At 64.5% G+C, this 115,343-nt stretch carries 119 protein-coding genes, 1 pseudogene and 1 riboswitch (1 of these 121 only partly in view); of the genes and pseudogenes, 69 read left to right on the forward strand and 51 right to left on the reverse strand.

Going from position 1 to position 115,343, the window contains the following annotated elements:
- Both dinB and LCM4576_RS05110 read right to left on the reverse strand, forming a co-directional pair.
- A protein-coding gene (gene dinB, locus LCM4576_RS05105) for a DNA polymerase IV (RefSeq protein ID WP_071030843.1) crosses the window boundary here: on the reverse strand, positions 1–841 show its 5' portion. 425 nt of this gene lie to the left of the window's left edge; 841 of the gene's 1,266 nt are visible here — the first part of the coding sequence; the start codon lies at positions 839–841; its stop codon lies off the left edge, out of view.
- A gap of 294 nt (positions 842–1,135) precedes the next feature.
- Positions 1,136–1,516, reverse strand: coding sequence for a cupin domain-containing protein (locus tag LCM4576_RS05110; RefSeq protein ID WP_071030844.1), 381 nt, complete (start codon positions 1,514–1,516; stop codon positions 1,136–1,138).
- A gap of 406 nt (positions 1,517–1,922) precedes the next feature.
- Here LCM4576_RS05110 and LCM4576_RS05120 point away from each other — a divergent pair, with 406 nt between their 5' ends.
- The 3 genes from LCM4576_RS05120 (at position 1,923) to LCM4576_RS05130 (ending at position 3,018) form a co-directional block, all read left to right on the forward strand.
- Complete coding sequence (locus tag LCM4576_RS05120; protein ID WP_071030846.1) at positions 1,923–2,114, forward strand: hypothetical protein; 192 nt, start codon at positions 1,923–1,925, stop codon at positions 2,112–2,114.
- 368 nt (positions 2,115–2,482) lie between these two features.
- Complete coding sequence (locus LCM4576_RS05125) at positions 2,483–2,758, forward strand: hypothetical protein (RefSeq protein ID WP_064745069.1); 276 nt, start codon at positions 2,483–2,485, stop codon at positions 2,756–2,758.
- Positions 2,759–2,787: 29 nt separating this feature from the next.
- Positions 2,788–3,018: a hypothetical protein gene (locus LCM4576_RS05130; RefSeq protein WP_040980982.1), complete on the forward strand. Its 231-nt coding sequence runs from the start codon at positions 2,788–2,790 to the stop codon at positions 3,016–3,018.
- A gap of 31 nt (positions 3,019–3,049) precedes the next feature.
- Here LCM4576_RS05130 and LCM4576_RS05135 read toward each other — a convergent pair whose 3' ends face one another.
- Entirely contained in the window at positions 3,050–4,270 is a 1,221-nt protein-coding gene (locus tag LCM4576_RS05135; protein WP_071030847.1) for a TadE/TadG family type IV pilus assembly protein, read from the reverse strand.
- A gap of 281 nt (positions 4,271–4,551) precedes the next feature.
- Between LCM4576_RS05135 and LCM4576_RS05140 the strand changes: the two genes are divergently transcribed.
- The 4 genes from LCM4576_RS05140 (at position 4,552) to LCM4576_RS05155 (ending at position 7,161) form a co-directional block, all read left to right on the forward strand.
- Positions 4,552–5,817, forward strand: coding sequence for a pilus assembly protein TadG-related protein (locus tag LCM4576_RS05140; protein ID WP_071030848.1), 1,266 nt, complete (start codon positions 4,552–4,554; stop codon positions 5,815–5,817).
- Entirely contained in the window at positions 5,814–6,266 is a 453-nt protein-coding gene (locus LCM4576_RS05145) for a TadE/TadG family type IV pilus assembly protein (protein ID WP_071030849.1), read from the forward strand. Before LCM4576_RS05140 ends, LCM4576_RS05145 begins: the two co-directional genes overlap by 4 nt.
- Positions 6,256–6,672, forward strand: coding sequence for a TadE/TadG family type IV pilus assembly protein (locus tag LCM4576_RS05150; protein WP_071030850.1), 417 nt, complete (start codon positions 6,256–6,258; stop codon positions 6,670–6,672). The genes LCM4576_RS05145 and LCM4576_RS05150 overlap by 11 nt, the downstream gene beginning before the upstream one ends.
- A 192-nt stretch (positions 6,673–6,864) precedes the next feature.
- Positions 6,865–7,161, forward strand: a complete 297-nt coding sequence (locus tag LCM4576_RS05155; RefSeq protein WP_071030851.1) for a hypothetical protein — start codon at positions 6,865–6,867, stop codon at positions 7,159–7,161.
- 126 nt (positions 7,162–7,287) lie between these two features.
- On the opposite strand, the gene LCM4576_RS36240 is transcribed toward LCM4576_RS05155, so the two are convergent.
- Entirely contained in the window at positions 7,288–7,578 is a 291-nt protein-coding gene (locus tag LCM4576_RS36240) for a hypothetical protein (RefSeq protein ID WP_131803216.1), read from the reverse strand.
- A gap of 361 nt (positions 7,579–7,939) precedes the next feature.
- On the opposite strand from LCM4576_RS36240, the gene LCM4576_RS36470 reads away from it, so the two are divergent.
- The gene (locus LCM4576_RS36470; protein ID WP_071030853.1) at positions 7,940–8,731 is read left to right on the forward strand and encodes a hypothetical protein; all 792 of its coding nucleotides are present in this window, start codon (positions 7,940–7,942) and stop codon (positions 8,729–8,731) included.
- A gap of 721 nt (positions 8,732–9,452) precedes the next feature.
- Here LCM4576_RS36470 and LCM4576_RS05170 read toward each other — a convergent pair.
- Positions 9,453–9,995, reverse strand: coding sequence for a DnaJ domain-containing protein (locus LCM4576_RS05170; RefSeq protein ID WP_041009393.1), 543 nt, complete (start codon positions 9,993–9,995; stop codon positions 9,453–9,455).
- Between the two features lie 549 nt (positions 9,996–10,544).
- On the opposite strand from LCM4576_RS05170, the gene LCM4576_RS05180 reads away from it, so the two are divergent.
- The gene (locus LCM4576_RS05180) at positions 10,545–10,952 is read left to right on the forward strand and encodes a hypothetical protein (RefSeq protein ID WP_071030855.1); all 408 of its coding nucleotides are present in this window, start codon (positions 10,545–10,547) and stop codon (positions 10,950–10,952) included.
- Between the two features lie 260 nt (positions 10,953–11,212).
- Here the strand turns inward: LCM4576_RS05180 and LCM4576_RS05185 are convergent, their stop codons facing one another.
- Both LCM4576_RS05185 and LCM4576_RS05190 read right to left on the reverse strand, forming a co-directional pair.
- On the reverse strand, positions 11,213–11,509 hold the full coding sequence (locus LCM4576_RS05185; RefSeq protein ID WP_040980514.1) for an exopolysaccharide production repressor protein: 297 nt from the start codon (positions 11,507–11,509) through the stop codon (positions 11,213–11,215).
- Positions 11,510–11,822: 313 nt separating this feature from the next.
- Positions 11,823–12,764: a DUF1236 domain-containing protein gene (locus tag LCM4576_RS05190; RefSeq protein WP_071030856.1), complete on the reverse strand. Its 942-nt coding sequence runs from the start codon at positions 12,762–12,764 to the stop codon at positions 11,823–11,825.
- A gap of 252 nt (positions 12,765–13,016) precedes the next feature.
- Here LCM4576_RS05190 and LCM4576_RS05195 point away from each other — a divergent pair, with 252 nt between their 5' ends.
- Both LCM4576_RS05195 and LCM4576_RS05200 read left to right on the forward strand, forming a co-directional pair.
- Complete coding sequence (locus LCM4576_RS05195) at positions 13,017–13,316, forward strand: DUF1236 domain-containing protein (RefSeq protein WP_040980518.1); 300 nt, start codon at positions 13,017–13,019, stop codon at positions 13,314–13,316.
- A 217-nt stretch (positions 13,317–13,533) separates the two neighbouring features.
- Positions 13,534–13,755 (forward strand): hypothetical protein, encoded by a 222-nt coding sequence (locus tag LCM4576_RS05200; protein WP_040980520.1) that lies wholly within the window; start codon positions 13,534–13,536, stop codon positions 13,753–13,755.
- Between the two features lie 195 nt (positions 13,756–13,950).
- On the opposite strand, the gene LCM4576_RS05205 is transcribed toward LCM4576_RS05200, so the two are convergent.
- Entirely contained in the window at positions 13,951–14,352 is a 402-nt protein-coding gene (locus tag LCM4576_RS05205) for a DUF982 domain-containing protein (protein ID WP_244510643.1), read from the reverse strand.
- 159 nt (positions 14,353–14,511) lie between these two features.
- On the opposite strand from LCM4576_RS05205, the gene LCM4576_RS05210 reads away from it, so the two are divergent.
- From LCM4576_RS05210 to LCM4576_RS05220, 3 genes are all read left to right on the forward strand, one after another.
- Positions 14,512–14,811: a DUF1236 domain-containing protein gene (locus tag LCM4576_RS05210; RefSeq protein ID WP_040980524.1), complete on the forward strand. Its 300-nt coding sequence runs from the start codon at positions 14,512–14,514 to the stop codon at positions 14,809–14,811.
- A gap of 114 nt (positions 14,812–14,925) precedes the next feature.
- Complete coding sequence (locus LCM4576_RS05215) at positions 14,926–15,135, forward strand: hypothetical protein (RefSeq protein ID WP_071030858.1); 210 nt, start codon at positions 14,926–14,928, stop codon at positions 15,133–15,135.
- A gap of 106 nt (positions 15,136–15,241) precedes the next feature.
- Positions 15,242–15,472: a DUF2934 domain-containing protein gene (locus LCM4576_RS05220; RefSeq protein WP_071030859.1), complete on the forward strand. Its 231-nt coding sequence runs from the start codon at positions 15,242–15,244 to the stop codon at positions 15,470–15,472.
- Positions 15,473–15,700: 228 nt separating this feature from the next.
- Here LCM4576_RS05220 and LCM4576_RS05225 read toward each other — a convergent pair whose 3' ends face one another.
- Positions 15,701–15,910: a hypothetical protein gene (locus LCM4576_RS05225; RefSeq protein WP_040980534.1), complete on the reverse strand. Its 210-nt coding sequence runs from the start codon at positions 15,908–15,910 to the stop codon at positions 15,701–15,703.
- 155 nt (positions 15,911–16,065) lie between these two features.
- Entirely contained in the window at positions 16,066–16,410 is a 345-nt protein-coding gene (locus tag LCM4576_RS05230; protein ID WP_071030860.1) for a hypothetical protein, read from the reverse strand.
- A gap of 207 nt (positions 16,411–16,617) precedes the next feature.
- Positions 16,618–16,730, forward strand: a riboswitch (TPP riboswitch).
- Between LCM4576_RS05230 and LCM4576_RS05235 the strand changes: the two genes are divergently transcribed.
- The 4 genes from LCM4576_RS05235 (at position 16,721) to LCM4576_RS05250 (ending at position 20,063) form a co-directional block, all read left to right on the forward strand.
- The gene (locus LCM4576_RS05235) at positions 16,721–17,329 is read left to right on the forward strand and encodes a YkoF family thiamine/hydroxymethylpyrimidine-binding protein (RefSeq protein WP_071030861.1); all 609 of its coding nucleotides are present in this window, start codon (positions 16,721–16,723) and stop codon (positions 17,327–17,329) included. It overlaps the preceding riboswitch by 10 nt.
- Positions 17,330–17,516: 187 nt before the next feature.
- Positions 17,517–18,287: an ABC transporter permease gene (locus LCM4576_RS05240; RefSeq protein ID WP_071030985.1), complete on the forward strand. Its 771-nt coding sequence runs from the start codon at positions 17,517–17,519 to the stop codon at positions 18,285–18,287.
- Positions 18,284–19,060 carry an ABC transporter ATP-binding protein gene (locus LCM4576_RS05245; RefSeq protein WP_071030862.1) on the forward strand — a complete coding sequence of 259 codons (777 nt, stop codon included), beginning with the start codon at positions 18,284–18,286 and terminating at the stop codon, positions 19,058–19,060. The genes LCM4576_RS05240 and LCM4576_RS05245 overlap by 4 nt, the downstream gene beginning before the upstream one ends.
- Complete coding sequence (locus tag LCM4576_RS05250; protein WP_071030863.1) at positions 19,053–20,063, forward strand: ABC transporter substrate-binding protein; 1,011 nt, start codon at positions 19,053–19,055, stop codon at positions 20,061–20,063. The genes LCM4576_RS05245 and LCM4576_RS05250 overlap by 8 nt, the downstream gene beginning before the upstream one ends.
- Before the next feature lie 63 nt (positions 20,064–20,126).
- On the opposite strand, the gene LCM4576_RS05255 is transcribed toward LCM4576_RS05250, so the two are convergent.
- The 3 genes from LCM4576_RS05255 to LCM4576_RS05265 form a co-directional block, all read right to left on the reverse strand.
- Positions 20,127–20,894, reverse strand: a complete 768-nt coding sequence (locus tag LCM4576_RS05255; protein WP_071030864.1) for a hypothetical protein — start codon at positions 20,892–20,894, stop codon at positions 20,127–20,129.
- Positions 20,895–20,917: 23 nt separating this feature from the next.
- Positions 20,918–24,160: a tetratricopeptide repeat protein gene (locus LCM4576_RS05260; RefSeq protein WP_244510663.1), complete on the reverse strand. Its 3,243-nt coding sequence runs from the start codon at positions 24,158–24,160 to the stop codon at positions 20,918–20,920.
- A gap of 451 nt (positions 24,161–24,611) precedes the next feature.
- Positions 24,612–25,244: a S24 family peptidase gene (locus LCM4576_RS05265; RefSeq protein WP_071030865.1), complete on the reverse strand. Its 633-nt coding sequence runs from the start codon at positions 25,242–25,244 to the stop codon at positions 24,612–24,614.
- A 573-nt stretch (positions 25,245–25,817) separates the two neighbouring features.
- Between LCM4576_RS05265 and LCM4576_RS05275 the strand changes: the two genes are divergently transcribed.
- From LCM4576_RS05275 to LCM4576_RS05285, 4 genes are all read left to right on the forward strand, one after another.
- Positions 25,818–26,618: a GcrA family cell cycle regulator gene (locus LCM4576_RS05275; protein WP_071030866.1), complete on the forward strand. Its 801-nt coding sequence runs from the start codon at positions 25,818–25,820 to the stop codon at positions 26,616–26,618.
- A 200-nt stretch (positions 26,619–26,818) separates the two neighbouring features.
- The gene (locus LCM4576_RS05280; RefSeq protein ID WP_071030867.1) at positions 26,819–27,415 is read left to right on the forward strand and encodes a DUF6456 domain-containing protein; all 597 of its coding nucleotides are present in this window, start codon (positions 26,819–26,821) and stop codon (positions 27,413–27,415) included.
- Between the two features lie 270 nt (positions 27,416–27,685).
- On the forward strand, positions 27,686–28,024 hold the full coding sequence (locus tag LCM4576_RS36245; RefSeq protein ID WP_131803217.1) for a hypothetical protein: 339 nt from the start codon (positions 27,686–27,688) through the stop codon (positions 28,022–28,024).
- On the forward strand, positions 28,021–28,257 hold the full coding sequence (locus LCM4576_RS05285) for a hypothetical protein (protein WP_071030868.1): 237 nt from the start codon (positions 28,021–28,023) through the stop codon (positions 28,255–28,257). Before LCM4576_RS36245 ends, LCM4576_RS05285 begins: the two co-directional genes overlap by 4 nt.
- A gap of 111 nt (positions 28,258–28,368) precedes the next feature.
- Here LCM4576_RS05285 and LCM4576_RS05290 read toward each other — a convergent pair whose 3' ends face one another.
- From LCM4576_RS05290 to LCM4576_RS05305, 4 genes are all read right to left on the reverse strand, one after another.
- On the reverse strand, positions 28,369–29,634 hold the full coding sequence (locus LCM4576_RS05290; protein ID WP_071030869.1) for a DUF763 domain-containing protein: 1,266 nt from the start codon (positions 29,632–29,634) through the stop codon (positions 28,369–28,371).
- A gap of 146 nt (positions 29,635–29,780) precedes the next feature.
- The gene (locus tag LCM4576_RS05295; protein WP_071030991.1) at positions 29,781–30,089 is read right to left on the reverse strand and encodes a hypothetical protein; all 309 of its coding nucleotides are present in this window, start codon (positions 30,087–30,089) and stop codon (positions 29,781–29,783) included.
- 127 nt (positions 30,090–30,216) lie between these two features.
- Positions 30,217–30,636, reverse strand: coding sequence for a hypothetical protein (locus LCM4576_RS05300; RefSeq protein WP_131803218.1), 420 nt, complete (start codon positions 30,634–30,636; stop codon positions 30,217–30,219).
- Positions 30,637–30,732: 96 nt separating this feature from the next.
- Positions 30,733–31,050: a hypothetical protein gene (locus LCM4576_RS05305; RefSeq protein WP_071030993.1), complete on the reverse strand. Its 318-nt coding sequence runs from the start codon at positions 31,048–31,050 to the stop codon at positions 30,733–30,735.
- A gap of 253 nt (positions 31,051–31,303) precedes the next feature.
- On the opposite strand from LCM4576_RS05305, the gene LCM4576_RS05310 reads away from it, so the two are divergent.
- A complete protein-coding gene (locus tag LCM4576_RS05310; protein WP_083361320.1) occupies positions 31,304–33,313 on the forward strand; it encodes an AI-2E family transporter in 2,010 nt (669 codons plus the stop codon).
- A 312-nt stretch (positions 33,314–33,625) separates the two neighbouring features.
- Positions 33,626–33,979: a cupin domain-containing protein gene (locus LCM4576_RS05315; protein ID WP_040981000.1), complete on the forward strand. Its 354-nt coding sequence runs from the start codon at positions 33,626–33,628 to the stop codon at positions 33,977–33,979.
- A 48-nt stretch (positions 33,980–34,027) separates the two neighbouring features.
- Here the strand turns inward: LCM4576_RS05315 and LCM4576_RS05320 are convergent, their stop codons facing one another.
- From LCM4576_RS05320 to LCM4576_RS05335, 4 genes are all read right to left on the reverse strand, one after another.
- Positions 34,028–36,022 carry an acyltransferase family protein gene (locus tag LCM4576_RS05320; protein WP_071030871.1) on the reverse strand — a complete coding sequence of 665 codons (1,995 nt, stop codon included), beginning with the start codon at positions 36,020–36,022 and terminating at the stop codon, positions 34,028–34,030.
- 344 nt (positions 36,023–36,366) lie between these two features.
- Complete coding sequence (locus LCM4576_RS05325) at positions 36,367–36,588, reverse strand: alkylphosphonate utilization protein (RefSeq protein ID WP_071030872.1); 222 nt, start codon at positions 36,586–36,588, stop codon at positions 36,367–36,369.
- Between the two features lie 86 nt (positions 36,589–36,674).
- Positions 36,675–37,232: a RidA family protein gene (locus LCM4576_RS05330; protein WP_407067359.1), complete on the reverse strand. Its 558-nt coding sequence runs from the start codon at positions 37,230–37,232 to the stop codon at positions 36,675–36,677.
- Positions 37,233–37,618: 386 nt separating this feature from the next.
- Complete coding sequence (locus LCM4576_RS05335) at positions 37,619–37,840, reverse strand: hypothetical protein (RefSeq protein WP_040980562.1); 222 nt, start codon at positions 37,838–37,840, stop codon at positions 37,619–37,621.
- Between the two features lie 235 nt (positions 37,841–38,075).
- Here LCM4576_RS05335 and LCM4576_RS05340 point away from each other — a divergent pair, with 235 nt between their 5' ends.
- Entirely contained in the window at positions 38,076–39,008 is a 933-nt protein-coding gene (locus LCM4576_RS05340; protein ID WP_041009426.1) for a hypothetical protein, read from the forward strand.
- A 2,044-nt stretch (positions 39,009–41,052) separates the two neighbouring features.
- Here the strand turns inward: LCM4576_RS05340 and LCM4576_RS05345 are convergent.
- The gene (locus LCM4576_RS05345; RefSeq protein ID WP_071030873.1) at positions 41,053–41,982 is read right to left on the reverse strand and encodes a LysR family transcriptional regulator; all 930 of its coding nucleotides are present in this window, start codon (positions 41,980–41,982) and stop codon (positions 41,053–41,055) included.
- 133 nt (positions 41,983–42,115) lie between these two features.
- Here LCM4576_RS05345 and LCM4576_RS05350 point away from each other — a divergent pair, with 133 nt between their 5' ends.
- Positions 42,116–43,552, forward strand: coding sequence for an MFS transporter (locus tag LCM4576_RS05350; protein WP_071030874.1), 1,437 nt, complete (start codon positions 42,116–42,118; stop codon positions 43,550–43,552).
- Positions 43,553–43,963: 411 nt separating this feature from the next.
- Here LCM4576_RS05350 and LCM4576_RS05355 read toward each other — a convergent pair whose 3' ends face one another.
- Entirely contained in the window at positions 43,964–44,203 is a 240-nt protein-coding gene (locus tag LCM4576_RS05355; protein ID WP_071030875.1) for a hypothetical protein, read from the reverse strand.
- Between the two features lie 160 nt (positions 44,204–44,363).
- Positions 44,364–44,777, reverse strand: a complete 414-nt coding sequence (locus LCM4576_RS05360) for a low affinity iron permease family protein (protein WP_071030876.1) — start codon at positions 44,775–44,777, stop codon at positions 44,364–44,366.
- Between the two features lie 322 nt (positions 44,778–45,099).
- Between LCM4576_RS05360 and LCM4576_RS05365 the strand changes: the two genes are divergently transcribed.
- Both LCM4576_RS05365 and LCM4576_RS34475 read left to right on the forward strand, forming a co-directional pair.
- Positions 45,100–45,294, forward strand: coding sequence for a hypothetical protein (locus LCM4576_RS05365; protein ID WP_040980570.1), 195 nt, complete (start codon positions 45,100–45,102; stop codon positions 45,292–45,294).
- A 129-nt stretch (positions 45,295–45,423) separates the two neighbouring features.
- Positions 45,424–45,732, forward strand: coding sequence for a hypothetical protein (locus tag LCM4576_RS34475; RefSeq protein ID WP_083361321.1), 309 nt, complete (start codon positions 45,424–45,426; stop codon positions 45,730–45,732).
- Positions 45,733–45,827: 95 nt separating this feature from the next.
- Here the strand turns inward: LCM4576_RS34475 and LCM4576_RS05375 are convergent, their stop codons facing one another.
- The 4 genes from LCM4576_RS05375 to LCM4576_RS05390 all read right to left on the reverse strand — a co-directional run bounded on the left by LCM4576_RS05375 (position 45,828) and on the right by LCM4576_RS05390 (position 48,237).
- A complete protein-coding gene (locus LCM4576_RS05375) occupies positions 45,828–46,670 on the reverse strand; it encodes a slipin family protein (protein ID WP_071030878.1) in 843 nt (280 codons plus the stop codon).
- Positions 46,671–46,952: 282 nt separating this feature from the next.
- Positions 46,953–47,456, reverse strand: coding sequence for a hypothetical protein (locus LCM4576_RS05380; protein ID WP_244510645.1), 504 nt, complete (start codon positions 47,454–47,456; stop codon positions 46,953–46,955).
- Between the two features lie 152 nt (positions 47,457–47,608).
- Complete coding sequence (locus tag LCM4576_RS05385; RefSeq protein WP_071030879.1) at positions 47,609–47,986, reverse strand: VOC family protein; 378 nt, start codon at positions 47,984–47,986, stop codon at positions 47,609–47,611.
- Between the two features lie 41 nt (positions 47,987–48,027).
- Positions 48,028–48,237: a hypothetical protein gene (locus tag LCM4576_RS05390; protein ID WP_040980578.1), complete on the reverse strand. Its 210-nt coding sequence runs from the start codon at positions 48,235–48,237 to the stop codon at positions 48,028–48,030.
- A gap of 139 nt (positions 48,238–48,376) precedes the next feature.
- Here LCM4576_RS05390 and LCM4576_RS05395 point away from each other — a divergent pair, with 139 nt between their 5' ends.
- Positions 48,377–48,754, forward strand: a complete 378-nt coding sequence (locus LCM4576_RS05395; protein WP_071030880.1) for an SgcJ/EcaC family oxidoreductase — start codon at positions 48,377–48,379, stop codon at positions 48,752–48,754.
- A gap of 19 nt (positions 48,755–48,773) precedes the next feature.
- On the opposite strand, the gene LCM4576_RS05400 is transcribed toward LCM4576_RS05395, so the two are convergent.
- The gene (locus tag LCM4576_RS05400) at positions 48,774–49,703 is read right to left on the reverse strand and encodes a LysR family transcriptional regulator (RefSeq protein ID WP_071030881.1); all 930 of its coding nucleotides are present in this window, start codon (positions 49,701–49,703) and stop codon (positions 48,774–48,776) included.
- A gap of 99 nt (positions 49,704–49,802) precedes the next feature.
- On the opposite strand from LCM4576_RS05400, the gene LCM4576_RS05405 reads away from it, so the two are divergent.
- On the forward strand, positions 49,803–50,813 hold the full coding sequence (locus tag LCM4576_RS05405) for an NAD(P)-dependent alcohol dehydrogenase (protein WP_071030882.1): 1,011 nt from the start codon (positions 49,803–49,805) through the stop codon (positions 50,811–50,813).
- Between the two features lie 253 nt (positions 50,814–51,066).
- On the opposite strand, the gene LCM4576_RS05410 is transcribed toward LCM4576_RS05405, so the two are convergent.
- Genes LCM4576_RS05410 through LCM4576_RS05420 form a run of 3 tightly spaced genes read right to left on the reverse strand, consistent with a single transcriptional unit; the run spans position 51,067 to position 54,787 of the window.
- Positions 51,067–53,361: a xanthine dehydrogenase family protein molybdopterin-binding subunit gene (locus tag LCM4576_RS05410; protein WP_071030883.1), complete on the reverse strand. Its 2,295-nt coding sequence runs from the start codon at positions 53,359–53,361 to the stop codon at positions 51,067–51,069.
- Complete coding sequence (locus LCM4576_RS05415) at positions 53,358–54,341, reverse strand: xanthine dehydrogenase family protein subunit M (RefSeq protein WP_071030884.1); 984 nt, start codon at positions 54,339–54,341, stop codon at positions 53,358–53,360. Before LCM4576_RS05415 ends, LCM4576_RS05410 begins: the two co-directional genes overlap by 4 nt.
- Entirely contained in the window at positions 54,338–54,787 is a 450-nt protein-coding gene (locus LCM4576_RS05420; RefSeq protein ID WP_071031001.1) for a (2Fe-2S)-binding protein, read from the reverse strand. Before LCM4576_RS05420 ends, LCM4576_RS05415 begins: the two co-directional genes overlap by 4 nt.
- A 382-nt stretch (positions 54,788–55,169) precedes the next feature.
- Between LCM4576_RS05420 and LCM4576_RS05425 the strand changes: the two genes are divergently transcribed.
- Complete coding sequence (locus LCM4576_RS05425; protein ID WP_040980590.1) at positions 55,170–55,766, forward strand: TetR/AcrR family transcriptional regulator; 597 nt, start codon at positions 55,170–55,172, stop codon at positions 55,764–55,766.
- 144 nt (positions 55,767–55,910) lie between these two features.
- A complete protein-coding gene (locus LCM4576_RS05430) occupies positions 55,911–56,741 on the forward strand; it encodes an aldo/keto reductase (protein WP_071030885.1) in 831 nt (276 codons plus the stop codon).
- 104 nt (positions 56,742–56,845) lie between these two features.
- Here the strand turns inward: LCM4576_RS05430 and LCM4576_RS05435 are convergent, their stop codons facing one another.
- The gene (locus LCM4576_RS05435) at positions 56,846–57,148 is read right to left on the reverse strand and encodes an endonuclease domain-containing protein (RefSeq protein ID WP_071030886.1); all 303 of its coding nucleotides are present in this window, start codon (positions 57,146–57,148) and stop codon (positions 56,846–56,848) included.
- A 204-nt stretch (positions 57,149–57,352) separates the two neighbouring features.
- Positions 57,353–57,652, reverse strand: a complete 300-nt coding sequence (locus LCM4576_RS05440; RefSeq protein ID WP_071030887.1) for a hypothetical protein — start codon at positions 57,650–57,652, stop codon at positions 57,353–57,355.
- Between the two features lie 146 nt (positions 57,653–57,798).
- On the opposite strand from LCM4576_RS05440, the gene LCM4576_RS05445 reads away from it, so the two are divergent.
- From LCM4576_RS05445 to LCM4576_RS05465, 5 genes are all read left to right on the forward strand, one after another.
- On the forward strand, positions 57,799–58,698 hold the full coding sequence (locus LCM4576_RS05445; RefSeq protein ID WP_071030888.1) for a VOC family protein: 900 nt from the start codon (positions 57,799–57,801) through the stop codon (positions 58,696–58,698).
- A 40-nt stretch (positions 58,699–58,738) separates the two neighbouring features.
- Positions 58,739–59,359, forward strand: a complete 621-nt coding sequence (locus tag LCM4576_RS05450) for a sulfotransferase family protein (RefSeq protein WP_071030889.1) — start codon at positions 58,739–58,741, stop codon at positions 59,357–59,359.
- Positions 59,360–59,433: 74 nt separating this feature from the next.
- A complete protein-coding gene (locus tag LCM4576_RS05455) occupies positions 59,434–60,399 on the forward strand; it encodes an RNA polymerase sigma factor (RefSeq protein ID WP_116397881.1) in 966 nt (321 codons plus the stop codon).
- Positions 60,400–60,565: 166 nt separating this feature from the next.
- Positions 60,566–60,958: a carboxymuconolactone decarboxylase family protein gene (locus tag LCM4576_RS05460; protein WP_407067360.1), complete on the forward strand. Its 393-nt coding sequence runs from the start codon at positions 60,566–60,568 to the stop codon at positions 60,956–60,958.
- Between the two features lie 97 nt (positions 60,959–61,055).
- On the forward strand, positions 61,056–62,441 hold the full coding sequence (locus tag LCM4576_RS05465) for an amidase (protein WP_071030892.1): 1,386 nt from the start codon (positions 61,056–61,058) through the stop codon (positions 62,439–62,441).
- A gap of 24 nt (positions 62,442–62,465) precedes the next feature.
- Here LCM4576_RS05465 and LCM4576_RS05470 read toward each other — a convergent pair whose 3' ends face one another.
- Positions 62,466–63,251 (reverse strand): DUF2270 domain-containing protein, encoded by a 786-nt coding sequence (locus tag LCM4576_RS05470; RefSeq protein ID WP_083361332.1) that lies wholly within the window; start codon positions 63,249–63,251, stop codon positions 62,466–62,468.
- A 120-nt stretch (positions 63,252–63,371) separates the two neighbouring features.
- Complete coding sequence (locus tag LCM4576_RS05475) at positions 63,372–63,578, reverse strand: hypothetical protein (protein WP_041009445.1); 207 nt, start codon at positions 63,576–63,578, stop codon at positions 63,372–63,374.
- A 413-nt stretch (positions 63,579–63,991) separates the two neighbouring features.
- Between LCM4576_RS05475 and LCM4576_RS05480 the strand changes: the two genes are divergently transcribed.
- Positions 63,992–66,223 (forward strand): cation:proton antiporter, encoded by a 2,232-nt coding sequence (locus LCM4576_RS05480; protein ID WP_244510665.1) that lies wholly within the window; start codon positions 63,992–63,994, stop codon positions 66,221–66,223.
- Between the two features lie 70 nt (positions 66,224–66,293).
- Here the strand turns inward: LCM4576_RS05480 and LCM4576_RS05485 are convergent, their stop codons facing one another.
- Positions 66,294–67,502, reverse strand: coding sequence for an MFS transporter (locus LCM4576_RS05485; RefSeq protein WP_071030894.1), 1,209 nt, complete (start codon positions 67,500–67,502; stop codon positions 66,294–66,296).
- A 285-nt stretch (positions 67,503–67,787) separates the two neighbouring features.
- Here LCM4576_RS05485 and LCM4576_RS05490 point away from each other — a divergent pair, with 285 nt between their 5' ends.
- Positions 67,788–68,207: a VOC family protein gene (locus LCM4576_RS05490; protein ID WP_071030895.1), complete on the forward strand. Its 420-nt coding sequence runs from the start codon at positions 67,788–67,790 to the stop codon at positions 68,205–68,207.
- Here the strand turns inward: LCM4576_RS05490 and LCM4576_RS05495 are convergent.
- A complete protein-coding gene (locus LCM4576_RS05495; RefSeq protein WP_071030896.1) occupies positions 68,204–69,733 on the reverse strand; it encodes a winged helix-turn-helix domain-containing tetratricopeptide repeat protein in 1,530 nt (509 codons plus the stop codon). The two genes, LCM4576_RS05490 and LCM4576_RS05495, sit on opposite strands and share 4 nt — an antisense overlap.
- A gap of 63 nt (positions 69,734–69,796) precedes the next feature.
- Complete coding sequence (locus LCM4576_RS05500; protein WP_071030897.1) at positions 69,797–70,021, reverse strand: hypothetical protein; 225 nt, start codon at positions 70,019–70,021, stop codon at positions 69,797–69,799.
- 114 nt (positions 70,022–70,135) lie between these two features.
- Between LCM4576_RS05500 and LCM4576_RS05510 the strand changes: the two genes are divergently transcribed.
- Complete coding sequence (locus LCM4576_RS05510) at positions 70,136–72,010, forward strand: LuxR C-terminal-related transcriptional regulator (RefSeq protein WP_244510647.1); 1,875 nt, start codon at positions 70,136–70,138, stop codon at positions 72,008–72,010.
- 9 nt (positions 72,011–72,019) lie between these two features.
- Here LCM4576_RS05510 and LCM4576_RS05515 read toward each other — a convergent pair whose 3' ends face one another.
- Positions 72,020–72,613 carry a DUF922 domain-containing Zn-dependent protease gene (locus LCM4576_RS05515; RefSeq protein ID WP_071030899.1) on the reverse strand — a complete coding sequence of 198 codons (594 nt, stop codon included), beginning with the start codon at positions 72,611–72,613 and terminating at the stop codon, positions 72,020–72,022.
- A gap of 116 nt (positions 72,614–72,729) precedes the next feature.
- Between LCM4576_RS05515 and LCM4576_RS05520 the strand changes: the two genes are divergently transcribed.
- The 4 genes from LCM4576_RS05520 (at position 72,730) to LCM4576_RS05535 (ending at position 75,317) form a co-directional block, all read left to right on the forward strand.
- Entirely contained in the window at positions 72,730–72,963 is a 234-nt protein-coding gene (locus tag LCM4576_RS05520; RefSeq protein ID WP_071030900.1) for a hypothetical protein, read from the forward strand.
- An 89-nt stretch (positions 72,964–73,052) separates the two neighbouring features.
- Entirely contained in the window at positions 73,053–74,150 is a 1,098-nt protein-coding gene (locus LCM4576_RS05525; RefSeq protein WP_071030901.1) for an NAD(P)/FAD-dependent oxidoreductase, read from the forward strand.
- Positions 74,151–74,343: 193 nt separating this feature from the next.
- The gene (locus LCM4576_RS05530) at positions 74,344–74,973 is read left to right on the forward strand and encodes a glutathione S-transferase family protein (protein ID WP_071030902.1); all 630 of its coding nucleotides are present in this window, start codon (positions 74,344–74,346) and stop codon (positions 74,971–74,973) included.
- 116 nt (positions 74,974–75,089) lie between these two features.
- Positions 75,090–75,317: a hypothetical protein gene (locus LCM4576_RS05535; protein WP_071030903.1), complete on the forward strand. Its 228-nt coding sequence runs from the start codon at positions 75,090–75,092 to the stop codon at positions 75,315–75,317.
- 14 nt (positions 75,318–75,331) lie between these two features.
- Here the strand turns inward: LCM4576_RS05535 and LCM4576_RS05540 are convergent, their stop codons facing one another.
- Positions 75,332–76,333 carry an aldo/keto reductase gene (locus tag LCM4576_RS05540; RefSeq protein WP_071030904.1) on the reverse strand — a complete coding sequence of 334 codons (1,002 nt, stop codon included), beginning with the start codon at positions 76,331–76,333 and terminating at the stop codon, positions 75,332–75,334.
- 128 nt (positions 76,334–76,461) lie between these two features.
- On the opposite strand from LCM4576_RS05540, the gene LCM4576_RS05545 reads away from it, so the two are divergent.
- Together LCM4576_RS05545 and LCM4576_RS05550 are read left to right on the forward strand one after the other, a co-directional pair.
- The gene (locus tag LCM4576_RS05545; RefSeq protein WP_071030905.1) at positions 76,462–77,613 is read left to right on the forward strand and encodes a hypothetical protein; all 1,152 of its coding nucleotides are present in this window, start codon (positions 76,462–76,464) and stop codon (positions 77,611–77,613) included.
- Positions 77,606–78,343, forward strand: a complete 738-nt coding sequence (locus LCM4576_RS05550) for an ABC transporter ATP-binding protein (protein WP_071030906.1) — start codon at positions 77,606–77,608, stop codon at positions 78,341–78,343. Before LCM4576_RS05545 ends, LCM4576_RS05550 begins: the two co-directional genes overlap by 8 nt.
- 7 nt (positions 78,344–78,350) lie before the next feature.
- Here LCM4576_RS05550 and LCM4576_RS05555 read toward each other — a convergent pair whose 3' ends face one another.
- From LCM4576_RS05555 to LCM4576_RS05565, 3 genes are all read right to left on the reverse strand, one after another.
- Positions 78,351–78,848: an N-acetyltransferase gene (locus tag LCM4576_RS05555; RefSeq protein ID WP_071030907.1), complete on the reverse strand. Its 498-nt coding sequence runs from the start codon at positions 78,846–78,848 to the stop codon at positions 78,351–78,353.
- A gap of 341 nt (positions 78,849–79,189) precedes the next feature.
- On the reverse strand, positions 79,190–80,467 hold the full coding sequence (locus tag LCM4576_RS05560; RefSeq protein ID WP_071030908.1) for an NAD(P)/FAD-dependent oxidoreductase: 1,278 nt from the start codon (positions 80,465–80,467) through the stop codon (positions 79,190–79,192).
- Between the two features lie 92 nt (positions 80,468–80,559).
- Entirely contained in the window at positions 80,560–82,080 is a 1,521-nt protein-coding gene (locus LCM4576_RS05565; protein WP_071030909.1) for a formyl transferase, read from the reverse strand.
- Between the two features lie 248 nt (positions 82,081–82,328).
- On the opposite strand from LCM4576_RS05565, the gene LCM4576_RS05570 reads away from it, so the two are divergent.
- Positions 82,329–84,422, forward strand: coding sequence for a GumC family protein (locus LCM4576_RS05570; protein ID WP_071030910.1), 2,094 nt, complete (start codon positions 82,329–82,331; stop codon positions 84,420–84,422).
- A gap of 1 nt (position 84,423) precedes the next feature.
- Entirely contained in the window at positions 84,424–85,734 is a 1,311-nt protein-coding gene (locus LCM4576_RS05575) for a VpsF family polysaccharide biosynthesis protein (protein ID WP_206744872.1), read from the forward strand.
- Between the two features lie 22 nt (positions 85,735–85,756).
- On the opposite strand, the gene LCM4576_RS05580 is transcribed toward LCM4576_RS05575, so the two are convergent.
- Positions 85,757–87,031 (reverse strand): glycoside hydrolase family 5 protein, encoded by a 1,275-nt coding sequence (locus tag LCM4576_RS05580; RefSeq protein ID WP_071031006.1) that lies wholly within the window; start codon positions 87,029–87,031, stop codon positions 85,757–85,759.
- A gap of 10 nt (positions 87,032–87,041) precedes the next feature.
- Complete coding sequence (locus LCM4576_RS05585; RefSeq protein WP_244510649.1) at positions 87,042–88,229, reverse strand: DUF1972 domain-containing protein; 1,188 nt, start codon at positions 88,227–88,229, stop codon at positions 87,042–87,044.
- A 354-nt stretch (positions 88,230–88,583) separates the two neighbouring features.
- On the opposite strand from LCM4576_RS05585, the gene LCM4576_RS05590 reads away from it, so the two are divergent.
- The 10 genes and pseudogenes from LCM4576_RS05590 (at position 88,584) to xth (ending at position 100,062) form a co-directional block, all read left to right on the forward strand.
- Entirely contained in the window at positions 88,584–89,768 is a 1,185-nt protein-coding gene (locus LCM4576_RS05590; RefSeq protein WP_083361325.1) for a glycosyltransferase family 4 protein, read from the forward strand.
- Entirely contained in the window at positions 89,765–91,072 is a 1,308-nt protein-coding gene (locus LCM4576_RS05595) for a hypothetical protein (RefSeq protein ID WP_116397883.1), read from the forward strand. The genes LCM4576_RS05590 and LCM4576_RS05595 overlap by 4 nt, the downstream gene beginning before the upstream one ends.
- 9 nt (positions 91,073–91,081) lie before the next feature.
- Positions 91,082–92,311, forward strand: coding sequence for a GNAT family N-acetyltransferase (locus tag LCM4576_RS05600; RefSeq protein WP_116397884.1), 1,230 nt, complete (start codon positions 91,082–91,084; stop codon positions 92,309–92,311).
- Between the two features lie 94 nt (positions 92,312–92,405).
- Complete coding sequence (locus LCM4576_RS05605) at positions 92,406–92,630, forward strand: hypothetical protein (protein ID WP_040980638.1); 225 nt, start codon at positions 92,406–92,408, stop codon at positions 92,628–92,630.
- A 238-nt stretch (positions 92,631–92,868) separates the two neighbouring features.
- Complete coding sequence (ligD, locus tag LCM4576_RS05610; protein ID WP_071030912.1) at positions 92,869–95,361, forward strand: DNA ligase D; 2,493 nt, start codon at positions 92,869–92,871, stop codon at positions 95,359–95,361.
- 191 nt (positions 95,362–95,552) lie between these two features.
- A pseudogene (locus LCM4576_RS34485) lies at positions 95,553–95,841 on the forward strand (GIY-YIG nuclease family protein).
- Between the two features lie 361 nt (positions 95,842–96,202).
- Complete coding sequence (locus LCM4576_RS05615) at positions 96,203–97,111, forward strand: Ku protein (protein ID WP_071030913.1); 909 nt, start codon at positions 96,203–96,205, stop codon at positions 97,109–97,111.
- Positions 97,108–98,220, forward strand: coding sequence for a tetratricopeptide repeat protein (locus tag LCM4576_RS05620; protein ID WP_071030914.1), 1,113 nt, complete (start codon positions 97,108–97,110; stop codon positions 98,218–98,220). Before LCM4576_RS05615 ends, LCM4576_RS05620 begins: the two co-directional genes overlap by 4 nt.
- Before the next feature lie 238 nt (positions 98,221–98,458).
- A complete protein-coding gene (locus LCM4576_RS05625) occupies positions 98,459–99,115 on the forward strand; it encodes an alpha/beta fold hydrolase (protein WP_071030915.1) in 657 nt (218 codons plus the stop codon).
- Between the two features lie 173 nt (positions 99,116–99,288).
- Positions 99,289–100,062, forward strand: coding sequence for an exodeoxyribonuclease III (gene xth, locus LCM4576_RS05630; protein WP_071030916.1), 774 nt, complete (start codon positions 99,289–99,291; stop codon positions 100,060–100,062).
- A 196-nt stretch (positions 100,063–100,258) separates the two neighbouring features.
- Here the strand turns inward: xth and LCM4576_RS35595 are convergent, their stop codons facing one another.
- Positions 100,259–100,348, reverse strand: a complete 90-nt coding sequence (locus LCM4576_RS35595; RefSeq protein ID WP_116390006.1) for a putative RiPP precursor — start codon at positions 100,346–100,348, stop codon at positions 100,259–100,261.
- Between the two features lie 288 nt (positions 100,349–100,636).
- On the opposite strand from LCM4576_RS35595, the gene LCM4576_RS05635 reads away from it, so the two are divergent.
- From LCM4576_RS05635 to LCM4576_RS05650, 4 genes are all read left to right on the forward strand, one after another.
- Complete coding sequence (locus tag LCM4576_RS05635) at positions 100,637–102,217, forward strand: WD40 repeat domain-containing protein (protein ID WP_071030917.1); 1,581 nt, start codon at positions 100,637–100,639, stop codon at positions 102,215–102,217.
- A gap of 77 nt (positions 102,218–102,294) precedes the next feature.
- A complete protein-coding gene (locus LCM4576_RS05640; protein ID WP_131803219.1) occupies positions 102,295–102,582 on the forward strand; it encodes a hypothetical protein in 288 nt (95 codons plus the stop codon).
- Entirely contained in the window at positions 102,558–103,460 is a 903-nt protein-coding gene (locus LCM4576_RS05645) for an SEL1-like repeat protein (protein ID WP_274534957.1), read from the forward strand. Before LCM4576_RS05640 ends, LCM4576_RS05645 begins: the two co-directional genes overlap by 25 nt.
- 109 nt (positions 103,461–103,569) lie before the next feature.
- Positions 103,570–105,591 carry an amidase gene (locus tag LCM4576_RS05650; RefSeq protein ID WP_071030920.1) on the forward strand — a complete coding sequence of 674 codons (2,022 nt, stop codon included), beginning with the start codon at positions 103,570–103,572 and terminating at the stop codon, positions 105,589–105,591.
- Positions 105,592–105,670: 79 nt separating this feature from the next.
- Here LCM4576_RS05650 and LCM4576_RS05655 read toward each other — a convergent pair whose 3' ends face one another.
- Positions 105,671–106,909 (reverse strand): MFS transporter, encoded by a 1,239-nt coding sequence (locus LCM4576_RS05655; protein WP_116397885.1) that lies wholly within the window; start codon positions 106,907–106,909, stop codon positions 105,671–105,673.
- A 97-nt stretch (positions 106,910–107,006) separates the two neighbouring features.
- On the opposite strand from LCM4576_RS05655, the gene LCM4576_RS05660 reads away from it, so the two are divergent.
- Positions 107,007–107,915, forward strand: a complete 909-nt coding sequence (locus LCM4576_RS05660) for a LysR family transcriptional regulator (protein ID WP_071030921.1) — start codon at positions 107,007–107,009, stop codon at positions 107,913–107,915.
- A 9-nt stretch (positions 107,916–107,924) separates the two neighbouring features.
- Here the strand turns inward: LCM4576_RS05660 and LCM4576_RS05665 are convergent, their stop codons facing one another.
- Positions 107,925–108,452: a hypothetical protein gene (locus tag LCM4576_RS05665; RefSeq protein ID WP_206744873.1), complete on the reverse strand. Its 528-nt coding sequence runs from the start codon at positions 108,450–108,452 to the stop codon at positions 107,925–107,927.
- Positions 108,453–108,593: 141 nt separating this feature from the next.
- Here LCM4576_RS05665 and LCM4576_RS05670 point away from each other — a divergent pair, with 141 nt between their 5' ends.
- The 5 genes from LCM4576_RS05670 to LCM4576_RS05690 all read left to right on the forward strand — a co-directional run bounded on the left by LCM4576_RS05670 (position 108,594) and on the right by LCM4576_RS05690 (position 112,556).
- Positions 108,594–109,145, forward strand: coding sequence for an isochorismatase family protein (locus LCM4576_RS05670; RefSeq protein ID WP_071030922.1), 552 nt, complete (start codon positions 108,594–108,596; stop codon positions 109,143–109,145).
- A 64-nt stretch (positions 109,146–109,209) separates the two neighbouring features.
- A complete protein-coding gene (locus tag LCM4576_RS05675; RefSeq protein ID WP_041012435.1) occupies positions 109,210–109,665 on the forward strand; it encodes a GFA family protein in 456 nt (151 codons plus the stop codon).
- 325 nt (positions 109,666–109,990) lie between these two features.
- Positions 109,991–111,184 carry an amidohydrolase family protein gene (locus LCM4576_RS05680; protein ID WP_371410037.1) on the forward strand — a complete coding sequence of 398 codons (1,194 nt, stop codon included), beginning with the start codon at positions 109,991–109,993 and terminating at the stop codon, positions 111,182–111,184.
- A gap of 73 nt (positions 111,185–111,257) precedes the next feature.
- Positions 111,258–111,980, forward strand: coding sequence for a DJ-1/PfpI family protein (locus LCM4576_RS05685; RefSeq protein WP_041009501.1), 723 nt, complete (start codon positions 111,258–111,260; stop codon positions 111,978–111,980).
- A gap of 306 nt (positions 111,981–112,286) precedes the next feature.
- Entirely contained in the window at positions 112,287–112,556 is a 270-nt protein-coding gene (locus LCM4576_RS05690) for a hypothetical protein (protein ID WP_131803220.1), read from the forward strand.
- A gap of 57 nt (positions 112,557–112,613) precedes the next feature.
- On the opposite strand, the gene LCM4576_RS05695 is transcribed toward LCM4576_RS05690, so the two are convergent.
- Positions 112,614–112,928 carry a GYD domain-containing protein gene (locus tag LCM4576_RS05695; protein WP_040980665.1) on the reverse strand — a complete coding sequence of 105 codons (315 nt, stop codon included), beginning with the start codon at positions 112,926–112,928 and terminating at the stop codon, positions 112,614–112,616.
- Between the two features lie 222 nt (positions 112,929–113,150).
- A complete protein-coding gene (locus LCM4576_RS05700) occupies positions 113,151–113,990 on the reverse strand; it encodes a sulfotransferase family protein (RefSeq protein ID WP_244510653.1) in 840 nt (279 codons plus the stop codon).
- 172 nt (positions 113,991–114,162) lie between these two features.
- On the opposite strand from LCM4576_RS05700, the gene LCM4576_RS05705 reads away from it, so the two are divergent.
- A complete protein-coding gene (locus LCM4576_RS05705) occupies positions 114,163–115,332 on the forward strand; it encodes a PLP-dependent aminotransferase family protein (protein WP_198540212.1) in 1,170 nt (389 codons plus the stop codon).
- Positions 115,333–115,343: the final 11 nt, after the last annotated feature.

The raw sequence follows: 115,343 nt of genomic DNA on the forward strand, positions 1-115,343 counted from the left end.
TGCGCAACCGGCTCGCGACGCGGTCGGCCAGATGCAGCAGCGTCGGCACGAAGACGCGCGGCAGCGCGGGCTTGCGGCCCAGCGCCGACTGCGCACCGGCGGAATGTGCGCGCCGATGCGTCTCGAGCTTGCGCGGGTCGCGGTTCCAGGCGAGCGCGGCGAGCTTCTGGCCGGCGGCGTGGCCGATCAGCCGCTCCAGCGCGCCGCTATGCGTGCGCGCCAGCTGCCCGATCGTCTCGACGCCGATCTCGGCGAGTCTCGCCTTGGTCGCCGGGCCGACACCCCACATCAGCGTTACGGGCAGGTCGTGCAGGAAAGCGAGCTCGCTACCGGGCTCGACCACCACCAGCCCGTCGGGCTTGGCCACCTGCGAGGCGATCTTGGCGAGATGCTTCGTCCGCGCCACGCCGATCGAAATCGGYAGGCCGAGCTCGGCCTTCACCCGCTCGCGGATCTTTCGCGCGATCTCCTGCGGCGACCCGAACAGATGCGTGCAGCCGGCGACGTCGGCAAAGGCCTCGTCGATCGAGATGCGTTCGACCAGAGGCGTGAAATCGTCGAGTACCTTGATCGCCGCGTCGCCGAGGCGCTGATACTCGCTGAAGCGCCCGCCCACGAAGATGAGCTGCGGGCACAGCTCGCGCGCCTTGCGGCCGGGCATGCCGCCGCGGACGCCAAACACCTTGGCCTCGTAGGAGGCGGCCAGCACAACGCCGCCGCCGACGGCGATCGGCTTGCCGCGCAATGATGGATCGAGCAGCTGTTCGACGGAAGCGTAGAAGGCGTCGAGATCGGCATGCAGGATGGTGGCGGCCGCAGCGGTGGTCGTGGTGGCGGCCATCAAACGCTCCCATGGCCATTTGTGTGGCATTGCAGCATTAGCTGCATCTTTTGTAAGGGGAATTAGCGGAACATAAAGAGAACAAAAGAAGTTCTCTGTCAAGCCGCCACGTTTGAACGTGCAAGGTTCCACAACCTGTGGCTACAGCCGCAGATAGAGCGCAGGTTGCGTCCTGAGGAAATGTTGCCGCAAGCGAAAGAGGGGCGCCTCAGGGCCACCCACTCTTCGCTTCTGTGCCGAGGTCTGGGACGACCCCAGCTTCTGCCGTCTCACCTTCGAAGGCGATCGACTGCGCTATGCCGGCTTGGCGTATTGCTCGGCACTCAGGACCTCAATGCATTGGAACGGCTGATTGCCTTCCACCCAGGCGTCGTGGCCGGGCGGGATGGTATAGGAAGAGCCGGCCTCGAAGGTCTTTTGCGTGCCGTCGGTCAGCCGCACCGTGATCGAGCCGGACACGACATAGCCGACATGCGAGACTTGGCAACTGTCGGTCTTGACCACCGGTTTCACGCATTCCGACCACTTCCAGCCCGGCTGCATGTTCATCCGCCCGAGCGTATAGCCCGGCAGCCGGACGATCTCGACACGCGTCTTGGCCGGCGCGCGGACCTCGTCGGGAYTGTTGTGTGATTTGGATTCGAGCTTCGTCACATTCACAGCAGTTTCAGCCACGGCATCCTCCCATATGTGAAGCGGCGCCTGACATTGCGATCGTCGGCGACCGCTGTCTCATACATACGCCTTATTATGAGAGTTCGCTAATGTAATTGGAGGCATTCCTCGACCGGGAGATTTTGGCGCTTCTCGTCGAAAGTTATTGCGGACCTGATCGCCGGGTGCTTTCCTGTTTTCGCACTGGCACGGCGGTGGTTGAGGGACCCATCCGTTCTCGCTCGACAGGAGAATTCGATGCGACCCTCGGCAAAGATCAAAGCGATACCGTCGCGCCTTTTCGCAATCCCTATAAGCATGACGCCMACCTGCTTCAGCGCTGGCCGAACGCCGCGCCGGCGCAACATGTCCGGGCGAGGGGACAAACTTTTGGGCGGGATAATCAACAACCACCAGGAGGAAACCGATGCTTGATCCAGCCGTGAAAGGCTATTCGCGCCCGCYGGTCATTGCCGCCCGTCGCGGCCCGCCGGCGCTTCGCCAGTGCTGCGACAGCTATGTCTGTCCGGTCTGCGCCCAGGTCGTCGAACTGACGGATTATCGCCAGGTGCTGTGGCACCAGCAGCCCGGCCATCAGCCGATGGACGTCGAGGACTGAGTATCGCGAGCTCAATCGCTCGGACATATGGAGCGGACTCGATGCTCGATGTGGGGTCCACCGCGTCAAGGAATGGCCCGCGGTTTCCAAGAACACGCGGGCCGAGAGTGGATTGGCAAAAAACAACGTTCCGCCAGGCATCCGGCTAGATGCGTATCAACTGTCTGGACCATCTTCAGACTGAAGTCTCACCCATGGAACGCAGAGGCCCGAGACATCGATTTGTAAGAAACAAGAGGACATCAATTTCATTTGGTAGCAAGCCGCCGGACAAAGTCCCTTCATCGGCGGTTGATCACGGAGTGCCTGCCATTCCTGCGATATGGCAGGCACTCCTTCCCTGTTGAAGCCCCTTGGAGTTGCTGACCATGCAACTCGGCAACATGATCGCGAACCTGTTTGCAGCGCTGTTTCTGGCGGTGTTGATTGGCGGCGTCTTCCTCCTCTTCGGCAGGCCGCTCTTGCCGCAACGCCAGGCCCAGATGGTGATCCTTCTTCCGATCGACACGATCGCGACAGGATCGGTGCGCAAGGCCTGTGTCGAGCCGTGCCTGCCGGTCCGCTTCGATCTCAAGCTCGCGCCCGTTAGGCCGCCCGATGAAGGCAGGCGGGGGAACCAGCCCGTGGCTCATGCCGTTGAATGAGCGAAGGGATGGCGCTGGCGGAGGCCGCCATGGATAATTTCGAACTCATCGATCTTCTGTGCGTCATCGACGCATGCGCGAGCGACCGTTTGGCCGGGCGTGTCGTGGCGATGTCGAAGGCGGTCGAGGAATTGCGCGTGTTGACTGGCGATTTCGTCTCGTCGGACGAGGACGCGACCAACGCCTTGACGCAGGTCGCGCTCGAGCGCGGCTGCGCGGTGCTCTTCGACGAGCAGCCGGGCGCGGATATCATGGGCTAGCGCAATCTCTTCCAGACCGGAAGATTGGTGCTCATTTCGCCAGGGTGATCATCCGGCCCGCATATGCCGCCCGGCCCCCGAGTTCGGCCGTGCATTCCGACTTTACGGCTGAGTTTCCTATCATCGCGATAGTGTCGCCGAYCAGCCGCAGGCAACTGCCCTGTGCGTTCATGTCCGAGTTTCCGGTGTAGGTGATGGCGGCATCCGGAGCGTAGATGAAGCCACTCACCACCGAGCCGGATCCGCCGTTGAGCAACAGCGGCTGAGTGTTGTCATGAGCCTGGAAGATGGTGATGCCGGCGTAAGGACCGCTCGTCGGCGGCGAGAGGTTCACCTGCTCGTTGGCGTTGATGGTGAGCTGCGAGTTTTCCATCAGGAAGATCGTCACGCCCTGGCCGCTCAGGCTGCCGTTGCCTCCCGGCTTTATGGTGACGTTGCGCATGATGTAGGTGCCCGGTTTGAGGGCGATCTTTCCAGACAAGGTCTTGTCGCAATAGGTGCCCGGCGAGAGCGTCACTGTCTTGCCATTGGGCACCGGCAGGCAGAGCGTGTAGGCAGGCGGAACGACGTCGGCCAGCGGATCGAACGAAGCATACTGGTTCTCGTGCGGCGCGCCGCAGGAAAGCGTGGCATTGGGCGGCGTCAGCCCTTGCGTGCCGCCCACCGTCGAGACGCAGCCGGCGCTGACGATCGCCGAGCCTCCGCGGCTGATGGCGTCGGGCGCGTCCGAATTGGCTGCGATCACGCAGCCGTTCATCGCCACATCGGTCGAGCCTTGCAGGCTGACCGCGCTGTCGGCGTGCTGATCGAGCGCGAGCACGCAGGCTTGCGCGCCGGGTTTGAGCTTGACCGAGGCGTTGCGCGTCGCCTGCCAGGCCGGCATGCCGCTGATGAAGGCCGGCCGGCTGACGCTCGACGACAGCGAAATGAAGTAGGCGCCCGGACCGCCGCTTGCGCTGGCCTGGAAGGCGGCGAGGCTGCCGCCCGATAGCTCCTGCGCGTCGGCTGCGCTCATATTGGCTGCGAAGAAGGTCTGGCCGAGTTGCTGCACCTCGCTCGCCGACATGCTCGCCTGGTATTTCGTGCCGATCGCCAGACCGGCCGCGTCCAGTGAGTTCTGCAACTGCGCGGCGTCGTCGCTCGTGCCTATCAGATCGACGGATGCCGCCACGCCAAGCATGAGCGGCACCATGACGACCGCGGCCGCGATCGCGAAGTTGCCGCGCCTCGATGCCAAAAACCGTCCCAACATGGAGCCCAATCCTCGCCGATATGCGGTATGTGATATGCGCGCCGTCTCAACGAGCGATTTGCAAAAAAGTTAAAATGCAGAAAGCGCTAAAACATTAGCTTTTACAGACGCTTATGTCTTAAGTCCGATATATTGTGGGCCTTAGGTCTTAGTCCGCGCGGCGCAAGGTCGGGACAGTGGAGCGCTGGGGTCCCACCGGCGCAAATCGAGCGAAATAATTAGGCATTCGTTCACATCGCAATGATGTCGTGACGGCTGGGATAGCTTGGGCGCGCTCGACCATGGCCTTTTTGGGTGGTTCTTTCAGACATCTTTTTTCTCAAATTTTTTTTCGACGCCTTTGCGAGAGCAGGGGCGGCAATGTCGCCACCATTTTCGCGCTCACCCTGCCGGTCGTCGTCGGCGGCGCGGGGCTCGGCGTCGAGACCTCCTACTGGTACTATTCGAGCCTGAAGCTTCAGGCGATCGCCGACGCGGCCGCCTATGYTGGGGCGTTGGAAAAGATCCAGGGATCCAACACCGCGGCTATTACGGTGGCCGCCACGTCATCGGCCACCTCGAATGGCCTGGGTTCGGGTACGATCGTCGTCAACACCCCGCCGACGTCGGGACCGAATACGGCCAAGAAGGCGGTGGAGGTCATCCTCAACCAGAATCTCGACCGGATGTTCACCTCCATTTTCACGCAGACGAAGGTGCCGGAACGGGCGAGGGCGGTGGCGTTGGTCACCAATGCTTCGAAGGCCTGCGTGCTGGCGCTCAATCCTTCGGCCTCGCAGGCGGCGCTTTTCTCCGGCAGCACCAATGTCAAGCTCAAAGGCTGCTCGGTCATGTCGGATTCGACTGCCAGCGACGCCATCAAGGTGCAGGGATCGGCCAGCCTCACCACCGACTGCCTGATTACGGTCGGCGGCGTTTCACTAAACAATCCGGTGACTACGACCTGCAATGCTCCGATCACCCAAGYCTTGCCCGTATCCGACCCCTTTGCCAGCCTGCCGGTGCCTGYGGCCACCAACCCCTGCAGGAATGTCAACGGCAACAAGACGGCCCAAACGATCCAGCCCGGGACCTACTGCAGCGGCATGAACCTCAACGGCAACGTCACACTTGATCCTGGCGTTTACGTCCTGCAGGGCAATCTGAAGATCAACGCGGGAGCGATCATTACGTGCACCGCACCTTGCACCGACGGCGTAACCATCTACATGGCCGGCAGCTCGACGGTGAGCATGAACGGCAACGCCACTGTGACGCTGAGCGCGCCGACCTCCGGCACGTATTCCGGCGTGTTGTTTTATGGCGACAGGACCGGGGCCGCGGCGCAGAGCACCTTCAACGGCACTGCGACCTCCTTGCTTACCGGCGCGATCTATTTCCCCAGGCAGCAGGTCAATTACCTCGGCAATTTCTCGGGCCTTGACGGCTGCACGCAGGTCGTTGCCGACACCATCCAGTGGTCGGGCAATGCGACCATCAATCAGGACTGCTCGAAACACGGGGGCGCGGATATCCCGGCCGCGCCGTCGGTTGCGATCGTCGAGTGAAACCTGTGGCCAGGCAATTTCTTACGGCCGTTCGCGACAAGACGGGCATAGCCGCGGTGGAGTTGGCGCTGGTCCTGCCGGTTCTATGCGCAGCGTTGCTCGGCATCATGGACGGCTGGTCCTACGTCTCCAACTCGCTGGCGATGCGCTCCGGCGTGAAGACAGCGGCAAACTTGCTGTTGGCCGGTGGGGCTAACGACAGCGCCACCCAGGCCGCCGCGCTCGCAAGCTGGCAAAACAAGCCAGCCGATGCGGCGGTCACGGTGAGCCGCACATACAAATGCGGAACGACTGTGGTCGCATCGTCGTCGACCATGTGTGCGGGATCCAAGTGGCCCTCGATCTACGTTCAGATCCAGGCGTCGGGCACCTGGATCCCGCCCTTTACCTTCGGCCCCTTCCCGRACAACACCGCGATGAGACATCAGCAGGTGGTCCGTGTGCGCTGAACGAAGACTCCGGCTTTCGGCATTTGCGGCCAATGAAGCGGGCGGCGCCGGTCTCGAATTCGCGCTGGTCGCGCCTTTTCTCATCATGCTCCTGTTCGGCATCTTCGCCTTCGGCTGGTCGATGAACAGCATATCCAGCGTGCGCTACGCGCTCGAAGCTTCCGCGCGCTCCCTGCAGCTCAACAACACGCTGACCCAGACCGATATCCAGGCGATCGCGACGCAGAAGCTGCAAGCGCTCGGGCTGCGGAATGTGAGTGTCACCATCACCACCGACCCCGCGAGCGGCGGCTTCCGCATGGCGCATGTCAACGCCAGCTACGCCTTCGTCATCAGCTTCCCCTATTTCAGCGATTTTCCGATCCGCTACACGACCTCGGWGACCGTGCCGTTGGTCGGCGGTTAGGGCGACCCCAGTAAAGCGGTCCCGCCCGGCGACTTTGCTACAGACTTCCATCCGCAATTGCAGGGCACGTACAACCAACCGGGAACTCGGCACGCGGCATCCATGCGCTATTTTAGCAATCTCTAAAGTCGCAAGCCTGGCGCCAGCCCGGAATGCTAGAGGTTTGCTGTTATCCATCTCAGGAGCGCAGCCATGACCTCTGTTGTAGGAAGCCAGCACGCGACCAGCTTAGTGCATCGTCCGAGCAAGACCCATACGTCGTCGGAAACCTTCCCCGGYAACAGCGCCGAAAGCGTCGGCCATCTCRCAAAGGCTTCGGTTTCCGAGACGGATGCCAGCGATCCGAACGCGCAAGGAAAGGCGGCGTCCCGGATCGCTCGGATGGATCTGACGGTGCTGTCCCCGACCGATTCAGGTGATCAGGAGCCGGACGCCGCGTCCGACGCCGCGACGGACGGYGAGGGCACGAAGCTTAACTCTTCGGTTTAACGGAGCGAAACAACCTAGCTGGTGCGGCTCGRCATTCCGCAGGATCGCCGAACCGCAAGACTTTGTTTTCGCGCAATTCCGGGCGCAAACAACGCTGCCCACTTGCTTTAGCTATGCCAACCTAGGCTAGCAGCCTTCCGTGGTCGTCTTCATCTGGCCGGGAGCGTTCGATTTGGCGCTTGTGTCCTGCTGGCCAGGCGCGGCCTGCTTCGCGCTGCCGGTCTGCTGCCCAGGCGCGCAATCCTTGGCCGAATTCGGGTTGGTCGAATTCGTCGTGGTCTGGTCCGTGCCCTGGCTGTTCGGCATCGTGGTCGTGGTGGACGATGACGACGAGGTGCCCGATGACGTACCCGACTGTGCCGTGGCCAGGCCACAGGACAAAGCAACAAAGGCGGCGGTGAGAAGAATTCGGCTCATGATGACTATCCTTTTACGCAATGTCCCTTCGCTTGTTTAACCCTGACCTTCGGGCAGAGTTCCGACGGATGCATTTGTTCCCGATCGCGGGGATTTCTCGGTTGGAAATACCTCTTCGGACCATGGTCCGGCGGGACAAGGGCCCTCATTGTTCCAAACGGCCCAAGGACGATCGGCCCTTTTATTTTCTTTAAGTTTCAATAAGTTAAGGGTAATTTTCCCGAAAATTGCCGGGCGGCTGCCGCCATGCTCTCATTTCGCGACCGCAATTGCTTAAAGTTTATCCGACGCCATTAGGAAATTCTCATAAGAGGCTGCCTAGCGGTTGGGCCATGCGACGATTCATCTGCGGAGAAGCACAATGACATTGCGAAAGACACTCCTGGCATCCCTTGCCATTCTTGCGCTCACGGCCGCGCCGGCGCTTGCCGGCGCCGGCGGTAATGGTGGCGGCCATGGCAATGGCGGCAGCCATGGTGGCGGCAACGGCAACGGCGGCAACGGAAACGGCGGCGGCAACGCCGGCGGTAAAGGCAACGGCAACAGCGGTGCTTCGCACGGCAAGTCGGCCACGGCCCCGGGCCACAACAAGGGCACCGACAGCGCTTCCGACGACGACAGCTCGACCGACGACACGACGACGGCTGCCACGCCGAAGGAGAAGAACCTTCACGCCAAGCTCGGCCGGCTGAACTCGCTGCAGCGCAACATCAACGCCTACATGAATTCCAAGAGCAAGAAGTTCGCCGGCATCCAGGCTTACGTGGCGCAGGCCGCGGCGGCCCAGAACGCGCAGGCCGCGGTTGATGCTGCCCAGACGGCTGTGGATGCCGCCCAGGCCAAGCTCGACGCGCTGAACGCCCTTGCGAACGATCCCACGACCCCGGCCGACAAAGTCCCGACCGCTCAGCAACTCGCCGATGCGCAAACCGCGCTGACCGAAGCGCAGGATGCGCTCACTGCCGCACAGGACACGGCGACAAATACGCCGCCTCCGACCGACGCGTCCCTCGATACGGCTCTCGCCGACATGGCCAACAAGCCGGTCGACGCCGACGTCACCGCTTGGGCGAAGGATACGCTGGCAGGCAAGATCGACGCCGTTGCCGCTGCCACGGCGACGACGACCACATCGACCACAACGACCCCATAAGGCCGGTCGAACCGACCAGAGGGCGAACGAAGACGCCGCCGGGCCTCGCCCGGCGGCTTTTCTGTGTCGGCGGCCGCACATTTGGGGTCTCAGAAAGGAAAATGGCTCGCCTCGATCGAGGCGAGCCAAAGCGGGAGCCGCATGGTCGGGTGTCGGTTCCCGCCACAGGTTGCCACCTGTTTTGACGAAAGGCCGGCGCTTTCTTGGAGATGAAATGTTCGGGCGTTGCCGACGTTCTTTTCGCAAAAGTATCGTACCGCGATACACTTATCGCTGGCCCCATAGGCGGGCAACAACTTTTAACGTTCGAGCCGCCGGCCACGCGGGATTGCATGAAGCCCCTGGCGGAGCCTCCTGACCGTCAATGGGTCAGCGCCGGCCTAATGCGATTGGCGCGTCGGACCTCAGTCGCCTTGTATTCGGTGGGCCACAACGCCAATGTATCCTGCACTCCCTGTTCTTGCCCGCCACGGTGCATGGCTTAGACACCGCCGCCCCCGGCGAACCGAGCCCAGCTACAGGGAAGTAAGGAGACGACAGTCGATTCCTCGGGGATGTAGCTGTCCCTTCATCGAGCCCGCCACTGGTTCAGGCACCAGTAGGCGGGCTTTTGATGATCGGCCTAGAGCAATTCCAGGAACAGTATGTGAGCGGCTTTCCGTCCGGAATTGCCTAAAACAACGAGATAAGGCCTTCCGTTTCCGTGAAACGGTGAAACGCCCTAATCGGCGTGATCGAGGAGGCGGGTAGGATCGGTTCGACCCGTGCTGTGCTTGGCCCCGGCGTGATCGATGCCTTCGACGGTGATGGCGAATGTTCCGTTCTCGGTTCTGCCGATGAAGCCCTTCGCCTTGAGGTACCACAGATGGAATTCCAGGTGCTCGCGGGGGCAGCCCGACAGACGCTCGAGCTCTTCGTCACCGATGCCCGGATTGTTGACGTCCCGCCGGCGCCTCACATAGAGAAGCGACAGCAGATTGGCCTGGATGACGCTATCCCTCTCCATGCCGCCGCCGTCGCGCGCGCCTTCCGTGAGCTCGTGACGAAGGCCCAGATGCTCGCGATAAAGGATGTCGTACTGTGCCCGTTTGACCGGATCGCGAAGCGTATTGTGGGCTTCGACGATCTCGCTGAAACGCGATTCATTGCCGGTTTCCCGATTGTCGGGATGGTAGCGCATGGCAAAGTAGCGGAAGATCCGCTCGATGGTCTCAGAATTGGCGTTCGGGCTTATTTCCAGAAGTTCGTAATAGTCGATGAACATGTAATCGTGCTTCCGAAATTACGGAAACCACCCCCAAATCCAAGCATCGCCCAAATGCCGCGCGCTTGCAAGGCGCAGCCGGGCCGGTCCCGAACCGCTGCGGCCGGCGCAAATGCCCCGCCGCAATTTGCACGAACTTCGAGCCGGATTTGGGACGTTGAAGCACACGCTTTCGCCCGCCTGCCAGCAGGGAAGGGACGTCTTGGTAGGCGCGCTGGTTCGCGGGCGCCTGATCGGCGAAAAGGCTTGCTCTGGTGTACGGAATGGAAGCTTACGGACCGATCCGCGACCGCGGTGGAATAAATTCCGCACTCTGCTACGCTAGCTATGTTTGAAATTCAGGTGGCAACCTGGATGGGAGCCGACCTCAAGCCCGGCTCCCTTTTTGGCTCGCCTCGAAAGAGGCGAGCCATTTTTTTGGCGAACCCGCCGGCCCGCCTCGCAGCTTTCGCCCGAAAGCGGCACCGACTTAAGTGCGCCATGGCTAATATGGCTTGCAAGATGTAGACTTCGTGGAGTCGGCTTTAGAGGCATTGGGAGGACAACAAAATGCCACGGGTTTCGGAGCTTTTCTTCAAGACAGCCATAGTCTTTCTSATCCTGGGYATCGCCRCCGGGCTGCAGATGGCGATTTCGGGCGATCACGGCGCCTTCCCGGCGCWTGCCCACATCAACCTTCTTGGCTGGGTCACCAGCGCCATCTTCGGCGGCTACTATGCGCTCAACCCGGCCAAGGCCGAACGCCGCGTCGCCATGATCCATTACGGCCTCTACACGGTCGRCATCGTCATCATGTTGCCCGCGCTCTACTGGATGCTGGCTGCAGGCCATCCGGAGATAGAGCCGGTCGTGGCGATAGGCTCGCTGATCGTTGCTGCTGCGGTGCTGGTCTTTGGCTTCGTCGTCTTCTCGTCGCCGGAGACGGTGCGCTCGGCCTCGCCGGCCACCGCACGCTAGTCTAGCTCAGCAAACTCGGCAGGATTGYAGCCAGCCCGGGCTATAGTTCCGACGGCTGCAAGCCTGCCGTTTGYGTTGCTCCGCGCGGCAATTCGTTAAGGGCGGTCGCCGACGGCGATGCAAATTTACGGTGCTTCGGAGCCCTGATACCGAGAACGTAGCCCGGCTCCTGCATTCGAGCAAAGTATGTAGCGTGCCGGGCTTATGYAGCGCGGCCGCCTCCCAGGCCGCTGCCAACCGCGAAATCCCACGCAAAGCGATCAGGGAAGCAGTGTCGGGAACAGCCGCAAGATGAGAGCGTGGATGATGCCGTCGCGCTCGAACGGACCGGGTATCTTCGCGGGCGCCGAGCTTGCGTCCGCCTTGCCTTCGTCGGTCACGCGGGTTTCGCCGTGCACGAGCCAGAGCACGGCCACGAAATAGCCGGCCTGCAGAACCACGGCCGCCAGGAACGTCCAGCCGATCGCCATCCAGCCGGATCCCGTGGACATGAAGGTCCAGCCGAGGATGACCAGAAGCGTTGCCGCCATTCCCACAAGAAACTGCGGAAAATACATTTGCCCAACCGAGCGCYGCGAYCACATTCGGCCAWCGGCGATCTCGCCCATATCTCTACCCATCTTGACCCATGCACCTTTTCCGGGTGGACCGCAAGCTTGAACGACCTGCCGGCTGGTCCATCGCCCTTTCGTCCGGTCCCGATAGGGACGACGGACGCAGGACTTCCGTGTGACAACTGGGAATTGCGCCGGATCGTTCCCTCGGCGGTGGGATTAACACACCTCTGATGGACCGCAACGCATGTGCAGTCGGATGCCGAGCGTGTTCGCATGTCTATGGACGAAAAAAGGCCCGCACCTAGGCGGGCCTTTATCCGCTATGCTGACCTGGTCRGCTCAGGATCACAACGATCTTGTAGGTATCCGGGTCAACGATGACGATCCGCCCGTCGGCCAGCACGAAATACTCATAGGACTCGTAGGCAGGCACGATCTTCACGATGCGGGCCGGCAGACGGTGCAGACGCACCTTGTGACGCGGCACCTCGACGCCGACCGAGACGTCGAAGCTGACATCGCGAACCGGCTCGACATGGGTCTCATGAATGACCTGGGTGATCTGCGTCTTTTGCTCCACCGTCACGTTGTTGATCGAGGCCGTCTTGTTCTGGTCGGTCTCGACGTTGGTGTTGCCCTGGGCATTCTGCTCGGTCTGCATCTTGGTATTGCCCTGAGCGTTCTGTTCGGTGGTGGTCCCGGTCTTACCCTGGGCATTCTGCTCGGTCTGCATCTTGGTATTGCCCTGAGCGTTCTGCTCGGTGGTCGTGCCGGTCTTACCCTGAGCCTGCTGGTCAGTCTGGGTCTTGGTCTTGTTCTGGGCATTCTGTTCGGTGGTCGTACCGGTCTTGCTCTGGGCATTCTGCTCAGTCTGCATCTTAGTGTTGCCCTGAGCGTTCTGCTCGGTGGTGCCGGCCTTGCCCTGCGCCTGCTTCTTCTTCAACTGTGTGTTGTCCTGGGCGTTCTGATCGGTACCGGTGCCGGCCTGACCCTGGGCCTGTTCATCGGTCTTCATCTTGGCCTTGCCCTGGGCCTGCTCTTCGGTGTTGGCGCCGGCCTTGCCCTGGGCGTTCATTTCAGTCTTCGATTTCATCTCGCCCTGAGCCTGCCCGCCAGCCTTGCCACCCTTCTGACAATCGGCCGTGCCGGCCGCGCAATTATCGCCGCCGCTCGGCTGTGCGGACTCGGTCTGGGCCATCGCGGCGCCGCAGCCGACGCCGAGCGCAATCATGCTCGTGATAAGCAGGTGTTTCATGGGATTTCTCCTCGGAAAGTTCGGTCCCTTCGTTGAGAAAACCCCGYCCGAAAAGCATTGTTCCGAAATTGCTGCGCCGGGGCGCAGATGATGGTTTCGCGGAACACGGCGGCGGTATTTTTGCGAGTCCGAGTCTGAATTTTGCAGGAACAAGGGTAGGCGAATGGCGTTACGGCAATGCCGACCCGCTGTGGGAAATCGCAGGCGCAGCATCGAGGCGATTTGATACAGTCCACATAGGAGAGACAACCAATGAAAATGCACTTCACCTCCGCCGCCGCTGGCTTCCTACTTCTGGCAGGCATTGGCGCCGCTGCCGCGCAGGATGTCGTCATCGCGCCTGAGCAGGAAACCGTCATCAAGGAATATGTGCACAAGCAGCCGCTGGCCTCAGTGAAGGTGCCGGGCGTCGAGTTGAATATCGGCAGCACGCTTCCCGATACGGTCGAATTGCACGAGGTGCCGAACGTCAAATACCGTTATGTTGTCGTCGACAACCGGACGGTGATCGTCGACCCGGGCACGCGCAAGATCGTAAAGGTCCTCGACTGATTGATACTGCGTCAAATCGGACGGCCCGCCGCCGGTCCAGGCGGCGGGCCGTTAACCGGTTATTATTTTGTTACCATGTGCTAACGGAACCTTCCCCCTGCGCTTGAGTTAGCGGCTCTGGGTCCGCGCTGTCTCAGAGACAACACAAATCAATGGCAGCGTGGGGACTCGGGCGGCGGCGAACAGGTATGGGCGGGCGAGGAGGAGACTAACCGACATGTCGAAACGTGAAATCGGAACATCCCGTTCGCTCGGGATGCGGGTGGCCGATCTTAAGGCCAGAATGCAGGACGCCCGGATCACGGAGCATGAAATGAAGACCTTTCAGAAGGTCGCCGCCATTATGGGGGGCGGTGAAGGCTCCCTACGCATCGACGCGGACGACTTGATCGCCGCGTCCTTTGTCACCGAGGCGCTCGGCGAATCGGCGTCGAACTGATAGYGCTGTCAGCCAAAATCYTTGAGAAATGAAGTCGACCGTCAGCCGGCGAGGCGGCGGTCTGCAGGCGTGCGGGGCGGTGCTGCAATGTCTGCCGGCTTTGTATGCGCAGACCGAAGATCCAAAGCCGTATGACGGAGTGCGAGCGTTCGATCGCCTCAAAGGAAAATGGCCTTTGTCAGGTTGAGCCAAGGTCTATCCAGGCACGTGCCGGTTCTGGGCTCGGCTTTCGCGCGCCCGGCTGCGCCTGATCTTTGCTTCGCGCAGCACCACGACCGGATCGGCACCGGTCCACTCGATCCCCGCCTTCTTCGCAAAGATCAGGAATGCCTGCCGCGCCTCGTCCAGATCGATCTCTGCGGCACGCGCCGCCTCGCAGGAGCGCAGCGCCGTGAGGTAGCTCTCGTCCCGCGCAGCCGGCGGCCACTCCTTGAGAAAGTTCTGCATCGCGGTCAGCGAGGCGATTTCGCGCTTGAAACCGGCACCGACTGCGATCGCCACCGGGGACCRAAATTCGATGTCGCTTCTGATGGAATCTTTTCGCATGACGCCGCCGCCTACGGTTTCAAAGTCTTGAGAAGTTTCAGTACCTTCCAATGCTGGGCCGATGCGAAGGTTCCGCCCAATCAATTAGTCGCTGCTGACGGAACAACACTTCGCTCGCCGCGTTTGCCCCCGGAGCTCAAATGTTCGACGTGCCTATGTTTCCGCCCGCGGAAGCAAGGCGGAGCTCGCCAACGCAACAGGAGAGAAACGATGAAAACCACCCTCATTCCAGCTGTAGCTGGCCTGGCACTGATGGCCGGTATCGGCATCGCGGCCGCGGACGAGGTGATCGTCACCCCCGAGCAGCAGACCGTGGTCAAGGAGTATGTCCACAAGCACCCGATCGCCTCGGTGAACGTGCTTGGCCTTGAGCTCGGCGTCGGTTCGACCGTGCCGGATACGGTCGAACTGCAGGAGGTTCCGGATGTGAAGTACCGTTACGCCGTCGTCAATGACCACACGGTGCTGATCGACCCCGGCACGCGCCGTGTCGTCCAGGTGATCCAGTAACGTGTGATCCCCCGAGGAGCCCGGTCCATCTGCAGGATCGGGCTCTTCTCCTAAGTGGACATAGGGCGTAGGATCAACAGCGGGTTTGGGAGGCAACGAGGAGGAGTCGTTGCCATGCATCATCCACACGTCGAATCGCCGAGTGTCGCCGCCATGGTCGACAAGCTGCTGGCCGAGCACAGAACCGRCCTGCTGTCGATGCAAGAGGCAATTTCCCTGCTGCGCCAGCGTACAGGAACCGACCGCTCTGACGCGGATTTGGCCGGATTGATTACAAAGAAGGCAGCGCATCTGGGCGTYGCGGTCGTCATCGACGGACACTGAGCGAAATTGCCGTCAAAGTCGATCGCTTGCATGCGATAGCGAAGACGCCGCGTGAAAATTCGGCTAATGTTCGCGCCGGGGACCGTCCCAACAYCAGGAGGCGACAGTGACGGACGACAGGCACGAACGCATTCGCCAGCGGGCACACGAGATCTGGGAGCAGGCCGGCCGGCCCGAGGGCGCCCACATGGAGCATTGGGATCAGGCGACCGCCGAGATCGATGCCGCAGGCAAGCCGAAGGCGAAGAGTTCGAAGAAGGCCGCCGCCAAGGCCGAGAAGCYCAAACCCAAGGCCCCCGCCAAGGCAAAGGCGGTCAAACCGAAAGCCAAGGCCTGATCTCCGGCGACCGCCGCTGCCAAGCCTCATTCGATCCACGGAAGGTGAAGGCGCGGCCGTGTCTCGCGCTTCGATTCCCGGCACGTCGATTTGTGGCGCCCTGTATCGGCAGCACCGAGCCTTCCCCTCACTGCCCATGGCGGCCGGCTGACCGGCACGCTCGGCATTGCCTTCGCCGGCAGTCAGGTCGGCGGCAGCGCGGGGCTGCAGTTCAGCTGGTAGGCGGGGCTACCGCCGTCCTTGCTTTCCGGCGTATCGCGCGACCGCGCACAGGAAAGCCAGCGCGGCCGTGTCGCAGGCGGCCCGCGACGGCGACGGACCCTTGGCGAAAAGGACCGCGTCCGCGACGGGGATAGTCAGGCCGTGCTTCCGGGCGAATGAGGTGACTTCGTAGGGTTGGTCGTCGGGCTGTATGCCGATGTCGATGCGCTGGTCCATCAAAACGAATTCCTCCCTGGTATGCGGCTTACCCTCCTTCGCCTGAGAGGAATTAACCACCGGCCGCTCGTGCGCGTCCACCAATTGGCAATTGTGTGAAACGATGCATTTTGCGACGGGTGGCCTAAGGGTTGCAGCGCTGCGATTGTCCGGACTCACCACGCATCGCTCGACCGGGCAAACCTTATCCCCGCCGCCGTCATCGCGCTTTCGCATTCGCTGATCAGCCTCAGATTGCGCGAATATCGCGCCACAGTCTCCGGCAGCCAGGCCGCGCAGGCCTCGACATAGGCGCGGCCATGCACCAGCGTGCCGGTCGAAAGCCGCTCGTCCTTCTCGGCGATCACTTTCAGATATTGCCGGATGAAGCGGATGTCGTCGGCGATGTCCTGGCTGGCCATGCGCCATGCGCCGGCAAGACGTTCGCGCTCGGCGAGCGGCAGTGGYGACAGCAAGGGGCGGGAGAGGTCGGYGAAAGCGGCATGGTTCGCGGTGTCCAAGCAAGTCCCCTCAAAAGAAGGGAAGTATCGTACTTTATGTACGAAAAGTAAGCAAGCGCGATTCGTACAATTTGAACGATAAAGCGGCTATAAAGAATCCGCGAAAATCTCATAACCGGCCATCTCCCCTTCGGGGGAGATGAGGCTCCCCGCCCAATTGGCTCTGCAAAAAAACGCTTCCCCTTTCGCTCGAACAGTGCTTTAACCGGCCATCCACAGGGGTGCTCCGTACGGTCGGGGCTGAGATGGTGGCGGCAAGCCTCCGGACCCTAAAGCTGATCTGGATAATACCAGCGGAGCGAGGCGGGCCATGTTTTCCGGCGCACAGATTTCCCTTTATCCCATGGCCGACGATTTCGTCGGCGTCATCCTTGGCGCGCTCGGTGCGCTCGACCCTTACCGCGACAGGCTGCGGATCGAGACCGACGACATTTCAACGCTGCTGGTCGGGCCGCCCGAAGTGCTGTTTCCCGCAATGCGTGACCTGTTCGTGGCGGCCGCCAAAAGCGGTAATCATTGCGTGCTGTCGGYCGCGGTCTCGCGCGGCTGCCCCGGCGAGCCGGACGACCCGATCTGCCGCTCCGACGAGATCGGCGGCCCGGCGATCCCGCTCGAGGAACGCAAGGYGGCCGCGCTCAGTGCCGTGCATGCGACACCCTCGACCAGCCAGGCGGTGGCGGCGCAGTTCTCGCTCTATGTGATGGGCACCGGTGACCACATGGACGAGATCTATGGCTGCATCGACTTCCTGAAACAGTCCGGCGTCTTCGAGCGCTCGAAGCATTTCTGCACCAAGCTGCGCGGCGACGCCGGCGCGGTGTTCGCCACGCTGAACGAGGCGTTCTGCCGCTTCGGCCCTGGCGCCGGGCATGTGACGCTCGACATAACGATTTCGGCGAACAGCCCGACCGCGGTTTGAGCCCGCGCAAGCTCGAGCTGTCGAGGTAGATGTCGTGGCTGTTTGGTACGATCCGTTGCGCGGGGGAGAGGGCGCTTCGTCGAGAGAACTTTCGACGATTGGCGAAAGCGGTCGCGACGGCCAATCTCCCGCGCAAGGGGAGAGATTAACCTTCACGCGAACCTTCGCTAATTTCTTCCCCGCCGCACTGGCTTTCGCCCTTTTCCTCACCGCCTGGGAGCTCTACGCCCGCTTCGGCGGCATAGCCCCTACTGTGCTCCCCGCGCCGTCCCGCGTGCTGGCGCAAGCCTGGGAGAATCGCGCGGCACTGGCCGACAACACGCTGCCCACCATCCGCGCCACGCTGGCCGGCTTCGCCTTCTCTCTCGTCGCAGCCTTCATCCTCTCGGCGCTGGTCGATTTTTTGGCCCCCCTGCGCCGGGCGCTGTTCCCGCTGCTGATCGCCAGTCAGACCTTGCCGCTGGTGGCGATCGCGCCGCTGGTGGTGTTGTGGTTCGGCTTCGGGCTGTTGCCGAAGATACTGCTCGTGGCTTTGGTCACCTTCTTCCCGATGATGGTGGCGCTGGTCGAGGGCTACGCCGCCACGAGCACCGAAATCAGCCAGCTGCTCGCCGCCATGGGGGCAGGGCGCTGGCGCATCTTTTGGCTCGCGCGGCTGCCGTCGGCGCTGCCCTATTTCTTCGCGGGCCTGAGGATCTCCATCACCTATGCGGTGGTGGGCGCGATCTTCGCCGAATATGCGGGCGCGGCGAAGGGGCTGGGTATCTACATGCTCAGCGCCAAGAACAATTTCCGGCCCGACCTTGTGCTCGCGGCGGTCGCCGTCAGCTCGGCGCTGACGCTGGTGTTGTTCGGCCTTGCCGTGCTGGTGCAGCGCCTGGCCATGCCGTGGGAAAATGCAAAGGGCGAAAGGGCGGGGCATGGCGGCAACAGGCCTTCCGGGGAGGGCCGGCGATGAAGCGCCTCGAGCTCCGCGACCTGCGCAAAAGCTTTGGCGCGYTCGAGGTGCTGGCCGGCATTTCGCTTCATGTCGCGGCGGGTGAATTCGTCTCGATCCTCGGCCCTTCCGGTGCCGGCAAGTCGACATTGTTCCAACTGCTCACCGGCGCGATCCGGGGCGAKGGCGAGATGCGCTTCGACGGCGCGCCGCTCGACGGCGCCCGCTTCGCCTTCATGCCGCAGCGCGACGCGCTGATGCCGTGGCGGCGCATCATCGACAATGCGACGCTGGGGCTGGAAGTGCAGGGCATGAAGCGCAGCACGGCGCGCGAGCGCGTGGCGYCGTTGTTCGCCGAGTTCGGTCTTGCCGGCTTCGAGCGCGCCTGGCCRGCCGAGCTGTCCGGCGGCATGCGCCAGCGCGCGGCGCTCTTGCGCACCGTGGTGCAGCAGCGCGACATGCTGTTGCTCGACGAGCCTTTCGGCGCGCTCGACGCGCTGACCCGCGCGGCTATGCAGCGCTGGCTGGAGACGATCTGGCGGAGCCACCGCTGGACGGCGCTGCTTATCACCCATGACGTGCGCGAGGCCGTGCTTCTGTCCGACCGCATCTATGTGCTGTCCGAGCGCCCCGCACGGATTGTGCGTGAAGTGGCGGTGCCGCTGCCGCGCCCGCGCACCGAAAGTGCCGAGCTCGCCCGCGAGGCGGCGGCGATCGAGGCCGACATCCTCGACACGCTGCTTGGCCGGCCGGTCCCAATCAACGAACACCCGATGGAGAACCGAAATGATTGATATTACCCGCCGCCAGGCGCTGCTTCTGGCCRCCAGCCTGCCATTTGCCGGAGCCRCCACGCGTGCCCGGGCCGCATCRCAAAAGATCACCGTCGCGCTCGACTGGACGGTCAACACCAACCACGTTGGCCTGTTCGTGGCGCGCGACAAAGGCTTTTACCGCGACGCAGGCTTGGAGGTGGAGATCCTGCCCTATGGCGACACGGGTTCGGGCACGCTGGTCGCCAGTGGCAATGCCGATTTCGGCATTTCCGGCTCGCTCGGCCTGTTCACGCAAAAGAGCGCCGGAGCCGACCTGAAGGCCGTCTATGCCGTCGTCCAATCGGAGACCGGCCGCGTCGTCTTCAACGCCGACCGCACCGCTATTCAAAGTCCGAAAAATCTCGACGGCCTGACCTATGGCGGCTTCGGCAGCGCCTGGGAGAATGCGCTGCTGCAGACCATCATCCGCCATGACGGCGGCAAGGGCGATTTTTCGACCGTGACGCTGGGCACCTCCGCCTACGACGCACTGGCCAACGGCGCGGTAGATTTCACGCTGGAAGTCTCGACCTGGGAAGGCGTCGAGGCCGAGCTGAAGGGCCTCAAGCAGCGCAGCTTCCGCTACGCCGATTACGGCGTGCCGGACGAGCACACCACGCTGATCGTCTCCAGCAACGCCTACCTCGTCGCCAACCCGAAGGCCGCCGCGGCCTTCGTCCAGGCGACGCGGCGCGGCTACGAATTCGCCGTGGATCATGCCCAGGAGGCAGGCGAGCTGCTGATCGCCGCCAACAAGGACACGCTCACCAACCCGGCGCTGATCGATGCATCGCTGAAGGCGCTGAACGACGGCCATTTCCTGAAGAGCGCAAACGGCGCCATCGGTACGATGGACAAGGCCAAGATGGAAGCGATGGGCGGGTATTTGTTTGCCTCGGGGATATTGCTTGACGGCAACGGCAAGGCGTTGAAGGACAAGCCGGCTTTGGGCGCGTATTTCACGAACGAGTTTCTGGGGTAGCGGCCAAGCGCCGAAGGAACGCGGCTTTGCGCCGGGACCTTGCCGGGAAATCCGGTGCGGAGCCTAATTCTTGACGATGGTGCGAAGCAGCGAGGTTTTGATGTGCCACCCCGGTTCGCCTTGCAGCGACAGGGCGGCTTCATAGAATTTCGCCATGGCCGGACACAGGCCCGGAAAGTCCGGGTTGGCGTTTGAGACGGCCTCCATCTCGGCCGGCGTGCCCCCGATCTTTTTGAAAATGTCAGCGACCAGCGACCAATCCTGATCGCTGGGCGCGACCGTCGGCAGGCCGCTTCTTTTGGCGGCGCCGTAGGCGCGGAACAGCGCGGCGCCGATCCTGTCCATGTCGGCCAGGAAATCGTGGCCGGGCGCGCTGATCGCGTCCGGCCCGTTGCGCAGGTAATTGTTGCAGGTGGCCGGCGTTTCGCGCGCCATGACATGATTGAGCATGTCGAGTTGCGCCGAAAGCACTTCCCAAGCATTGCTGTCGGGGGCCGTGGGCAGCAGCGGTGCATATCTGTGCCGGAGATCGGCGACCGCCTGCCTGCTGATATTGCGCACTTCTGTTTGGTTTCCAGCCTGGGCCGCGGCAGTGATCTTGCGCAGCATCGCATCGTAGTCGTCCGGAAATTCCCGGGCGATGGCCTCGAAGATTCCGAGATTCTGCTTCCGGATCTCGGCATCGATGTCGGCGGTGGTCAGCGTCCGGGGCGGCATCGCCATTGGCTGATGGTGGCGATGTCCRCCGCCGAACATCGTTGGCATCACGTTAGACCCAATGATGCTCACGGGGACGACCGCCACCACTTGCAGCCATTTCCAAGGTGACATCCGCCTGCGCTCCGACACCCTTCTCACTCCGCCCCGAGGCTCAGCGCCTTCTTGCGGTCGGCTTCCGCACGCTGATGGTTGCCCTTAGCCCCCCAGGCTCGGCTTCGCGCGTTGTAAAGGGCAGCAAACTTGGGATCGAGCTTGATAGCCTTGCTAAGATCGGCAATGGCTCCGTCATAATCCGCCGTGGTTGTTCTAATCACTCCTCTGCCAAAGTAGCCATAGACGTTATTGGGATCGAGGCTTAACGCCTTCTCGAAATCGCTATACGCGCCGGCGCCGTCGTGCTGGCCCATCCGTACGAGACCCCGATCGGCGTAGACCTTCGCTTCGGCGGGGGCCAGGCTGATCGCTTTGTCGTAATCAGCAAGAGCTCGGTCGTAGTCCCCCTTCAGGGTGAAGCTCTGAGCGCGGCCGTAATAGCTCGGCGCAAAGCCCGGATCGAGCGCGATCGCCTGTTCGAATTGCGCAATCGCACCGTCATAGTTGCCTTTGTCGTATAGGGCGTTGCCCCTCGTGAAGAATGACTGGGCGCTTTCTGAGCCGCGAGTTTGCGGCGCCTCGTCTGAGGCGGCCGTCTGCCGGTCGCTATGCCTCGCCATCCCGCCCGACGTCTTCGAGGCAAGAGCCTTTTTCTTGGCRGCCATCGCCAATTTACGACCTTGYCGGGCCATGTCGGATTTAGGATCGAGCCTGAGAGCCCGGTCGAGATCGGCGGCGGCGCGATCGAAGTCCCCGATAGAGTACCAGGTGCTGCCACGCCCGAAATAAAGCGGGGCAAAGTCCGGCTTCATTTCGATCGCACGGGTGTAATCGGCGATGGCTTTTTCCGGCTCGCGCTTCTTTGTCAGTATAAGAGCGCGGGCATAATAGGCTGTGATATAGGATGGATCGATCTCAAGCGCTCTGTTGACGTCCGCCAAGGCCCCGTCATAGTCGCCCTGTTGCATGCGCGCCCTGGCGCGCGCCGAATAGGTCGACGGTTCGTTTGGCGCGAGCGCCAGGGCGCGGCTGTACTCAGCTTCAGCGCGGTCGTATTTGCGCTTTGCGTAGAACGCGTCGCCGCGCTTCAACAGCGGCATAGCGGCCCGCAGGTCCGTGCCCTCCGCAGCGCCGGCCTCACCGCTTTCGCCTTTCGCCGCCACCGCCGCCTTGCGGGCGACGGCGTAGTCCCCATTGCCTGGATCGAGCTTGAGCGCCTGGTCGAAATCGGCGATCGCGCCGGAATAGTCCTTGCGGTCGGCGCGAGCCATACCGCGCGCGTAATAGCTGGCGTCGGCCTTGGGATCGATGCCGATCGCCACCGTATAGGCGGCGACCGCGCGTCCCGCGTCGCCCTTGGCGTGCCAGGCCATGCCTTTGCAGTAATGGGCGTCGCGCGCCTTCGGGTCGAGCGTGGCGGCCCGGTCGCAGTCGGCGAGGGCGCCATCGACATCGCCGGATGTCACCTTGGCGAGGCCGCGGCGAGAATAGGCAGGAGCGAAATTGGGGGCGAGTTGAATGACCCTGTCGAAATCGGCGATCGCCTGGCCGTAGTCGCGTGTGGCTGCTCTGGCCCTGCCGCGGCCGAAATAGCCGAAGCGGTTGTCGGGTTCGAGCGCGATCACCACGTCATAGGAGCCGACCGCCTTGTCGTATTTGCCCATGTCCAGCCAGGCATCGCCGCCGAGGATCGCTTGCAGCGCGCGCTGGTCTTTTGTCTCCATCGACTTTGCAGCCAGAGTGTCGTCCGTGGCCGACAAATTCGGATGCGTGGTTTGCGAAGCGGCGCCGGCCTGCTTCGACTGCTCCAGGTCTGGCGCCGGCGCAGCTTTGCCCTCATCGCCGGCAGGCTGCTCCTCACAGCTTCCCGACCGTGCGCGATCCAGTTCGACGGCCCGCCGGCAGTCCGCCGCCGCGCCGGCCTGGTCACCCTTGAGCGTCCTGGCGCGGCTGCGTCCCAGATAGGCGTCGGCATTCTTGGGATCGAGGCTGATCGCCTTGTCGAAATCGAGCAGCGCGCCGTCGACCCCGTATTTCACCAGACGCGCGCCTGCGCGTTCGACCAGTATCTTCGCGGCGGCCTGATCCTGGGCAGACTGGTCCGAAGTTCCCGTTGCCGGAACGGCTTTCTGGCCGGCCATGAGCGCGGCGCAGGCGCCGGCGCGTTTCGGGTCGAGTTCCACGGCGCGCCGGCAGTCGCTCGCGGCAAGGGCATTGTCGCCTTGCGAGGCCGCGGCGACCGCCCGGTCGTAATAGGCCTCGGCATTGTCGGGATCGAGTGAGATGGCATAGCCGAAGGAAGCGATCGCGCCGGGCACGTCGCCGGAGACCTGCTGCTTCAATGCATCCCGGATTTGCGCGGCAGCTTCTTTGGAACGGATCTGCCTGCCGGTGGCCTCCAACTGCTTGGCCAACGAGGCAAGATCCGTGTTGGACGCGGTCTCCGCGGCCACCGCTTCGCCGACATCCAGCCCCGCGTCGCAACTGCCAGTCTTCTTCGGATCGAGCGCGATGGCCTTGCGGCAGTCGGCCGCCGCGCCGGCAGCGTCGCCGCGCCGGGCTCGTATCAGCGAACGGGCGAACCAGGCTCCGGCATCGTTCGGATCAAGTGCGATCACCTGGCCGAAATCGGCAATGGCGCGTTCGTCGTTGCCTTTGCCCGCCCAGGCGACGGCTCGGTAGTAATAGCCGTCGACGTTTCCAGCATCGAGCTCGATCGCCTTGTTGGCGTCGGCGATCGCGCGAACCCACTCCTTCTTGTTGGCCCAGGCGGCGCCGCGTTTGGCATAGGCGTCGGCGCTCCTGGGGTCGATGCCCAGCGCAGTGTCGTAATCGGCAATAGCACGGTCGAATCCGCCCTTGGCGGCGTGGGCGATGCCGCGGTTGACCAAGGCGGTCACGTCCGTCGGATCGATCCGGATCGCCTCGTCATATGCGGCGATCGCCTTTTCCTGCTCGCCCGTCACGGCCAAGGCGGAGCCGAGTTCGGCATGCGCCCTGCCGTTTCCCGGATCAGCCTCGATCGCCTGCTGGAAGTCGAGGATGGCCGCGTCAACCTTACCCTTGCGCAGGAAGGCCGAGCCACGGCTGGAATATGCGTCGCTCGCGGACGGCTCGAGGCTGATCACGATGTTGAAGTCCGCGATCGCGCGGTCGTCGTCGCCCTTGTTGAACCAGTCGGTGCCGCGATTGAAGTAGGCCGAAGTCTGCTTGGGATCGAGCGCGATCACCTCGCCATAATCGGCGATCGCGCCATCCCAGTCTTGCTTGTCGTCCAAGGCCATGGCCCTGAAGAAATAAGCCTTGGCGCGCAAAGAGGATGCCCCCGTGACGTCCTCGGCAATCACGCTGCAAGCTGCAATGYGGCGGTCGRCTGYGGCTTTGGCATCACCGGCGCTTTTTTCATCGCCGAAACAGAGGGCAGGGTCCTTGACAGCAGCGAGCGCCGGTTCRCTCAGCCCGACAAGCACCAGCATCCCCGCCAGGACCATCAGCGGCCCACGCGAAACCTCACCAGCAAGCGCGCGCAAAAACGCGCCGATGCGGCATGACATTGTTGATCCTCCCCCCGGAGTTACCGCGGCTGCTGCCGCGGTCGCTTATATAGTTCTCTTTTTGTTCCTTAATGCAAGCAAAAATTGCAAGGGCTGAATTTATGCGCTTGGCTTGGTTGGACGGAAGGACAGAAAGGGCGGAGGATTGCAGCCTTTGCCGGACGACACCGGACCTGTCCCCTCACATATCGATGATCGACCGTCTCACCCGTCCGATGATGGTGATCGCGCCTTCGAGCTCCGGCGGCGGGATGTCGAGATAGGACGCCGGCTGGAAGGGCGGATTGTCATTGGGGCGGTAGCGCTTGTAGGTGGCGCGGCCGGTTTCGTCGGCGATCACGTAGCAGCCATTGGTCACCAGCCGCTTGTCGCGCAGATTGACGAAGATGATCGAATCCGGCGGCGAGATCTTGTTCATCGACGGACCGTCGACGCGCAGCGCGATCCATTCGCCTTCCTCGAGGTCGGCGGTGGGAATGGTCGGATAGTCGGAGAGGTTGACGACGCTGTCCTGGCTGCCGAGCTCGCCGGCGCTGATCCACGACACGATCGGCACGTCGACGGTGACGGGCGCTGAGGTGAGGCTGACCGGCGCCGCCTCCGCRCCGTCGGCATTGAACAGCAGCCAGCCGGGGTCGACGCCGAACAGCCGGCCGTATTTCTCGGCCGCTTTCCGCGACAGCGGCCGGTTGCCGTTCTCGTGGCTGATCAGCGTATTCTTGTTGATGTCGCGCAAGGCCCGCRCCGCATCGCTGGGCGAGGCATAGCCGGCCTGGGCGCGCGCCTGCTGCAATCTGTGCCGGGAATCCGTCATCGTACAAAATGCCTGAAAATAATCGTCCAAAGTGTACGATTTCGCTTGCGCGCCTTTCGTACATAACGTACGCTTAGCGCATGAATGAGCATCCCGCAAGCATTTCCGCACTGCCCGTGATTCCTGCGCCGCCCACGAGCCTCCCAGAGCTGACAGGCGGCATGAACGCGCGTCCCTCGACGCATCAATTCCAATCGTCCGGACTGTCCTCCTCCCCGGTCCGGGCGCATTCCGGGGCGCTCGCCCCGGATCCGGTCGAACCGCCCGCACCCCGGTTCACCGGAACGGCCGGAGCCGTTCCTCCCCCGGCTCCGGCCGCCAATTCGGGCATAAGCTGCATCCGCACCGAGGACGGCACCGTCATCCTGTTCGACAGGGTGACGGGCCGGGCGGTGTCCGGGCTCACCCGCACCGCCGCCGAGGCAGCGCTCCTTCGCTTGAACGCTCCAGGCGCCGCCTGACGTCAACACTTTTGCCGGCCTGATCACCAAACGGCCTCGCGGCCGAACCCTGGCGCTTGGCCTGAAGCCGGGCGCTTCGCCCCAAGCGCTTCGCAATCATTGGAATGAGACGATGGCAGCCGCCTACACCGAGAAGGAAATCGACGAGATCGCCGCCCTGCTGAAGGAGGGGCTGTCGGCCTCGCGCATCGCCGGCCGCTTCAGCGCGCTRCGCGGCGCTCCGGTCTCGCGCAACGCCATCATCGGCATCGTCCACCGCAACGCCGGCTTGAGCGCCATCGGCTTCGCCAACCCCAAAGGCGGCCGCGCCGGCGGCAGGCCGACGAAAGCCGCGCGGCCGAACCGACCAGGTCGGCGGGGTAGGGCGACGGCTGGAGGGATGACGCTTTCGGAGCCGGCGGCGCTCTCCAGATATGCCGAATTGGTGGAAGGCGCCAGCGCAGAAGCTGCCAATTTCCCCCCTTGCGGGGGAGATGTCCGGCAGGACAGAGGGGGGTGCTGTCCCGCCGACCTATCCGCTTATGACACCCTTACGCAAAAGGACACCGCCAAAGCCCGCACTACCACCACGCCCAAGAAACCCAAAGCCCGCAAACCCGCGCGCACCTTGCCTCCGGCCTGGCTCGCCCCAGGCGAGCGTCAGAAATCCGAAGCGCATCTCTACAAGCTCCCGGCGCCGCCGCCCGCGAAAAACCCCGGCCGCCAGCCGCATGTCGCGGCGATGCGCTTCCTCGACTGTCTGTTCGGCCGCTGTCGCGCGCCGCTCGATCTCGCGCTGCGCGAAGGTGTGGAAGACGATCCCGTCGGCGCGCACCTGGGGCCGGACATGCTCTGCTGCGGCCTGCCGACATCGGCCACGCGCTCCTACTGCGCGCATCACCATGCAAGATTCCACGGCCATCGTAGAGGGTGATCGCGAATAGGGGCAAACGACACCGCTAATCTCCCCAACCGGGAGATCATTCTCTTCCTCGCCTCCTGCCAACCGCCAACGTTGAAAGGGAGAGCCGGCGCCGAAACCGCCAATCTCCCTCGCTCGGGGGAGATGCCCGGCAGGGCAGAAGGGCGCTGTCCCGCCGACCTCTCCAATTACCCACTCGCAAAGGATCACCCATGCCCCGCAAAGCCGCCAAGAGACCGCAGCCGCCAAAGCTTCCCAAGGGCGAGGCCGAGCAGGTGCGCATCCGCCGCGAGGTCGGCCATGACTTTGCGCTGAAGCAGGACGCCTTCGGCCGCCAGCGCCTCACCACTGGTACGGCCGAGGCGCGCCGCGTCTACGAGGTGTCGAACGGCGGCTACACCTCCACCGGCGGCATCGTGCGCCTGCGCAATGTCGACCCGCTCACCGGCATCACCTCGCTCAGCCGCCAGCAGCGCGAGGCCGGAGGACGCTTTCGCGACGATTTCGAGCGCAGCCAGCGCGAAGGCCTGCAGCCRCAATCCTGGAGCGAGCGGGTCGACAGTGGCCGGGTGGGCGGCGGCGTCCCCGACCGCGTGCTCTCAGCCGGCCGAGCGCATGCCCACGCGGTGGYCGCGCTCGCCCATTGGGAGGTGGCGGAGATGGTACGCAAGATTTGCCTCGAAGGCCAGTCGGTGAAGGCGGTCGCCGAGCGCAGCGGCGAGGGGAGGGATGTGGTGGTTAAGCTGCTGAAGGTCGGGCTGGATCTGCTGGCGGTACATTATGGTATGATGGGGAGGCGGACGGGGTGAATATTTAGATTGCTCGTTGATTGCAGGWTAACCGTAAGCCGAGACGGTAGAGGGCGAATTGACACAGCATGTGTATTTGGCTGTGGTCTGGAATTTCTCAGCGAAACGCAATGAGCATCCAATGAAATACCCCGATGGAACCCTTGCTCGACTTGGCGACAAAATCCTTGTCTGGGAAGGGAACGAAGGCGTTGTGGTCTGCTCCATGGATACCGACGAATATTCCGAGGAGTACCCCAGGGAAGTCCTTGGCTATCTGGAACAGGGATTATGGTCACGTCCGAAAAGGCGGGGCTGATCCATTATGTGGAGCCTGAGGAGGAGRTGCGGTTGTTGGAGAGAGGGGCCGGCGAACATCAGGCCGTTTGGCATCTGGAATGGTACGATCGCCAAACCGAACGTCTTGCAGGCGACGAGGAGCTTYAGGGCCTCGCTGACGCGAATGTCAGGCGCGTTCTTGACAGGCCGGCTTCGGACGATCTGGACGGAATGTTTGAATTGAACGCCGGCCTTTCGGAAAGACTCATCGGCGTCGTTGAAATCAAAACTAGCTTTGACTTCGATCGCTATGATTATTTCCTCGGAAAGGTGTCGAAGGCGTTGCCATGATCAGGCAGTCCTTGGCCTATCTCACGGTTGTCCTTGTATCGTTCGTGATCGTGCTGCTCGCCTTCGGACAGGCGATCATGCTTGCTTGGCTGTCTCAGCGCCCGGAGCCAGCCGGAACTAGCATCGCCGCAATTCCGCTTTTGGCTGTTCTTTTCGGTGGGCTGATCGCACCAGTGGTTGAGATCGCGGCTGTCGTGCGTTGGGTTCGTCAGCAGAGTCATGAGCATCGCTGAGCCGCGCAAAGTATCAAATCGCAGAGGTCCGGCGCCGCCCCTCATCCGCCTGCCGGCACCTTCTCCCCGTATAGTGACGTGCGTGCTTTGCGTGACACCGTTTCAGGGGCCTCAAGCGCCTTTCTTTAGCGGCTTCGGTTCGCCGTCAGGCGCGTTCTCCCACCCGAACACGCTCCGCCCGCCCAGCAGATGCGACTGGTCCATCTCGCCCGCCACGATCTCCTTCARGCTCGGCCCCGTCACATAGCGCTCCATGCGCCGTGACTCGCCGTCCAGCCGCCTCAATGCCTCCAACTCTTCACCTCGCCCGAGCTTTGCCTTCCCCACCGCCGATTTCAGCACTGAGATCGTCTCGTCATAGACCTTCAGCGGCACGGGGAAGGGGTGGCGGTCCTTGCCGCCGTGGGCTAGCGAGAAGCGAGCCGGGTCGGAGAAGCGGTAGGGCGCGCCGTGCACCACTTCCGAGACCATGGCCAGCGCCCGCACCGTGCGCGGGCCGACGCCGGGGACCAACAGCAACTCGGGAAAATCCTTCGGGCCGCTTTCGATGGCCGAGGCGATGTTGCCGTGCAGTCGGCGCATGACGATGTCTGACTCGCGCACGTCGTGATGTGCGGGCATGACGAGGTTGGGCAGCAGCGGCTGCGCGGCAGGTTCGGGTTCGGGTTGCGGCTCCAGCAGGGCAAGCTCGGTGAGGATCTTTTCCGGGCTCATCGTCTTCAGAAGCTCGACCTGGCCGCCGCGGGCCTTTTCGGCGCGCCGGTCGGTGAGGTTGACGATCTCGCCTTGCGTCTCGCCCTCGATCGCCGCATGCGGCTGGTCGACGAAGCTCGTCAGCCCCTCCGACAGCCAATGGTAGCGGCGCGCCTGGCGGGCGTCGCCGTTCATGCCTTGCTGCACCACCACCCAGCGCCCGTCATCGGCGACGATGGAGCCGTGCAGGTAGAGATCGTAGCCGTCCTGCAGGGCTGCGCTGTCGACCTTGGCGACGAGCCGGCTGGCGGTGGCCAAAGCATCGCCGTCGAGGCCGACGCGGTCGCCGATAGCCAGCAATTCGCCCGGCGTCTTGCGCGAATGCGCGCCTCGTCCGCCGCAGACATGGATGCCGAGCTCGTTGCTGAGCGGGTTCAGCCCGCGCTTCAGCGCGCCGATGACCGAGGTGGTGATGCCGGACGAATGCCAGTCCATGCCCATCACGGCGCCGAAGGACTGGAACCAGAAGGGATGCGCAAGGCGCCGCAAAAGCTCGTCGCGGCCGTAATGGTGGATGATGGCTTCGCAGAGCACCGCGCCGAGCTTCGTCATGCGCTCGCCCAGCCATTTCGGGACCCGCCCGCCATGCAGCGGCAGGTCGGCGCTGCCGCTTCGCTGCGTCACCTTTTTGTTCTCCTCAGGATTGGCGACTTAGATGGCATTTCGGGTGGGATTTGCAAGGCACACGAACCGCTGATCTCCCCCTCGTGGGGAAGATGCCCGGCAGGCAGAGGGGCGCTGTTCTGCCAGCGCCTCAGCCGCCCCTGCTGCTACCTGCGCCCGTAGAGCCGGTGATGATGCCGGTGGTGGTAGTAATGCCTGTGGTGGTACCGGTGGTGATAGTAATAATATCTGTGGTACCGGTGCGGGTAGCCGACGACATAGCCGGGATAATAGTCGTCGTAGTAATCGTCGTAATACGGGCCGCCGCCATAGTATGGACCGCCGTAGTACGGCAAATAGCCGCCGAAGGGCGCGAAGCCGAAGCCGAAGAACACATGCGAATGCGCGTCAGCCGGCGCGACCGTGGCCGCCRCCGTCGTGATGGCGATTGCAGATGCAAGCAGAAGCTTTTTCATGGCAACCTCCTCCTGAAGGTTCACATTGACAACGCTTTACAAGCCGAAAAGCTGCCAAGTGGCTGTTGGCCTCGCGCGAAAATTACCGGGATGTGAAGTCGCGCCGGCCTCTCGCCGGCGGATGCCGCTAGTTGCAGACGCGCACCTCGCGCGTGAACCTGCGGTCATGGCTGCCGGTTCTCACCGCTTCGATCCGACAATGGCGGCGGGCGTGCACGACGTTCGGCGGGGCGACATAGCTGCTGCCATCGTTGCCGTAGGCCGGGCCGTAACCGGGCCCCTCATCAAGATATGAGCCGCCCCAATAGGAGCCGTAGACCGGGGCTTGGTTGTAGCTGTCGTAAAAATCGCCGAAGGGGCCGTAGTCGAAGTAACTGCCGCCAAGGAATACGTTGCCAGCATTCGCTGGCGCGGCAATGGCAACTGCCGAGGCGAGGGCGATTACCGAGGCAAACAGCAACTTTTTCATGGTAACCTCCTGAAGGTTCATCCATGATAACGTGCGGCGCGCCGAAAAAATTGCGCCGCCACGCACAATCAGCAACATTTGAAGGCTTCGTGAGCGCTCGAAGCGGTCCGCGCACATGCCGCACGATAGCGCGGAGCGAGCGAAAGCCGTTCCGCGCTATTCAACCTGGACGACTTAGTAGCCGCCGTAGCCGTTACCGCACACGCGCACTTCTTCCACCACGCGGTGGTGGTGGCGCCAGTGGGTCACCAGTTCGGTGCGGCAATGATGGCGGCGGTGATGATAGCGCACCACGTAGTCGCCATTGTCGTAGTCGTCATTGTAGACATGGCGATAATAGCGGTGAGGATAGTATCCGCCATAGTCGTTGTAATAGCCGTCATCATAGCSCGGACCGACGCCGATGCCGAGTTGCACGCTGGCCGCGCTGGCCGGCGCGATCGCGAACGCCGAGGCGATGGCGATCATCGAAGCAAGCAGAAGCTTTTTCATCGCTGCCTCCTTGAGGTTCAAGAACGCCCCTTCGACAAAACAACGGTTTCGGGCAATTCGTGTTCCGAAAACCGTCAACTTGCCACCCTTGGACAAGGCACATGCCAGGGCGCCAGACATCTGATCTGGCGCTGCTCGTTCCCCGTAAGGCGATGGCCCCGAATATTATTAGTGCATCTGCAACCGACCAGCCCTCTGCGCGTTGCACGCCGGCGAAATATCTYTGATCATTGCCAGGCAGCAGGGAGGCTCGATGGTGGCGGCCAGTCATCGGAATGGGGTAACGGAGCCGCGGCTGGCGAGCTTGCTCGCCGCTTCCAGGGGGCATCCGCGCACGGCGCTGCCGACCGTCGCGAGCGTCGTTACCGCGGTCGCCGCGCTCTATTTCGGGCGCGAGGTGTTCCTGCCGATCGCCGTTGCGCTGCTCCTGACCTTCGCCATCGCCCCTGTCGTGTCCTGGCTGAAGCGCCTCGGCATCCCGCGCATCGCGGCGGTCATCGCCAGCGTCGCCGGCGCATTTGCCGCGCTGTCGCTGTTCTCCTTCGTCATCGCCACTCAGGTCAGTGATCTCGCGCAGAACATCCCCGTCTATCAGATAAACATCCTGACCAAGGTTCGCGCGCTCAAGGAAAACGGCCTCGGCGGCGGCATCATCTCGCGCCTGAGTGGCGTCATCGAGCGGGTGGGCCAGGAGATCGATCGCCAGGAGCCGCAATTGCCTTCGGCCGCCGAGGCGCCGAAGCGCGATCCGATCCCGGTCGAGGTCGTTTCGCATGAAAAGCCGCTCGAAGTGCTGCAGAACCTTGTCGGCCCGCTRATCAGCCCGCTCAGTTCCGCCGGCCTCGTCGTCATCGTCGTCATCTTCATGCTGATGGAGCGCGAGGACCTGCGCGACCGCTTCATCCGGCTGGTCGGCTATGGCGATCTCCACCGCACCACGCAGGCACTCCAGGATGCCGRCAAACGCGTCGGCCAGTATCTGCTGATGCAGTTGGTGGTGAACGCTATCTATGCCGTGCCCATCACCATAGGGCTCTGGGTGCTGGGCATCCCCAACGCGCTGCTCTGGGGCCTCCTGGCGCTGGCGCTGCGCTTTGTTCCCTATATCGGGCCGATCGTCGGCGCGCTGCTGCCGCTGTTCCTCGCTTTGGCGGTGGCGCCGGGCTGGTCGCTGCTCTTGTGGACAGTCGCACTGTTCGTCGTCGTGGAGCTCATCACCGGCAATGTCATCGAACCTTGGCTCTATGGCTCGCATACCGGGCTCTCGCCTTTGGCCATCATCGTGGCGGCGATCTTCTGGACCTGGCTGTGGGGGCCGATTGGCCTGGTGCTTTCGACGCCGCTCACAGTCTGCCTGGTGGTGCTCGGTCGACACGTGCCRCAATTCGAATTCCTCGATGTGCTGTTCGGCAATGAGCCTGTGCTGGAGCCACATGCAAGGCTCTACCAGCGGCTGCTGGCCGGCGATCCGGAAGAGGCCACCGACCACGCCGAGGAGATGCTGGAAGACAAGTATCTGTTCGAATTCTACAGCAAGGTGGCGATCCCGGCTCTGCTGCTTGGCGAGCAGGACCGCGAGCGCGGCGTCATGGATGCGGAGCAGCGCAGGCAGGTCGCCGACAGTGCTATGACGCTCGTCGCCAACCTTGACGATAGCGCCCAGCAGGAAGCCGAGGAGGAAGAGGATCAGGAGGCCGCCAAGGCGGAGGAAGGCAAAGCTTCCGAAAAGACCGCTGTCGAAAAGACGCCGGACGACAAGTCCGGCGAAGCCGACGAGGAGGAAGTCGATCTGCCGGACGGTTCAGGCATTGCCGTGCTTTGCGCCGGCGGCCGCGGCGAGCTCGACGATGCCGCCGCCGCCATGCTGGCGCAGGTGCTCGAGGTGCAGGGCGCTGAAGCGAGCCGCGCAAGCTTCGCCGACCTCGAAGCCTCGGCGATCCGCCATCTTGATCTCGCGGCCGTCGACTGCGTCGTCATCGGCTTCCTCAACCGTCAGTCCACCAAGCACGGCCGCTTCATGGTGCGCAGGTTGAAGCGCATCAAGCCGAAGCTGCGCGTCGGCATCGTGCTCTGGTCGGAGGTCGGCAATGACGACGCCGAGCGGGCGGCAGAGCTCGCCGCCACCATGAACGCGGACTTCGCCGCCTTCGGCATGGTCGAGGCGGTGACTGGGGCGCTGTCCAAAAGGGCCGCCGTCACGCTGAAACCAGCCCACCGCCGCCGTCAGCCGGCGCGCCGAAAGCAGTTGCAAGCCGCGGAGTGAAGGCGGGGGCGCCAGCCAGTCGGCAGACGGTGCAGAAGAAAATTCGCCAGGCCTACCCCGATCCCGAAAGCCACAGGCCCGCGGGATTAAGACCTGATCCCCGACCGGGGCCAGCGGGAAGATACCGACAATCTGTTCGGAGCAAGACAGATGCCCGTCCCGAAGCGGGACCGGATATTCAACTGCCCGGCGAACGCCTCGGTCATCGCAACCCGTCGCCGCTTTGCATGCCATTGTCGCATCGTCACGTGCAGCCGCTGCCGTCATCGGCTATGCGTCGTCAGCCAATTCCAGCGAACCCAGGAGCATGCGATGACCAGACCCACCATTCTCAAATTCGGCCCCGTCGAACATGCCGATGCCGGCGACCTGCCTGGTTGGGTCGTGGTCGAGGGGTCCCCCACCATGCAGACTGCCGTCCAGCACACCACCGAGGACGGCAAGGTGATGTCCGGCACCTGGCGCGCCTCGCCCGGCACCTACCACGCCACCTACACCGACTATGAATTCGTCCACATGATCGCCGGCCGCATCATCATCACGCCCGACGGCGGCGAGCCGGTCGAGGTCGGCCCCGGCGATGCTTTCGTGGTCGAGGCTGACTTCAAGGGCACCTGGAAAATCCTCGAGCCGGTGACCAAGCATTTCGTCGTTGTGGTGGGGTGAGGGCGCGGCGCCCTTATCTCCCCCACAAGGGAGGAGACAGGAGGCACCCTACCGTCCCACCTTCGAAATCACCCTCTCCTCCATCTCCGGCTCCAGCGATTCCGCGAAGGGCGTCGCCATATGGTGCTGGTCGCGGAAGGCGAGCTTGCCGTCGATGAAGACGTGGCAAATGGTGGCGCTGCAGAAGCGGTCGGTGAGGTCGACGTAAGCTGCGTTGGGGATGCTGTCGACGATGTCGCGCTCCGCCGCCGCCATGGTATCGTTGGCGGCATAGGCCCGCGTCTGGTCGCAGCGCGAGGGCGTTTCATTCCGCCAAAGCGCCCGCGCCACGCAGGTGTCGACATTGGCGTTGTTGAACGGCACGTCGCGGATGAAGGCGACCTTGAGGCCGGCCTGGCTCAGGCTGGTGAGCGTCGAGCGCAGGCCGGCCCGCCAGTCGGCGTCCTGGCTGTCCGTGTCGCCTGCGCGGCCCGCCATCTTGCGCCCGCTGGTCAGCGCCAACTCCGAGATGACCACCAGCGCAGGTTTCGCCTGGATGATCCCGGCGATCGCCTGTTCGCGCCAGCGGTCGCATTCCGCATAGGGGCGCTTGAGCTCGGACGACCAGACGCTGATGCGCGAGGCGCGGCAGGAATTCTTCAGCCAGGTCACCACCCGGTAGCCGTTTTTGCGGCCCGCTTCGATTAGCGGCGTCGACCAATGGTCTGCGTGGGAGTCGCCGAAGAGCGCGATGACACGATGGCCATCGCCGAATACGCAAGGCCTCGGCGTCACCGTCTCGTAGTCCTGCACGCAGCCGGCTTTGGCGCGGGCCGTGGAAGGTTCGGCGGCGCTCGCGGCGATGACGCGCTGTTCCGCATCGAGGTTGTGCACGGCGAGCCTCGCATTGCCATAGGCGGCTGCGACGCCGGTGCCGGTCAGGAGGAGGGCCGGCACCAGCGCCCGCGCCGCATTGGCCATCAGCCAGCCGTTGCGACGGATAGGATTCTCGATGAGGTGGTAGCTGATGGCAGCTAGCGCCAGCGTCAGCGCAAGGCAGGAGAGCCGCTCGGCGGGCGTCAGTTCCGGCGCCAGCATGCCGGCATAGACGATGACCGGCCAATGCCAGAGATAGAGCGAATAGGAGAGCCTGCCGATCCACTGCAAAGGTGGCAGCGCCAGGGCGGCTTTCACCCAATTCCGTCCGGAATTGTGTGAATGAGGAGTGCCGTCCCTGGCGCCGGCCGCTCCCGCCTTGAGCAGAAGAACTGTGCCGGCCACCGGCAGAAGCGCCAGAAAGCCGGGGAAGGGAGCGTCCTCGCTGAAGGTGAGATAAGCGACCCCGATCATCGTCAGGCCGGCCAGGCTTAACGCCCGCCCCAGCAGCAGGCGCTCCTGCAATAGCCGCGCCGGCACCATCGATGCGAGGCCRCCGGCGGCAAATTCCCATGCGCGCAGCGGCGAAAAGTAGAAGGCCCAGGGCTGCGAGACGCTCGTCAGCCAGGCGCAGAGGATGAAGGAAACGAGGCCAACAATGCCGATGGCAACAATGATGGCGCGCTTGCCTGGTTTCATCCACGCGGCCAGCATCAGCAGCGCCGGYCAGGCAAGATAGAATTGCTCCTCGACCGACAGCGACCAGTAGTGGATGAACGGGTTGCTCGTGGCGTCATTGGCGAAATAGTCGAACGACCAGCGGATCAGCCACAGATTGATCATATAGGCCGAGGCGAACATCGCGCCCTTGGAATAGAGCGCCTGCTCCTCCGGCGACAGGATGATCGCGCCCGCGGCAAGCGTTGCGGCGATGACGAAAAGTGCCGCCGGCAACAGGCGCCGCGCGCGCCGGGCATAGAAACGCAACAGATCAAGTCGGYCGGTGTCGGAGATCTCGGCGACCAGATGGCGGGTGATCAKATAACCCGAGATGACGAAGAAGATGTCGACCCCCGCAAAGCCGCCGGGCAGCGCGGTCAGGCCGAAGTGGAAAGCGATGACGCCCGCCACGGCCAGCGCCCGCAACCCTTCGATATCGGGMCGGAAATCCTGCGCTGATGCTGACACGAATACGAACCTCGCAATAGTCGTTCGTATCCCGCCTGCGGTAAAGCCTCGGCCCTTTGGGACGATATCGCAATGCAACAAATCTAACGCGGTGCAACATAAGGGGAGGTAGCGCCATATCTCCCCTTTGTGGGCGAGAAAGCGATTTCAACACCTTAGCGAAGCTTGAGTGTCAGAAATGCAAAAGAGGGGAAAAGCGTCGACGAGGAAAGTTAGCGCTTTACAAGAAAGCAGCGGCGGCGCCTTACGAAATCCCCTCTCTTGCATTTTCCAAGCACTTGCTCGGGGACAAGCCGCTCGCAAATGCAATGCTAGATAGCCCATCGCAGAGCCTCGGCCCGCTATCAGRCCTTCTTCAGGAACTCCGTCTTCAGCACCAGACCCTTGACCTGCTTGGTGTTGCATTCGATCTCGCCGGGATTGCCGTTTAGCCGGATGTTCTTCACCAGCGTGCCGCGCTTGATCGTTTCCGATGTGCCCTTGACCTTGAGGTCCTTGATGAGGGTCACGGAGTCGCCATCCTTCAGCGGCGTGCCGTTGCTGTCTTTTACGATAGGGTCGGTCATGGCGGGTCTTTTATTGGTTGGATGGCCTGCCCGCGTATCGCGCCGACCACGGCCTGGTCAAGCGGGCTGGAAATCTTGGGGGAGGCTCACTGCCCAAGCATCACCTCGGCCTCGATCTCGACCGGGAAATTCAAAGGGAGGGCGGCGACGCCGATGGCCGTGCGGGCATGGCGGCCGATTTCCGGTCCGAAGACTTCGAGGATGRGGTCCGAAAAGCCGTTCATCACCGCCGGCGTTTCGGTGAAGCGCAAAGCCGAATTGACCATGCCGTGCACGCGGCACCAGCCGGTGATCCGGTCAAGGCTGCCGAGCTCGCGTTTCAGGCTGCCGAGCATCGACAGTCCTACCTTGCGGGCCGATGCCCGCGCTTCTTCCAGCGACACGCTCTCGCCGACGGCGCCGAACGGCCCGGCGAGCGAGCCATCCGGTTCCTGCGGTCCGTGGCCGGAGATATAGGCGCGGTCGCCGCGCACGTTCACCCAGGGAAAGGGAAGCTCCATGCGCGGCGGCAGTTTCAGCGGCGGCGGCAGCACGATGCCGAGCGCGGCAAGCTTCTCGTCGGCACCCGGCATGGCATGGTCCTTCTCGCACAGCGCCATTGCGGCACCGAGGCCGAGCTTTCCGGTTCGCGGGGCGTTCGTCAAGAATGGCTTTTGCTCTGAAGAAGAATGATCGGGGGAGTGGTTGGCTGGAAGCCTAAAGCAGGTCGCGTGAAAAAGGATCACGCGACCTGCTTTAAGTTTTTGATTTTAAGCATGTCTCTGTCCCGAAACCGGGCCCGCTTTCGGGAGACATGCTTTAGCCCGCGCGGACCGTGGTCCTGCGATCCGCGCGGGCGGGCGCCGCCCCGCCGGCGGCGCCAACCCCCAGCCCTCAGGCTGGCCGGGGCGGCTGTTGGTCCGGCCGTCCGGCCGCTGCTTCTCCCTCGCCGATCCGGGATGGTGAACCGGCTATGGGTCCCCCAGAATGGCTACCTTTTGTCTTACGCGGCTCCGGACCAAAACCGCCGCGCACGGCTTCCGGGATTGGTTTAGAAATGAAGGTCCAGCGGCTGCGGATAGGCTTGGCCTGGTTCGGCGTCCTTCGACTGCAGGCCCGCCGAAGGCACGATGCCGCCAGTGGCCGTCTGATCGAGCAGCGGCCGGCTCTTCTCAGTGCCGGTCTTTGCCTCGGTCGGGGGAATTTTCGTTTTGGCTTCGGCGGTTTGCGACAACGCAAGCGCCATAACAAGCGCGGATAAAATGAGTTTCATGACAGCTCCCCTGTATTCATCCCGAAACGACCGTAGCGCTGCCTGTCCGCCCGCAAAGATCGCGTGCGCGGAACATCGTGGAATTCTCTGGAATTCCAGGAACATTAGCATATGGAAGTAGGATAAATGGAATGGAGGCCATTTGCCGGCATGCTAACCGGGATCATTGGAGAAGCTCGGTGATTCCAGCCGGAACGCCGAAGACTTAGGCGGCGAAAACATCGGGGCTAAGTGCATGGCGCAGCACATCGCGCAAAAACTGAGGCTGACGTCGGCCTTGCTGGGAACGGTGACCCGCAAGGATCTGGCGGCGGCGTTCCGCGCCGTCAATCCGAACACCGCGTTCGATCTCGGCCGCGCCGACAAATGGCTGCAGGGCCGGGCGCGCCCGCGCCAGATCAGCGTCTACGACGACTGGGCGAGGTTGCTTGAGCTGGAACAGCCCGGCGCCTGGATCGCCGAGAGCGAGCTGCCGGCCTTCATCGCCGCGATCGTGGCCCGCCACGGCATCGACAGTGCCGAACTGGAGCGCCGCGCCGGCATGCAGTTCGATGCATCCGGGCATGATGAGCGTAGCCTCGGCTCCGGGCTTGCCGGGGCCTATGCCTGTTATTCGCGCGCCTGGTCGCCCTATTACCGCGGCCGGATGATCAAGGGCCGCCTGTCGATCGAAGCGGGGCCGGGCGCGCATGGGCTGACGGCCACCTATGGCGAGACCTTGCCGACCGGACATTTGCAACTCGTCGGCCCGGTGATGCCAGCGAAGCGCGGCCTCTATCTGCATCTCAAGGATGTCGGCGGCGACACGCAGTTCTTCCTATGCCTGTTCCCGCAGACACAGCCGGTCAGTGTGCTCGGYGGCTATATGTGCGGCTCCGCCGTCATCGGCCCCGAAGCGCAGCCCTCGCTGACCCGGATCCTGCTGGTGCGGCTGCGCGATGCGGCATCAGGTGCCGGAACATGGGGCGGGTACCTGCCGCCCGGCGGTTCGATCGCTGCAGACCTGGCGAGCCTCGGGATCGACCTGGAACATCCGGAAGCGGTCGATCGCCAGCTTGACAAATTCCTCGACGCCTACAGCGACGACGGCGCCATCCAGATCCCGCCGGCCGAATTCCGCGCCGTCCTCGAGCTGTTCGACCGCCACTGGCTGCAGCACGCCGGTTAACCACCGCACTGACCGGGGCCGTGCCGGATGTTGCTTGCCAGCTACGATCCGAATGCTTTCGGGTTGCAGTCAGCCTTCATCGCACGCCAAACGCAAATATTCTTTGACGGGATTGAGCTCGCGCTGCGTGTTGCGGGCGCGAAACTGGGGCAAGAGGGGTTATCCAGAGGAAGACTTACCGGAAGCCGGTGCTGTCGAAGCGCGAGAAGCTGTCGGGCGTCGTGGCAATCCGGGTCTCAGGCCCGGTCTGACGCTCTAAGCGCGTCGCAATCTTTCAGATTCGCTTCATGCGCTTCAGGTTTTTGATTTTACGCATGTCTTCATCCCGGTTCCCACTTTCGGGAGACATGCTTTAGCCTCCCAATTGGCTGGCGCGCCGTTCGGCTGGCCGGCCAAATTTCTTCTCGCCTCGTTTCTCGTTGCCTGATTTCTGATCGCTTGACGCGGAGAGCGCGGGGCATAGTTGCTGTCCTGATCTCATCGTAGACGGGCCGAGACAACTGATGAAGAAGCCATATCGAAAACCGACACTTGCCAGACGCGACAGGCTTTCTGCGGTGACCGCAGCGGCGCCATCCTCTGGCTTCTCGTTCTGAGATCCTAAGCTGATATTCGACGAACGCGCCGCCGGTCGAAGCGGTCCCAGGCAAGCAGGCTTAACCGCTGGAAACTGAGTCTGGCCAGGAGCGGGCGGTACACTGCGCAGGTGCCCGCCCGTCCGGCGCCGCCGCCAAGCTGCTGAAACCCCGTCCGTCCCCAACAGCAACGGTCATGGCGTGACCAGTGGTTGCGCAGTGCCATTGGGGCGGTGTCCTGTCAACGCTGCCGGCATGTGGCCTGGAAGCACTTTTTTAGCCGCCTTTTCGCGCCCGAAGCACGGTTTAAAGCCATGGCGGAGCGACGCCCAAGGGCCGCGAAATGGCGGAATTCCGGGCTTTTCCAGCGGCCGGCGGGCCGCACTGCACATATATGCTTATCCGCTTGAATAAGCAGATTTTTCGCTGGCCGGCTTGTTCCTTCGACCCCGACTTTTTTTGGGCGCAATTCGGCAGCGCAGCATCGGCGCCCGGCGACGACGGGTTTCGCTCGAAAGCGACATCCGGCGCATCTGTGAGCCGTTTCATGATCCGCTCATGAAAGACGTGATAGAATGTCGCCAGCGAATGKGGGAAGTTGCGATGACCAATCGGTTGTTCGAGGTTCTTGCCAGACGGCGGTCATGGCTGGATCGGGTCGCATTGGGGCTGCTTGTCTTCCTGGCAACCTTGGTCGCAGCGCTGATGGGCGGYGCCGGCGCCTAAGGCATGTCGCCCAAAAGTGCGCAGCGGTTTTTGGGGGAAACGACATGCATCAAAACAAAGGCTAAAGCGCGTCGACGGAATCCGTTCAGCGCGACGCGCCTAAAGTGCCGGGGAGCAAAAGCGGCCGGCCTATTTCCTTTGTCCAATTGCTCTGAACTCGAAGATCGCGGGCCTGAGCCTCGCGGGCCGCGGCCGCTCGGTGAGGTCGACGACACGGACCCACCTGTCGGTGCCGGCACGCAAGGTGACTTTCTGGCCAAGCGCCTTCTCAGCCGCWTCGAAAGGTGTCTTGGCCTCGGCCGAATGGATCGCGACGACGGCTTCGCCGTCTATCTCAGCGCAAGATCTGATCGTCGTGCCGGGCGAGCCAATTGGGGTTCAGCCGTGGCAGAGGGTGCACCGTAGCCCCGCAGGCCGGTTCCGTTGCAGGCCTGACAGGAAGCCCGTTGACCCGGGCAATTGTCGCGCAATGCGCCAGAGGAACAGCACATGCCGTTCGACGCGACCTGCTTCTCGCACTCGAACACCTTGCCGGCGCCCAGGCACCGGGGGCAGGCGAACTTCCTGAATTCGCTCAAAGAGAGCCTCCGGCCGTTTCACAGGCGCCCGGCAACGCGCTGACCGTGCCGCGGGTTCCACGACAGACACGGTTTTTCTGCGTACATCAATATACATTGGTGATTGCTAATATTATACCGATATCGCGCTGAAGCGCGGTTGGTTCGGTGGTGTTGCGGCGCGTATCAGGGCATGGGCTTCTCGCCCCCGTGGAATGGGGGAGAGGAATGGCGACACACCYCCTTCACCAGCCCGCGCAGCCAGCGATGAGCCGGGTCGGCCTCGAGCCTCGGATGCCATAAGAGCGAGATCGTCAGCGCGGCGAGCTTCACCGGCAGCGTGAAGGTGAACAGCCCGCCGCGCAGGGTGCCGGTATAGCGCTCCGGCACGGTGGYGATGAGGTCGGAGCCGCGCGCCAATGCCAGCGCCTCTGYAAAGCCGCCGACCACGGTGGTGACCTTCCGAGTCAGCCCGACGAGTTCCAAGGCGTCGTCCACCGGGCCGCGGTCGAGGCCCCGACGCGAGATCAATACGTGCCGGCCGGCGGCGAAGCGGGCGGCGGTAATGCGGCCTTCGCTTAACGGATGGCCGGCGCGCACGACGCCGACGAAGCGGTCGCGGAACAGCGCCTGCGCGCGCACTTCCGGACCGGTCGAACGGCCGACCACGCCGGTCTCCAGATCGACCGCGCCTTCGCGCATCGGGCCGCTGTCCTTGTCGGGCTTGGGCACGAAGCGCAATTGCACGCCCGGCGCTTCCTCAGCCACGCGGGCCAGCAGCGCCGGGCCGAAATTCTCGACGAAACCGTCGCTGTTGCGGAGCGTGAAGCTGCGGTCGAGCCTCGCGAGGTCGAGCCGCTCGGCGGGCCGCAGCACCGCTTCCGCCTCCTTCACCAGCCGGCCGACCTCAGCGCCGAGTTCGACGGCGCGCGGCGTCGGCACCAGGCCGCGCCCGGCGCGCACCAGAAGCGGATCGCCGGTCGCCGCGCGCAGCCTCGCCAGAGCACGGCTCATCGCCGAAGGGCTGAGCTTCAGGCGCCGCGCGGCTTGGGCGACGCTGCCTTCGGCAAGCAGCACATCCAGCGTGACGAGCAGGTTGAGATCGGGTCGCAACATGGCGCGACCATAGCACGGATCTGTCAAGAAGGCATGGCGTTTGGTGCACTGATCAAGTGCAAATGTTGCGCGTTCCGCCATGATATCTGCGCGCTTATCTTCCCCGGCAAGTCTCAACCGACGGAGAAGAATCATGGCCGACATTGCCGAAACCCGCGCCGCGCCCGCACACCATTCGACGGCGGGCGCGCTGGCCAGCCTGTCGCTTGCCATGCTCGTCTCCTCGCTCGCCACCAGCATCGCCAATGTCGCGCTGCCGACGCTGAGCGTGGCCTTCGCCGCCTCCTTTGCGGCGGTGCAATGGGTGGTGCTCGCCTATCTGCTCGCCATTACCGCGTTGATTGTCAGCGTTGGGCGTCTCGGCGACCTCGTCGGCCGCCGGTTGCTGCTGATTGTAGGCTTGGCGCTGTTCGGCGTCGCCTCGTTTGCCGCGGCGCTCGCGCCATCGCTGGCGCTGCTGATTGCCGCCCGCGCCGCGCAAGGGTTGGGCGCGGYGGTGATGATGGCGCTGACGATCGCTTTCGTCGGCGAGACGGTGCCGAAGGAACGCACCGGCAGCGCCATGGGTCTGCTCGGCACCATGTCGGCGATCGGCACGGCGCTCGGGCCTTCGCTCGGCGGCGTGCTGATCGCCGCTTTCGGCTGGCGCTCGATCTTCCTCGTCAACGCCGCGCTCGGCACCCTTGCGATGCTTGCCGCCTGGCGCTTTCTGCCAGCCGGCGAAGCCACGGGCATGGTCACCGTCCGTGGCAAGGCGAGGGGACGCTTCGATATGCTTGGCACGCTGTTGCTCGCCGCCACGCTTGCGTCTTACGCGTTGTCCATGACCGTGGGGCGCGGTCATTTCGGCGGCCTGAACATGACGCTGCTCGGCGGGGCAATTGCTGGCGCGGCGCTGTTTGTTGTCGCCGAGGCCAAGGTGGAGTCGCCCCTGGTCAAGCTCGCGCTGCTGCGCGACCCGGTGCTGGCGCCCAGCCTCGCCATGAACGCGCTGGTCTCGACGGTGATGATGGCGACGCTGGTCGTCGGCCCGTTCTTCCTGTCGCGGGCGCTGGGCCTCGGCGAGGCGGCCGCGGGCGCTGTCCTGTCGATCGGCCCGGCCGTCTCGGCGCTATGCGGCGTTATTGCCGGGCGCGTCGTTGACCGTCTTGGCGCGGCGGCAATGGTGCTCGCCGGCCTGGCGATGATGGCCGCTGGCTGTGTTGCGTTGGCTTGGCTGCCAGGCCTCTTCGGCGTCRCCGGCTACTTGGCGGCGATCATCCTGCTCACGCCCGGCTACCAGCTCTTCCAGGCGGCCAACAACACGGCCGTCATGGCCGATGTCGACAAGAACGAGCGCGGCGTGGTGTCGGGCATGCTGAGCCTCTCGCGCAATCTCGGCCTCGTCACCGGCACGGCGGTGATGGGCGCGGTATTCGTCTTCGCCGTCGGCACGAAGGATGTCACAAGCGCGGCGCCAGAAGCTGTCGCGCATGGGATGGGACTGACCTTTGCCGTCGCAGCGGGGTTGGTGGCGGCGGTGATGACGATTGCATTTGCTGGCCGTTGGAGAGAGCACCGGCGCGCCTGATCTCCGCTGGTCGCCTGCGACTCTGGAACAGGATGCGGACTGGGGCGGGTGGGGGACATCGCTAACGTGTCAGAACCGGGAAGTGTGGGCAGTGTCACTGAGGTCAGTGCATGGCGGGGCTATACAACGTCTCGACAGGCGGGACGATTGGCGGGTTCTGCCAGACTGTCGAGTTGGCGTGGCAGGAAGGTCAAAGCGATGTATGGAACATGGCGGCGGCGGGAAGCTCAGCCTTCGATTCCGGAATGTGAGCTTCGCTTCATGATGAAGCTCGGGCGTCTGGAACGGGACGAGGCAATGAGATTGCTGGGGCGATATCGTGGGGACCGCGAGGCGGTCTACGCCGCGTTGAGGACCCGCGATCTGGCCAGGGAACGCAACGCGCGGCCCCACTGACCAATTCATGCTATCTCACAGCCCGAGCGTCCARCCAGCCTCCGTTTGCGGCTTCCCGTCTGGCCGGAATGGCGCAATGAAGATGGTCGGTCGATGGGTGGCTTCGACGAAAGCGACCGCGGCCACCTCGACGGCATCGGCGGAATGGTCGACCTTGTCGAAGCGTTTCACCACGCGGTCATGAAGCATCGACAGCCTTGCCGCCCGGTGGAGATCGGCCCGCTTCTCGCCGTGCATGTCGAGGGGTGCGAACATAACCATCCCCGCAAACGGCGACGTCGAGCGTTTGTTCCAATCGACCCGGGTGGTAGCAATGCGTCGGGATGGTTTTCGAAGTTTAATGCTTCCGTGATCGCGTAATTTCGCCGTCGCTGGTGAGGTCTATCTTTGCCTGGCGGCGGTGCCCATTCCGCCTTCAGCCGGAGCCTCGGCTACCCCAACGAACCCCACCCACCGCGGCTCCGGCTTCACTCATCGCGTCGCTCAGGCTTTCATGTGCCGCAAGGCGATGGGCCTCCATTTCCAGCTCCGTCAGYTTGGATTTGATCTCATGCGGCTCCGCATGCTCGAGCCCGATCACGTCGTTGCGCGTCTGGCGAAGTGCGATGACGATCTCGTCGAGCTTGGCATGGATGGCTGCCGTGTCGCGGTAGCCCTGGATAAGGACAACGCCAGTGATGATGATGGCCGCCACCGATAACGCATAAGTCACGACATTGGTCAGGCCGAACGGCACCAGGAGCGTGCAGGCCACCATGGCAACGACCATAGCGTAGAAGCCGGGCGGGCGTGACAGGAAATCGGCGGCGCGAAAAAGAAGACGGTTAATCGCCGCCTACCCAAGCAATAACCCGGCAATCAGCACGGTGAGCAGCATCGAGGCCGGCACGGCCAGAAGCCAGCGCGCCTCCAGAACACTGTTGCGGTCGTCATTCATGTCCGTTGCTCCGGTCGGCAGCCGTGAAGCTGCGGATTCGATGCCGGCAAACGAGCGTCGAACCCCCTTCGTTCCGCCGATCGGGCGACGGTCTGAAAACCCAATCCGACTGAAGTCGGACCGTTCTGCGAAGAGGCCCGAGCGCGGCAACCAAAGCCAGGACTCCGCATTGGCAAGCGCGCCAATTTTATCGCGCCGCCGACAAGGAGCACTCATGAACCTCGAAAGACCGACGGACGATGCCGAAGACCAGCCATACGAGCCGGCCTTCTTCGCCAGCAAATACGGCCTGCCGCCACAGCTGGCCAAGACAATGATCGAGGCGAATGGCGGCGGGCGCCGCGCCTGCGACGCCGCGGCCGCAACCTATCTGAGATATGTCGCCCTTCGGCGCCGGCGGGGCGGCTGAGCCCGCTTGCCGGCCGCACCGGCTCGCTCGCATAAGAGCGGGGGTCGGGGCGCACAACCGCCCGGAACCAAAGCGGYGAACAGCGGTTTAATCCGGCGAAGGGACAATTCAGGATTGAGGAATAGAGCAATGAAAACAGTGCTTCTTGCTGCTTTGGCACTCTGTGTCGCCGCGCCCGCCGTCGCCTCGGCGGCGGAGGCCGATGTCGTGATCAGGACACATCACCGGCATTACTATCACCACCGGCCGACAGTCGTCATCAATGACGAGGGCCACCGCCTGCATCATCGCCGTCACGGCACCGTCGCCTTCTATGACAATGGCGAGCGCGCCTGGCGTCACCGCCATCACCGCCGTGACRATACGGTCGTCGTCACAAGTTCCATTCACMGGCATCATCATCGTCCGGTAGTCGTCGAGAGYGGCTCCGACTATTAAGATACCGCGTATCGTAAAAATCCGGTCCTGCACGTGGGCAATGATGCTCAAGCCGGACCGGATTTTTCATGCCGAATGGAGGTCCCGTAGTTTCTTTACGCAGCGCTTTTGAGCACGCCGGTCTGAACCAGGGCGGCCGCCGGGTTGAGGCTGTCCACCAGGCCGGTCGGAATCAGGATGGTGGCGCCGCGTTCCTTGGTCGTCTCATAGATGATGTTCATGGCGCGCAGCTGAAGCGCGGCCGGATGGTCGGCATAGGTGGTGGCGGCCTCGACGAATTTGGCTGCGACTTCCGCCTCCGCCGAACCGAGGATGACGCGAGCTTCCTTCTCGCGCTCGGCCTGYGCCTGGCGCGACATGGCGTCCTGCAGCGCGACGGGAATCGCGACGTCACGGATCTCGACCGACATCACCGTGATGCCCCATTGTGCCGTCTTGGCGCCGATGACGTCGCRCAGATGCTCATCCGCCGCCTTGCGGTTAGACAGCATCGAGGACAGCATCGAGGAGCCGATCATCTCGCGCAGCGAGGTCTGCGCCACGCGGTCGATCCCTTCGCGGTAGTTGGTGATTTCAAGCGCCGCCTGGCGCGCATCATGCACATGCCAGAAGATGACCGCATCGACATTGACCGGCACCGTATCCTTGGTCAACGCCTCCTCTGCGTTGAAGGCGGTGGTCTGGATGCGCTGGTCGATGACGGCCACGACGTTATCGAGGACGGGGACGATCATGAACAGGCCGGGGCCGCGCACGCCGAGCAGGTTGCCGGCGCGCAGCACGACGAATCTCTGCCAGGTGTTGGCCATCTTCAGCGAGGCGGCGATCAGTACCGCGATGACGAAGAAAGGCGCGCCCGCCCACGGCCCGGCCAGCGCGCCGATGCCGACGCCGACGAGCGCGAAGACGGCGGTGAGGAAAAGGGTGATCGGATTCATCAAAATGGCTCCTTGTCGCGGCCGGTTGCAGGTCGCGCGATGCCGCAACGGGCCTCGCGAGGAGCGTCGGCGGCCCGGGATGGACTGCCTGGCCGGCATCTGTGGGATCGATCACGCTTGTCGCGAGGACAATCATCGCCGGCACGGAGTTATATGGTGCGGAGCGAGAGGTTCGCCATGGGCTCAATCTCCCCCATTTTCCTGCATTTGCGAGCGGGCTTGTCGCTTCGCTAAGATGCTGAAATCGTTTTCTCCCCCTCAAGGGGAGATCGGCGCCACGCCTCAATCCGCTTCGCCCCCAGAACCCTTGCCACATTCGGCCAGCACCTTGCCGATCGCAGCACCTGAGCCTTTCAGGGGGAAGCTCGCCACGCCGTATTTATCGGCCGAGACCATCACCTCGCCCTTGCCGCGCAGGAGCGCCAGCAGCGGGTCGGCGGGGCCGGAGAGCTCGGTCGTGAAGTAGTTATACATCGCCTCGAGCTCGAGTTTTTTGGTCAGGCTCTTGCCGCCGGCCTTGAAGGTGAAATCCGCGCTAATGCCGGGCTCGAGCTGCCCGCCGGCGGCGCCCGGATCGTAGCTCAGCACCGGCTTGCCGAAACAGGCGAGCATCAGATGCGCGTCGCCCTRCCGTCCGCTGCAGACCGAARCCATCATCACRCTGCCGCCTTCGTCCTCCTCCATCTTGGCGGACCAGGCGCAAGACGCGGCATAAGCAGGGAAGGCGACCGGCAATGCGGCGGGGAGGAAAAATGCAAGGACGAGTTCTGCCGGGATGCGTCGCATGATCCTTCTCCGCGTGGTGTTGCCGGATCATACAAAACAAAAAGCCTGGCGATAGCCTTTATGGCGGCGACACCTATAGGCTCGTTTCGCCAATCAAAGCGGAATCTGGTGCGGGCGGAGTGATCTGTCGCTCGCCCCACGCCAAATTGCGCTCACTTGGCCGRCTGGAACAGTTCCACCAGATTGCCGGAAGGATCGACAAGCAGGATCTGCGAGCCGCCCGGTCCCGTCACGATTTCATTGCGGAAGCTGAGGCCCGCTGCCCGCAGCCGGGCAACCTCCGCCGCAATATCCTCGACGATCAGGTGAATGCGGTTCCAGCCGCCGGGGCTTGGCCGCTCGCCATCGGGCATCGGCCGGCCCGCCGAACTGGTCGGACCGCTGAGGAGTAGCCGAAGCGCTCCCCTCGTGACATCTGCGAATGCTGGCGCATGGTTGGAAAGCTGCGTGAAGCCCAGATGCTTCGTGTACCAGGCTAAGGCTTCATCGACATCGTTGACCATGTAGCGGACATTTACAGTCGTGGACATAGCTTGCCTTTTGCGTGAACGGACGGGCCAGTCTAGTGGGCTTACCGCCAGGCTGCCTCGTTTTTTTGCTCATAGTCCCTGAATGCCTTGATCAGGCCGCCCAGGACCTCCGCCGACGTTTCGAACATCGCCTTCAACTGGGGTTCATCGACCTTCGTGATGTCTTCCCGCAGGTGATCCTGAATCTCCTGGAAGGCTTTCTGCATTTTCTGCGTGTGGTGCCGCGGATCGCGGTCGGCTGCGCTTGCCATCGTCCGTCTCCATGCGTGCAGTGATCCGTTGCAAACGCGGGCGAGGGACGGCGGGTTCCGTCCCCAGGCATTGTCGGCGGYGGCAGCCGCGCCACCTGTTGAGCGAACCAACCGCCGTAGAACTGCAAGGAGCCAGGCAATGACCGACGACGAGGCCGCGATCCGACAGGTGGTCGAGACATGGATGGTTGCGAGCCGCAAGGGCGATCTGGAGACCGTGCTCGCGCTGATGACGGACGACGTCGTCTTCATGGTTCCCGGAAAGGAGCCGTTCGGCAAGCAAGYCTTCGCCGCCGCCTTCGAAGGCATGGGCAAGACAAAGGTCGACGGCGTGAGCGAGATCGTCGAGCTGAAGCTTCTCGGCGACTGGGCCTATATCCGCAACCGCATCGACATGACGGCGACGCCGCCGGGCGGTGAGCCGGTGCAGCGCTCCGGCTACACGCTGACGCTGCTGCGCAAGGAGCGGGACGGGCGCTGGCGGCTGGCGCGGGATGCAAACTTGCTGGCCGGGTAGCGCGGGTTTGCCGCGATCCTCACCGCCGCCAGGGCGGCTCGGGCGACAATCGCTTGCCGATCCAGTCGGCGAAGGCGCGGGTCTTGGCGGCCTGGCCCTTGGCCGAGGGCGTGACGACATAGACCGCGCCCTCGTCGGCCAGCGTCCAGTCTTCCAGGATCGGCACCAGTCGGCCGCTGGCGAGCTCGCGTCCGACCAGCCAGTCGGTGCTCATCATTAGGCCGACGCCCTGCACGGCGGCCTCGACCAGCACCTCGGCGTCGTCGCTGACCAGCGGTCCCGAAACCTCGACGCGCACGCGCCGRCCCTGGCGGTCGGTCATCTCCCAGGCAGGAAAGGTCTGAAAGCCGGTGAAGCCGAGGCAGGAATGCTCGAGCAGCGCCTGCGGTGTCTCCGGCCTGCCCCTTCGGGCGAGGTAGGACGGGGCGGCGCAGAGAAGCCGGCGCCGCGTCGCTACCTTGCGCGCCACCAGGCGTGAATCCTCCAGGCTGCCCAGCCGGACGGCAACGTCGAAATTCTCCGCGACAAGATCGGCGAAGCGGTTGGAGAACTCTGCTTCGATGCGCAGATCCGGGAACTCGGCGAGGAACTGCGGCAGGAACGGTGCTATCCACATGCGCCCAAACGTGCCGGGCAGCGCCAGCCTGAGCAGCCCGCGCGGCCGGCCGCCGGCATGGGCGGAGGCGGCGGCTTCAGCCTCGTTGACGGAGGCCAGGATGGCGCGCACGCGGACCAGGAATTCCGCGCCCGCCTCGGTCAGCGACACGCTGCGCGTCGTGCGGTGCAACAGCCGCACCCCTAGCCGCTCCTCCAGCGATTGCAGGCGGCGCGACAGGATGGTCGCGTCGCGCCCGACTCTTGCCGCCGCCCGGGTGAAGGAACGCGCCTCGGCTACGGCCGCGAAGGCGGCCATTTCGGCAAGGGCGGCGGGTTCATGGGATTGCTGCATGATTTGCAACACTAAAATGCAAAAGCCGATAATTATCGAGCTGTAGCGCAGCAGATAGGTTCACTCAACCGTCAATCGACCACATCCGGAGTGAACCCCATGAAAGCCATTGAACTCAGCCAGCCCAGGCTCGACGCCTTCCGCGCCGCAAGTGTCGCCACCCCCGAACCGCAGCGCGGCGAGGTGCTGATCCGCCAACGCGCAGCGAGCCTGAATTTCGTCGATATCGCTGTGGCGAGCGGCAACTATCCCGGACCGGTTTTCCCGCTCATACCCGTGGCCGACGGCGCCGGCGAGATCGTCGCGCTCGGCGAGGGCGTCACTCGGTTCGCTGTCGGCGACCGCGTTCTCGCCCATGCCAAGCCGCGCTGGATCGGCGGGCGGCCGCGCCCCTTTGAGATGACGCAGATGCGCGGCATCTCGCTGCCCGGATCGCTCGCCGAATATGTCGCGCTGCCGGCCAATTCGGTCGTGCCGGTGCCGGCCCATCTTTCCTTCGAGGCGGCCTCGACGCTGCCCATCGCCGGCACCACCGCCTGGAACGCGATCCGCGCCGCCGATGTCGGGCCGGGATCGGTCGTCGTGCTGCTCGGCACCGGCGGGGTTTCGATCTTCACGCTGCAACTCGCCAAGGCGGCCGGCGCCACCGTGATCATCACCTCGTCTTCGGACGAGAAGCTGGAGCGGGCCAAGGCGCTCGGCGCCGATCACCTGATCAACTACCGCTCGACGCCGGACTGGGACGGCAAGGTGCTGGAATTGACCGATGGCCTCGGCGCCGACCTTATCGTCGAGACCGGCGGCACCGCCACCTTTGCCCGAGCGGTCAACGCCACCGCCCCCGGCGGCACGCTGTTCACCATCGGCTTCGTCACCGGCCCCGAGGCAACGGTCAACCTGCTGCCGATTATCATCAAGGCGCTGAAGGTGGTGGGCAACAACACCGGATCGGTGTCCGACCTGCGCGACGCCGCCCGCGCCATTGGCGCCGCCCAGATCGAGCCGGTAGTCGACAAGGTGTTTTCGCAAGAAGAGGCGACGGAAGCGTATACCCACATGGCCGCCGGCGGCCTGCATTTCGGCAAGCTGGTGTTCGGGCTGGATTGGTAGGAAGGGCAGACGTCGCAAGACGTAGTTTCCTCGCCCCCACGAAGTGGGGGAGAGGTGRCTCGGCGAAGCCGAGACGGAGAGGGGGAGCGCCCTACGAAGGCCCCCTCTCCGCCGCTTCGCTGACATCTCTCCCCGCCTTCGGCGGAGGCGAGGAACCCAAGCCTTAGGACGCCGGCGGGACAGCGCCCCCCTCTGGCCTGCCGGCCATCTCCCCCACAAGGGGGGAGATTACGCGCTCAGCCGACAGTGCTCCCTAAATCAGCTTCTCCAAGGTAATCGGCAGATCCCGCACCCGCTTCCCCGTCGCGTGGAACACCGCGTTGGCGATCGCCGGCGCAACCCCGACGATGCCGAGTTCGCCAACGCCCTTGCCGCCGAKGGCGGAGGAGTGCGGGTCGGGGATGCCGACCGAGATCGTCTGGATGTCGGGAATGTCGGCATTGGTCGGCAGCATATAATCGGCGAAATTGCCGTTGACGATGCGGCCATGGCGGCGGTCGACGATGCCTTCCTCGAGCAGCGCCTGGYCGATGCCCATGATGATGCCGCCCTTCCACTGGCTCTCCGCCAGCTTGGGGTTGTAGAGCCGGCCCGAATCCAGCGCCGAGAYGACGCGCGACACGCGCACCGTGCCGAAGTCCTCGTCGACGCGCACCTCGACGAAATGCGCGCACCAGGAATGGCGTGAATAGTCGCCCTCGGTGTGTGGGATCGACTTGGCGATGGTCGTATAGTTCGCGTAGCGCTCCTCCGGGGTCGTGCTGGCCGGCAGCGTGTCGCCCTTGGCCTCGATCCGCTCGCGGCCGACGACGCTCATGAGTTCGGCGATCGACAGCTCTGGCCCTTCGCCGCGCGGCGATGCGATGCGGCCGTCCTTCACGACAAGCGTGTTCGCCTGCAGCCGATGGAACGGCRAGCGCGGGTCGGAAAGCGCCAGCCCGATCAGCTCGTCCAGCGCCTGGCCCGCCGCCTTGTGGACGGCGCCTGTCATGACGCCGGCCAGCCGCGAGCCGCCGGTGACGCCGGCACGGGCGAAGTGGGAATCCCCCAGCTTCACCGACACTTGGCTAACCGGCACGCCGAGCGTCTCGGCGGCGGTCTGCGCCAGGATCGTGTAGGTGCCCTGGCCCATGTCGATGGAGGAGCTTTCGACCTCGACCGAACCGTCGGCGAGGATATTCACCACCGCCTCGCCATGCGCGCGCCGCACCGGATAAGTGCCTGCGGCGACGCCCCAGCCGATGAGCTGGCGGTCCTCGCGCATCGAACGCGGCGCATTGCTGCGCTTCGCCCAGCCGAAGGCCTCTGCGCCGGCGGCAAAGGCCTCGCGCAACTGGCGCGTCGACCACGCCTTCTTCGCGTGCGGGTCCTGTTCGGCATAGTTGATCAGCCGCATCTCCAGCGGATCCAGCCCAAGCTCATAAGCGAGCTCGTCGATGGCGCATTCGATACCGAAGGCGCTCGGGTTCTCGCCCGGCGCGCGCTTGGCGCCCGGCACCACCGTGTTGACCCGCACCACATTCTGCTTCGAGGAGAAGTTGGGCGTGGCGTACATGATCGAGGTGACGGAGCCGAGCGGCTCGACCCACATGCCGTCGACGGCCGTCTCATTGACGCCGCGATGCACGATCGACTGGATCTTGCCGTCCCTGTCGGCACCGATCGCCACTGTTTGTCTCGTCGCCGCGCGGCCGCCATAGGACGTGAAATTCTGCGGGCGGTTGAGCACCAGCTTCACCGGCCGTCCGAGCATCCTGGCTGCCGCCGCCGCCACCGCGCTGTGGGCGAGGGCCAGCGCCTTGGAGCCAAAACCGCCGCCGATATAGGGCGAGACCAGCCGCACATTCTCGAACGGCACACTGAACCATTCGGCATAGGTGCGCGCCATGCCATCGAGCCATTGGCTGGGCTCCCAGATGGTCAGTTCGTCGCCTTCCCAGCGCGCGATCAGCCCATGCGGCTCCATCGCCGCCTGGAACTCACGCGGCGTGTTGTAGGCCGCGCAGATGCGCACGGGTGCCGCGGCGAAGGCGGCTTGCGCGTCGCCCCATTCCTTGGTCATGGCGTCTATCGGGATGCCGTCGCCGGCCTTGCCGTCGCTCAAGTCGACGATGGCAGGCGTCTCGTCGTACCAGACCTTGACGAGTGCGGCAGCCGCCACCGCCTGCTCGAAGGTCTCGGCCACCACCGCCGCGACATGCTGGCCGGAAAAAGTGACCTCGCGGGCGAGAGGGCAGTAGGTCGACAGCGCCGGCGGGTTGCCGAACCAGTCCGACGCCCCCTTCAGCGCCATGATGGTGTCGGGCGTCAGCACGGCAAGCACGCCCGGCGCGGTCTCTGCCGCGCGCGTGTCGATCGCCGTCACCTTGCCTGCGGCGATGGTTGCGCCGACCAGCACCGCATGCGTCAACCCTTCGAGCTGCTGCTCGAAGGCGTAATGCGCCGCGCCGGTGATCTTGGCGGGGCCGTCGACGCGCGACAGGCGTCCGCCGACCGCTTCGAGGCGCGCGCTGTCCGACGCTGCGTGTTTCATGTCATGAACGGTCATGCCGTCTCTCCCAATTTGAGGATGGCGCGCGCGATCACGCGCGGCGCCAATGCGATCTTGTAGTGGTTGGCGCCATGGTCGACGGCGCCTTCCATGGCGAGCTCGCTCGCCTCGCGGATCGTCGCTTCGTCAAGCGCTTTACCCTTCAGCGCGTCCTCGACGGCGCGCGCCCGCCACGGCTTCGTCGCGACGCCGCCGAGCGCGACGCGGATGTCGCGGACGGTGYGGCCGTCGCCTTCGAGCTCCAGCCCGACCGCTGCGCTTGCCGCCGCGAATTCGTAGGATTGACGGTCGCGGGCTTTCAGATAGGTCGAGCGCCTGGCCGCGGCCGAGCCGGGGATTTCGATGGCCGTGATCACCTCGCCGGGGCGGATATCGTGCTCCTGTTCGGCCGTCGCGCCGGGCGCGAGGAAGAAGTCCTCGACCTTGAGCTTGCGCTCGCCGAGATCGACCTCGGCGTCGAAGGCGACGAGCGCGACGGCGAGATCGCCCGGATAGGTGGCGATGCAGGCCTCGCTGGTGCCAAGCACCGCATGGCCGCGCGTCACGCCGCCGATCGCCGAGCAGCCGCTGCCGGGCGAGCGCTTGTTGCAGGCCGGGAAATTGGTGGGATCGCGGAAATAGGGGCAGCGCGTGCGCTGCATCAGGTTGCCGCCGATGGTCGCCATGTTGCGCAATTGCGCCGACGCAGCCTGCCAAAGCGCTTCCGAGACCGCCGGAAACAAGCTCTTCACTTCGGCATGGTCGGCGACATGGCTCATCTTCGCGAGCGCGCCGATCAGGGCGCGGTCGGCGGTAACATCGACGGCGTTCAGCCCTTCGATGTGGCTGATGTCGATGACGGTGGCGGGTTCGGCGACGCCGCATTTGGCGAGGTCGATCAGCGTCGTGCCGCCGGCAAGAAGCATGGCGCCGGGAAGGGCGGCGGCGTTGCGCGCGGCCTCGATGCTATCGGCGCGAAGGTAGGAAAAATCTCTCATGGGCGTAGCTCCTGGGCGGCCTGGCGGACGGCGGCGACGATGTGCGGATAGGCGCCGCAGCGGCACAGGTTCCCGGCCATGTATTCGCGGATTTCCTCGTCGGAGCCGGCATGGCCTTCGCGGATGCAGRCCACCGCCGACATGATCTGTCCCGGCGTGCAGTAGCCGCACTGGAAGGCATCCTGCTCGAGGAAGGCGGCTTGCACGGCGTGCAGCGTGCCGTCCTCGTCGGCGAGCCCCTCGATGGTCGTGATCGAGCGGCCCTCGACCTGGGCGGYCAGCGTCAGGCAGGCGAGCACGCGCTCGCCGTCGACATGGACGGTGCAGGCGCCGCACTGGCCCTGGTCGCAGCCCTTCTTGGTGCCGGTCAGCGCAAGCCGCTCGCGCAGCGCGTCGAGCAGAGTCACGCGCGGCTCGATCTCGAGCGCATGGTCGCGGCCGTTGATGGTGAGATGGAGGGAAAGGGTGGTGGGGCTGGGGGTTAAGCCGTTGGTGGCAACGCCATTCCTGAAATGGCCGTCTTCGGGAGGATCGATGATGGTCTGGCCTGTGTGGATTTCACTTGTCATGGGGCGTCGGGCTCCGATTGCTGGACGCTAGGATGGAAATGGAACTTGCGAGGAGAGGGGCAAGGCGTGGGGACAGCTAATCGCCCGCGCTTGGGGGGAGATCACGTTCTCATCAGCACGTGACATACCGCTTTCCTTGGTTATATGATAAAGCACYCCACTAAAGCGGAGGTGCCTCCGTTTGTTTAGTTGGGGTCTGGCCAGCCATGGTTCAACCCCCCATATCGTGTTGGTGGAGAAAAAAGTGCCCGAGCCCGAAATGACCACTGAAGCGACGCGTGACGCGCCGGCCCAAAGGCCGTTGCGCGCGGACGCGCAGCGCAACCGCGACAGGCTGGTCGAAGTGGCGGCGCAAATGTTTGCGAGCGACGGCGTCGATGCCTCCCTGGAGGAGATCGCCAGGCGGGCAGGGGTCGGCATCGGCACGCTCTACCGCCATTTTCCGACGCGCGAGCATCTGGTCGAAGTGGTCTACCGTCGCGAGGTGGAAGGGCTCTGCCATGCGGCCGAGGAGCTCGCCAAYGAGCACCCGGCCGATGTCGCGCTGGAACTCTGGATGCAGCGCTTCGTCGACTACATCGCCACCAAGCGAGGCCTTGCCACCAGCCTGCGGGTCCTGCTCACCACCAACTCGACGCTGTTCTCCGACACCTCCGGCCGCGTCTCGGGCGCCATGCGCGGCCTTATCGAGGCGGCCGCCGCCTCAGGGAAGATCCGCGCCGATGTCGATGCCTCCGATGTGATGCACGCGCTGGGCGGCATCTACTCCGCGCCCAACACGCCCGACTGGCGCGAGCGTTCGGGACGGCTGGTGAAGCTCTTGATGGACGGGCTGCGGTTCGGGGCGAGAGGCTGAGGCGCCGAAGCTGCCGATCTCCGCCTTGCAGGGAGATGGCCGGCAGGCCAGAGGGGGTGCTGTTCCGCCAACATCTCCCGACTGGCATTCCTCGCCCTGCGGCCTACATAGTCGGCACCACCTCCCTCCCAAAAGGAACCTTCCATGCCCGAACAGCTCAAACTCAACGACGGCTCGACCGTCCCGCAGATCGGGCTCGGCGTGTGGCAGGTCGATCCGGATATCACGTTAGAAGTCGTGGGCTGGGGGATCGAGGCCGGCTACCGCCTGATCGATACCGCCGAGGGTTATCGCAACGAGGAAGGCGTTGGCGAGGCGATCCGCGCCGCCGGCGTGCCGCGATCCGAACTCTTCATCACCTCCAAGCTGCGCAACGGCGCGCACCAGCGTGATGCAGCGCTGCGCGCCTTCGACGACACGATGCGGAAGCTCGGTATCGATCAGGTCGACCTCTTCCTCATCCACTGGCCCGTGCCCAGCCAGAATAAATATGTCGAGGCCTGGAAGACGCTGGTCGAGCTGCAGAAGGCCGGGCGCATCAAGTCGGTCGGCGTCTCGAACTTCAACCAGGACCATCTGGAGCGCATCATCGGCGAGACCGGCGTGACGCCCGTCGTCAACCAGATCGAACTGCACCCGCGCTTCCAGCAGCGCGACAAGCGCGACTTCCACAAGAAGCACAACATCCACATCGAAAGCTGGAGCCCGCTGGGCAGCGGCCGGCTGCTTTCCGACCCGACGCTGGAGACGCTGGCGAAGAAGYACGGCAAGTCGGTGGCGCAGGTGATCATCCGCTGGCATTTGCAGGAAGGGCTGATCGTCATCCCGAAGTCGATCCACCAGGAGCGCATCGCCGGCAATTTCAATGTCTTCGACTTCGAGCTCGACGCGAACGACATGCAGACCATCCGTGGCCTGGATTCCGCCGACGGCCGCACCGGACCTGATCCGGCGACGGCGGCGTTTTTGTTTTAGCGCTCTGATAGGGGGAGCCGGCATCGAAGCTGCCAATCTCCCCYTAGGGGGAGATGTCCGGCAGGACAGAGGGGGGCGCTGTCCCGCCAGCCTCTCAGGTCGGATCAGCCAACTCCAGAGACGATAACAATGTGCTGGCAGACATTGTCGATGTCGCGGATCACATCGTCGTTCCAGAACCGCAAGACGGCCCAGCCATCCTCTTCGAGACGTCTCGTCCGCAGCGCATCAGCTTCGGCAACACGGCCATCGCCATGCTGCGAGCCGTCGATCTCGATAAGAAGCCTTTTCTCCGGGCAAACGAAGTCGACGATATAGCCCGCTATCGGATACTGCCTACGGAAACAAAGTCCCATCAATCGGTGTGCGCGAAGCTCGTTCCGGAGCTTCAGTTCGGCATCGGTCATGACGACGCATCGACTTTGCATTGGCCCGGTGTCGTGGCGGCAGAGGCGTCTGGGTCATCGCTGGAGCCGTTTGAACCTGACGGTGTTCGCCGAGGTCTTTACTCTACGGCGCCCCCCTCTGTCCTGCCGGACATCTCCCCACTTGGGCCCACTTGGGGGGAGATTAGACGTCGTGTCRGCTTTCGCCAACCGCCGGGAGGCCGCCTAAATCCCCTCGCCATCCACCAGCGGCACGTCATCGCCTTCCCACGGCGTCGGCATTGACCCGCGTCCGGCGGTGGGCAGCGGCATCCAGCATCGCAACTCCGGCTCGGCATATTCGACGATGCGGCCAGGCGAGGAGTCCGACGCCCGCCAGCCCTCCTCTCCGAACTGGTCGGCGCGCGACCAATAGGCCATGTCGACCTCGGCCGGTCCCTGTTCGGACGAGCGCACCGTCACCAGGATGCGGCTGCCGTCCCGCGGCGCGCTCGCCATGTTGYGCCACTGCTCGGTTTCGTCCATGCGATCTCCTCCTGCTGAACCAAGTCCAGAAAAACCGGCCGTCGCAATAGTCGCCGCCCGCTGGGAAGGGGTCAACCCGAACTTGGAGCGCGACAGTTGTTTCATTAACAGCTAATATGCCCTTGGCCGCAATCGGACAGACGACGATGGATGAAGGATTGCTGTCTCCATTGACCCGTCTCGGGCCGGTCCATCTCAGGGTGACCGATGTGCCGGCGGCCCTGAATGTCTGGCGCGACGTCCTTGGGTTGGCGCTGCTTGGCGAGGACGCCGTCATGGCGGGACTTGGCGCCGGCGGACGGACGCTGATCGTGCTCCATGCCGGCGCGGAGACGCCGCTGCCGCAGAAGGCGCGCGGTCTCTTTCATGTCGCCATCCACGTCACCAGCCGCCGCGATCTGGCGCATACGGCCGCCCGTCTCAAGGCATCTGGCTTGCGGTACAGCGCCCAGGACCACCTTGTTTCGGAATCGCTCTACGTCTCCGACCCATCCGGCAACGGCATCGAGATCTGCTTCGACACGCCGGAACGCTTGCTGCGCCAAGAAGTATCGCCCAGCGGCCGCGTGGCGTTGATCGCCGCCGACGGCGGCGCGCATTCGGGGCTCGAGCCGCTGGACGTGTCGGGCCTGTTGCGCGACCTCGGCAATTCCGGCCATGTCGAGCCGAAGATGGCGCGGGATGCCTTTATCGGCCATATCCATTTGCGTGCCCGCGCGCCGGAGATGCTGATGAAATTCTATCTCGGCGTGCTCGGCTTCCGGCCGCATATCCAGTCCCGGACCTTCGGCATGTTCGACTGCGGCACCGAGCGCCGAGCCCATATGGTGGCCTTCAACATCTGGGCGCGCGACGAGCTGCGCGAGCCGCCGCCGAATGCCGCCGGTCTTGACCATTTCACCATCGAACTTGGCTCGGCGCAGGAACTCGCCGCCGTCGAGCGGAGGCTCGAGGCGGCCGACATACCAGCGAAAAGGGACGGTCGTGTCATCTCGAGYGGCGATCCGGAAGGCAACCGCTTGCGTTTCGTGGTCCACGGAGATTGACCGCAGCGTTTGAAGATGAGGAGAAGCAGAGGAGGGGGAAATGTCGCTGATGGTGATTGGAACCGGCTTCGGCCGGACGGGCACGGATTCGATGCGCGAGGCACTGACCATGCTCGGCTTCGGTCCTTGCCATCATATGTCTGAGGTGATGGCGCATGCGGAGCAGAAGCGGCTTTGGCGGGCGCTGGCCAGGGGCGGGGCGCCCGACTGGGCCCAACTCTTCGCCGGATACAAATCCTGCGTCGACTGGCCCTCGGCGTTCTACTGGCGTGAGCTGATCGAAGTCTATCCGCAGGCGCGCGTCATTCTCACCTGGCGCTCGCCCGAAAGCTGGTGGGAGAGTTTCGAAAGGACCATTCTGCCCGCGATCATCGGCAGCACGGACCAGGAGTCGCTGGGCATCGCGCTCGTCGCCAACCAAGTCTTCGGGGGATGCCCACAGGATCGCACGCGCGCGATCGCGGTCTATGAGGCCAATGTCGAGGCCGTGCTGAATACGGTGCCGGCGGAGCGCCTTCTGGTCCACAAGCTCGGCGACGGCTGGGCGCCGCTTTGCGCCCATCTCGGGGTTCCCGTGCCGGACGAACCCTATCCCGCCCGCAACACCACGCAGGAGTTCCGGTCGGCGCTGTCGTTGAATGAGGCAAGCTCGAATCGATGAACGGAGGCATCCGAACTTTCCGCTCTTTCACCGCATCCTGTCCTTTGCGATGCGATCAGGGCAGGGGACAACTTATGGGACAAGCTGGTTTTAATCTCTCCGAGAGCCAACTCGATGCGGCTCTGGTGACAGCGGCGCGCTTTGGCGAAGCACATGGTTTCGGCCTTTTGTTCGAGCGCTATCGCCCGCAACTCCATGCCATCGCCTTGTCTATGCTAGGCTACACCGGCGATGCCGAGGACGCCGTCCACGATACGTTTCTTACCGCGCTTGCCCGTTTGCACAGCCTGCGTGATCCCGCCGCCGTCGGCGGTTGGCTGCATTCGATCTTGAGGAACCACTGCCTGATGGCGCTGCGCCGTCGCCGTCCCCGTGCCGGGCCGGCCGAAACCGAGCGTGCCTTTCGCGAACTTGCCGACGAGGAGCGCATCGAGAGCCGGATTGAAAGCCGCGACCTGCGCGATTGGGTATGGGCGGCGCTTGCGCATTTGCCGGAAATGCAGCGCGCCACGGTGATGCTGCGCTATTTCGGCAGCTCGCCAGGCTATGAGCAGATTGCCGCCATTCTGGGCGTGCCGGTTGGCACCGTGCRCAGCCGGCTGTCCGAAGCCAAGATCAGGCTTTCGGAGCTGCTGCTGGCATCGGCCGGTCTGCCCGACAGAGCACATCAGAAGCTCGTGGCGGAGCGGCTGGCCTTCTACACCGAAGAATACCGCTCGCTGCAGCATGGCGGCAAGGAGCGTGTGCTTGAGCACTATGCCAAGGACCTCGACATTGCCTTTGCCGGCGGGCCGCGTGGCATCGGGCGTCACCTCTTCGGCGAGGCCATCGACGAGGATGTCGGCGCCGGTGTTCGCCATGAGCCGGTGCGGGCATTGGCCAGCGCCAACGTCACCGTACTCGAGGGCGACTTCGTCAATCCGCCCGAGAATCCGTTCCATTGCCCGCCGAGCTTCGCCGTCGTCCTGGTCCACGGCGAGCGCCAGGTACGTCTGATGCGCATCCACACCTCCGAACGGCCACAACGGATCGAGGAATGACATTTTCGTGAGGTTCGCCCACCCGGYGAACTTTTCGATGCGCCACATCATCCTTGTTGGGTCACGCGGCCGGTTACCGGCGCGTCAACCAAAGCAAGGAGGAATTCCGATGTTCGCTTTTTCCGCATTCAGATTGAGCCTCGCCGTCGTTCTCGGCTCGCTTGCCATGCTCGCTACTCCATTGCTCGCTCACGCCGATGACTTTGATGCGACGCTGAAGGACATCCAGTCGACGATGGGCGGCGTGCCGAGCTTCGTGAAACAGTTCCCGAAAGCCGGTCTGCCCGGCGCCTGGGCCGAGGTCAAGGCCATCGAGCTCAGCGACAAGACGGCACTGCCGCCGAAGGTGAAGTCGCTGATCTCGCTCGCGGTCGCGGCGCAGATTCCCTGCAGCTACTGCATCTGGTCCGACACTCAGGACGCCAAGCGCRCCGGCGCCACAGACGAGGAAATCCAGGAAGCCGTAACCATGGCGGCGCTGACACGTCACTGGAGCACCATCTTCAACGGCATGCAGGTCGATTTCGACCAGTTCAAGAAGGAGATGGGCGGGCAGTAGCGCAGGACGGGAGCGGGGCAGTAGGGAAAGTCCGCGGACGGCCGATCCCTGCGGCCTCACTGCCCCATTGTCTTACCTCACCAGGGTGGAACCGCAGATGACCGCTACCCTTGCCACCGACACCACCTTCTTCACCGCTAGCCAGCTGGCGGCAGCGATCCGTGAGCGGCGCGTCAGTGCGGCCGAGGCCATGGAGACGCAACTGGAGCGGATCGCCGCCGTCAATCCGCTCCTCAACGCCATCATCACCCTCGACGAAAGGGCGGCACGCGACGGCGCGAAGGCGGCCGATGAAGCCATTGCGCGCGGCGAAGCGGTCGGACCGCTGCACGGCGTGCCGGTCACACTGAAGGACGGTCACGCCACGGCCGGCATGCGCACCACTGTCGGGCTGGCGGCCTGGGCCGGTTACATTCCCACCGCCGACAGCACCGTCGCGGCTCGGCTGCGCAAGGCCGGCGCGATCATCATAGGCAAGACCAACGTGCCGCCGCGGCTGCGCGATCTTCAGACCTTCAACCCGATCTTCGGCCGCACCAGCAATCCCTGGGACGTCACCCGCACGCCGGGCGGTTCCAGTGGCGGCGCAGCCGCGGYGGTTGCCGCTGGACTCGCGCCGCTGGATATCGGCAGTGACGCCGGTGGCTCGATCCGCGTGCCGGCGCATCTATGCGGCATCTGCGGTTTCAAGCCGACGCAATCGTCGGTGCCGATCACCGGCAGCTATGCCGATCCGCCCGACATGCCGCGCAGCTTCCGATTGCTGTTCGACATCGGGCCATTGGCGCGCGGCGTCGACGACCTCATCCTCGCCCACCGCATCATCGCCGGCGCTGACGGTCTCGATACCGAAGTGCCGCCCGTGGCGACGGACGAGGAGCCGGAGCCGCGGCTGGACCAGCTGCGCGTCGCCTTCGCGCCGGAATTCCCCGGCGTACCGACCGCTCGCGATATTGCCGAGGCGATTGCCGGCTTTGCAGGCGCGATCGAGATCGGTGGCGCGCGGGTCGGTCAGGTTCTGCCGCCGCATGACTTCGCCGCCGAGCGGGCGCTGTTTTCGGATTTTATCACCTGGTATTCGCAGGTCTTCCAGCCACCAAAAGAAAATTCTCCTACGCTATCGGCCTTTCTCGAGGCGCTCAATCAGCGCGACGAATTCATCTACGCGTGGGAGCGCTTCTTTGACGACTGGGACGTGCTGGTCTGTCCGGCGATGATGTGCACCGCTTTCCAGCACCAGGAAATGGGGATGCCGATTCCGGTCGATGGTGTCGAGACGTCCTACTGGAGCGCGCTCAGCCACACCTGCCGCTTCAATCTCACAGGTCACCCGGCCGCTGTCATTCCGATCGGGTTCGACCGCGAAGGTTTGCCGATCGGCGCGCAATTCGTCGGCCGCCGCCATTCGGACATGAAGCTGCTCGCCACCGCGAAGGCGCTGGTGYGGCTCACCGAGGGTTTCGTCAGGCCGCCGGGTTTGTGATCGCGCAGCCGTGGACGCTTTGGTTCATACATGCACATCGCCGAAGGACAGCTCGCCGTCATCGGCGCGGATCAGGAAAGCGGCGGCAAGCAGCGCGAGATAGCAGGCGGCCACACCGCACACGACGACGACGCCCGGGATAGGCCCGAGCGTCGCCACCCTGAAGGTGTCGACGAGCGATGCCCCGAAGCCGATGGGCGAGCCTTCGCGCGAGAGGCTCGGCGTGGTGATCTTCAGGATCCAGGCAAGCAGCAGGATCGTGTACATGAAAATATAGTTGCGGCGCAGCCGGCGGATCAGCGCCGCGCGTTGCGAGATCAGGAAGCGCGGCGAGCGCAGACCTTCGCCGAGGATGGCGAGCCAGTTGGAAGCGTAATCCGGCTGCGGCGAAAAAATCTGCGCGAAATAGTAGCGCTCGAACTGCCGCACGCGAGCGCGGTAGACATCGAAGAAGCGGTAGCGCCGCGCCTCGATCCACAAAAGCAAAGTGATGAGCAGCATCGCGAACAAAAGCACGCCGTGATGCGCGCTGGGCGTCGACAGCGATACCGACAGCATCGCTGCCACCACGGTGATCGCCCAGTTGCTGGTGCGGTCGAGCCGGTCGCGCCACCCAGCCATGCGTGCGATCTCGGCGCGGTGGAAATGCGACAGCGTCGTGGTGAATTCGGCGGAACTAAGCTTCAGCGCCAGCGTGTCGGACGCTCTTGGCGGTGYGGCCTTCTCGGTGGATTTTGYCGGTGCAGCCGCCTCGGTGGATTTCGGGGCCGCGGCCGAGCCAGTGAATTTTGCGACCTTCGTCTGGGACATTCTGCCATGCGCCTCCCGCCCGCCATGGCCGGCCGTCCTCGCCGTGACATCGACCGGCCACACCCCTGCTGCTTCAACGTGCGGCCGGCCAGAATGTTCCCGCCTTTTCAGGTGGATAGGTCAGGATGCAAGCGGGGGAAGACCGCCATTCGCGCGTCGCGGAAAGGGCAGCACGTCGGCCATCGGCTTGGCGTGCTGGGCCGCCGCCACCGCCTCGATCACAAGGTCAAGCGCCGCAAGCGCCGCGCGGCTCGTTTCGTCGTCGCCACGCAGATAATGGCATGCCCGGTCGAGGTGGAGGTGGGCGGCGGCAAAGTCGCTTTTCATTAGCTTCTCCTTATTGCCCCGCCTTGGCGGCCAACATCGTCGAGTCGCTTTACCGGGAAGCAAAGATCGGCGGTGGCATTTGATTAGAATTGTAGGGGCGCGAGCATCTTCCCCCTCGATGGGAGATGTCGCCGAAGGCGACAGAGGGGCCGTCTCACGTCGAGCACCGGCCTTCTCTTTGCAGAGTTGGTGAAATGCGTAAGATGTCGGCGCTTCACGCGCAACGACCCCCTCTGGCCGTTTCGCGGCCATCTCCCCCTCAAGGGGGAAGATTGGCCCTCGTGCAACCGATCCTCTGGCCAAACCGTTTGTGCCGATGCGAGGAATGAGGGGTGCATAATTTGTCGAACATGCTCAATCGGCGGCGGTCGCTGTGGATCTGGGTCGCGCTTGGTGGTGCGGCGCTTGCCTTGATGCCCGCCGTCGCCTTCGCCGCCGAGAAGACCGGCATGTCTTCGGAGGGCATTTTCGTCGCTGAGCTGGTCCTGCTTCTGGTCATCGGCCGCGGCATCGGCGAGGTGCTGGAGACGCTCGGCCAGCCGGCGGTGATGGGGCAATTGATCGGCGGCATCCTGCTCGGACCTTCGCTGCTCGGCTGGGTCTGGCCGACGGCCGAGCGGCTGATCTTTGYCGACGACCCTTCGCAGAAATCGATGATCAACGCCATCGCCCAGCTCGGCGTCTTGATGCTRCTGTTGCTCACCGGCATGGAGACGGATCTGCGGCTCGTGCGCCGCGTCGGCCGCGCCTGCTTTTCCATCTCGGCCGCCGGYGTGGCCGTGCCCTTCGCGCTCGGCTTCGTCGCCGCCCAGTTCATGCCGGCCACGCTGCTTGCCGCCGGCAGCGAGCGCATCGTCGCCGGGCTGTTCCTCGGCACCGCGCTCTCCATCTCCTCGGTCAAGATCGTCGCCATGGTGGTGCGCGACATGAACTTCATGCGTCGCGATCTCGGTCAGGTCATCGTCTCCTCGGCCATCATCGAGGACACGATCGGCTGGGTGATCATCGCCATCACCATCGGCATCRCCACCAGGGGGCAGATCGAGCTCGGCAGCCTGGCCTTCACCATTGCCGGCGTCGCCCTCTTCATGGCGKTTTCCTTCACGCTCGGACGCCGCATCGTCTTTGACGCCATCCGCTGGACCAACGACACCTTCCGCTCCGAATATGYGGTGGTCACCGTCATCCTCGCCATCATGGGCGTGATGGCCTTGATCACCGACCTGATCGGCGTCCACACCGTGCTCGGCGCCTTCGTCGCCGGCATATTGGTGGGTGAATCGCCGATCCTGTCGCGCCACATCGAGGGGCAGTTGCGCGGCATCATCACCGCGCTTTTCATGCCGGTGTTCTTCGGCGTCGCCGGCCTGTCGGCCGACCTCACCGTGCTGGCCGACCCGCAGCTTGCACTGCTTACGGTTGCGCTGGTGGTGATCGCCTCGATCGGCAAGTTCGGCGGCGCCTTCATCGGCGCCGAGGTCGCCGGCATGAGCCGTGCCGAAGGCATTGCGGTGGGCTGCGGCATGAACGCGCGGGGTTCGACAGAGGTGATCGTCGCCTCGATCGGCCTGTCGATGGGCGTGCTGTCGCACAACCTCTTCACCATGATCGTCACCATGGCGGTCATCACCACCTTGGCCATGCCGCCGACACTGCGCTGGGCGCTGCGGCGGCTGCCGATCGGCGAGCGGGAAAAGAAGCGGCTGGAGCGTGAGGAGATCGACCAGCGCGGCTTCGTCGCCAATCTGGAGCGGCTGCTGGTGGTGGTCGACGAGGGTGTGGTCGGCCGCTTCGCCGCCTATCTCGCCGGCGTCATCGGCGCCGGCAAGCCGACGACGGTGCTGCATTCCAGTGGCGAGATCGATGCCGAGCCGACGGAAGGCCTGCATCTGGAAGAAATGGAGAAAGGCGCGGAGGACAGTCGCGAGGCGGCCAAGAAATCCGACGAAACGCCGGTGCGCGAAGCGCCGGTCACGCGCCGCCAGCACGAAGTGCTTTCGGCCGAGGCTGTCGCCAAGGAGGCGCGCAAGGGCTACGGCATGCTGCTCGTCGGCCTCGGCCGCGCGGTCACCTCCAAGGGCGCTTTCTCGCATCGGCTGAACGAGGTGACGGGCTCCTTCGACGGTCCGCTTTGTCTTGTCCTGAAGCCGGCGACGGCAGGCCRCCAGATTCCTCGGCTCGGCCCGGATTCAGGCAAGATACTGGTGCCGGTCAACGGCACGGGGATTGCCCGCCGCGGCGCCGAGCTGGCGCTCGCAATAGCCGCCGTCACCGGCGCGCCGGTCAAGATGCTCTATGTCGCGCGCACAGGCCGCGAGGAGCCGCGCGACACCGTCTCGCACCGTCGCCGGGAAGCGGTGCTGAAGGATATCGTTGCACTCGCCGACCGCTATGGCGTCGAGATCGAGACGGCGATCCGCTCGAGGGCCGCCGCCGCCGATGCCATTGCCCGCCAGGCCGGCCGCAACGTGGCGTTGATCGTCATGGGCGTGGCGCGGCGCCAGGGCGAGGAGCTGATCTTCGGCGAGACGACGACGGGCGTCCTGCGGCGCAGCCCATGCCCGGTGGTGCTGATTTCCGACGAGCGAGTGAAGCGCGACGAGAGCGACCGTGAGGCCGTGCGCACGGGGGCAGGGACTGGGTGAGGCGGTCGCTCAATCTCCCGCAAGCCTTGGTCCCTCGCCCGCTTCATAAGGGCGAGGAACCGATCTCACCTCACGCCATCTGCAGCTTCTGYCGGCTTGGCTGCGGCGGGAAGGCGATGGCGATGCCGGCAGCACCCAGCCCGATCAGCGCCGAGCCGATGARCAGCCAGTGATAGCTGGCGGTGGCGTCGTAGATCATGCCGCCGGCAAGCGGGCCGAGYGACATGCCGAGGCTGGAAAGCATCGTGGCCGCGCCAAGCACCGTGCCGATGATGCGCAAACCAAAATATTCGCGCGCCAGCACGGCATAGAGCGGCATCACGCCGCCATAGGTGGCGCCGAAGATGACGGCCAGAAGATAGAACTGCTCGAGCTGGCCGACGGTGAGGTAAGCGGCGATCACCAACCCTTGGATGGCGAGCCCGGCGACGAGCACCGGCTTGACGCCCAGCCGGTCGCCGAGCACGCCGTAGAGCACGCGACCGCCGAGGCCGGCCAGTCCCTCGACGCTGTAGATCGACACGGCCGCCATCGGCGCGACGCCGCAGGACATGGCATAGCTCACCATGTGGAAGATCGGGCCCGAATGCGCCGCGCAGCAGGCGAAGAAGGTGAGGCCCAGCACGATGAATTGCGGCGAGCGCAGCGCCTGGCCGACGCTCATGCCGGGATCGTTTGCGGCAGGCAAGGGCGTGCCGTCGCTTGCCGCGACCGCCGCCGGAGGCTGGCGCACCAGCAACACGGCGGGCAGCAAGAGCACCCATGCCATGACGCCGATGTCGAACATGGCGGTGCGCCAGTCATAGGCCGTGATCAGCCAGCGGGCGAAGGGCGAGATGGTCATCGGCGCCACACCCATGCCGGCCGAGACCARCGAGACGGCAAGGCTTCGGTTGGTGTCGAACCAGGCGGTGGTGAGCGCGATCATCGGCGCGAAGAAGGCGCTGGCCGCAAGGCCTACGATCACGCCGTAGCTGAGCTGGAAGACGATAAGCGAGGTTGCGCGGCTCGCCACCACCAGCGACAGGCCGAGCAGCACCGCGCCCGCAAGCACGACCGGCCGGGCGCCGACCCGGTCATAGATCGCGCCCCAGGCGAAGCCGCCGAGRYCCATGACGAGGAAGTTCAAGGTCATGGCGCTGGAAATGCCGGTGCGCGACCAGTTCGTGTCGAGCGACATCGGCTCCAGGAAGATCGCCAGCGAAAACATGGCGCCGAGCGCCACGCAGGTCATCAGCGCGCCGGCCGCGACGATGACCCAACGATAAGAATGGTTCATGGTTCTGCTCCCATGCCGTAAGGCATCCTGTTTGATGCGRCACGGTTTTTCCAGTCCACCGGGCCGCTTGCGTCCGAAGGACGCCGGGGCGGAAGCCGATCCTACAAATCCGGTTGCATTTTTTATCTAGTTTTTCGAAAGAGCGGATAGTTCGCTATCGCCCGCAAGGCCGAGCTCCTTYGCGCCCCCCTCTATCCCGCCGGCGTGTCAGCAGCCTATAGCACCCGCATTGACGCTGATCCCCTCCCATCTAAATTGAACCGCTGCAACGAGGAGAACGCTCTTATGGAACTCTATCGCGGCCGGCTCATCGACCACATCCAGCTTGTGGTTCGCGACCTTCAGGCCAGCCGGCGTTTCTACGGAGCGCTGTTCGAGGTGCTGGGCATCCCGATCGGCGGCGAGGCGCAGGATTATTTCTGGGCCGACGAATTGTTCGTCTCCAGCGTCRACAGCCGCGCCGCGCTCGGCGTGCTCACCGGCCGCCACCATCTCGCCTTCCAGGCGAAGGACCGCGCCATGGTCGATGCTTTCTACAAGGCCGGGCTTGCCGCCGGCGGCAAGGACAATGGCGCGCCGGGCGAGCGCCGCTACCATCCCGGCTACTACGCCTGCTTCCTGCTCGACCCCGACGGCAACAACATCGAGGCGGTGTTCCACGGCGAGGCCAAGCGAAGTGCCGCGGCGGTGGAGATCAGCTTCTAGCGAGCGGGCGGGCCGTTGATGTTCCAGCCCGCCAGCTCGAGGCCCTCGCGTATTCTCTCGCGGTCCTCGGATCGCTCCATGCGCGTTTCCTCGATGATTTGCGCGATGGTGAGGCCGGRCTCCAGGGCGCGTCCTTCACGCACGCACGCCAGCGCCTTCTCGGCGTCGCCGGCCAGGGCGTAGCACGTGGCYAGTCTCGCCCATTGCCACGCGCTCTTGCGGGGCAGGCATGAGAAGGACGCGGCCGCCTCGCGGTAGCGGCCGAGGATCAGCAGGGCTTCGCCCCGGTCGTGATAGTACCAGGTCGGATGCATCGGATTGAGCTGGATGGCCTTGTCGAGCAGGGCCAGCCCGGCCTCGCCGTCGCCACGCAGCGCCCGGAAGAAGCCGGTTTGGGCGAGCGTGTCCGCGTCGTAGGGATTGAGATCCAGCGCGCGGGCGAAGTGCTTCTCGGCGGCATCGTATTCGTCGCGGCCGCGATAGAGAAGCGTCAGCGCCAGCATGCGGTGGCAGCGCGCCTCGTCCGGGCTGAGCGCGATCGCATGCAGCGCCCGATCGCGCGCCTGGTCGAGCACGGCGCGCGGAGCATCGGCGTAGCCGCCGATAATCACCTCGGCGAGCGCCAGGTAAGCGTGCGCCAGCCCTGATTGCGGATCGAGCTCGATGGCCTTGAGGAAATGCGCGCGGGCCTCCTGGTTGACGCCGTCGCCAAAGCTGCGGAGCAGCTCCTTGCCGCGCAGGAAATGCAGATAGGCTTCGACATTGGCGGCGGGCGCCGGCACACCGCGCCGCATCACCGCGCTTTCGATGTTGGCGACCAGCGCCGTCACGATCCGCTGCGCCACCATCGTCTGGAAAGCGAAGATATCGCCCGTGGCGAAAGTGAAACTCTGCGACCAGACGCGCCGGCCGGATGCCGTCTCGGTCAGAACGACGCGCGCGCCGTATTCCGTCCCGGCGGTTTCGACGCAGCCTTCGGCGATATAGTCCGCGCCGAGCCGCTCCGCGGTTGCCCGGATGTCCTCGCGCGAATGCTCGGCCAGGGCGAAGGCCGAATGGCGCGCCAGCACTGCGACGGTCTTGAAGTATGAAAGCGCGTTGGTGATTTCCTCGACGGCGCCGTCGAACAATGCCCTGGCGGCGGCATCGGCGGGGTCCACATCAAACGGCAGCACCGCCACCGTCGGCTCTGCCCGCGCCGCGGCCGCCGCCGGTGGCTGTGCTGCCTCGGCCTCGGGAAGCTGGAAGAGATAGCCCCGGCGCGGCACCGTGCGGATCAGCGCCTGCGCCTCGTCGCCAATCGATTTGCGCGCGTCGCGGATCGATTGGGTGAGCGAATCCTCGGTGACGATGATTCCTGGCCAGACCGCCTGCAGCAATTCATCCTTGCTCAGCACCCGACCGGGATTGCGCACCAGGTAGGCCAGCAGCTCCAGGGTTTTCGGCCGGACCGGCACGATCTCGCCGTCACGCCGGAGCGTACCCCGGTCGAGATCGAGCACCGCGCCGCCGATCCGTAGCGCCAAGCTCTTGCCCCATTACCGCGCTTCATCGCGCACCGTCCATGGGAATGGCAAATGCCGGCAAGGTCAAGCTGGAAACAAGTTCAAACCTGAAAAGAGGCCGCGCAGGCGAAACCTTGGTCCGGGCGATTCGGTGGCGGCTTTCTCGCTGGACGCCACCCCTTCGAGGTAGGCCAGCATCTCGTTGCTCTCGCCGCAACAAGGGCCGGCAAAGCCGGTCGAAAGGAAACGAAGCATTTCCTCTCGTGCCAACTGGGCGGGCGGGAACGGTGCGTCAATCCTCTGATGCATGATTGCCCTCCATGCTTGGYGGCGGCAGCGGTGTGTCTCCTGCTCGTCGCCATTCCGCAAGCATCGCTGCGAAAGGTCCCTGCCGTCCTGAACGACTGCTGATTTTTTGCTGAATTGTTCCGGCTACCGCCGCCAGAATGGCTTGGCGAGTTCCTCACGCGCGGCGTCCATCGTCAGGCCCATGTCACCGATCAGATACGGCGTGTCGCGTGCCTTGAGCGCAAGGTCCCTGYGGAAAAAGGCGCGCTCGCGCCACACTGCGAAAAGACCAAACAGGCCGGGCCGGCGTGGCAGGAGGCTTTCTCCGGTCGGCGGTTCGCGGACATCGAGCCGCACGGCGCTGTAAAAATCGGAAATCGTGTTCAACGTCGGATTCATCATCGGCTCCTCGGGAACGAATGGCCCTCATCGAGGGCATGCGGGGAGCCTGAACCTCCGGTCTCGGCCGCACCATCGGCCGCATGCAGTGTCTTGGATCCTGCATTTGTAGTATTTTTGCTGCTGCGGGCGTTTGGTAATGTTCCCGTCCGCGGGCAGGGGATCGGGATGAACCACAACGCCATGTCCACACCGGCCATGCCTTCGCCTGGCCAGTCTTTGCCGGCCTTGTCCGAGCGCGAGCGCGCGGTGGCGGAAAAGTTCGCGGCGGGCCTGACTTATCGCGAGATCGGCGAGGCGCTGTTCATCGCCCCGTCGACCGTGCGCACGCATCTCGCCGCGATCTACGAAAAGCTTGGCGTGCGCAGCAAGATCGCACTCGCCATGCACATCAATGCCATCGCGGCCGCGCCGTCTGCGCCCGAAGCTTCGCCGGTGCTTGCGATATTTCCAATCGAGTGCCTGAACGCCGACGAACGCTGGCACCGCTTTGCCGACGGCCTGTCGTCGGATATCACCGTCGATCTTGCGCGCTACGCCGACATGCCGGTGATCGCCTTCCACACCATGAAATCGCTGGGCAGCAGGCCCGCCGATTTCGCCGCGGACGGCAAGGCATTGGGCGCCACCTATATCGTCTCGGGTCAGTTGCGGGCCGACGACCGCCGGATCCGGTTGACGATCGAACTTGCAGATGCAGGGACCGGTGTCAGCCTGTGGAGCGAGCGCTTCGACCGTCCGGCGGAGGACATCTTCGCTCTGCAGGACAGCCTGACCGAAAGCGTCATCAATGTGCTTGCGGGCTGTTTCGGCGCGATCGCCACGGTCGGCCGCAATGCGATCCGTCGCAAGCCGCCGGCCAGTCTGCGCGCCTATGACTTTTATTTGCTGGGCGTCGAGCAGCACAACACCTTCAGCCGCAGCGGCAACAGGGAAGCCATCGAGCTGTTTTCACGCGCGCTCGAGCATGACCCGACCCTGGTCAGGGCCTGGACCGAACTCGCCTACGCCTATTCGATCGAAGCGTGCAACGGCTACGGCGACGATCTGAACGCCTCGATCGCCAAATGGCGTTGGGCGGTCGAGAACGCTCTGCGGTTCGACCCGAGCGACAGCAGCGCGCACTCCTGCTTCGGCGATCTCATGGGCTGCCTCGGCGATCTGGAAGCGGCCGAAAGCGCCCACCGGCGAGCCTTCGAATGCGGCTCCAACCATGCCGACACGCTGGCGCTGCTTGCCGGCAGCAAGGCACTGGTCGCCGGCGATCCGGCTGAGGCGATCCCGCTCATYGAGCGGGCCATGCGCCTCAATCCGCTTGCTCCGCCCTGGTATTTCGGCATGCAGGGCCGCGTCCTGTTCGCGGCCGGCAGGCACCGGGAAGCCATTGCGGCGCTGCGGCGAAGCACACCGGATTCTCCTCACGTGCTGGTCTTTTTGATGCTCGCCCATGCGGTACTGGGCGAAGGGCCCGAGGCCGCGGCCATCGCGGCCAGATTGCGGGCCGAATTTCCCGGCTTCTCGATCGAGGGTTTTATCTCGGGCTATCCGGTCAGCAATCCCTGCGCCGCGCAGGCCATGCGCGAGGCGGCGAAACTGGTGCCGATCCGCTAACCGTCGGCGCTAATCCCCGTCCAGAAACGCCGCGATCAGCTTCAGCATATTGCCGTCATGCCCGAACTCTTTCGTGTCGAAGTCGCGGCTGCCCTGGCGCTGCGCCCTGGAGAGCTGGTCCAGATAGGCCGTCAGTTCCGCCCTGACCTTCTTGCAGCCGGGATCGTTTTCGACGGTGAGGCCGGTGCTGAAGGCGACGATCTTGTCCACCATGTCGACGATGCCGGCGCCATGCACCTTCTCATGCGCGATCAGCCCGGCGGCGAACCTGTCCCAGCGCGCCTGCAGGGCGGGCTCCAGCTTTCCGGCCGGCTTGGGCAGCGTGTAGGTGATGATCAGCTTCGGCCGCGCCGTCTTCAGCACGYAGGCGTTGCCTTGCGGCTGGTAGTCGCGCTGCCAGGTCAGCTTGAAGAAAGTATGCGCGATGACGCGCCGAGCGTTGCCGGCCGTGCCGATCAGCGGGCCTTTCTCGCCGATCGAGAGGTAGAGCTGCTCTGCCGTCTGGCCCGAGACGGCATAGGTGTCGATTTTTTCGACGGGCTTCCAGTCTGCGAGGGCTGGCGTGGACAGGAGCAGGGCGGCAAGGAGGAGGGCTGGCTTCATGGACGAGCCATAGCATTGGGCCTCGTTCGGAAGAAGCCGGCCCGCGGTTTATCGGAACCCGCTCCGCCCGCCGGTCGTTTCCCTGGGCAATCATCCCGACCCATGGGGAGGCCAAGATGACCCGCAACGAGATCATTTCCGTGCTTGGACCGGTCGACGAGGCTGTCATCGCCGACATCGCGCTCACCGGCGCCAGTATCGAGGAGCTGCGTGAGGCCTTCGCCTGGATTGGCGCCGACGAGGCGCTGGTCAATGAAGGTCACGCCATGCCCGGCGCCCGCGTGGCGAAACTGATCGAGATCCTCGAATCGCCCGAGGACGAGCCCGAGACACCCGGCGCGATGGAGTAGGGCAGCGACGCCCCCTAGGTGCTTCTCCCTACTTGTCGCCCGCACGCCTCCCGTCATAGCTTTTGCCGCTTGGGCGGGAGGAGAGGTCTTTGGACACCAATGTCGTCATCGTCGGTGCCGGCCCTGCCGGGCTCGCGGTCGCCGCTTGCCTGAAACAGGCGGGGCAGGATTTCGTCATCCTTGAAAAGGCCGATGAGGTTGCGCCGTCCTGGCGCCGGCATTACCGGCGGCTGCACCTGCACACGGTGAAGTCCTTCTCATCGCTGCCTTTCGTGCCGTTTCCGAAGAGTCACCCGCGCTATGTGCCACGCGAAAAAGTGATCGATTATCTCGACGCCTATGCCGGGCGTTTCGGGCTGAGGCCGCGCTTCGGCGTCACCGTGAAATCCGTCCACCGCGAGGACGGAAAGCTCGTGGTCGAGACCGATGCCGGCCCTTTCAATGCCCGCAAGGTGGTCGTCGCCACGGGCAACAATGCCGAGCCCATCACACCGGCCTTTCCGGGCATCGAGGTCTTCAGGGGCAAGGTGCTGCACAGCGCTGCCTACACCGAGGCCGCGCCCTATGTCGGCAAGGACGTGCTGGTTGTTGGCATGGGCAACACGGGCGCGGAGATCGCGCTCGATCTGGCCGAAAGCGGCGCCCATCCGACCATCTCGGTGCGCAAGGGCGTCCACATCGTGCCGCGCCAGTTGTTCGGCGTGCCGATCCAGATGGTGGGTATCGCCAGCCGGCCGATGCCGCAGGCGCTGAACGACTGGATGTTTCCCAAGATCCTCGACCTGGCGCTGGGCCGGCTGGAGAAATACGGCATTGTGCGGCCGAAGCAGGGCATCCTCCAAGGGATCGATGCCGGCCGCATCCCGGTGATCGATGTCGGCACGGTGGCGGCGATCAAGCAGGGTCGGATCGGCATAGCCCCGGATATTGCAAGCTTCACCCGAGACGGCGTGACATTCGTCGATGGCGTGGAGAAGAAGTTCGACGCGGCGATTTTCGCCACCGGCTATCGTCCGGGCTACGGCGCCTTCCTGCCGGCGGAGCTTAGCCCGGGCAAGAGCGGCGTGAACGCGCGAGCCTCGGAGCTCGGCATCTATCTCGTCGGCTTCTACAACCCGGTCACCGGCCTGTTGCGCGAGATCGGCATCGAGGCGCAGGCGGTGGCGAAGGATATTTCGGGGCGATGAGGACGAGACGTTGAAGCTGCTGATCTCCCCCCCTTGCGGGGGAGATGGCCGGCAGGCCAGAGGGAGGTGCCTCGCGCCGACTTTGGGTGGTGCCCCGCCACGACCTTCGCTCGTTTTGAGCTGCGAATGCGTGAATCGGGTGGCGCATTGCACCACCTCATGCGAAGCCATTGCTGCCAATGAGGGATCGGCCATGCTCACGCTCTACGATTATCTCCCGTCGCAAAACGCCTGGAAGATTCGCGTCCTGCTCGGCCTGCTCGGCATCGCCTACGAAACCCGTATCGTCTCGATCTTCGAGGGCGAGAGCCGAACTGAAGCCTTCCTCAAGCTGAACCCGGYAGGCGCCGTTCCGGTGCTCGCCGTGGAGAACGGGCAGGCGATCGCCGAATCCAACGCGATCCTCGTGCTCGTTGCGGAGGGCACGTCCTATCTGCCGGCAGACCGGCTTGCCCGGGCCAAGGTCATGCAGTGGCTGTTCTTCGAGCAGTATTATGTCGAGCCGGTCATCGGCTCGCTGCGCTTCTGGACCCTGACCGGCCGGCTGGAGCGCAACCAGGCGCTGGTTGCCGGCAAGCGCGAGGCGGGTGTGYGGGCGCTTAGCGCGCTGGAGCGCAGCCTGGCTGACATGCCGTTCCTGGTCGGCGATGTGCTCACCATCGCCGACATAGCTGTCTATGCCTACGCTCACCGCGCAGAAGATTGCGGTTTTGAGCTTGCCGATTATCCGGCGGTCAGTGCCTGGATGGAGCGCGTCAGCGAGGCGATCGGGCCGGGCTATCCGGTGCATCCTTACAGCATCGACCCCCATTCGCACGCATGAGCCGCCGGAACACAGCGGCGGACAGGGCGTTTTCCAGACGGCAGCGTGTCAGGCGCCGCCGATCGGCGCCCGCTTGTTTTCGCGTTGCGTTCCAATCAGAGCCATGGAGATCCGCAATGGTTCGCACCGTCACCGTCGCAATCCTCGCCACTGGCATGATGAGCATGCCCGCCGTGGCGGCCGAGCAATACTGGGTCGCCCGGGACGCGGTATCGAAGCAGTGCGAGATCGTGCCCAAGAAGCCCGACGGCACGCTTGTCGTCGACCTTGGGAAGAAGAAATACGCCAGCGAGGGAGAGGCCAGGAAAGCGATGGAGGCGATGGCGGATTGCAAGAAGAAGTAGGCGCTGGATAACGCCTACCGGTCCACCAACGACATCGTCCGTTCGTTATACCTTGGCCCCGATACCTTGTCGGGCGTCAGCGCCATGTCGAGCCCCAGCATCTCGGTGGCGTCGAGCGTGATGTCGGCCGCCGAGACATTCTCTTCCAGATAGGTTCGGCGTTTGGTGCCGGGGATCGGCACGATGTCAATGCCGAAATCCAGGCCCTTTGCGAGCAGCCAGGCGATCGCAATCTGGCCGGGCTTGACGCCCTTGGCGTCTGCGATGTCGCGCACCGTGGCCGCCGCCGCGACATTCAGGTCGAAATTCTCGCCTTGGTAGCGCGGGTCGCCGCGCCGGAAATCGCCCTCCGGATAGTCTTCCGCGCGCTTGAYGTCGCCGGCAAGGAAGCCGCGGCCGAGCGGCGCGAACGGCACCAGACCGATGCCAAGCTCCTTCAGCGCCGGGATGATCTCGGGCTCGAGATTGCGCTCCCACAGCGAGTATTCGCTCTGCAGCGCCGAAACCGGATGCACGGCATGCGCGCGGCGGATGTTGGCAATGCCCGCTTCCGATAGGCCGAAGAAGCGCACCTTGCCCTTAGCCACCAGTTCGCCGACCGTGCCCGCGACGTCTTCCATCGGCACGGCGGGATCGACGCGGTGCTGATAGAGGAGATCGATGCGGTCGGTGTCGAGCCGCAAGAGCGAAGCGTCGACCACCTCGCGTATATGCTCGGGGCGGCTGTCGGTGCCGGACTGCTTGCCGTCGACGATGCGGAAGCCGAATTTCGTCGCGATCGTCACCTGGTCGCGCCGGCCCTTCAGCGCGCGCCCAAGCAGCTCCTCGTTGTGGAAAGGCCCGTAGACCTCGGCCGTGTCCAGAAAAGTGCAGCCGAGTTCGATCGACCGGTGCAGGGTCGCGATCGACTCCGCTTCATCGGCCGGCCCATAGGCCTGGCTCATGCCCATGCAGCCGAGACCGATAGTCGAGACTTCGAGCCCCTGGCTGCCGAGTTTGTGTCTGCCGAGGCTCATCAATTCTCTCCAGCCGAATTTTCAATCCGGCTAAATTATAGGGCCGGGAGAGGAGGCGTCCAGCGCTGGCCCTATTGACGGCGCAATCGTCGTCATCCTTGCGCGGCGATCCACGTGGTGATGGACCAATGCGGCACGACGGGCTTGTCCTGATATTGCTCTGGCGCGAGTTGGTTGCCGGCCTGCGCGCGATGCGGCGCCGCGATCTTGCCTGGATTGCGCTCGGCGGCGGTGGGCTTCTGGCCTATGCGATCGCCGATATCGTCATCGCCTTGCATGCCGCGGCGCCGAAACTGCGGGACGACCAGCTTCTGTGGATGCTTGGACTGCCAATCACTTTCGCCGCGCTGGGATGCCTGGCCGGCAATGCAATGTCGCGGCTTTGCCTTTCTCGCGCCTTCGCTCCCTTCCTCAAGGCGCTGCCGCTCGCTTCCGCGGAGCGCCGTCGCATGGCCGGGGTGGGAACCTTCGCGCTCGGCCTCCCGTTCACGCTGATGATCGCCATGTCGGCCGGCTTTGCCTGCGCCGTCGTTGGAAAGCCGTTGGCGCAGGCCTGGGGCTTGGGCGCGGCGATCCTGTTTGCCTTGGGCTTCGGCACGGCAGCTCTTTGGCGCCTGCGGCGGCCACGCCTTGTTTTTGATGAGGCGGCAAGCCAGGTGACACCGGTCGGACGGTCCTGGCTGCGCCGCCTCGACCGCGCACGTCCAAGCTGGCTTTCCAGCTGGGCCTGGAAACTGCCAGCCGGCCATATGCGGCCGTCTTGGAAGCTGGCTGCCGCCGGCCTGCTGCTCGCGCTCGCGGCCATCGTCGGCGCATGGGCCAGCTTGGCCGGCCGCTCGGCCGGGCCGGCGGCGGTTGCTGGCCTGGCGGGGGGCATTCTTGTTTTCATGCTCAGCCTGCGCTGCCAGCCGCTCGGCTCGCCGGTGCTGCGCACGGCGCCCATCGGCTTTACCCATGTGTGGCTGCGGCTGGTGCGGCTGCCGCTGCAACTGTCGCTCGCCTTTTTCCTGCTGCCGGCCGGCGCGGCGCTCGCGGCCGAGCCGTCGGCGTGGTCCGTGCCGGTCGCCAGCGGCCTTTGGCTGCTGGTGCTGAACGGCGCCTATGCGGTGTTCGGCGCCTATTTCCTCAACGCGCCCTTCGTCGCCATGCTGAGCTTCGCCGGCGCGCTCGCTTATGCCAGCTACGAGACGCTCGAATATGGCCGCACCGTGCTGATCGGTCTGGCGGCGCTGGTGTTCTTCCTGTGGCATCGAACCCGACAGAGGTATCGCAATGGCTGAAGTCCTCACCGTCGAAGAGCTCAGCGCCGGCTATCGCGGGCACATTGTGGTTCGCGGCATCGATCTTTCGCTCCGCCGGGGCGACATCCTCGGCCTGCTCGGCGCCAACGGCTCGGGCAAGTCGACGCTCATCAGGGCGGTCACCGGCCAGATTCCGTTGATCGGCGGCAGCGTGGCGATAGACGGCATCGAGCTTGCCGCCGCGCCGGAACGCGCCAAGGCCGGCTTCGGCCTCGCCATCGAGCCGCATGAGCTGCCGGCGACGCTTTCGGGACGCCAGTATATCGAGCTCGTCGCCTCGATCCGCGGCTGCGCGCCAAACGATTTGCCGAGCGGCGACCTCCTGGAGCGACTCGAACTCGGCCGCTGGATGGATCGCCCGATCGCCGAACATTCGCTTGGCACGCGGGCCAAGATCGCCATCGTCGCGGCGCTTCTCGGCCGGCCGCCGCTTCTGATCTTCGACGAGACGCTGAACGGCCTCGACCCGGTCGCCGCCTGGGAGGTGAAGCGCGTCATCGCCGCGCTCTGCGCGAGCGGCCGTCACGCCGCGATCGTCTCGACCCATGTCGTGGAGGCTGTGCCGGCGCTCTGCAACCGCGCGGTGCTGATGGCCGATGGCAGCCTGAGCCAAAGCTGGGATGCGGTCCAACTGGCCGAAGCGGGCAGGGTGCCAGGCGCTTTCGAGGACAGCGTCATGCAGGCRCTGCGCATGCGGGCCGCCGCCTGATGTCGGCCTAAGCCMTTGGCAGCATGTGGCGCATGATCAGCGAAGCGTGACCGCCAACGCCATGCGCGGCTTCCCGGCGTTCAACCACCTCGAAGCCATGCTTGCGGTAGAAGGCGATCGCGCGGTCGTTACCCTCGATCACCTCCAGCGCAATGCTGGGAATACCCGCATGCGCGGCAAGCACCGCATGCAGAAGATCGACCGCGAGGCCGCTGCCGAAGGCCTGCGGCTCGATGTGGAGCCTCTCCAGCATGACGTCGCCCTTTGCGTCCATCGCCGCCATGGCGTAGCCGGCGATCGAGCCGTCGGCGCGTTCCGCGACGAAGGACATCTTGTCCTCGTCGTCGAGCTCGCCCGCGAGCCTTTCCGGCGCGTGCCTTTCGTCGGAGAGCCTGGCCACGGTCTCGTCGCCCATGATCGGCGCATAGGTTCGCCGCCAGGATTGGCCGAGCAGCCGCGATACGTCGGCCAGGTCGTTCCTCGTCATCGCCCGGACGCGGGTCATGGTCGTGGTCCTTGTTCCAATCCGAAGATAGGGCGAAGCGCGGGGCGGGGCCAACCCCCATGCGCGGGGAGGCGCGGATCTCCGTCGGCGTCCGTGCCGTGCGTTCGAGCGGATATCACGAGCGGCTGAAACGATCCGAACCAACCCGGGCGCGAGGCGGGGCGGCGGCGAAGTACAGGCCCTGCGAGCCGCCGCTCGATAGCCCGCTGCCGATAGAGACGGCAGCGGGCCATTGGTGCGACGGGAGTGTGCTGTCCCGCCGAGCAGGAGACACTGCTCAAGGCGATCTAAACCAGCCTCACCGGGAATCGCGACTTACGGATTCGTAAGCTCACTTACGATTATGGTCCCAGGCGCGGCCCGGCGGGCAATTCCTGACCTGCCTTGTCGATGTGGTCGAAAGCAACTCCTGCTACGCCAGGCGCGGCGTCACTCGGTTTTCCAGCCGCCCGGAACCGGCGGGCGAAAATCATCAGCCGCCGCGCGGTGTTGTTGCGCAGGCGGCGCAGTCGCCATTCCAACCCGGTTTCGACGTTGATCCGCCGGGCATAGATGCTGGCGCGCAAGGCTTTTTCGTCGGCCGCGACCTTGGCCGGATCGTCGTAGAACGCGCCGATCTTGTCGGCTGCCATGCCGGGTGTTGCGAACCAGGCCGGGATGTGTGCCGTGAGGCGATCGACATCGGTAAGCACCCGGTGAATGCCGTCGCCTTGCGCCGGGCAGGTCGTGGCGAACGCATCGCCGATGAAGACGACGCCGTCGCGACGATGCCCCCGCGTCGTCGTCAGGCTGACCTGCCTGACTTCCACCTCGCTGGCGATCGCGAAGTTGCCGCATCGCGCGGCAATCTCCGGCATCAGCTCAAGCAGGATCTTTTGCGGGTTTTCGCGGAACGCCTGCACCCAAGGATCGGCAACGGTCCGATAGACGAACATGTTGGCCCGCATCCGCTCGCCGATCCGGAAGATGGTAAGAAAGGCAATGCGGTCGGCGACCCGCCTCGCGTAGAAGGTGAGCGACTGCAGGCCGAATTCCTTCGGTGTGATCGCGAAATCGAACCCCATCGACAGCGAATGCGCCTTCGATTCCTCGATGCGCTCRACGCCGATGGCACGCCGCACCGCCTCGCTGTAACCGGTGGCCACGACCAGGAGCCTGGCTTCGATGACGGAGCCATCGGTGAGCACCAGGCGCTGCCGGTCCGGTCCGGTCGAGACCTCGGCGACCTTGCCCACCGTCAGCGGCACTTGCGGCGGCAGCGCCGCGCGCAGGCCGTTGACCAGCGGCGCATAGGAAAAGGCGTATTCCCAGGTCTGCTTGCGCTCGAACAGCTGGCCGAAGCGGAAGACATGGAGATCGGTCATCGGCGTGACCAGCGACCTGAAAACCGGGCCGAGCCCGAGCTTCTCGAATAGCCCCATCTGCTCCGAGCGAGTTTTCTCGGCCCGGAATTCGTCGTGATGGATCCGATGCGGGTCAACCAGCGCTACCTTGCGGCCCGTCTTGGCGAGCGTTGTCGCCAGAATGGTTCCGGCGAGTCCCGCGCCGACGATCGCTACATCGACCTCGGCCCGGCCGGTCGGCGCGGCAGGTGTTTCGCGCCCCTGTTCGGTGCTCATTCTATTCTCCAAAGTCACGGGGCAAATATCCGTGGCGGTCAAGACAATCTCAAGCAACCCAAGAGCGAGACGGGTAGCAATGAAAAGTTAGGTTAATTCCCATCGCCCTGGGTGGTGCCGTTCTTGGCCTGCTTCCATCGCGGCGCCATTGCCGAGCCATCGAYGAATTCCAGTCCGCCCGCTTCGTTGAGCGTATGCAGCTTGCGTCCGGCCCAGCCGGCGCCGGGATTGAGGATCGTTTCGACGACCTGCTCGAAGCCACTGTCGTCAAGCTGCGTGACGCGCGCGATGCCGAGCGCGGCGCCATAGCTCCTGCGGCAATCCTGCACCGGGCGCAAAAGCTGCCCGCCGCGGCTGACCATGCGGCCTGCCGGGCGCGCGGAGGCAATGTCGATCAGCAGCGGGTTCTTCGGATGCGGCGTCCACGGCCCGCGGAAATCCGGCGCCGACCACAGATGCAGTTGATCCGAGAAGGCGCCGCCGYCGTCGCGCACGGTGGCGAACATCCACCAGCGCCCGCCATGCTCGATGAGCGTGGCGTCGCTGGCGACGATGTCCGACAGCAGCGTCGCTTCCTTGACCCAGCCGCCCGGGAACGCGGTGGCGCGGTAGAGGTCGACCGTCCGGTTGGCGGAGCTTTCTGGCACCATCCACATCTCRCCGCCGCGTTCGAACACGAAGGGGTAGGAAAGGTGATATGGCAGTTCCAGCACCGGCTTCGGYTGGCCTGCCGGTCCGTTCGGCCCGAAAGCCACCGCCGACAGGATCGCCTTGCCTGTGCGATGGATATAATCCTCGACGAACAGCGTCACCTGGCCGCGATGGAGCACGGGAAACGGGTCGGCATAGAAGCGGCTGCCGTCGTCGGGCAAGTCGCGCCAGCCCGATTGCGGATGGGCGCGCAGCTCGTAGAGGTCCTTGCCTCCGGTCTCGCGCCAGCCGACCCGCCAATGCGGGGCGTTGTAGCATAGGTGATAGATCTGCTGGACGATGCGGCGCGCCGTTGCCTTGGCCGCACGCACACCAAGCTTCGTGGCCGACGGCAAGGCCGGGGCCGAGGCTTCGGATGACGGTTCGGGCAGCACCGGAAGCGGCGAGCGCGCGGCRCCGTTGACCGCCGCGACGATCAGGCTGGCGGTGCGCGCCAGCATGTCCTGGAAGGAAGCCAGCGCAATGCCGTGATATTCGGTGCCGAGCCGTCCCTCGGCGACCGCCGCTCCGTTCTGTTCCAGGCGGACGAGCGGCGTGCGGCCGGCAAGGATCAGCGCCAGCAGGGCCTCCTCGCCGCAGACGCCGTCATAGGCCAGCCGCCAGACCCGTCGGCCTTGCGGCTCGACATCGCCGACGAGATCGATCGTGAGATCGGCGGACGCCGATGGTCTCGCATGGCTGGCCAGCGTCGAAAGTGGAATACGCTTTGCCGTCCCATTGGCGGGCAGGCGATGGATCAGCGTTTCAAGCTGGAACAGCGCTTCGGCGCTGCGCGGCACACCGCCGGCCGCCGGACGGGCATCTACGCCAAGCTCCACGCCGGGCAGCCGCGACAKCTGTTCGRCCAGCRCCACATGGAAAGCGCGCACGCGATCGCCGTTGAGGCGCAGCGTCAGGCGCATGGCCAATCCCCGCGCGACTCATATCCGGTGCCGGCGGCCCGGCAGGCCAGGTCAAGCTTCCGCCGCATGCGCACGATGTCTCCAACTTTGGGCTGCAGTTAAATTCTACTGCGTAGGTGCAAACTTCGTGCCAGCGCGGCACCAATTTATGAACATAATTAACAGTGTTTTAATCGTTGCCGGGAATAGCTAGGCCAACGCCGCATTTCTCGTCTGTGCCGGCCGATGGAGCGTTGTCGGAGCGACCTTTGCAACCATCCCTGCTCATGGTGCCTCAGCAGAACGCTTCGGAGGCTGTCGCGCCGGCGCCGGCCTATTACGCGCCCGCGCCCGTGCACGCCACCGTCGAGCTCGGCGATCTCGGCCGCATCCTGCTGCGGCGCCGCTTCCTGATCCTTGCCGTCACCGCGCTGCTCACCGCGCTGACGCTTGTCTACGCCATGCTGACACCGGCGCTCTACTCCTCGACGGCGCAGATCATCATCGACCCGCAGGACCTCCAGGTCGTCACCAACGACGTCAATCCAAGCCGCATTTCTCCCGATGGCGGCATCACCCAGGTCGAAAGCCAGGTGAGCGTGRCCCAGTCGAACGGCGTGCTGCTGCGTGCCATCAAGGCGACCAACCTGACCGAGAACCCGGACTTCAACGGGCAGGGCGGACTCGGCGGGTGGCTCGGCATGTTGTTCGGCTCCGACGACGGCGACAGGACGGCTGAGACGCTCGATTCGCTGCGCCGCCGCCTTGCGGTGAAACGTGACGACAAGGTGCTGGTCCTCAACATCATCATCACCGCCAAGAGCGCCGATCTGGCGGCTGAGCTCGCCAATGCCATTGCGCAGGCCTATCTCGACGACCAGGCGGAAGCGCGCTCGAAGGCCGCCGCCGACGCCTCCGATGCGATCAGCGCCCGGCTGGAAGACCAGCGCAAGCGCGTCGAGCAGGCCGCCAACGCCGTCGAGACCTACAAGGCCGAGCACAATATGGTGATGGCGGCCGGCAATCTGGTGAGCGACCAGGAGTTGACCGACCTCAACACGCAATTGACCGCCGCCCAGACACGCACCGCGCAGCTCAAGGCGCAGGTCGACCAGCTGCGCCGGCAGGGCAGCGCGCCGGACGCCACGTCGGAGGCGATGCGCTCGCCGGTGATTGCCAGCCTCAGGGCGCAGGAGGCGACGCTCGTCGATCAGATCTCCCAGTTCGGCACCGCGCTCGGGCCGCGCCACCCCTCGATGATTTCCGCGCAGCAGCAGCTGAGCGATCTGCGCAAGCTGATTTCCCGTGAGCTCGGCCGCCTCGTCGCCGCCGCCGAGACGGACTACCAGCGCGCTCTGGCCAACCAGAAGGAACTGGAGGCCAAGGTGGCGTCGCTGAAAGGCAAATCGCTCGACACCGACCAGGCGTCGGTCAGGCTGCGCGAGCTGCAGCGCGACCTCGATGCCGTGCGCACCGTTTACGCCAATTACCTGCAGCGCGCCCAGGAAACGCGCGAGCAGACCAACGTCAACAGCACCAATGCCCGCATCATCTCGCAGGCCATGCCGGCGCTGAAGAAGAGCTGGCCGCCGAAGGGACTGCTTGTCTTCGGCGCCATCTTCGGAGGGCTGGCGCTGGGCATCGGCATGGCGCTGATCGCCGAATATCTGTCGCCGACCGTGCTGTCCGCCAACCAGATGCAGTCGCTCATCGAGGCGCCGGTGCTGGGCGTGCTGCCGGGCAGGGGGCGGCGCCGCTCCGGCACTGCCGCCCAGAAGACCGACGCCGTGGCCGGGCTCGCGCTGCAGCGCATCGCCGCCGCCACAAGGCGCCCGGCCGACTGGCCGCTGGTGCCTTCGATCCTGGTGGCGTCGCCGCCCGAGGACAAGGCGCAGCGGTCGAGGGTTGCGTGGCAGCTCGCCAACGCCGCGGCGGCCAGGGGCCGGCGTGTGCTGTTCATCGACATCAATGCCGGCAAGGGCCAGAAGGACCCGCAGCCCGGGGTGCTCGACGTGTTGCGTGGCGAATATCCGCTCGAAGCGGTCAGCCGTTATGCGCCCGGCTCTTCGGTGGCGCTGATTGGCAGGGGCCGGCCGACCGCGGTGTTCCAGGAAGCCCAGGCGCTCTATTTCGCCCACCGCATGCTGGCCGAGGCCAACCACAGTTTCGAGCTCGTCGTCGTCGACGGCGRCGCCCTGGCAGACGATCTCAACGTCCTGCCGCTGGTCGCCATGGCCGACGAGATCCTGCTCGTGGCCAGGCTGAACGCAACGCCGATGCGCGACGTCGCCTCGACCTCCGAAGCGGTCTCTGTCATGGGGCGGCTGCCGACCGGCGCCATGYTGGTCGACGAGGCGGCCTGACATGGCCTCGATCCTGGCGGGTCCCGCGCGGCCTGTCCTGGCTCCGGGCTATGGCATGGCGCGCCCGCGCACTGTCCCGGTCGACACGTTGACCCGTCTCGGCATCACCGTGGCGGTGCTGCTCCTGTTTTCCATCTCGGGCGGCATGCTGTGGCTGGCCGGCTACAATTACGACGGCCTGCAGGGCAGTCCGCTGAGCAAGATCCACCCGTCCACCTATCTCTTCGTGCTCGTCTTCGTCTGGCGCTCCTGCACCTTCGGCAATCCGGTCGGCTACGTGGTCCATGTCACCAACAAGCGGCCGGCAACGATGCTGATGGCGGTGATTTCGACGGTGCTTCTCTTCGTCGTCATCCTCAGGCAGCGCCCCGGCATGGCCGGCATGATCGACACGTTCGTCGCCCCGGCGCTGGTCGTGCTGCTGCTCAGCGAGGACGACGAGAAGACCTTTGCCCAGCTGCGGATCGTCATCCATGCCGTGATGACGGTGAACGCGCTGATGGCGCTGTTCGAGTTCGGCACCAAGCATCTGGTGTTCCCGTACAGGTTCGACGGCGCCGTGTTCGTCAACGATCTGCGCTCGACGGCGCTGCAGGGGCATCCGCTCTCCAATGCCACGGTCACCTCGATCTATGTGCTGTCGCTGCTGTCGGGGTCGCGCTCCCTGCCGACGCCGCTCAGGCTGGCGCTTGTCGGGCTGCAGTTCTGCGCGCTGGTTGCCTTCGGCGGCCGCTCGGGCATGGTGCTGACGATCCTGCTCGGCGGCGTCTATCTGCTGATCCAGGGACTGGCACAGCTCAGAACCGGACGCGTCAACCTTCTGGGCGCCGCGCTGGTGATCATGCTCGCCGCGCTGCTGCCGCTGGCGATCGCGCTTGCCGGCTATTACGGCTTCTTCGACGCGCTGCTGGAACGTTTCGTCTCCGACAGCGGCAGCGCCAATGCCCGCGTCGAGATGTTCGATCTCTTCAGGCATCYGGAGCTGCGAGACCTGATCGTCGGCCCCGATRTCGACCTGCTCGACARCATGCGCCGCATCACCGGCCTGGAGCARGGAATCGAGAACCCAATCCTGCGTTTCACGCTCTATCAGGGCGCCTTCTTTACCCTCCTGATCTTCTTTGGCTTCGCGCTGTTCATGCACGAGGTCGCGCGCCGTTGCCATCCGGGCATCTGGCTGCCGATGCTGGGCTGGCTCATCCTGCTCAACACCTCCGAAAGCATCGCCTCCAAGACRACGCTGATGACCAAATTCGTGGTGATCGCGCTGGCGCTTTATCGGCCGGTGAGGCCTGTTGCGCGTCACCCTTAGCGCGATTTGGTGATTCAACCAGTCAAGCGCGCGGCATCGTCAGCCCCAGCGCCTCGACCATCGCCGGATCGAGYGCGCGCGTGGTGTCGTCCATCATGCCCATGCCGTCGAACAGGTCCCAGAACGCCCAGGGGAAGCCGGCCGCTTCGGCGCTCTGCCGCACATCGGCGATGTAGCGGGCGCGGTCGGGATTGGGTGCTGCGGTGTAGCGGGCATCGGTGCGCAGTGCGCCGAACTCGCCCATGATGATGCGCTCGCGCGCTATGCCACGGGTCTCAGCCCAGTCGCTCACCTGCTTGAGATAGCCGTCGATGAAGCGGCGGTCGGGCTGCGCATCGAAATAGACCTTGAGCACCTTTTCGGTCTCCTCGTAGGCGGCTTTCTTGGCCTCCTCGGACCTTTCGGAATCCTGTGCCATCCTTGCCCTGACCGAGGCCAGCGTCCTTTCCAGCGTCCCGGCGGAGGCCGGCCATGGCACATTGTTCAGCGCGCGGTAGACCGGCTCGCGCATCCATGGCGCGCCCTGATGGGTGAACAGATAGGGCTCGTAGAAATGGAAGGTGAACAGGATCGGCTCGAAATCCGCCAGCGGCGCTGGATCGAGCGCTGTCAGTCCGCGCACCATCGAGCCGCATCCGCCGGTGACGACGAGCGGCACGCTCGGTCCCAAAACCCTGGCGGCCGTCAGCAGCGAGGCCTGCACGGCCGGCCATGCCTCGGAGGAGCAGTCCTGCGGCGGCTCGTTGACAGGCTCCAGCGCCACCATGCCGGACGTCTTGCCCTGCAGTCTCTCGGCGATTTCGCTCACCAGCGCCCGATAGGATTCGAATTCAGGCGCCGCGGTGCTGGAATACAGTCGCTCGGGATTCCAGTAGCGCGTGGCGCCATTGGCCTGCACATTGACGATGACGCCGAGACCGGCAGCTCGAGCCGCATCGACCGCTGCGTCGAGCATGTCCATCAGTTCGGCGCGCCGGCCCGCATCGGCGGCAAGGAACGGGCCGGGATCGACCGGCAGGCGGATGAAATCGAGCCCGCTGGCGCGCAGCCGGGCAAGGTCTGCCTGCGTCGGCACGGGCCTCTGCGACTGGAAGGGCGGCCAGTCATAGTCGGTGCGCGGCGCGGGAAATTCGCGCGTCAGCGCGAACCACGGCCAGGTGTTGACGCCGCGCCTGAAAGGCCATTCGCCGGTCGCGGCGTTTGCCTGGGAGATCGGCGGCGGGACCGCCGCCGTCAGAGGCGATGCCGCAGCGGCCAGCGCCGCGCCGAGGATCCGCCGGCGCGACCAGCCGGTCATGCGTGCCCAGTCATGCATGCTTGGCGCGGTCGGCTTTCGCCGGCACGGCCATGGCGACGCCGAGCTGCCGCAGCGCTTCCTTCTCATAGGCGGCGAGCACGTCTTCCCAGCGGAAGGCCTCGCGGGCGCGGGTCCTTGCCGCCTGGCTGCAGCGCGCCACCAGTGCGTCATCGGCCAGCGCCTCGTCGATCCGTTGGCTCAGGCTGTCGGTGTCGCTGAAATAGATCGCCGCATCGCCGGCGACCCAGCGGTTGTAGCGATTGTCATGCGCGATCACCATGTTGCCGGCGGCCAGCGCCTCGACCAGCGAAGGGTTGGTGCCGCCGACCGTGTGGCCGTGCATATAGGCACGCGCATGGTAGCGCAGCGCCTTCACCGCCGCCTGGTCGTAGATCGCGCCCGGCAGCATCACCACCGAACCTGCTGCTTCGCGCACCGCGCGATGATAGGGAATCTCGTCGTTGAGGGTACCCAGCACCACCAGCTTCATGTCGCCGCGGTCGCGGCGGCGGAAGGCTTCGATGATGGGCAGGATGTTGTTGTCGGGTTCGATCCGCGCGATCGAGACCAGATATTTGCCGGGCTCGAGCCCGAGCGCGCGAATGGGTTCCTCCGGCGCCGAAATCACCGGGTCCGCGCCATAAGCGATCGTGGCGATGGCGCTGCGCGGCCGCCTTGTCGCCAGGTGATCGGCGATCGCCGGGTGGTCGGCCACAAGCCGGTGCGAGAGCCAGGCGCCGATCCATTCGTTGAGCCAGAACCAACTGCGCGCCGCCGGACCCCATTTCGGCCGCCGCCATTCGATGCCGTCCATGTTGGTGATGATCTTGCGCCGCATGAGCCTGAGCCAGGTCAGGAAAACCGCGCCGTTATAGCCGAGCACCAGGCACACGCCCGGCCGCCTGGCGGCGTCGAGCACGCATTGCCAGTCGAATTCCAGCGTCGCGCGCGGCCCCTTGGAGGCGACCTCGATGGTGATGAGCTCGATGCCGCGCCAGGTTTCGCTCGTCACCCTTTKGCCGACGCGCTCGACCTCCTTCTGGCAGTAGACGCCGACCTTCCAGCCGCGTCCGACCAGGAAAAGCGCCAGYCGCTCGGCGAAGGTCTCGAAGCCGCCGTGAGAAGCCGGAATGCCGCGTGTCCCCAGGATCAGGATCGAAGGCTTTTCGATCGGGTTGGAAGGTCGTTCCGGTTTCAAAATAAGGGATTCCCCCGGGGTCCGGTCATGGTTGCGTTATGTCAATGACCGCCCAGCAACTTCCGTGCCAGGGGTACCCCCAGGGCGAACACTCGCATGAAGGTGTAAAATTTCTCTTCAGAAGGCATGGCTTGCTTCATTATCGGTCAACTTTCGCGACGTATCTGTACCGATACGGGGCACGGCCGGGTTCCGGGGTCGCAGCAGGGCGTTCAGGAACCCGGCACGATCCTTGCTTCCGGGCTTGCAGTGGCCACCGCTGGGTAGATCGGCGTGCGGATTTGGCATGAAGTTCTTCCGCGCTTGAAGGGTCCGGTGCTGAGCGGACCCGGGGTGCAAGGTGGAAAGAGAGTGATGCGCATTGCCTGCGTTCATCAGGGCTATGAGCTCTATGGTTCGGATCRCAGCTTTGCGGAGAGCGTGGCTGCGTTGCGCGCGGCGTTTCCGGCCGCCGAGATCGAGGTCGTGCTGCCGCGCGAGGGACCGATTGTCGAGATCCTCAAGCCRCATGCCAGCCGTATCGTGTTCGAACCGCTGTGGGTGCTGAGGCGYCAGGCGATGCTCAGGCTCGCCACCGTCGAGATGGCGCGGCTGCCGGCGGCGCTCTGGCGCGCCTGGCGGCGCATGCGGGGCAGTGAACTGACCTATATCAACACTTCGATCATTGCCGATTATGCGCTGGCAGCGCGGCTTTTGCCTCGCAAGGCGCTGCTGCATATCCACGAGATTCCCGAGGGCATCCTGCGCAAGGTGCTTGTCGCCTTGATGCGCTGGAGCAAGGCCGACCTGATCTTCAACTCCCGCGCCACGCGCGCCACCTTCGGCGACCCGCCCGCCATCGACGCCAAGGGAAGGCGCACGCACGTCGTCTATAACGGTGTCGCCGGCCCGGCCGCCGCCCTGCCGATGACCTATGACGGCAACCGGCCCCTCAAGATACTGCTGCTTGGGCGTGTCAACCRCATCAAGGGGCAGGAGGTGCTGCTCGAAGCCGTAGCCTCGCTCCCCACGGAGTTGCGCGACCGCGTCGAGGTCCGCCTCGTCGGCGGCGCCTTCGAAAGCGTCGAGCGCGAAAAGGCCTTGGCCGAGCTGGTCGGGCGCATGGGATTGACCGGGCATGTCGAGGTGCTGCCTTTCGTCTCCGACCCCGCCGACCACTATCGCTGGGCGGATATCGTGGCGGTGCCGTCGCGCCGCCCGGAATCGCTTGGCCGCGTCGCCATCGAGGCGATGGGCTGGGGACGGCCGCCGCTGGTGTCGGCGATCGGCGGGCTGGTTGAAGTGGTGGCGGACGGCGAGACCGGCTGGCACGTGCCGCCCGGCAATGCCGCGGCCCTTGCCGGCAAGCTCACGGAGATCATCCTGCGGCCGGACCTCTGGCGCGGCTTCGCCGCCGCCGGCCGGGCGCGCTACGAGGCGGTGTTCAGCGAACATATCGCCGCCGCCGCGATCGTGGCGATCGTCGCCGACAAGCTGAAGGCGGCAACGCCGCGGCAGGGGCGGGCACACATCGCCCGCGAGGCGGAGACGAGCCCGTGAAGTTCACCTTCCCGGCCCATCTGGTGCGGCGCCTCATGCTGATGGTCGGCGGCGAAGCGATGCAGAGCGGCTTCCATTTTGCCCTTAACATCGCGCTGCTGCATCTTCTGTCGGCCGAAGGCTACGGCCTCTTCGCGCTGGCCATGGTGATGGGCGGCGTCGGCTTGTCCTACATCCGCTCGCTTACCGCCGTTCCCGCCRCCATATGGATGAGCAAGAGCACCAACAGCGCCGGCGTCGACGCCTATGACGTGACCTTCGGATCGGCGGCGCTGGTGGTGGCGCTGCTGATGGGGCTGGGCACGGGATTGCTGATGCGCGTCCTGGGCGATCCGAGCGGCATCGGCGCCGCCTGCTTCGTCTGCGCCTGGTCGCTGCGCAGCCATATGCGCACGGCCTTCTTCGCTCGTCGCATGCAACTCGTCGTCTCCATCAGCGACGCCGTGTTCACCATCGCGGGCACAGTCCTCGCGGGGGCGGCGATCTGGTTCTTCGCGGATGCGCTTCAGGCCACCTTCTATGCGCTTGCCGCGGCCAATGTCGTCGGCATCGCCGTGCTGGTGAGACTGGCGCGCCGCAGGCTGCGCGTCTCCTTCCGCGCRCCGACCTGGCGGCGCTATGCAAAGCTCTGGCCGCAGCTCTGCTGGTCGGGGTTCAGCGCCACCACCACCAACATCCAGGGGCAATCCCTGGCGCTTCTGGTCGCGGGCATCGCCGGGCCCGCCGCTTACGCGCCGCTGGCGGCGGTGCTGGTGCTGTTTGCGCCGCTGCGCATTTCCAGCCTTGCCTTCTCGAACATGGTGCAGCCGGAACTTGCAAAGCTGGTGCGCAACAAAGAGTTCGACCGTGTATGGATGCAGGCCAAGATCTGGGCGCTCGTCATGGGCGTCGGCGGCCTGGCCTATGGCTGCGGCGTCCTGTTCGTCCTGCCGATGATCAGATCCCAAGCCCTACAGCACGCCTCGATCGGGCTGATCGGGATTTTCGCCATCGCCAACTTCGCGCCGATCATGGCCTATGTGATGCCGCGCGTGGTCCTCGAGATCGTCGGCGATTTCCGCATCGTCGCCTTCATCACCATGGCCGGCGCGATTGTCGGGCTCGCGACGATCGGCGCCCTGTTGGCCGTCGCGCCGTCGACATGGTCGCTGGCCGGCGCCGCGGTGTCCGAGACCTTCGTGCTCGTGGCCTCATGGTATTTCGCGGCCAATCGCATGTGGAACCTCAAGCACCCGAGCGAGCAGCGCCCCACGATGGTCGGCGCCTGGCGCCGCGCGGCGACGCTCGCCGTGCAGAGACGATAGGAGAATGATGTGGCAAGCCAGGCAATGCCGATGGCCGCGATGACGACCGGCCTGGCCGACGGCGAGACCGCGCCGCATGCCGCCGGCGCGGCCAGCGGCGCTTACGTGGCGCAGTTGCACACCAGCCTCGAGGCGATCAAACCGCTCTGGCAGCGTCTCGAGGCTACGGGCTTGTGCACGGGCCACCAGCATTTCGCCTGGGCCGAGGGGATCGTTGAGGGGCTCCTGCCGCAAAAAGCCGACCTTGCGATCGTCGAGGTGAGGGATGCAGGCACGGGCGAGCCGAGGATGCTTGTGCCGCTGATGCGGCGCCGCGCATTCCACCATTGGGTGATCGAATGGCTGAGCTGTGGGGTGTGCGACTATGCGGCACCCCTGCTCGCCGACGCGACGCCCTGGACCAGGCAATCCGCCGAGGCTGCGTGGGCGGCGGTGTTTGCCGTGTTGCCGCCGGCCGACCGCGTCCACATCGCCGGCATCCCGAAAGAGGTCGGCGGCGTCGACAATCCCTTGGCGCTGCTTTCGCCGGCGCGCGACTCCATCCACTCGCACTACGGCATCTCCATGGATGGCGACGCCGAAACCGTCGTCAAGCGCATCTGCCGCCCGTCCTTCGTCAAGGCGCTCAACAAGGACCTGCGCCGGCTCGATCGCAATGGTGGCCTGGCCCTGGTGGAAGCCGACACGCCGGCCCTGGTGGACTCGATTTTCGGCAAGCTGGTCCAAATGYGGCTCAGCCGTTTTCGCGAACTAGGCCGGTTCGATCTGCTGGCGCGGCCGCCGGTCATCGATTTCTACCGCAAGGCTGCGCATCGCGGCCTGACGGATGGCTCGGTGCGGATCTTCGGCCTGCGCGCAGGCAACGTGATGGTCGCGGTCCAGTACCTGGCGGTCCATCTGGGCACCTTGCACGCGCTGCTGATTGCGATCGACCAGGCCGCGGTGCCCAACGTTTCGCCCGGGCTTTGCATCATGGGCGAGCTGATCAGATGGGGGCGAGGCGCCGGTTTTGACTATTTCGACCTGTCCGTCGGCAACCAGAGCTACAAGGAACATATGGGCGCGGTGAAGTCGGTTCTGTCCGAGCTTTGCTACGGCATCACGTTGAAGGGCGTGGCGGTGAGCCAGGCCATCAAATATCGCGGCCGGGGCGTCGCCTTCGTGCGTGACAACCCGCGCCTGTTCAAACTCGCGCAGGAATTCATGCAGCGCTGGCGGCGGCTGCGCTCGGGTGGCTGAGCGGCGGCTTTGGCCGACAAATTGACTCACATTCCGCTCTCCGCCATGCTTACGGCTAGCAGCATCTTTAGCGGCAGCGTGTTCGAGTGAGGTCATGGCCAGTCCCGTCGCCAGAGAAAAATCCCGCCGCGCCGCGGTGAAGACCGCGCTCGAACGCCACAAGGTCTATGTCACCGCGCAGCGCTTTTCCGGCGGCTCCTACAGCGCCCGCGTTTTGGTTGACGGCGAGGCTTACTGGGTCGACGAGTTCCGGCTGAGCCAGCTGCGGCAAGGGTTGTCGCCCGCCGAGCTCGAATTGACGCCGGCGATCGACGATTGAGCATTCGGAGATGATGACTGAGAGGTTGGCGGGACAGCGCCCCCCTCTGGCCTGCCGRCCATCTCCCCCACAAGGGGGGAGATTGGCAGTTCCGCCGACGGCGCTTCTCCTGCATAGTCGAAAATTAGCGAAAGCCGTCGTGACATCTGATCTCCCCCCTTGTGGGGGAGATGTCCGGCAGGACAGAGGGGGGCGCGAAGGAACGAGGCGTTTGTCTTTGGCCACCATGCGCTGACCCATGCCCRCCAACCTCAAACCTTATCGCGCCAAGCGCGAATTCTCCCGCACCCCCGAAYCCGCGGGCAGCATGGCCGGCGAGGCCTCCAACCGCTTCGTCGTGCACAAGCACCACGCTACCGCCGACCACTACGATCTTCGCCTCGAAGTCGGCGGCGTTCTCAAAAGTTGGGCTGTCCCGCGCGGGCCCTCGCTCAACCCGGCCGACAAGCGGCTTGCCGTCGAGACCGAGGACCATCCGATCGAATATATCGACTTCGAAGGCGTCATCCCCGAAGGCGAATATGGCGGCGGGCCCATGATCGTCTGGGATACCGGCACATGGGCGCCGATGGAGGATGTCGAGAAAAGCCTCAGGACCGGCGCCTTCAAGTTCCGGCTGGCCGGGCAAAAACTCAATGGCGGCTGGATGCTGACCCGGCTGAAGCCGAAGCCCGGCGAGGACGAGAACAAGAAGAACTGGCTCTTGTTCAAGGAGCGCGACCTCGCTTCCGACACCAAGCTCGATATCCTCGAGGCACGGCCGGAGAGCGTGAAGTCCGGCCGCCGCATCGAGGAGCTGGTCGCGCCGCCGAAGAGGGCGGARCGCCTGCCGCCAAAGCGTGGCTCGCTGAAGCCCGGCGCGCTGCCCGGCGCGGTGAAAGGCGATCCGCCCGCCCGCATCGAGCCGCAACTGGCCACCCAGGTGATGGAGCCGCCGGGCGGTGAACACCCCTCGCGGAAGACGCCGGAGCTCTGGCTGCACGAGATAAAATTCGATGGCTACCGCACCATGGCGCATGTGGTGGGCGGCGAGGTGCGGCTGATCACGCGCGGCGGCATCGACTGGACGAAACGCTATGGCGATCTCCCTCAGGCCTTTTCGCGGCTGCCGGTCGGCCAGGCGATCATCGACGGCGAGATCATGGTTCTCGACGATAAAGGCATCTCCCGTTTCGCGCTGCTGCAGGATGCTCTAGCCGAAGGCGCCGGCTCGAAGCTGCATTTCTACGCCTTCGACCTGCTCCATCTCGACGGCTGGGACCTGCGCAAGGCGCCGCTGCAAAGGCGAAAGAGTCTGCTCGCAGAGCTACTCGCCGGTCAGGCCGCCAATTCCGCCATCCAGTACAGCGATCATGTCGAGGGCGATGGCCAGGGCCTGTACGATCAGGCCTCGGAGCTTGGACTGGAAGGTGTCGTCTCCAAGCGCGCCGACGCCATCTACCAGAGCGGCCGCACCAAGAGCTGGACCAAGGTGAAGGCGCAAAAGACGGACGATTTCGTCATCGCCGGCTATACCGTGTCCGACCAGGCGGAAGGGCTTGCGGCGCTCGGCATGGCCGAGTTCGAGAATGGCGAACTGCACTATCGCGGCAAGGTCGGCACTGGCTTCGATAGCGACATGGCGCGGGATCTGCTCGCCCGGCTGGAGCGGCTGACGGCCGGCGCCAGCCCGCCCGAAGGCGTGCCGCGCGAGATCATGCGCGAGATGCATTGGGTGAAGCCGCTGCTGTCGGCCCGCGTCCGCTATTCGAACCGCACCGGCGACAACGCGATCCGCCACGGCGTCTTTCGCGGCCTGCGCGATGTTGGCGGGCTGACCACGCCGGTGGCGGTCAAGCGCAAGCGGCTGATCGCCGAATCCGACCTTGCCACCATCTGGGTGACCAATCCGGAGCGGCGGCTGTTCGGCAAGACCGGGCCGACCAAGCTCGACATCGCCGTATACTACGCGCTGGTCGGCGATTTCATGCTGCCGCATATCATCGGCCGACCGGTATCGCTGGTGCGCTGCCCGACCGGCAAGCCGCAGGATTGCTTCTTCCAGCGCCACGCCTTCACGGGCATGCCGCCTTCGGTGGCGGTGTTCGAGTCTACCAATTCGGAAGGCGAGACGAAAACCTATCTCTCGGTCGAGGACGCCAAGGGCTATCTGGCACTGGCGCAATTCGGCGTCGTCGAGTTCCACACCTGGGGCACGCACCGGACAAAACTCGACAAGCCGGACCAGATCGTCTTCGACCTCGACCCGGGCGAGGGGATTTCGTGGCGCGAGGTGGTGGAGGCGGCCGTACACATCAAGGCCGGACTGGAAGGTTTGGGGCTGGTGCCCTTCGCCAAGACCTCAGGCGGCAAGGGCATCCACATCACGGTGCCGGTGACGCGCAAGCAGAACTGGAAGAAATTACACCAAGTCTCGAGCGCGATTTCGACTTTGCTGGCGGCAAGCGCGCCCGACACCTTCACCACCACGATGGGCAAGGAAAACCGCAAGAAGCGCATCTTCATCGACTTCSACCGCAACGCCCGCGGCCACACCTCCGCCRCCCCCTATTCGCTGCGCGCCCGCACCAATTTGCCGGCCTCGACCCCGGTGAGCTGGACCGACCTCGAAGCAATCGACGCTCCGGAGGATTTGAACTACGCCTCGCTGCCGGGATTGCTCGAGACGTCGGGTGATCCATGGGCGGAGATTGATGAGGCGGCGAGAGATCTGCCGGTGTTTGAGCGCTAGTTCCTCGCCCCACGAAGTGGCCGCGCAGCGGCCGGAGAGGGGCTGCGCCAGTGCTAGATTTCGTCATCCTAGGGCGGAGCAAGGAGCGAAGCGACGCGCGCAGACCCTAGGATCCATGCCGTGACATTGGCCTTAGGATGCGGCGGTCCAGAAGAATRGCTGCCAGAACCAGCGCCAATTAGGATCGCTCGATGACAGGTTACGTGTATATGACCGCGAGCCAGAAAGGCGGCACGATCTACATCGGTGTCACCAACGACCTCGCGCGTCGGATGCCCGAGCACAAGAACGGCCAAGGCTCGCGTTTCACCAGCCGCTACGGCGTGCAACGTCTAGTCTGGTACGAGGAATACTTCGATATCGRCCGATGCCATACAGCGCGAAAAATCGTTAAAGCGCTGGCCGTGCCAATGGAAGATSGAACTGATCGAGAAGACCAATCCAGAATGGTCCGAGCTCTTTCGCGGGACGGGCTGGTAAGCGATCCGCACCGTCGCGGCGCTCGCATGTCACGGCATGGATCCTAGGGTCTGCGCGCGTCGCTTCGCTCCTTGCTTCGCCCTAGGATGACGAAGCTTCGGGGCTTCGGCTAATCTCCAGCGCCTCAATCCACTCCATCGACGCTTCCTACAATTTGAATTATCCTCCGCGCCAACCCGCCCCGAAAACATTTCGCTAGGAATTCGGCAGTACCATCAGGGGTCGGTGTAGGATTTCCAGAGCGCCAATCGTCCTGCGGACGAAGCGCTGCAAAGAGCATGGTTCCAAAAAATGGGAACCGGTTTTTGGACAAGACCATGCTCCAACATAGTGTCAGTGCATGGCCGCGTAGGAGTTCATCATGGCGCCCAGGGCAAGTTGGAAAGGTTACCTCAAGCTCAGCCTCGTCAGCTGTCCGGTCCGGCTCTATCCGGCCACCAGCGCGAGCGAGCGCATCTCGTYCAATCAGCTGCACAAGAAGACGCACAACCGCATCAACATGAAGCCGGTCGATCCCGAGCTCGGCCTGGTCGAGCGCTCGGACCTGGTGCGCGGTTACGAATATGAAGACAAGCAGTACATCATCATCGACGACGCCGACCTCGATGCGGTCCGGATCGAATCCAACCATACGATGAACATCGAGGCCTTCGTCGACGAGGGCGAGGTCGACGTCATCTACCAGGACTCGCCCTATTATCTGGCGCCCGACGGCGCCATGGCGGAAGAAACCTTCGCGGTGCTGCGCGAAGCCATGCGCAAGTCCGGCAAGCTGGCGATCGCCCGCCTGGTGCTCTCCAGCCGCGAACGCGTGGTGACGATCGGCGCGCGCGAGAAAGGGATGTTCGTCTGCACCTTGAGGAACCCCAACGAAGTGCGCGGCACCACTGAATATTTCGGCAACATCCCGGATGCCAAGYCCGACCCCGAGATGTTGCAGCTGGCCGAAGCGCTGATCAAGCAGAAGCAGACCCATTTCGATCCGAAGAACTACGAGGATCGCTACGAGGTGGCGCTGATGGCGATGATCCGCGAGAAGCTGAAGGGCCACAAGCCGATCATCGCGGCAGCGCCCGAGCGGGGCAACGTCATCAACCTGATGGACGCGTTGAAGGCGAGCTTGTCGCAGCAGGCGAAGCCCCCGGCCAAGTCGAAGAGCAAAGCCGAGGAAGCGCCGGCAAAACCCGCCAGGAAGGCGGCCGCGGGCGGCGCGGCCGAAAACCCACTGAAGGCGAACCTGTTGAAGGCCGTCGGCAAGAGCAAGAAGTGACGGCAGGGCCAGTCATCGTTCCCGGCGCCGTCTTCGGCGTCGTCGGCGCGCTGGCCGCCTTTCCGCTGCGCCTCGCTGTCCGTGAGGTCGAGCGCCGCCACGCCGAGCTGAGGCGCGGCGTCACCCGCCGCACCACCCATGTCGTGTTCGGCCGCGCGCTTCTCGCCAAGGCGGCGAAATCCGGCGACGTCGAGATCGAGCGCCGCGTGAAGGCGGAGCGCGAAGCAGGCCGCCAACTCCTCAGCGAGAACGGTTTCCTGCGCCTGCTCGGTCTGATGAAGGCGCCCGACGCCTCGTCGCTCTCCAGGCAGTCGCTCGTCGACCAGTCGCGGCTTGCGGGCGACGATCTCGACATGCTCTCGCTGTTCGACGCCTTCGAGCATGACGGCGAACCCTATTCTTTCCGCGACCTGATCCTGGCGCGCAAATATGCCGGGCTGATCGCCAGCGGCGCCAGCTGGGGCGCGATCGCGCGCTCCGTGCACCGCTCCGGCCCGGTAGCCTCGCTCACGGCAAAATCGCTCAATCTCGGCTCCCAGCATGGCCGACCGGACGCGATCTATCTCGACGATGGGACGAGCGAGCTCGACGGCCAATTGCTGTTCGACCTGGGCTCGCCGGAAGACGACACGCTGGAGGAACTGTTCGCCGAGGCCGAGATGGCGGAAGAGCAGGGGCATCACGACGATGCGGCGGCGCTCTACCAGCGCTGCCTGGCGATCGACCCCAAGGATGCGATCGCCGCCTTCAACCGCGCCAACTGCCTGCGCGCAGGAGGCCGGATTGCCGAAGCCGCGCATGATTATGCCCGCGCGATAAAACTCGATCCTGGCTTCGTCGAAGCCTGGTTCAACCTCGCTGGGTTGATGAGCGACGAGGGCAAGGTGGCTTCGGCAAGGCGCCATCTGCAAAAGGCGATCGCGCTCGACAAGGCCTATGCCGACCCGGTGTTCAACCTGGCTCGGCTGGAATTCGATGCGGGTAATCTGATGGAGGCCCGCCGTTTGTGGGTCCGCTATCTGGAATTGGATGCCGAGTCCGAATGGGCGCGGACCGCGCAAAAGGGGATACARTTCGTGGATTTGCACATGGCGCGTACGGCGGGGTGAAGATGGTTGGCGAAGGCCTTCGCGACAGCCAATCTCCCCCCTTGTGGGGGAGATGTCCGGCAGGACAGAGGGGGGCGCTGTCCCGCCGGCCTCTAACCGGCTCGCTGCCACGACCTCTAGAATTGTCATCTTACAAAGGCAGAAGTCGGCATTCCTTCGCGCCCCCCTCTGGCCTGCCGGCCATCTCCCCCACAAGGGGGGAGATCAGCAGTTTCGCCGCCGCGCCGAGAACGGTCCTATGACGACCCACTTCCTCTTCGATGGCTTCGACACCGCCCCCGTCACCATCCTGCTCGCCCATGGCGCCGGCGCGTCGATGGACTCGCCATCGATGACCGCCACCGCCAAGGCGCTTGCCGCCACCGGTTTCCAGGTCGCGCGGTTCGAATTCCACTACATGGCCGCGCGCCGCTACGGTCACCGCAAGCCGCCGCCGCGCGCCGAGACGGTGAACCCCGAATACATCAAGGCGATTGCCGATCTGCGCGCCAGGGGCGTGACCGGCAAGCTGATCATCGGCGGCAAGTCGATGGGCGGCCGCGTCGCCTCGATGGTCGCCGACGAGATGTTTGCCAAGGGCGAGATCGCCGGCCTGGTCTGTCTGGGTTATCCCTTCCATCCGCCGGGCAAGCCGGAGCAGTTGCGCACGAAGCATCTCGCCGACCTCAAGACGCCGACGCTGATCTTCCAAGGCACGCGCGATGAGTTCGGCACAAAGGACGAGGTCGCAACCTACGGCCTTTCCAATGCGATCGAGATGGTGTGGTTGGAGGACGGTGACCACGATCTGAAGYCGCGAAAGGCGATCTCGGGTTTTTCGACGGGCGATCATCTGAAGACGGTGTCGGAGACGATCAAGGCCAAGCTGGCGCACCACTCGGCGTCGTCATCCTAGGGCGGAGCAAGGAGCGAAGCGACGCGCGCAGATCCTAGGATCCATTCCGTGACGTTAAGGGGTTGCAACGGTTCAGAATTTTGCCCCGCCCCGTTCGATGGCGGGCGTCACGGCATGGATCCTCGGGTCAAGCCCGAGGATGACGAAGCGAGGGGCGCCTTCGGCATCCGAGCATGAAACTCGCCACCTTCAACATAAACAACATCAACAGCCGGCTCGAAAACCTGCTGGCCTGGCTCGCCCGCGCCGAACCCGATGTCGTCTGCCTGCAGGAGCTGAAATCCCGCGACACGCAATTCCCGCTGACGAGGCTCGCCAAGGCCGGCTATGGCGCGGTGTGGAAGGGCGAGCCGACCTGGAACGGCGTCGCCATCCTGGCTCGCGGCGCCGAGCCTGTCCTGACGCGCGACGCGCTGCCCGGCGACGATGCCGACCGCCAAGCGCGCTATATCGAGGCCGCGGTCGACGGCGTCGTCATCGCCTGCCTCTATGCTCCCAACGGCAACCCGCAACCGGGGCCGAAATTCGACTACAAGCTCGCCTGGCACAAGCGCTTCGCGGCGCACGCCGGCGATCTCATCGGCACCGGCCTGCCGGTGGTGTTGGCCGGCGACTTCAACATCGTGCCCGAACCGCGCGACATCTATGAAACCCGCTCCTATGACGCCAACGCGCTGGTGCAGCCCGAAAGCCGGGCCGCCTTCGCCGCGCTGATCGACCAGGGCTGGACGGACGCGTTGCGCAAAGTCTTTCCCAGGGAGGAGCGGCTCTACACGTTCTGGGATTACCGCCGGAACCGCTGGCCGCGCGACGCCGGCTTGCGGCTCGACCACATCCTGTTGTCGAAGAAGCTGGCGCGGAAGCTGAAGGGCGCGGGCATTGACCGCGAGGTGCGGGGAGRGGAAAACCCCAGCGATCACGCGCCGGTCTGGGTGGAGTTGGGGTGAGAAAACAGAAATCCCCGCCGTGGCGGGGATTATTGAGAATCAGGTTCTGGTGCCCCGCTTATATGGGCGTAGGCGGCTGCGAACCCGCCACCACCGCAGAAAGCTTGCCCTTGCGGACGAAAATCGGCTTCTCGTAAGTCTTTCTATTATGCGTCCCTCGTCGGTTTATGCTGCAGAAGCACCGAGGATTTCAGCATCAACCCGGCAAGACGGGCGGCGAACCCGCCACCACCGTCGAAAGCTTGCCCTTGCGGACCAAAATCGGCTTCTCGTAAGTCTTCTTCATGCGGTTGCTCTCCTTAAAAATCCCGAGTGGATAATCTCACATGAGCAATTTCTGTCAACAACCGGCTGTAGCGAGCTGTTCTGTTCCTGGGGATAGTCTCTACTGATACAACCGCACCCAATAGTGGGCGACCGCGCCGGCTGGGAAATGGATGCCAAAGATATCGACGGCGGGGCTGTGTGATCTCTTGCACTTAGCCTTGGCCGCGAGCTCGGCTAAGATACCGGGGCCGGCCTGCTGCCGCATGTGACAAGGCAGCGGCGGCCGCGAGGTGCGGGGGGAAGACCGATGAAGAGATCGACCGACAGGCTGTTGGCGCTGGMGATGCTTGCCGTCGGCACTGCCTGTTTCGCCAAGCTTTATCCGGCGCTTGGCGGCAAGCCGCCGGCGATGGCGCGCCTGGAAGTCTTCGGTGTGGCCGGCTTGCTGTCGGTCCTTGCCGGGCTGCTGTTTCTCGCCGGCCTGCTGCCGGGCGCCGGCAGGCATGATCCGGCCGCCCCTTTGTTCGGCCGCGACGCCGAGATCGCGCCGGCAGGCCATCCACGACTGCGCCGCGCAGCACTCGCTTTGCCGCTTTTGGCCCTGCTCGTCATCATCGCCGACCAGTTCGGCCCGTGGCGGACACAGGAACCGCGCAGCGAGCCGGCGAAGGAAGTCGCCGCCGCGCCGGCGGAGCCGGCGCCCCGGCCATCCGAGCTAAAAACTACGCCGGAGGCGGGCGCAAAACCGGCCACGCCGGAGGCGAACATCGAGCCAGCCGCACCCGCGCAGCAAGAGRCAGCAAAGTCCGCGGTGCCCGAGCCGGTTGCAGTTCCCATCCAGCCGATGCAGCCGGCCGAGTACGCGCCACCGCAGCCTGCCCAACCGRCAAAGCCCGTCCAGCCGACCGAGCAGACGGCGCTCGCGCCCGTGCCGCCGCAGAYGGTGGCGGCGCCTCCGCCGGCGCCTCCGCCTCAGCCGACGGCGCCGGAAGGTCATCGCGATGCCGTCGTCTGGCTGGCGGTGTCCGCCGACGGCCACGAGATCATGAGTGCCAGCACCGACCGCATGATCAAGCTCTGGGACATCAACGGCAAGCGGCTGATCCGCGATCTTGGCCAGCAAAAGGACATGGCGCGCAGCGCGCTTTTCATGCCCGACGGCAAGACGGCGCTGACCGCCGGCGACGACGGCGAGATCGTGCTGCGCCAGCTCTCCGACGGCACGGTGCTGCACGTCTTCTCCTCGGGGGCGAACGGCGGCGTCAGGCAGTTGAAGATCAGCCAGGACGGCAAGCGCGCCGTCAGTGGCCACGACACCGGTTCTGTGGTTGTTTGGGACCTGGAGAAGGGGACGGTGCTGCATGTGCTGCCTGGCCATGACTGGTCGGTGAGCTCCGTCGCCATCTCGCCCGACGGCACCAGGGCGCTCACGGGCAGCATCGACGGCGAGCTGAAGCTGTGGGATATCGTTGCGGGCAAGCAGCTGCGCAGCTGGCACGGCCACGACCGCGGCGCCTATGGCGCGGTCTTCCTGGCCGACGGCCACCACGCGGTGACCGGCAGCGGCGACTACACGATCAAACTCTGGGACCTCGACACTTTCAAGGAGATCCGCCGCTTCGACGGCCATTCAGGCACGGTCTATGCGCTGGCTCTGTCGGCCGACGGCAAACGTCTCGGTTCCGTCTCGCTCGACGGCACGGCGCGTATCTGGAACATGGACACCGGCGCCGAGATCGCCGAATTCGATCCCGRCACCGGACCAATGTACTCGGTGGCGTTCGYCRCCGACGRCACGCTATTGACCGGCGGCATCGACCGCACCATCCGCAACTGGCCGGCCACGGGAGGCGATGGCACGGTGCTGTTTGCCGGGGCACCGGAATAGTTTTTAGTGGAGGGTATATTTCAGTGCAGCCCAGCTTGCGCTATCAACTACTGTTGATTGCAAATGGACGGGCAATCTTGAGCAGTTACGAATGGCCACCTAAATCCCAGACACCAGTCTTTGGTCCGCGGGCGCCTCGTCCCGGATTGATGCTGAGCCTCGCCTTGGTCGTGATGGCGGGCTTCGTGCTGTTTGGACCAGCCTTGAACTACTACCAACAGTGGTCCGCGATAAGGAAGGYCGAAGCCGCCAAACTGAAAAAGGACTACGCGGAAGAGTATCGACAGCTTTCTTTACTGGCAAAAATKGGTAATCCCGGCGCCCAGTATGGTCTCGGGTTCTGTGCTGGGAAGGCCAAGGCGTAGCGCAAAGCCGCGAGCAGGCACTTTACTGGTGGCGGAAGGCTGCAGATGGAGGAAGCGCCCAGGCGGCCTACAGCATAGGTCGCGCCTACTATGTCGGCGAAGGCGTGGAGAGAGACTATAAGATTGCTGCGACCTGGGTAAGAAAAGCCGCCGACAACGAAGAGCCAAACGGCCAGAGTTTGCTCGGCACCCTTTATGYGCGCGGCCACGGTGTCAACCAGGATTTCGAGAGAGCATTCGAATGGTGGATGAAGGCCGCTGCGCGCGGCCAAGTCGATGCACAAACTGCCGTCGGGAATGCTTTCGCGCTGGGCAGCGGGGTCGGAAAGGATGATGCCCAAGCTGTTGTCTGGTACCGTAAAGCAGCCGAGCAAGGTAATATCCCGGCGCAGTCAGCGCTGGCCTTTGCCTATTCGACGGGCAAGGGTGTGGCCAGGAACGACGCGGAAGCCGCGTCTTGGTGGCTAAGAGCAGCGAACCAGGGAGATGCCTATGCGCAGTCCAGCCTGGGCATTGCTTATTTGACCGGTGCGGGCCTCCCCCAGAGCGACGAGAATGCCGTTTCATGGTGGCTCAAGGCGGCGAAGCAGGGAGACGCTTCGRCCGAATTGAATTTGGGCGCGGCGTATGCCACCGGCAGAGGCATATCGAAGGACGAGAAGTCCGGCGAATTCTGGTTGCTGCAGGCGGCCAGAACTGGAAATGTCACTGCCGAACTCAACCTCGGCAAGCTCTACTACAGCGGGATAGGTGGCAAGCCCAACTACCCGGAAGCCGGCAAATGGTTCGTTAAGGCGGCGGGGCATCGTAGCGAAGAAGCCAAGGCTTTTCTCCAACTCATGAAACAAAACGGCCAGTTCGACAGCAAGACGCTGTGAGTGCATCACCGATGATTTGCGAAAGCGATTGCGACGTCCGGTCTCGCCCCTTGYGGTGTTGATGTCCGGCAGGCAAGGGTAGCRCAATGCCACGCCAGCCGAGCAAATCATGCCCACCCTCCACCTCGTCGAAGCCTCGATCGCCGACCTGCGCCGCGCGCTGGAAGACGGCACCATCACCAGCGTCGAGCTGGTCGCGGCCTATCTCAAGCGCATCGCGCATTACGACCGCCACGGCATCGTGCTCAACGCCGTGCCCGTCCTCAACCCGAACATGTTCGAGGAAGCCGAAGCGTCCGACCGCCGCCGCCGCGAGGGCAAGACGCTCGGGCCGCTCGACGGCATCCCCTACACCGCCAAGGACAGCTACAAGGCCAAGGGGCTGACGGTTGCCGCCGGCTCGCCGGCCTTCGAGCATCTCACGGCGAACGAGGACGCCTTCACCATCGCCAGGCTGCGCGCCGCCGGCGCGGTGCTGATCGGCCTCACCAACATGCCGCCGATGGCCAATGGCGGCATGCAGCGCGGCGTCTATGGCCGCGCCGAAAGCCCGTATAATGCCGACTATCTCACCGCCGCTTTCGCCTCCGGCTCGTCCAACGGCTCGGGCACGGCGACCGCGGCCAGCTTCGCGGCCTTCGGCCTGGGCGAAGAAACCTGGTCGTCCGGTCGCGCGCCGGCCTCCAACAATGCGCTGGTGGCCTACACGCCTTCGCGCGGCGTCATCTCGGTGCGCGGCAACTGGCCGCTGGTGCCGACCATGGATGTGGTCGTGCCGCACACGCGAAGCGTCGCCGACATGCTGGAGCTGCTCGATGTGATCGTCGCCGACGATGAAGAGACGCGCGGCGATTTCTGGCGCGTGCAGCCTTGGGTGCAAATCCCGAAAGCCTCGGCGCTGCGGCAGGCGAGCTATGCCGCGCTTGCCGTGCAGGGCGCGCTCAAGGGAAAACGTCTGGGCGTGCCGAAGATGTATATCGGCAAGGATAAGGGCTCGGATCGCCCGATCGAGACGCGCGCCTCGGTGCTGGAGTTGTGGCGGCAGGCTGCGCGCGACCTGCAGGCGCTCGGCGCGCAGGTGGTCGAGGTCGATTTCCCCGTCGTCTCCAATTACGAGCGCGACCGTCCGGGCGCCCGCTCCATGGTCGATCGCGGGCTGGTGCCGAAGGAATTCGCCGAACGCGAGATCTGGGACCTTTCCATCTGGTCGTGGGACGATTTCCTGCGCGCCAATGCCGATCCCGCGATCCCCGATCTCGCTTCGGTCGACGGCGCAAAGATCTTCCCGCAGCCGCCGGGCACGCTGCGCGACCGCTATGGCGAGGCCGATTTCGATCTGGCGCAGTATGTCGAGCGCGCGAAGCAGGGCGTGGCGCGACTGGAAGATATCCCAACCATCGAGGAAGGCCTGAAGGGCCTGGAAGCAACGCGCCGTATCGACTTTGAGGACTGGCTCGATGCCAACCGCCTCGACGCAATGGTGCTGCCGGCGGTCGCCGATGTCGGCCCGGCCGATGCCGACGTCAACGAGGCTTCCGCCCGGCTTGCCTGGCGCAACGGCACCTGGGTCGCCAACGGCAATCTCGTTTGGCGGCATCTGGGCATCCCCACGGTGACCGTGCCGATGGGCACCATGGCCGATATCGGCATGCCCGTCGGCCTGACCTTCGCCGGCAAGGCTCATGACGACGTGGCGTTGCTGAGGATTGCCGGCGATTATGAGTGCGCCACAAGGCGCCGCACCGCTCCGTCGCGCACGCCGCCGCTGGCGGACGATGTGTTTGCGGCGGGCAGCGGTGTGACGAGTGGTGCGGGCGGTGCGCCGTTTGCCCTGATGCTGACCGCCGAAACGGTCCGCGCCGGTGATACGGACGAGATCACGATCGCGCTGGAGATCGAGGCGGGCAGGGCGGAACCGGAGGCGGCCGTGAAAGTCCACGTTAATGGCGAGCCGGTGATCATGCAGGCCGGCGGTAACCGCTATACCGGCCGGATCGTGCTGCCGGCCTCTACGCATCAAGGCTTCCACAGCGTCTGGCGCGGTTCCTATGGCTCTATCGTCACCGCGATCGTAAGGCTGGCAGACGGGCGCGCTGCCGGGGCGTATGTCGTGACTGGCGGGATTGGCTGAGGCGACGAAGTTGCCGATCTCCCCACAAGAGGGGAGATTAAGCGCTCTGGCGCCGGCGCTTCCCCACAAGGCGCTCCCACTATCCCATCCAATCCACCGCCAGCGCTGTCACCCCGAATATCGCGCCTGCCGCGCACACCGCGTTCCATCCGCCCCACGCCCAAGCCACCCCCGCCAGCAGCGAGCCGATCGCGCCGCCGATGAAGAAGATGYCGACGAACAGCCCGTTGATGYGGCCGCGCGCCTTAGGCTGCAGCAGGTTGACGGCCCGGCGGCCGAGCGTCTGGTCGCCGGTGACGCCGATGTCGAGCAGCACGGCGCTGACACCCATGAGGATGAGCGGCAGCCATGCGTCGCCGGCCTTGGCTGCGCCCRCCCATGCGGCGAGGCCGAGCGCCGCGATCAGCACGAGGTGGCACAGGATCGTGGCGGAACGCGTAAAGCCGCGATCGCCGGCGCGGCCGAAGATCGGCGTCACCGCCGCACCCCCAGCGCCCACCAGCGCGAACAGGGCAATGCCTTTCTGGCCGAGATTGAAGGGCGGAGCGGAGAGGCGAAGCGCCACCGCGGTCCAGAACACGCTGAAGGCGGCCATCACCAGGCTGGCGGTAAAGGCGCGGCGGCGCAGCACCGGCTCCTGACCCAGAAGTCCGATCAGCGAGGCGATGAGCTCCGCATAGGTCGCATGCGCCACCGGTTTCCGCCTCGGCAGCGTCAGGCCGAGCAGGATGGCGAGCAGYGCCAGCGCCGCGGCGCTGATGCCGTAGAATGCGCGCCAGCCGAAGGCGTCGGCGACGAGGCTGGCAATCGGGCGCGACAAGAGGATGCCGATCATCAGCCCGCTCATCACGTCGCCGATGACGCGTCCGTCCTGTCCGGGCGGCGCCATCGAGGCCGCGACCGGCACCAGCACCTGGATGCAGGAACAGGCGGCGCCGAGCACGAACAGCATGGCAAGCAGCGAGGGGGCGGCCGGCGCGAACGAAGCGACCGCCGCCGCGAGCGCCGCCGCGCAAAGCATGCGCAGAACCAGCACGCGGTTCTCGACGAGATCCGACAGCGGCACCAGGAGGAACAGTCCCGCCRCATAACCGAGCAGCGTGGCCATCGAGACGAGCCCACCCTCCGATGCCGCGGCGCCCAACGACGGGCCGATCAGCCCGACCAGCGTCTGCGGCGCGAACAGATTGGTGACGATGATGCCGACAGAGGCGGCGAACARCAGCGTCTGGGACCGGGTGATGGTGCCGCCTCCGGCATGCGGCGACGGATCGCCGAACTTGGCCGTCGCGATCCGGGCGTTGTCTGTTCCGTTCATGGGTAGCCTCGCTGTCCGCATATTTCGCGAGGACTTTATTCGCATTGATCATAATGCTACAATTCAAATGATCTGATAATGATTATGCGAGATACGCATGAACATCCATGACCTCGAAGCTTTCGTCGCCGTTGTCGAAACCGGCTCGATCGTCGGCGCCTCGGCTAGGCTCAACCTCACCCAGCCCGGCGTGACGCGTCGGGTGCAAAATCTCGAGGAGCAACTGGCGACGTCCTTGCTCGACCGCCAGTCGAAGCCGCTCAAGCCCACCGCGTCCGGCCGCGAGGCCTATGAGCATGGCCGCCGCGTGCTGCGCTCGCTGGAGGATATGAAGGCGGGCGTCTCGCCGGACGGCGAGGTGAGGGGCGAGTTCCGCCTCGGCATCATGCCTTACCTTTCGACCAGCGCGCTGTCCGAGCCGCTCGACAGTCTGCGCGCAGCCTTCCCGCAACTGACGCTCAAGATCACCTCCAGCCTCTCGCCGCGCCTGGTGGAGCAGGTGCTGCACAGCGAGATCGATGCCGTCGCCGTCTGCCTTGCCGAGGGCGTCGCGCCGCCGCCCGAGCTCGTCGGCGACGATCTCGGCGTGCAGGCGGTGCTGCTGGTGGCCTCGCCAAGCCTTGGCGTGCCGAAGCCGGCCGAGCTCAACGATCTCGCACGCTATCCTTGGGTGCTCAACGAAAGCGGCTGCGGCTTCCGCGCTTTCATCCGCCACCGCTTCGAGGCGGCGCGGCTGCCTTTCCATGTCGGCGTCGAGGCGCAGGGCGCGGATCTGAGAATGTCGCTGGTGGCGCGCGGCCACGRCATCGGCGTCGTCACGCCCGGCGCGCTGTCAGGYAGCCAATGGYGCGACGCGGTCGAGGTGGTCGACTGCCCCGGCTTCAAGCCGCAGGTGCGCTGCTGGCTGCTCCACCGCCCCCCGGCCGGCCGGCTGGCGCGCCCGATCGCGGTCTTCCGCGATGCGCTGGCCGAGGCGCTAAAGGGGCCGATGCCGCTGATGTCGTGAGGGCCAGGCTTATGTTCCCCCAGGCAGTCGAAAAAGCGACTTCAACATCTTGCCGAAGCTAAGTGTCAAAGACCGCCGGAGAGAGTGGACTGCGCCGCCCTTTGAATTCGCAATCTCCGCGTCTTGCGACCGGGGCAAGGAGGCGAGCYACGAATCCCAAAACTTCTGCTGCATGGAGACGAACACGGGCATCACATCATAGCCGTCGTCAAATATATTGACTAGGTCGCCCTTTTTGGGACRCTCACCTGTTTTCACTTTGCAGACCACCAATCCTCGACTCATCTCTGTCACGGTGCCTTCAGGGAAAACATTGGCGCTCGCGCCATAACAAAAGGGTAGTAGTCCTTCCACTTCGAGCTGATTGCGGATTTGGCATAGGGCTTCGAAATAGTCGTCCTCTTCAGCAGCGATGACTTTATTGCGATAGCTGCRGGTAAGCCTGCAGCGGCTCCCCACATTGCGCGGCGTGAACACCGCCTGCTCGTCACCTCCCGTGCCTCCTCCGATCAGGAACACCGTGTATTGTTCGTCCATTGTCATCCCCCGCTCTCTCGACCATATTAGTTGTGATTGATCATAAATACAACTAAAAATTGTAGATGGGTCGCGCGAGTTGCTGCTTGCTGACTCCTGCCTCGTCCTTGACCCGACCCCCACCTCCGCTATCTTCGCGCCATGCCGAACACCGCTCCCTCCGCCGCCGCGCCGCTGATCATCATCGACCTGCAGACCGGCATGTTCGACGGCCGTTTCGACCCGCCAATCCATGACGCCGACACGATCGCCGAGCACGCCCGCAGGCTGATCGACTGGGCGCGGCGTTCCGGCCGCAAGGTGGCGTTCGTGCGTCATGACGGGCCGGAAGGCGACCCGCTTGCGCCGGGCGCCTCCGGCTGGCCGGTCTGGCCGCCGCTCGGCCAGGCGACCGACGAGCCGACTTTCGGCAAGAAGGTCGGCAACGCCTTCTCGAACCCCGAACTCGCCGAATGGGTGGCCGGGCAGGGCGCGAAGGACGTCGTGCTCATCGGCGCTCAGACCGATTTCTGCGTCGCCGCCACGGTGAAGGGCGCCTTCGCCGAAGGGCTCGGCGTCACGGTAGTTTCCGACGCGCATTCGACGCAGGACAGCGAAAAGGAAAAGGCGCCCGACATCATCACCCGCCACAACGAGGCGTTCGCCGGGCAGGGCGCACGGATGGCGACGACGGCTGAGCTGACCGAAGGCTGAGCGCACCGTCCCTTCTCCCACAACAAGGGGAGAAGGGACGAACCACAACCCAAGGAGTCCCATCTTGCCCACCCTCACTCTTCCCGCCGAAGGAGGCTGCCGCTGTGGCCGCGTGCGACTGAAGATCTCGGCAAGGCCATTGCTCACCATGGCCTGTCACTGCACCGGTTGCCAGTCGATGTCGTCCAGCGCCTATTCATTGAGCGCGGCGGTCCCCTCGGAAGGGTTCGAGGTAACCAAGGGCGAGCCGGTGGTCGGCGGTCTGCACGGCGCGTCGAAACACTATTTCTGCGGCTACTGCATGACCTGGATGTTYACGCGGCCGGAAGGGATCGACTGGTTCGTCAATCTGCGCCCGACCATGCTCGACGACCACGCCTGGTTCACACCCTTCATCGAAACCTGGACGGCTGAGAAACTGCCCTGGGCGGAGACATCGGCCGTGCACAGCTACGAAGCGCTGCCCGCCTTCGAGGAATATGAGGGACTGGTCGCCGAATACGCCGGCACCCAGGGTTGATCGAGGACTGTGCAGATAAAAAAGCGGCGACCTAGGGCAAGGTCGCCGTTGCCATCTCCGTACATGGTCGACGCGGCCGTTGGGGGCGCATTGTTGGGGATGTGCTTGGGCGTCCGCGTCGACCACGGCGRCCTCATACCGCAGGCTTCACCATGGCACATTTGCCGCCCGCTGAAACTTCCGCGAAAACGGTATATTGCGGCGGTTGCACTTGCCTTCCTGCACACGGACGAGAAAGCAAGGGCGAAACACTTTCTCCCTCGAACCGCATTGACCTCGTCCGCACGACCGGCGACGACTGACGCTTTCCTTTTCAAGGGATTGCATCGTGAACCAGACTCATTTTCTCAACGCCAGGCTTGCCGATGGCTCGCTTTGCGACCTCACCGTCGCCGGCGGCCGCTTCAGCGCTGTCGCGCCTGCCGCTAATGCGCCGCTGACCGGCGCTATCGATCTCGCCGGCCAGTTGGTGCTGCCGGCTTTCGTTGAGGGCCATATCCATCTCGACACTTCATTCTACGGCGATGTCTGGCGCCCGCACATTCCCTGCACCAACGGTTTTGACGTGCGCGAGCGGGTCGCCTTCCAGATGCGCAACCTCGAGCAGGCAGCACCCATGGCGGAGCGGGCGAGAAACCAGCTCGAGCTCTGCGTGGCGCATGGCAGCCTCGCCATGCGCAGCCATGTCATGGTCGATGCCGCGGTCGGGTTGAAGCATGTGGAGACGATCCTTGGGGTGCGGGAGAAATATCGCGACCTGATCGATATCCAGCTTGTCGCCTTCCCGCAGAGCGGCATCCTATCCTCGCCAGGCACTGCGGAATTGCTCGACGAGGCGCTTAAGCTCGGCTGCGACCTGATCGGCGGGCTAGATCCGGCAAGCTTCGACCGCGATGTGAACGGACACCTCGATGTGGTGTTCGGCCTTGCCGAAAAACGCGGCGCCGGTATCGACATCCACTTGCATGACCGCGGCACGCTTGGCCTGTTCGAGATTGAGGAGATCGTCGCCCGGACCATAGCGTCGGGCATGCAAGGAAAGGTCGTTGTCAGCCACGCCTACGGGCTGGGCGATATTTCCGCCGAGGCGCTGGCCGCCGCGGCCGAGCGCATCGCCGTTGCCGGAGTCGCCATCATGACCAACGCGCCCGGCGATCATCCATTCCCGCCGGTGGCGGCGCTGCGCAAGGCGGGCGTTACCGTCTTCGCCGGGTCCGACAACATCCGCGATTCCTGGTGGCCCTATGGCGATGGCGACATGCTCAACCGCGCGAACATGATCGGCTATCGCTCCGGCTTCTACGAGGATTGGGAACTGGAAGCGGCCTATGATGTGGTGAGCCATGCCGGCGCCAAGGTGCTAGGCCTCGAAGGCTACGGCATYGCCGTCGGCGCCAGGGCGGATTTCGTCGCGCTGAGGGCCGAGCATGTCCCGGAAGCGGTGGTGGCGGTGCCGAAGGAGCGCACCGTGTATCGGGCCGGCAGGGAAGTAGCCCGGGGTGGGAAGCTGGCCACCTAGGTCGCCTTACATATCGCTCGCCTAATATTGCCGGAGAAGCTATATTGCACCCGAGTGGCTTGGAGGGATAGCCATGTCGGAATTCAATGTCGGCTTCGTGGTTTTCCCGGGCATCACCCAGCTCGATTTCACCGGTCCTTTCGAGGTTTTGAGCCGGCTCGCAACGCCACCCTCTATGTCCGAGCCGAGCAGGTTTGCTAACGCGCAGACTTACGTCGCGGCAAAAACCATGGCGCCGGTCGAGAGCGATCGGGGCCTCCTGTTGATGCCCAACTGCACCTTTGAAGACTGTCCGCCGCTCGATCTGATCTGCGTGCCTGGCGGCGCCGGCATCGTCGAAGCGCTCGCTGACGCGGAGACGCTTGGTTTCATCAGCCGTCAGGCCGCGGGTGCGCGTTACGTGACATCGGTCTGTATCGGCGCCTTTCTGCTTGGCGCCGTCGGGCTGCTGCGGGGAAAGCGGGCCACCACCCATTGGGCCCACACCAGCCTGCTGCCGCTTGTCGGCGCGACTTACGAAAAAGCGCGTATCGTGCGCGACGGCAATGTCTTCACCTCGGCTGGCGTTTCCGCCGGCCTCGACTTCGCTTTCGCGATCATCGCTGAACTTGCCGGAGTTGACGTTGCAAAAGCCATCCAGCTCTCGATCGAGTACGACCCTGAGCCGCCTTTCGATGCCGGCCATCCCGACAAGGCATCCAAGGCGGCAACGGCGCTGATGACACAGCGCAACGCCGCAGCCCGCGCAGGGATAGAGCAGGCGCTGGGTGGTAGGCTCGCGTCGTCGGCCAACTGAGCGGCGGCCGGCTTTGCAGCTTGTGCGCCGACGCCGCATGTTTCCACGCGGGCTCGGGATTTGCCATGAAGAGAGAATACTCAAAGCCGACGCTCGTCAGCAAAGGCCGGCTTTCGGCACAGACCGCGAGACCAAGTGGTTCGGATGCGCAGGCGCCGGAGTAAGGCGCAGCCCTTAAGGGACGTGAATCGCTGCACCAGGCGACAAGCCCAAGCGTCTGACATTGCAGGCTACGCCGCCTGGCAGGCCGCATGCCCGATCCCATAAATTAATTTGCATGCATATGTTTCAAGCCGCCTCGGCTTCGTGAAGCATTTCACCGTTCGTGCGCAATCCACCGGTTACAGACGCATCGCAAAAGCGGCGCTGGGTGAAGAGGCGGCACCGGTTTGCGCCGCTGATTTATGGGAGCTTTCCATGTTCAAAAGTCTCAACCGGATCCGCGCCGCCTTCGCGCAGGCAAGCAAGCGCCGCCGCACGACGCGCCAGCTCAACGAACTGCCGACCGAGATCAAGAAGGATATCGGCTGGCCGGAACAGTCGAACCACCTCGACGAAATCCGGTTGCCATTTTAGGACATTTGAGAGCCGGCGGCATGGAGCGCATGAACGCCCAAGCCGCCGGCCAGGCCGTCAGCCGGCCGGCTTGTAAGCGCCGGCTGCCTTGTTGGCGGCCGCGATCACTGCCTTCATGTCGAGCTCTTCAAGGACGACGAGATCGCTTACCGAACCGCTTGCCCGCACCGCGAGCGTCATCCCCATCCCGGCGATCTGGTCCGGCACCTCGCCGTTGACGATGACGTCATAGAGGCCGCGCGTGAACATCAGGCTGTTCATCTTGCCGCCCACGCTTTCAAACAGCGCTGCGATTGCAACCTCACGGTTCGATCCTTGCATCAGCCCTTTGGCGGCGTGGGGTTCATAAGTCGCCAATATGGTAACCTTCATGGGACTCTCCTCCTAATATCACTGCCTCGGCCACCCAATGATGTGGGCAGCACGGACGTGCCTGTTCTCTCCTGGCATTTGACTGGTCTGTCCGTGGACCGCTCGGGCAGTCCTGGCCAACGGGCGGTCCAACCGGAGCGAAGGCTCCGGCTTGGCATAATATGCGCCTTTTCTAATATAACGGCAATCTTGCGATGTTCCGGGACCTGCAAACGCGGGTCGTCAGGCTAGCCACCAGAGTCCGCCGATCACCAACGCGACCGCCAGCACAATACCTGCCAGCATCATATASGAGCCGATGATCATCTCGCGGATGATCTTCTTGATGCTGGCGCGGTCGTTGAGGTTGGGGAAGGGTTCGTTGGGAAGCGGAACGCCGAGGAAATCGCAGAGCGGACCCCAGCCGTCGGTGACCTTGAATATCAGGAGCCTCTCAGGGGATACCGCCGCTTTCACTTCGTCGATATAGGCGTTGTAGCGCRCCACCGCCTTGTCGCGGTCATTCATCACGCCTTTCAGCGTGCGGCCCCACACCAGCTTGCGCGACATGTCGCCGAACTTGYGGCCGAAAGGCGTCAGCCATTCCAGCACCTTGAACTGCCAGACATTCTCGGTGAAGTAGATCGTGTCGATAGTGCTGTCGTACCAGGCTTCGGCACCGCGCGGATGCAGCGTCAGAAGCACTTTGGCGCGGGGGTACGCGGCCATCAATTCCTWCCACACGCAACAGCCTGGATTATCGACGGTGGCCTTGTAGTGGGCGAACACCCGGTTCCAGTCGTGCTGGCTGCCCGGCGGGCTGTTCGCCACCTTGCGCCAAAAATCCAAATGGCCCTTGTTTGCCTTGTTGATGATGACTTCCTGCATATGATAGCTCGGAAGACCGAGCCGGTTCAGTGCGGCGAAAGTCGACCACGTGCCAGTGCGGCCGAAGCCGGCCCCGATGACCTCGAGCGTCATTGCGCGTCCCCATTGGTCCGGATTGATTTTCTCGCGGTTTCCGGATCCCTGGTTTAATCGTGCGCCTGTCCGCCCAGTCGCGCAACGGTTTTCCATTAGCATTCGGTGAAATTTCTGGGCCAGATGTCGCCTCGACGATGCGCCATGACCGTTTTGTGTATTCACGCGAAGGGCGCGGCCTGATAATAGGTCAACCAGGCTGACCTAAATAAACACGCCCCGCGGGAGGTGCGCCTTGACCCTGTTGAACCTTCTGGCCTCGCGCTCCTCGCGCATGAAGGCTTCGGAAATCCGCGAGCTGTTGAAGCTGCTCGACCAGCCGGACATCATCTCCTTCGCCGGCGGCATTCCCGACCCGTCGCTGTTTCCAGCCGAAGCGATCGGCGATGCCTACCAGGCGGTGCTGGGCGGCACGGACGCGGGGGCAGCGCTGCAGTATCAGGTCAGCGAAGGCTTCCTGCCGCTGCGCAAATGGCTGGCCGCCTATATGGGCAAGCTTGGCGTTCAATGCGACGAAGGCAACATCTTCATCACCTCCGGCTCGCAGCAGGCGCTCGACTATCTCGGCAAGCTCTTTTTGTCCCCCGGCGACACTGCGCTTGTGACATGGCCGACTTATCTCGGCGCGCTGCAAGCCTTCAACGCCTATGAGCCGCGCTATGACCGGTTGAACACCGCCGGTGGCAACATGACGCCGGAGGCCTATCGCRCTGCCGCGGCCGCAAATGGCGGCAAAGTGAAGTTCGCCTATCTGGTGCCGGATTTCGCGAATCCGACCGGCAGCACCCTGGACACCAAGCAGCGCGAGGCGGTGCTCGACTTGGCCGGCGAGCTCGACATCGCCGTCATCGAGGACGCCGCCTATCGCGCGCTGCGTTATGACGGCGAGGGTGTGCCGCCGATCCTGGCGCTCGACTGCGCCCGCTCCGGCGGCATCGATCATGCGCGCACGCTCTATTGCGGCTCCTTCTCGAAAATCCTGTCGCCCGGCATGCGCGTCGGCTGGGTCTGCGCGTCGCGTCATGTGGTGGAAAAGCTGGTGCTGATGAAGCAGGCCTCCGACCTGCACAGCCCCTCGATCAACCAGATGGTCATGCACCGCGTCGCCGAAACCATTTTCGACGCCCAGGTGGACAAGCTGATCGGCGCCTACCGCAAGCGGCGCGACGCGCTGCTTGGCGCGCTCGAAGCCAACATGCCCGACGGCGTTTCCTGGAGCCGCCCGGACGGCGGCATGTTCGTCTGGCTGACGCTGCCGGAAGGCACGGACGCCACCGAGCTGCTGGCGCGCTCGGTCAAGGAGGCGCGCGTCGCCTTCGTGCCGGGCAACGCCTTCTACGCCGACGGCACCGGCCGCAACACGCTGCGCATGTCGTTCACGCTTGCCGACGACCGCGCGGTGAACGAAGGCGTGCCGCGGCTGGCGAAGCTGCTGCGGGGATAAGCCTTCAATCA

Origin of the sequence: Mesorhizobium sp. LCM 4576 (assembly GCF_001854815.1) — a bacterium.
Taxonomy (GTDB): Bacteria; Pseudomonadota; Alphaproteobacteria; order Rhizobiales; family Rhizobiaceae; genus Mesorhizobium; species Mesorhizobium plurifarium.

Excerpts from the sequence above, each read along its gene's own strand:
- LCM4576_RS05650 (WP_071030920.1), top strand. The coding sequence starts at position 103,570 with ATGCCCACCCTCCACCTCGTCGAAGCCTCGATCGCCGACCTGCGCCGC.
- LCM4576_RS05545 (WP_071030905.1), top strand. The coding sequence starts at position 76,462 with ATGCGGCACGACGGGCTTGTCCTGATATTGCTCTGGCGCGAGTTGGTT.
- LCM4576_RS05500 (WP_071030897.1), bottom strand. The coding sequence starts at position 70,021 with ATGCATCAGAGGATTGACGCACCGTTCCCGCCCGCCCAGTTGGCACGA.
- LCM4576_RS05685 (WP_041009501.1), top strand. The coding sequence starts at position 111,258 with ATGTCGGAATTCAATGTCGGCTTCGTGGTTTTCCCGGGCATCACCCAG.
- LCM4576_RS05435 (WP_071030886.1), bottom strand. The coding sequence starts at position 57,148 with ATGACCGATGCCGAACTGAAGCTCCGGAACGAGCTTCGCGCACACCGA.
- LCM4576_RS05405 (WP_071030882.1), top strand. The coding sequence starts at position 49,803 with ATGAAAGCCATTGAACTCAGCCAGCCCAGGCTCGACGCCTTCCGCGCC.
- LCM4576_RS05300 (WP_131803218.1), bottom strand. The coding sequence starts at position 30,636 with ATGTTGCTGATTGTGCGTGGCGGCGCAATTTTTTCGGCGCGCCGCACG.
- LCM4576_RS05695 (WP_040980665.1), bottom strand. The coding sequence starts at position 112,928 with ATGAAGGTTACCATATTGGCGACTTATGAACCCCACGCCGCCAAAGGG.
- LCM4576_RS05185 (WP_040980514.1), bottom strand. The coding sequence starts at position 11,509 with ATGTATTTTCCGCAGTTTCTTGTGGGAATGGCGGCAACGCTTCTGGTC.
- LCM4576_RS05450 (WP_071030889.1), top strand. The coding sequence starts at position 58,739 with ATGTCGCTGATGGTGATTGGAACCGGCTTCGGCCGGACGGGCACGGAT.
- LCM4576_RS05670 (WP_071030922.1), top strand. The coding sequence starts at position 108,594 with ATGCCGAACACCGCTCCCTCCGCCGCCGCGCCGCTGATCATCATCGAC.
- LCM4576_RS05365 (WP_040980570.1), top strand. The coding sequence starts at position 45,100 with ATGAACCTCGAAAGACCGACGGACGATGCCGAAGACCAGCCATACGAG.
- LCM4576_RS35595 (WP_116390006.1), bottom strand. The coding sequence starts at position 100,348 with ATGAAGAAGACTTACGAGAAGCCGATTTTGGTCCGCAAGGGCAAGCTT.
- LCM4576_RS05335 (WP_040980562.1), bottom strand. The coding sequence starts at position 37,840 with ATGAAACTCATTTTATCCGCGCTTGTTATGGCGCTTGCGTTGTCGCAA.
- LCM4576_RS05195 (WP_040980518.1), top strand. The coding sequence starts at position 13,017 with ATGAAAATGCACTTCACCTCCGCCGCCGCTGGCTTCCTACTTCTGGCA.
- LCM4576_RS05315 (WP_040981000.1), top strand. The coding sequence starts at position 33,626 with ATGACCAGACCCACCATTCTCAAATTCGGCCCCGTCGAACATGCCGAT.
- LCM4576_RS05225 (WP_040980534.1), bottom strand. The coding sequence starts at position 15,910 with ATGGACCAGCGCATCGACATCGGCATACAGCCCGACGACCAACCCTAC.
- LCM4576_RS05535 (WP_071030903.1), top strand. The coding sequence starts at position 75,090 with ATGGTTCGCACCGTCACCGTCGCAATCCTCGCCACTGGCATGATGAGC.
- LCM4576_RS05285 (WP_071030868.1), top strand. The coding sequence starts at position 28,021 with ATGATCAGGCAGTCCTTGGCCTATCTCACGGTTGTCCTTGTATCGTTC.
- LCM4576_RS05200 (WP_040980520.1), top strand. The coding sequence starts at position 13,534 with ATGTCGAAACGTGAAATCGGAACATCCCGTTCGCTCGGGATGCGGGTG.
- LCM4576_RS05130 (WP_040980982.1), top strand. The coding sequence starts at position 2,788 with ATGGATAATTTCGAACTCATCGATCTTCTGTGCGTCATCGACGCATGC.
- LCM4576_RS05125 (WP_064745069.1), top strand. The coding sequence starts at position 2,483 with ATGCAACTCGGCAACATGATCGCGAACCTGTTTGCAGCGCTGTTTCTG.
- LCM4576_RS05605 (WP_040980638.1), top strand. The coding sequence starts at position 92,406 with ATGGCCAGTCCCGTCGCCAGAGAAAAATCCCGCCGCGCCGCGGTGAAG.
- LCM4576_RS36470 (WP_071030853.1), top strand. The coding sequence starts at position 7,940 with ATGACATTGCGAAAGACACTCCTGGCATCCCTTGCCATTCTTGCGCTC.
- LCM4576_RS36240 (WP_131803216.1), bottom strand. The coding sequence starts at position 7,578 with ATGAGCCGAATTCTTCTCACCGCCGCCTTTGTTGCTTTGTCCTGTGGC.
- LCM4576_RS05520 (WP_071030900.1), top strand. The coding sequence starts at position 72,730 with ATGACCCGCAACGAGATCATTTCCGTGCTTGGACCGGTCGACGAGGCT.
- LCM4576_RS05390 (WP_040980578.1), bottom strand. The coding sequence starts at position 48,237 with ATGGCAAGCGCAGCCGACCGCGATCCGCGGCACCACACGCAGAAAATG.
- LCM4576_RS05475 (WP_041009445.1), bottom strand. The coding sequence starts at position 63,578 with ATGAAAAGCGACTTTGCCGCCGCCCACCTCCACCTCGACCGGGCATGC.
- LCM4576_RS05210 (WP_040980524.1), top strand. The coding sequence starts at position 14,512 with ATGAAAACCACCCTCATTCCAGCTGTAGCTGGCCTGGCACTGATGGCC.
- LCM4576_RS05170 (WP_041009393.1), bottom strand. The coding sequence starts at position 9,995 with ATGTTCATCGACTATTACGAACTTCTGGAAATAAGCCCGAACGCCAAT.